This window comes from Sinorhizobium sp. Y406 (genome assembly GCF_058732025.1).
Genome location: NZ_CM178974.1, coordinates 1,800,712 through 1,911,914 on the forward strand (window position 1 = coordinate 1,800,712; position 111,203 = coordinate 1,911,914).

Below are 111,203 nucleotides of genomic sequence, written 5' to 3' on the forward strand. Positions count from 1 at the left end.
GCCGCGTCCGTCACCGAGAAAAGCGGTTCGGCCGCTCCCGCCGAAACGATGGTCGCATAATGGAATTCGTGTGCCGTCATGGGGCCGTCGAAAAACGTGGTGTCGACGGGATGGAGACGGCGATAGCCGAGATGCCGCTTGCGCTCGGCAAAACTGGTGACGAGCGGCAGCAGGCCCAGCATTTCGTGCCGGCGGCCGTCCGCGGCAACAAGCCCCTCCCCGAGCGCCATGTAGCCGCCGCATTCGCCGAAGACGCGAACGCCCCGCTCCGCCGCTTGACGCACGCCGTTGCGGAAGCCGCGAGCACCGGCAAGGCGTTCCGCGTGCAGTTCCGGATAGCCGCCGGGAAGATAGATTGCCTCCGCAGCGCCGTCCGGCCCGTCGTCCGCAAGCGGCGAGAAGAAGGAAAGTTCGGCGCCCTGCCCGCGCCAGCCGGCAATGAGATGCTCGTAAACGAAGGCGAAGGCAACATCACGGGCAATGGCGATCCGCTGGCCGAGCGGCTTGAGCGCGGCGGGTGCCGGTCTGGTCTGCAATGGCAACGGCAAGGCGGCGGCAAGAATGGCATCGAGATCGCAATCGGCCTCGATTGTGGCGGCAGCATGGTCGATGAAGCTTTCGAGCGCGCCGTGCTCCCCCGCCTGGACGAGACCGAGATGGCGTTCGGGCAGCCTTAGCGCGGCATCCTGACGGATAACGCCGAAGATCGGCACCGAAATGCGGCCGAGCGCGTCACGCAGCATCGCCTCGTGGCGGTCGCTGCCGACCCGGTTGAGGATGACGCCCGCAACGCGGACATCGTCGCGATGGCCCGCATAGCCGCGCACCAGCGCCGCGACCGAATGAGACAGGCGGGCGCAATCGACGACGAGAATCACCGCAAGCCCGAGCGTGGCAGCGAGATCGGCCGGAGTTCCGCTGCCGTCGGCGGCGCCGTCATAGAGCCCCATCATCGCCTCGACAATGAGCGTGCAGCCGTCGGCCGAAGCCCGCCCCGCGTTGGCAAGAAGCAGATCCCGCCGCATCGCCCAGGGATCGTAGTTGAGGCAAGGCTTGCCGCTTGCCGCCGCATGGAAGGCCGGATCGATGTAATCCGGCCCCGCCTTGCCGGGCGAAATCGAATGTCCCCGCCTCTTGAGCGCCCGCATCAGGCCGAGCGTCACCGTCGTCTTGCCCGAGCCGGAGCTCGGAGCAGCAATCATCAGGCCGCTCATGCCGGGTTCCGGGAGCGATCTGGCAGCGGATCGGTTACAAGTTTGCGGCCATCGAGCGCACCCCTCCAGTCGAGCGACGGGCGCAGCCGCACCACCTCGCCGACGACGACGATCGCCGGCGGCTCGAGACCGGACGCCGCAACGTCGACCTCCGCGCGCGACAGCGTGGTTTCGAGCACCTCCTGGTCCGCCGTCGCCGCATTGCAGACGAAGGCGACCGGCTCGTCCGGCGCCCGGCCGGCGGCAATGAGGTTCGCGGCAATCTGGCCGATATGCTTCATCGCCATATACATGACGATGACCGGCGAGCCCTTGGCGATGCCTTCCCAATTGATCCGGTCCGGCACGACGCCGGAGGAATCATGGCCCGTGAGGAACGTGACCGCATGGTTCACTTCCCTGTGGGTAACGGGGATGCCGGCATAAGCGAGGCCGCCGATGCCCGCCGTGATGCCAGGCACGATGCGAAACGGAATGCCATGCTCGACCAGCGTCAGCGCTTCTTCGCCGCCCCGCCCGAACACGAAGGGATCACCGCCCTTCAGCCGCAGCACGCGCTGGCCGCCACGCGCGAGTTCGACAAGCCTCAGCGAGATGTCGCGCTGCTTCGGCGAAGGCTTGCCGCCGCGCTTGCCCGCGAATTCGAGCGTTGCACCGGGTTTGGCGAGCTTCAGGCACTCGCCATTGACCAGCGCGTCGTGGACGATGACATCCGCCTGGCGCAGCGCATTGGCCGCGTGAAGCGTGAGGAGACCGGGATCGCCCGGCCCCGCCCCGACCAGCCACACGGTTCCCGGCTCAAGTTCGGGCAGACCGGCGAATAGGATTTCCGTCATCGTCTCTCACTCCCGACCGAGCGAAGCTTACCCCCTCTGGCCTGCCGGGGGTTGACCGTTGCCGTCATCATTCCACTCCCCGCTGGCCGCAGGCGACACCATTGCAAACCACACCGGCTAACGCCGCCGTCGCACGCGCCGAGCGGATCTTCGGGACGATCAGCACCGCATCCGGCCCGGCACCGGCGAGAGCGGCCCCTTCCGCCACGCCATGACAGCCGGTATGGGCGAAGACGATCTCAGACGGATTTTGCAACCGGTCCGCCTCCGCCTCGAGCGTCGCCGCATCGAAAAAGCGAATCGGCACGGCAAAGTGCTGTGCGACGGCGAGAATGCCGAGCTCCTCCGAACGTGCATCGAGAGATGCGATGAGAGCGAGATCGCTCCCGCTGGCTCCGGCATCCGCAAGCGCCTGCTCGGCCAGTCCGATCACTTCCTCCGGCGCGGTTCGGCGCTCGCAGCCGAGGCCGAGAACGAGTTTTCCATTGGTGACGGCTGACCCCTCGGCCAAAGGCATGCGGTGCGGCTCCCTGCAGCGCGGCCTCTCCGGCACGCAAGCTGAAACTCGGTTGATTGCTGCACGAGGCTTTCGTTTCCAGAGCCCAGCGCAGCGGTCGGCGTTCCATACGAAGCGCCGGCCGGGGCGTGAGCCCACACCGGTCTGGACAGCACCGGATCGGGCCCCCTGCCTGGGTCGGCCGCACCGGACGCTCTTTCAGTCCGCCTCCGCGGACGCCGTCGCATGATCGCTATATCTATCCGAAGGCCAGCCGGGCGGTCAAACCGGATTGCGCCATCGCCACGTCGTAAACTGTGCAGTTATGAGTCACTCGCGGCGCTGGCGCGGAATACCCCCTCGGACCACTGTCGACATTTCTTTGCATTTGGACGCCACGTCTGACAGAAGACGAAGCAATCTCACTGCCATTCTCTTCGAGCCTTCCGTGACCGACCTCGCCTTCCATCTCCTCATCTTTCTGTTCGCGGCGGCCTTCATCGCCGGATTCATCGACTCGATTGCCGGCGGCGGCGGTATGGTGACCATTCCGGCTATGCTGATCGCAGGCATTCCGCCGCTGGAAACCCTCGGCACCAACAAGCTACAGTCCCTCTTCGGCTCGGGCTCGGCGACCCTCGCCTATGCGCGGCACGGGCATGTGGGTCTGCAGGAGCAATTGCCGATGGCGCTGATGTCGGCGCTGGGCTCGGTCCTCGGCGCGCTCCTCGCGACCATCGTTCCGGCCGACGCGCTCAAAGGCGTGCTGCCGTTCCTCCTGATCGCGATTGCCATCTATTTCGGCCTGAAACCAAATGTCGGCGATATCGAGAGGCATCGCCGCATCTCGGCATTCCTCTTCACCCTCACCTTCGTGCCGCTGATCGGCTTCTACGACGGCGTCTTCGGGCCCGGCACCGGTTCCTTCTTCATGCTCGGCTTCGTCTCGCTCGCAGGCTACGGCATCCTCAAGGCGACGGCGCATACGAAGTTCCTGAACTTCGGCTCCAATCTCGGCGCCTTCATCGTCTTCCTGCTTCACGGCGTCGTGCTGTGGAAGGTCGGATTGGTGATGGGCGTCGGCCAGTTCCTCGGTGCGCAGGTCGGCTCGCGCTATGCCATGGCCAAGGGCGCGAAGATCATCAAGCCGCTGCTCGTCATCGTCTCGATCGTCCTTGCCGTCCGCCTCCTGGCCGATCCGGGGCACCCGTTGAGGATCTGGCTCGGGGTGTGAGCGAAGGCGAACGGCACCGCGACGCCTAGCGCATCGGCCCGAAAATCGTACCCGATTTTAGGAACGCTCGATGCGCAGATTCAATGAGTTACAGCGACCTTTGCGCGTCCGAAAGCGTCCGAAAAGATGCGTGGCGCTGTAATGTCCGCGACGCCATCGCCCCCCGGATCAGAATTCGACGCCCTTCTGCCCCTTGATGCCGGATCGGAAGGGATGTTTGATCAGCTCCATTTCCGTCACCAGATCGGCGAACTCGATCAGGTCCTCCTTGGCGTTGCGGCCGGTCAGGACCACATGGGTCATGGGCGGCTTTTCCTCCTTCAGGAACCGGATCACCTCGGCGACGTCGAGGTAGTCGTAGCGGAGCGCGATATTAATCTCGTCGAGCAGCACCATGGAGTTGCGTTCGTCGCGGATCAGTTCCTTGGCCTTTTCCCAGGCCTTCTCCGCCATGGCGACGTCGCGGGCGCGGTCCTGCGTTTCCCAGGTGAAGCCTTCGCCGAGCGTGTAGAACTGGCAGAGGTCGCCGAAATGCCTCTCGATCAGATCGCGCTCGCCGGTATGCATGGCACCCTTGATGAACTGCACGACCGCTGAGGGCATGCCATGGGCGATGTGGCGGAAGATCATTCCGAAACCGGCGGTCGACTTGCCCTTGCCCTTGCCGGTATGGACGATGACCAGACCCTTTTCGTCCGTCTTCGTCGCCATGATCTTGTCGCGCGCCGTCTTCTTCTTCGCCATCTTCATGGCGTGGCGGGCTTCGTCCTTCTCGGCCGTCGACTCGTTCACCGTCTCTTCGCTCATCGTCTCACTCCCTGTTGTGTCCGGCCCCGCCGGTGTGCGCGGCAAGGCCGCTCAGTTCAAATCGCGCCGAATTCGAGCGCGGCGTCCACAGCCCCCGCTCGACCGCCTCCAGAAGCCGCTCCGACATTTCGGCAAGAGCGGCCGGGTTCTTCTCGCGGAGGAATTCGAGCACTTTCTCGTCGGCAATATAGGCCCGGTAGGCGGCCTCGAAGTGGTGGTCGCGCACCGCCCCGGTCGTCGCGGCGAAGGCGAACATGTAATCGACCGTCGCGGCCATCTCGAAGGCGCCCTTGTAGCCGTGGCGCATCACGCCGTCGATCCATTTCGGATTGACGACGCGGGCGCGAACCACGCGGCCGATCTCTTCCTCGAGCGAGCGGATCACCGGCTTTTCCGGCCGCGAATGGTCGTTGTGATAGATCGCAGGACGCGCGCCGCCCAGTCGCTCGGCGGCAGCGCTCATGCCCCCCTCGAACTGATAGTAGTCGTCGCTGTCGAGCAGATCGTGCTCGCGATTGTCCTGGTTCTGGACGACCGCCTCGATCGAGCGCAGCCGTTCTTCGAAAAGGCCCCGCTCCGCCTTGCCGTCCTCGCCGGCGCCATAGGCGTAGCCGCCCCAGGTCAGATAGGCCTCGGCGAGATCGCCGCGGTCCTCCCAGCCCTTCTCGTCGATCAGCGCCTGCAGGCCCGCTCCGTAAGCGCCGGGTTTTGCGCCGAAGACGCGGTAGGACGCCCGCCGCGCCGCCTCCTTGGCATCGATACCCTCGCCTTCGAGACGCCGAGCCTCCGCGCGCATGCGGGCGGCGATCATGTTGTCGGCATCGTCCTCGTCGAGCGCGCCGATCGCTTGCATCGCCTTGTCGAAAAGCGCGATCTGATCCGGAAAGGCGTCACGGAAGAAACCGGAAATGCGTAAGGTGACGTCGACGCGCGGACGGCCGAGCACGGCGAGCGGCACGATCTCGTAGCCGGTCACCCGCCGCGAGGCCATGTCCCAGAGAGGCTTGGCGCCGATCAGCGCCAGCGCCTGGGCGATGTCGTCGCCGCCGGTGCGCATGTTGGAGGTGCCCCAGGCGGTGAGCCCGAAGGAGGTCGGCCACTCGCCGTGGTCCTGCAGGTAACGGCGGATCAGCAGTTCGGCCGATTTCCTGCCGAGCTCATAGGCCGCCGGCGTCGGCACGGCGCGGCTGTCGACGGAGTAGAAGTTGCGGCCGGTCGGCAGCACATCGGGGCGTCCGCGCGTCGGCGCGCCGGAGGGACCCGGCGGCACAAAGCGGCCGTCGAGACCGGTGAGCAGGCCCTTGATCTCGGCTGCGCCGGAACCCTCGATCGAAGGCTTCAGCCGGGTGTCGATCTCGTCGAGCACCATCCGGGTATTGGTCCAGCCCTCCGGACAGGCGATTTCGCCGGAGACGAGCTTTGTCGCAAGCAGTTCGATGCGCTCGACCGTATCGCCGGCGGTGCGCCAGGGGGCGTCCGAGACACTCGCAAGGAGGCCGGGTTTCGGTCCGGTCCAGGGCGTGGAGAGAATGCAGTCGAGGGGATCGAAGGGTTGCGCTTGCGGGGAAGTACCCCTCAACCCCAGATCCACCGCAATCGCCCGCTGCAGGCTCTGGTCCCCGCCCTCGCTTAAGCCCCGCGGCACCCGGGCGAGCGCCACGGTGAGATCGGTCAGTAGCCGCCCTTGGGGCGCCACGCCAAATATGTGCAACCCGTCGCGGATCTGCATTTCCTTGAGATCGCAGAGATAGGCGTCGAGCTTCTCCAGCGCCGCCTCGTCATTGTCGCCCTTGCCGATGCCGGCATCATGGTCGAGGCCGATGTCGCGCACGAGGTCGAGGATCTGGCGGCTGAGGAGACGCAGGCGGCGTGGATCGCTGCCGGCCGCCTCGTAGTATTCGTCGACCAGCGCCTCCAGGTCCTTGAGCGGCCCATAGGATTCCGCCCGCGTCAGCGGCGGGGTCAGGTGGTCGATGATGACGGCGCTCGTGCGGCGCTTGGCCTGCGTGCCCTCGCCCGGATCGTTGACGATGAAGGGATAGAGATGCGGCGTCGGCCCGAAGACCGCCTCGGGATAGCACGCCTCCGACAGCGCCAGCGCCTTGCCGGGCAGCCATTCGAGATTGCCGTGCTTGCCCATGTGAACAATAGCGTCGGCACCGAAGACCTGGCGCAGATAGGCGTAGAAGGCGATATAGCCATGCGGCGGCACGAGGTCCGGCGCGTGATAGGTCTCCTTCGGATCGATATTGTAGCCGCGCGCCGGCTGAATGCCGACGAGCACGTCGCCGAAACGGGCGAGCGGCAGCGCGAAGGCCCCGTCGAGGAAGAAGGGATCGGCCTCAGGCTCGCCCCAGCGCTCCGTCACCTCCTCTTGAATCTTTTTCGGAAGAGACGCGAAGAAGTCGCTGTATCGATTCAGGGAAATGCTTTCGCGAATCTCCCGGTCGCGGCTCGCGGCGTTGGTCGGCCCGGCCATCAGGAAGCGCATCAGCGCATCGCCGTCCGCAGGCAGATCGCCGACGCGATACCCTTCCGCCGCCATCGCTTTCAGCACTTCGATCGTGCCGGCCGGCGTGTCGAGGCCGACGCCGTTGCCGAGGCGGCCGTCGCGGTTCGGGTAATTGGCCATGACGACCGCGATCCGGCGCCCGCCGGGCTCGGTGCGTCTGAGCGTCGTCCAATTGGCGGCGAGACGGGCGGAAAATTGCACGCGATCGTGAAGCGGCTCATGGCCGACGATATTGGCTTCGACCAGCGGGTCGTAGACCGAGGCCGCCTTGAAGGAGACGGCACGAGACAGGATGCGCCCGTCCACTTCCGGCAGCGCGACATTCATGCCGAGATCGCGCGCCATCAGCCCCTGCGGCGAGGCTTCCCAGGCCGCGCGCGACGAGCCGGAGAAGATCACCTGCAAGACCGGCGCCCCCGTCGATTCGAGCACCGTCGGCCGGCGGTCGGCACCCGGCGCCGAGACGGCAAAGCCGGTGGCATTCATCACCACGTCAGGGGCGGCTTCCGCAAAGATCGCCTCGAGCGTGCCGATCGAAACCGCGTCCTTGAGGCTGGAAACGAAGACCGGCAAGGCCCGCATGCCTTCCGCGGCGAGCGCCTCGATCAGCGCCTCGACGGGCTTAGTTTCTCCGCTCTGGACGAGAGCGCGGTAGAAGCAGATGGCGACAGTGGGTTCGGCTTTCTTCGACTCCGTCGAACTCACCCCGCCTCCACCAACTAAGCGCATCCACTCCCCAACCCCGACAACCCCTGCCCCCGGCCACCAGATGCCGGCCTTGAGCAAGGGCCGCGCGGGTTCCGGCCTCTCGCCGTCCTCGATCAGTGCCTCGGCATAGTCCAGAAACAGCCCGGCGTTGTCGGCACCGCCTTCGGTGAAATAGGCCCACAGGCGCTGACGATCCTCCGCGGAAACCGTCGAAAACGGCTCGAGGCCCGGATCGGGCTTGTCGTCGCCGGGCACCACGGCAATCTGGAACCCGTTCGCGATCGCCGCTGCGTGCAGCGCCTCCAGCACGTAGCGGAAATAGCTGGCGCCGCCGAGCGGGCGCACGACGATCAGCTTGGCATGCCGCGCCGTCCGCTCGACATAGGTGTCGACCGACATCGGATGCATCAGGTTCATCAGGCTGGCGATGCGCAGGCTTCGCGCTCGCACGCGCCCGCGATGGGCGGCGGCGATCGCGGCAATTTCCGTGTCGGCGGCCGAGAGGAACAGGATATCGGCCGGGCTCTGGCCGAGATCGATCGCCTCGTTGCCGTCGGCAATCGTGCCTTTCTGCGCTAGGAGGAGGTGCATGGGACCTCCTCATAACAGAACCCTGCCAAGAAAAACTCCTCCCCAACCCCTCCCCACAAGGGGGAGGGGCTTACCTTGCCGCGCTGTCTCTGGCTCCGCCTGAAAAAATGCAGGCCAGCGCCGCTGGCACCTAGCCCCTCCCCCTTGTGGGGAGGGGTTGGGGAGGGGTAATTCATGACTAAACCCACCACCTCACACGAGCGCCGCGATCGACGCGCGCACGGCCGCTTCGTCGATGTCGTGCAGGCCGATGACGACGAGACGCGTGCCGCGAGTTTCTGCCGGCGCCCAGGCGCGGTCGTAATATTGATCGATGCGGCTGCCGACGCCCTGGATCAGGAGCCGCATCGGCTTGCCGGGCACATCCGCGAAGCCCTTGAGGCGCAGCACATCGTGCGCGGCGATGACGCCCCTGAGCCGATCAATGAACCCGTTCGGGTCCGCGATCGCGCCGAGTTCGACGACGAAGCTCTCGAACTCGTCGTGGTCGTGCTCCTCGCCCGCCTCGTGCTCCATCTCATGATGCGACTTGCGATTGACAATCTCGTCCTCGGTGCCGACGCCGAGGCCGAGCAGGATGGCGGCGGCAACCTCGCCGTTCCGCGCCTCGATCATCGCCGGCTTGCGGCTGATGCGGGAGGCGACCTCCTCGCGCACGGCTTTCAGGCCCGCGACATCGATGAGGTCAGCCTTGTTGAGGACGATGAGATCGGCGGCGGTCAACTGGTCCTCGAAGAGCTCCTCGATCGGGCTCTCGTGGTCGAGATTGTCGTCGTTGACGCGCAGCGCATCGACCTTGTCATGATCATCGGCGAACCGTCCGGCTGCGACCGCGGCGCTGTCCACGACGGTGACGACGCCATCGACTGTTACTTCGCTGCGAATGTCCGGCCAGTTGAAGGCGGCGACCAGCGGCTGCGGCAGCGCGAGGCCCGACGTCTCGATGACGATGTGGTCGGGGCGGTTCTCGCGCTCGAGCAGCTTCGTCATGGTCGGGATGAAGTCGTCGGCGACGGTGCAGCAGATGCAACCATTGGTGAGTTCGATGATATCCTCCTCAGAGCAGGCCTCGGCGCCGCAGCCTTTCAGCACATCGCCGTCGACCCCGAGATCGCCGAATTCGTTGATGATGAGCGCGATGCGCTTGCCGTCGGCATTCTGCAAGAGGTTGCGGATCATCGTGGTCTTGCCGGCCCCGAGAAAGCCGGTGATGACGGTGGCCGGGATCTTGCCCTGCTGGGCCTTTGCACGTGTCATGGTCAACCTTTCATTTTCAGCGGCAGTCCGGCCGCGACGAGATAGACTTCGGCGGATTTCTCCGCAACGATCTGGTGGAGCCGGCCGGCATGATCGCGAAACGCGCGCGCCATGCGGTTTTCCGGGACGATGCCGAGGCCGACTTCGTTGGAGACGAAAACAAGACGAGCCTGGGCGCCCGGCAGGAAGTCGGCAAGCGCGGCGAACGCCGCGGCCATGTCGCGCCCCTCCATCATCAGGTTCGTGACCCACAGCGTCAGGCAGTCGACGAGGATCACGCGGTCCCGCGCATCGATGCGCGCGAGCACGCCGACGAGGTCGAGCGGCTCCTCATGCGTCGTCCAGCCCTTGCCCTGCCGGGCCGCCTTGTGGTGGACGATACGGTCGCGCATCTCGTCGTCGAAGGCGCGGCCCGTCGCAACATAGTGCATCTTCAGGCCGCTGGTCTCGGCGAGCCTCTCGGCAAAGCGCGACTTGCCGGAGCGAGCGCCGCCGAGCACCAGAATTGGGCCGAGTTTGGAAACCGTCATGCGGAAAGCCTCAGTTCACCCAAGGACCAAGGCAGCACTAAACGGGTAATTTCCCGCAAACGCGGGATAGAGAACTCTGAAAGCCACGACAACCTCCGTGCTGGCATGGGGACAACGTCCCCTCGGGCGGAATGCCCTGACGGATGGCAGGTCTCCTGGCTCACGGCGTCACGCGCATCAGGCAGCGTCACATAGGGTGACGTGCCTGGGCCCGAACGGGTCCGCCTCGCCTTCCCGGCGTCCGAAGCTGTGCGCATTCCGATGAATGCGGCAGTCTCTGCGGCCTCGTGAAAGGCGGACGATTCGTAGAAGAAGAGGCGTCCAGCCCGGCTGATCACGATGCCACGCCAGTGGCTTTTCCGGCCTGCCATCCAGTTCCGCGAACCGCCCCATGCAGTTCCGCTGAGAATTGGAGGATCAAGCCCGATAGCGGACCCTGACCGTTCTACAGTCGCGGGGTCGGCTGCGATAAGGGCGCCCGGATTGGGTCCGCCCCGTCACATTCCCATTTACTCCCTCGCCCCACCTCGACGCGAGGGAACCATCCATACCATGTAATTATGAAGCCCCGGCCACGATGTCAATCGACGCCCTGCGACGTGTCGCCCGCCAATTGCGCCAGGCGGCAATGAAGACCTACTCACAACGGGTGAGCAGACACGCCGTCCCGCCGCATGGTAAGAAAGCAGGTTCGGGGGCCGACGCGGTGAAAGCACGGTTCCGGCATATCGATCATGTCCGCGGCCTTGAACGAGGTCCACGGCGGAGGGTGCGATGTCGTATCTGCGTCGTGCCGTAATTGCCGCATTGAGTTGCGCGCTTGCCGGCTCCCCCCCGGCAGGCGCCGCCGAACCGGTCGGCCAAGCGGTCCGCATCCAGACGGAGGTCAGGGGCGCGGCCGGACCGCTCGCCGTCAAGGATGCGGTTCACCGCGACGAGCGGATATCGACATCGAGATCCGGCCTCGGCCAATTCGTATTCCGGGACGGCAGCAAGCTCGCGGTCGGTGCCGGCTCCTCCGTCGTCATCGACCGGTTCGTCTTCGACGACCGCAAAACCGTGCAGAAGCTGACCATCGCGGCCGTCAAGGGAACGTTCCGCTGGATCAGCGGCAACTCCCGGCACTCCGCCTACCGCATTCTGACGCCGGCCGGAACGATTGGCGTTCGCGGCACCGTCTTCGACTTCTATGTCGGCGGCGACGGCACGACGGCCGTCGTGCTGCTGTCGGGCGCGGCGGACTTTTGCGGCCCCGGCGGCTGCCGGCAGCTGACGCGGCGCTGCGACTGCGTGGTCGCAAAACCGAACGGCGCCATGTCGGACACCGGGCCGGTCAATCGCGGCACGCTGAGCGCGCTTGGCAACCAGCAGGCATTGCCGTTCCTGTCCGGCCAGCAACGGCTGTCGTCAGGCTGGAGCGGCAGCGGCTGCGGCCTTGCGGCCGTCCTGCAAATCCGGCCCGACAAGCTTCCGCCGCCGCCCTCCCCGCGCGTCGACGCGCCGCCGACAGCGACGGAACCCGAGCAGCCCGTAAAGCCGCCCAAGCCGCATAAGCCTCATAAGCACCATAAACCTGACAGGCCGGACCGACCCGACAGGCCCGACAGACCAGACAGGCCGGACCGACCCGATCGGCCGGATCATCCGAACGGCCACGCTCGTCCCGACAGGCCCGACCGACCTGATAGACCGGATCGGCCGGACAGGCCCGATCGGCCGGCCCGGTGGCACTGACGCGCTTATATATTACTCGCCTGCCTCTCCCCGCGTCGTCTTTACGGCAGGAAAGTGCTCGGCGCGACGCGGGATGCGACGATAGAACTCCTGGAGTCCCGGCGCCACGGCGGCCGCTTTGAGTTTCGCCATGCTCAGAAAGCGGCGCATGTCGGGCGAACGCACCTGCAAGGCCGCGATCAGCTGCCCGTGCACGCGCTGCAACTCGAAGAACTCCGGGGATGTGGCAAGCGCCTTGCCGCCGACCACGGCGAAAAGCCTCGTTCGCGTCGTCTTGCCTTTGAGAGGCAAGGCCCCGGCATCGAGCAGGGCACAGCCGCCGAGCGCCTCTGCCGTGGTTTCGGACACGAGAATGTCGAAGCCGATGTCCTTGCAGGCACTTTCGATCCGAGCGGCGATATTCACCGCGTCGCCCACCGCCGAATAGTTGAAATGTATCTCCGCCCCCATATTGCCGACGCAGGCGAGGCCCGTATGGATGCCGATCCCGATCGCGACCTGGCGCTCCTCACCGAATCCGAAGGCATCGGCGCCGTTCAGCCTGGAAAGCGTGTCGCGCATGGCCAGCGCCGCATGGACGGCCTTGCCGGGATGGCCGCTTACGTCGACCGGAGCGTTCCAGAAGGCCATGATCGAATCGCCGATGAACTTGTCGAGCGTGCCCTCATTGTCGATCACGTGGTGGCTCAAGGCGTCGAGCAGCGTATTGAGAAAGCGCACCACCTCCGCCGGCGCCAGGCGCTCGCTGATTTCGGTGAAGTTGCGCACGTCGACGAACATCAGCGTCAGTTCCCGGTCGTCGCCGCCGAGGCGCAAGGCGTTGCGCGTGTGCTCGATCCGGTAGAGCAAGGAGGGAGAGAGGTACTGGCCGAAGGCACGCCGGACGACGCGCCGCTCCCGGTCGCTCACCAGGAAGCGGTACGCCGTCGCCGCGAAATGGGTGATCGAACCGAAGAAGATCGGCGCCAGCGGATCGAGGAGAAGCCCGCCCTGGACGAAGGCGAGCCATGAGGCAACGAGCGCGAGAGCGGTGATCGACAGGCCACAGGCGAGCGCCACGGCCGGGCTGACGAAGGTGGTGAGCAGCACGAGCAGACAGCCCGCGAGGGCAATCGACAGGATCTCGAGCCCGTCGGCCCAGTCCGGGCGAGAGAGAAAGCGTCCGGACAGGATCTGCTCGACGGTCTGCGCATGCAGCGACACGCCGGGAACATTGTCGCCAAGAGCGGTTGCACGGATGTCCAGCAGGCCGGCGGCCGAGGTGCCGACGAAGACGATGCTGCCTTCGATCGCAGCCCGCGCCTCAGCGGTGGCGCCGCCGGGCGCGAGGACCTCGGCCGCCGAGACATATCTCTCCGGCCGTTCCGGGCTCACATAGAGCCAGAGCTCTCCCGCTGCCGTTACGGGAACGCCGAAGTCGCCGACCCTGATAAGCGTGATGGTGTCGGCCACATTCGTCGCCCCCGTCAGAAGATAGGTGGACGCGCCTTGCGCGACCCTCAGAGACTCGAGGGCGAGATTGGGAAAGAGCTGCTCGCCGTCGCTCAAGATGAGCGGCACGGCCCTGACGACCGCCGAAGAGCTTTCGGGGTTGAGGCTGATATGCCCGATACCGGCGGCATTCGCTTCGAGCCCCGGCCTGATCGGTGTCGCCGCGACGAGCCTGGGCGGCGCATCGAAGGGGCTTTCACCGGTGAAGGCAAAGCCTGCCTTCACCGGCGGGCGATAGTTGCCGGTGTTGGAAAGACCGAATCCGAGCACGGTCGGTCTTCCCGCAATTGCCCGCGCGAAAATCTCGTCATTGTCCGGCAGCCGTGCCGTCAGCGCGGGATCGAAGCCTCCGACGTCGCGCATGACGCTCCGCGGCGACAGACGATCGGGCTCGGCGAAGAGAATGTCGAAGGCGATGACGGCCGCCCCCATGTCGGAGAGCCTGTCGACGAGGGCGGCCATTCGATCCCTTGGCCACGGCCACTGGCCGAATTGCCTGAGCGACGTCTCGTCGATGTCGACCACACGGACCGGCAGTTCCTCGAAAGGCCGCGGTGCGAGGCGCTGGTACTCGTCGAACGTGACGTCGCGGGCGAATTTCAGCAAGGGCGGGTCGCTTGCCCGCAGCAGCGTCAGCGCCGCGACGATCGCCAATCCGATAAGGACGCCAACGAGTTGCGCGCGGGTCATGGCCGCCGTGTCCGACCTTTCGTGCCGGAGGCGGGCCCTTGTATGCGCCTCCGGAAAAACAGTCTGCCGCGTCGGCCATGCTGCATCGTCTGAAGCGGTCGTGCAATCATGAACTGTCAGGGAGGCCCGTCGCTCCATGGCCGCTGCGGAACGCTACCCCCTCTGGCCTGCCGGCCAGAGGGGGTACTTGGTCGCCGCACGCGCGCCCGAACCACCTACCCAAACAACCGATCGAGCCAGTTCCGGTCCAGCACTGCTTCGAGTTCGCCGGCGATATCGTCGAGCGCGGTGTCCACCGACTGGCGATAATTCACCCCGCCGCCTTCGATTCCGAAGCTTTGCAGCAGCGCAGCGCGATAGGCATCGCTGCCGAAGAGGCCGTGGAGATAGGTGCCCATCACCTTGCCATCCGCGGACATTGCCCCGTCGGGACGACTGTCGATCAAGACCGGCGCGCGGTCGCAATCCGGCCCGGTCGTCCGGCCGAGATGGATCTCGTAGCCTTCGAGCGCCACATCATGCTGCAGGGACCAGGCGCGGCTGTTGCGCACGGTCTTTTCCGGTGCCATCTCGGTCTCGACAGCAAGCAGCCCGAGGCCGGCGATCTCGCGCTCGCTGCCTTCGATGCCGAGCGGATCGGTAACGCGGCTGCCGAGCATCTGATAGCCTCCGCATAGGCCGATCACCCTGCCCCCGCGCCGCACATGCCGCTCGATGTCGCGGTCCCAGCCCTCAGCGCGGAAGTCCTTGAGGTCGGCGATGGTCGATTTCGAGCCTGGGATGACGACGAGCCCTGCATCCGCCGGAAGTGGCATCCCCGGCCGGACGAAGACGAGATCGACCTCCGGCTCGGCGGCCAGGGGATCGAGATCGTCGAAATTGGCGATCCGCGACAGCACCGGAACGGCGACCTTCAGCGCCTTGCCGCTGCCGCGCGCCAATTTCTCCAACACGACGGAGTCCTCGGCCGGCAAACGTCCGGCGCTCTTCAGCCACGGCACCACGCCGAAGCAGGCCCAGCCGGTGAAGCGCCCGATTGCGGCGACCCCATCGTCGAAGAGCGAGACATCGCCGCGGAACTTGTTGATGAGGTAGCCGGTGACCATCCGCCGGTCCTCCTCCGGCAGAATCGCATGCGTGCCGACGAGCGAAGCGATGACGCCGCCGCGGTCGATGTCGCCGACAAGCACGACCGGCACGCCGGCGCGGGTCGCAAAGCCCATATTGGCGATGTCGCCGGCGCGCAGGTTGATTTCGGCGGGCGACCCCGCCCCTTCGACCACGACGAGATCGGCGCCGGCGCAAACGAGCTCGAAGCTTTCCATTACCGCGCCGAGAAGCTTCGGCTTCAGCGCCTGGTACTCCCGCCCCTTGGCCTGGCCGGCGACCTTTCCCTGCAGGACGATCTGGCTGCCCACATCCGATTGCGGCTTCAGGAGCACCGGGTTCATATGCACCGACGAGGGCACGCGGGCCGCGAGCGACTGCAGCCATTGGGCCCGGCCGATCTCCCCGCCGTCATCGGAGACGGCGGCATTGTTCGACATGTTCTGTGGCTTGAAGGGCCTGACCTTCAGGCCGCGGTTCGAGGCAAGCCGGCAGAGTCCGGCCACGAGTACCGATTTTCCGACATCCGAGCCGGTGCCCTGCAGCATGATCGTGCGTGTCATGCCCTCCCCGTATCATCCAAACCTTCGGAGGCAAAGGAACGGCAGCGGCTTTTTCCGGGCTGGCGGCGACAAATACGCAGCGATGCACGGCACGACCGGATTGTTAGAGCAGACTGACGAAAGGCAGGTCCGGTACGAAACACCTGATCCGGACCTGAGGCAGTTGCCCGCCGCAGGCAAACAATTAGCCTGACATCCTTACCGGATCGTTATTGAGAGCTTAAGCAAAGATGAATTCCGGGTTTTTCCTCGTCGGTCCCCGGAGCCGTCGCCACATGTTTTTTGCCATTGGATCGGATAGGGTTTAAAGAAACTTGCAGTAGCGTCGGGAAGCGGCTTGCCGACAGTGACTGGGACGTGTCGAAAGATCGTGACGCCATGAAGAAAACCATCGCAGCAATCTTCCTGGCAGCGGGTATCCATGCTCTGGCAGGCTCGGCCGAGGCTGCGGAATGCGGCAATGTCAGCATCGCCGAAATGAACTGGGCCTCCGCCGGTATCGCCGCGCATGTGGACAAGTTCATCCTCGAACGCGGCTATGGTTGCAGCGTGACGCTGGTTGCGGGCGATACGATCCCGACCTTCGCGTCGATGAACGACAAGGGCGAACCCGACGTCGCGCCGGAACTCTGGATCAGTTCGGTGCGCACACCGCTCGATAGGGCGATTGAGGAGGGCCGTCTCATCCAGGGGGCGAGGATGTTGGCCGAGGGCGGCGTGGAAGGCTGGTGGATGCCGAAATCCGTCGCCGACGCGCATCCGGACATCAGGACCGTCCAGGATGCCTTGAAACATCTGGAGCTCTTCCCCGCCCCCGGCGATTCCTCCAAGGGGGCGATCCACAACTGCCCTGCCGGCTGGAACTGTCGAACCTCGACGGCAAACCTCTTCAAGGCGCTCGACGCGGAGAAGGCCGGCTTCAAGCTCGTCAATTCCGATTCCGCCGCCGCTCTCGACCAGTCGATCGCCGACGCTTTCGAAAAGCGGACCGGCTGGCTCGGCTATTATTGGGCGCCGACCGCCACACTCGGCAAATACCAGATGGTGCGCCTGTCCTTCGGCGTCGACCATGACAAGACGGAGTGGGACAGATGCACGGCCGTTCCCGATTGCCCGAACCCGAAGGTCAACTCTTATCCGATCTCCGACGTCTTCACCGTGGTGACCAGGTCTTTCACCGAGAAGGCAGGTGTCGCCATGGATTACATGATGGTCCGGGAGTGGGACAACGCGACGGTGAACAAGATACTTGCCTGGATGGACCGGAACCGCGCCACCAACATAGACGCCGCCCGCTATTTCCTGCAGAATTTCCAGGATATCTGGGGGAACTGGGTGCGCCCGGACGTTGCGGAAAAAGTCAAGGCGGCACTCTGAGGATATGAACGGCACGAAACCATACAGCCGCCCTGTCCTTGCGACCCTTCTTCGTCTTTTCGCGACGGAGCAGCATCGGCGGCGCAAACAGCACAGCGAACGACGCTCCGCCCTGTCACAGTGTTTTCCCTGGCACTCGCAAGAGACGGTGCCGGGTCTGCGCGAATGCGCATTTAGCGGCGTTGCCCTCTCCGGCATCGCCATCATTTTCGATCGTGCCGGCCAGGCCTTCGGCGGACGGCTGCAAACCCATTCGGAGGTAGTTCATGGCTAGCCACGCAATCGAGGTGAAGAATCTCTACAAGATTTTCGGCCCCCGCGGGCGGGAATACGTCGATCTCGTCAAGAACGGCATGGGCAAGGCCGAACTCAACGAGAAATACGGCCACGTGCTCGGCCTCCAGGACATCAATATTTCCATGCCGGGCGGCTGCATCACGGTGGTGATGGGCCTGTCGGGCTCGGGCAAGTCGACCTTGATCCGCCACATCAATCGGCTGATCGACCCGACCGCGGGCGAGGTGCTCTACGACGACGTCGACGTCTGCAAGATGAACGAAAACGATCTTCGGCAGTTCCGCCGTCATAAGACGGCCATGGTGTTTCAGAAATTCGCCCTGCTGCCGCACCGGACCGTTCTCGAAAACACCGTCTACGGGCTGGAGATCCAGGGCGTCGATCGCCGCGAGAGCGAGAAGCGCGCCCGCGGCTGGATCGAGCGCGTCGGGCTCAGCGGCTTCGAAAAGCATTATCCCAACCAGCTTTCCGGCGGCATGCAGCAGCGCGTCGGGCTCGCCCGGGCGCTCACCAATGACGCCGATATCCTGCTCATGGACGAGGCCTATTCCGCGCTCGATCCGCTGATCCGCGTCGATATGCAGTCGGTGCTGCTCGACCTACAGAAGGAACTCAAGAAGACCGTCGTCTTCATTACACACGACCTCGACGAGGCGCTGAGGCTCGGCGACAAGATCGCCATCCTGCGCGATGGCGCGGTAGTGCAGCAGGGGACCGGTCAGGACATCGTGCTGTCGCCGGCGGATGACTACATCACCGCCTTCGTGAAGGAAGTGAACCGCGGCCGGGTCATCAATGTCGAGACGGTCATGCGCCCGCTCGCGGGCAATCCGGAGGGCCTGCCGCTTGCCGCCGGGACGGTCCTGGAGACGGCCGCCCGCATGATGACCGGCGCACGCGTCGACAAGGCGCATGTCGTCGATGCCAACGGCCGCCAGATCGGCGCCATCGACCTGCAGACGATCATCGCGGCGATGGTAAGCCCGGCAACCCACGACGGCGACCGCAAGGCGGCGTGAACGGAGATCACCGACCGAGCCGCCGAGCAACGCGGGTTCCCCCTCATCGCCTGCCGGCACCTTCTCCCCGCGCGCGGGCGAAGGGACTCGCGGCACCCACGTTACCCCCTCGCCCCGCTTGCGGGGAGAGGGCCGGTCCTCGGGTTAAACCCGAGGAGAGGGGCAATTCTGGACTTTTCCCGTCCTCACCGGCAAAGACGGTTGCCAACACATAAAGACATCTTTATATGTTGTTGCAATTCCAATGAGCCGGGGAAAGCCGATGTCCGTTGCCTCTAACGCCCTTTCCGACCTCCTCGCCCAGAAGGGCGTTCTGCTTGCCGACGGCGCCACCGGCACGTCGCTCTTCGCCATGGGGCTCGAAGCGGGCGAAGCGCCGGAGCTCTGGAACGAATCGAAGCCAGAAAACATCACCAGGCTGCATCAGGACTTCGTCGATGCCGGCGCCGATATCATCCTCACCAATTCCTTTGGCGGCACCCGCCACCGGCTGAAGCTGCACCAGGCCGAGGACCGGGTGCATGCGTTGAACAAGCGCGCCGCCGAGATCGCCCGCGCCGTTGCCGACAAGGCGCCGCGCAAGGTCATCACCGCCGGCTCCGTCGGTCCGACGGGCGAGCTGCTGGTGCCGCTCGGCGCGCTTTCCTACGAGGATGCCGTCTCGGCCTTCATCGAGCAGATCGAAGGCCTGAAGGCCGGCGGCGCGGAAGTCGCCTGGATCGAGACCATGTCCTCACCGGAGGAAATTCGCGCCGCTGCCGAAGCAGCCAACAAGGTCGGCCTCCCCTTCGTCTATACCGGTTCCTTCGACACCGCCGGCAAGACGATGATGGGGCTGCACCCGAAGGATATCCATGCCGTCGCCGGCGACATCGGCGATGGCCCCGTCGCCGTCGGCGCCAATTGCGGCGTCGGCGCCTCGGACATCCTCTCCTCGCTGCTCGACATGACGGCAGCAAGCCCGGACGCGACCGTCGTGGTCAAGGGCAATTGCGGCATTCCCGAATTCCGCGGATCCGAGATTCACTATTCCGGGACGCCGCCGCTGATGGCGGACTATGCGCGGCTTGCGGTCGACGCCGGCGCTCGCATCATCGGCGGCTGCTGCGGCACCTCCTGCGCCCATCTCGCCGCCATGCGGCTTGCACTCGACAACCACGAAAAAGGTGAACGCCCGACGCTCGACGTCATCGTCGAAAAGATCGGCCCCTTGCGCAACAAGACGGCGAACGCGGGCGCCCCTCAACGCGAACGCAGCGGCCGCCGCCGGGCGTAGCTCCGGGGAGCGGTAGCATCGACGCGGCAGGCCGCAAGGGCGACCCACCCGGCTGTCTTGCACATGCCGGTCGGCTGTCCTATCCCCGAACGGATATTGGAATCGAGGGAGACGATGCGATGAGCGGACCAGCCGCCTTCCCGGACAGGGATACGATCGCCGCCAAGCTTTCGAGCTTCGGCGAAGTTGATCGGGCCTTCATCAGGCTGCTGATGGAAAATCCCGAGCAGGACGAGAATTTGATGGACGGCCTCCACCGCCATCTCGACCTCGCCGCGGAGGCGCGCTTCCTGAACTCGCTGAAACTGGAAAATCTCGGCGAATGGCTGGGCGGCGAGGCGCCGGACCGTCTGCAGATGCGGCTCATGGAGGCCGCGCGCTCCAGCCAACATCCGGCCTACCAGGCCTTCAAGGCGGGGCTGACGAAATCCGGCGGGCTGCAGAAGGCGTTTCCGGCGGCTTGACGCGACACGAGCGGGATTTCACTGCGCAAACCGTGCCACGACGGCGATGATCGGCCCCAGCGGGAACAGCCGGTCATGGCGTTTGATCTCCGGCGCATAGAGGCTCGAAATCGTCCCGTCGAGGAAGAGCGCGTTCGGGCAGCCGAGTTCGTCCCGGAAGAGTGTCGCGAAATCATGGAAGCGCACCGGCCGTTTCGAGACCGCGAAGACGACCTCTCCCGAACTCGTCACGCCGACGCCGTTGCGTGTTTTCTGGCTGTCGCTTTTCGGCAGGAAGCGTGGATGCAAGGCCCCGTCGATGACGAGCATCGGCCCGGACTGGGTGGCGAAGTCAGGCGTCATTCCGGCAGCGCTGTAAGCTTCCGCGGCCATCACACCCGCCTTGCCGTCGGCGACATAGAAGACGCCGTTCGGCAGCATGTGAAAATTGCCCCAGCCGGGGTTGGTGTTGAGTGGCGTTTGCTCCGCGCCTTCTTCGATGTGCAGCCCGACCGGCGATAGATCCTCGTGATACATGCCGCCGTTCATGGCGAAGACGAGATATTCGTCGCGATGGCGCAATTCCAGCGACAGCGCCTTGAAGGTTTTGAACGGCACGCCGGCCTGGCCCTTGTTGTAGAGGCGGATGTCGCTTGAAGCCGGATCGAAGCTGCAGGCGATGTACTCCTCACCGAGGTGACTGACGTCGCGGCAGGCGGCGAGTGCGGGCTCGGCAAGGCTCGTAGAGAGCAATGCGGCGCCGACGAGAACGGGCTTGGGAAACAGGGGCATGAGCTCGGACTCAAGGAGGAATCGTCATGCGGAGGATCGCATAAATTGCGGCGATTTGATGCGGCGAACCTTCTCGGCGCCCGGTGAAAACCTGACGCCTGCTACAGCGCCGCGCGTCCTTTCGGACGCGCAAGGATCGCCGCAACTTTTTCAGTCTGCGCATCGCGCTTTCCGAAAATCGGGTACTTTCGGCCGATGCGCCAGCCTCTTGGCTACGGCTGCAACCGATCCAATACAGCTAAGAAGCCGGGAGACGACCGGATTGATGGCCTATATTGCCCGATCCAGATGCGTATATCCGCCGTCCGGAAAAATCCACTGGCCAGTGGTGTGACTGGCCCGATCGGACAGAAGAAATGCGCATGTGTCGGCAATCTCCCTGGCCGTGGTCATTCGCCGCCCCAGGGGTATCCGGGCGGTGATGTCCGCGAGCGCCGCATCGCCGTCTGCGAGTTTATCGAGCCAGCGACGATAGAGAGGCGTCATGACTTCGGCCACGACGATGGCGTTTACGCGGATGCCGTCGGGCAGGAACTCGACGGCCCATTCCCGAGTCAAGCCGAGTTGTGCGGCTTTGGCCGCGATATAAGCGGACGTGCCGCCCTGCCCGGTGAGCGCAGTCTTTGAGCTGATGTTTACGATGGCTCCCTTCGTGGCGCGCAGGTCGTCGCGCAGCAGGTGGACCATCATATAGTAGTGCACCAGGTTTTGGTCGAGACTGGCGCGGAATGCGTCCGGTCCTTTGTCGAGCCCGACACCGTCATTGGCGCCGGCATTGTTGACGAGGCCGTGAACGGCTCCATGGCGCTTCCGGACGACATCCACCGCTGCCCGGCACGCATCGTCGTCACCCAGTTCCGCCTGAATGAAATCGGCCCCGGTGCGCGCGAGCCACTCGTCTGCCGGAGGACGCCGGGCAATCACCACCGGTCTCGCCCCCTCCTCCGAAAGAACCTCCGTGATCGCGGCTCCGATGCCCGAACCGCCGCCGGTCACGACGACGACCTTTTGCTCGAGGTGCAGATCCATCAAGCCACCCTGAACCGGTAGGTTTCGAGACTCTCCGGCTTCATCTCGATCGAAAACCCCGGCCTGGCGGGCGGCATGTAGGCCGCATTGCGGATCACGCACGGGTCGAGAAAGTGTTCGTGCAAGTGATCGACATACTCGATCACGCGGCCCTCGCGGGTTCCGGCAATGCAGAGATAATCAATCATGCTGAGGTGCTGGACATATTCGCACAATCCGACGCCGCCGGCATGCGGGCAGACCTTCAGGCCGTACTTGGCAGCCATGAGCATCACCGCGAGGATTTCATTGACCCCGCCGAGGCGGCAACTGTCGATCTGAACGACGTCGATTGCGCCACGCATGATGAATTGCTTGAACAAAATCCGGTTCTGGCACATTTCGCCGGTCGCGACCTGGACCGGAGCGACGCCCTCGCGGATCTTGCGGTGACCCTCCACATCGTCGGGGCTCGTCGGCTCCTCGATGAACCAGGGGTTCACGAATGCAAGCTTCCTGACCCAGTCGATCGCCTCGTCGACTTCCCAGACCTGGTTGGCGTCGATCATCAGGTTGACGTCCGGACCGACCTCGTCGCGGGCGATCCTCAGGCGGCGAATGTCGTCTGCAAGATCACGGCCGACCTTCATCTTGACGTATTTGAAGCCCGCGTCGACGGCCTCGCGGCAAAGACGCCGCAGCTTGGCATCGTCATAGCCGAGCCAGCCGGCCGAGGTCGTATAGCAGGGATAGCCTTCGGCCTTGAGCGTTGCGGTGCGCTCGGCCTTGCCCTCCGCCTGTTTCGTCAGGAAATCGAGCGCCCACTCTGGGGTGATGCAATCGGTGAGGTAGCGGAAGTCGATGCAACGAACGAGTTCCTCCGGGCTCATGTCGGCGACAAGCTGCCAGACCGGCTTGCCCTCGATCTTCGCCCACAGGTCCCAGACGGCGTTGACCACGGCACCCGTTGCGAGGTGGATGGCGCCCTTGTCGGGACCAATCCAGCGCAGCTGGCTGTCCGACGTGATATGGCGCCAGAAGCGACCCATGTCCGCTGCCACCCAATCCATGTCGACGCCGACGACGAGCGGGCGCAGCGCCTCGATGGCCGCGACGCAAATCTCGTTGCCGCGACCGATGGTGAAGGTCAAGCCGTGTCCCTCGTGCGTGCCGTCCGTTTCGAGAATGACATAGGCGGCCGAGTAGTCGGGATCGGGGTTCATCGCATCCGATCCGTCCAGATGCTGGCTGGTGGGAAATCGCACGTCCACCGTGCGGAGACCGGTAATCTTCATGCCCTGACAACCTTCTGCGTTTGCTCGCCGAGCCCGTCGATCCCGAGCCGGATGACTTCTCCGCCCTTCAGAAATACCGGCGGCTTCTGTCCGAGCCCCACGCCCGGTGGCGTGCCCGTTGAAATCACGTCGCCTGGCTGAAGGGACAGAAAACGCGTGAGATAACTGATCAGATGCGCGACGCCGAAGATCATTGTTGCGGTCGTACCGTTCTGGAAACGATGGCCGTCGACTTCGAGCCACATGCCCAGATTGCCGATGTCGCCAGCCTCGTCGGGCGTGACGAGCCATGGTCCGATCGGGCCGAAGCTGTCACACCCTTTCCCCTTGTCCCAGGTACCCCCGCGCTCGATCTGCCATTCGCGTTCCGAGACGTCGTTGACGACGCAGAAGCCCGCGACGTGCGAAAGGGCATCTTGTTCCTCAATGTAGCGGCCGCCCTTGCCGATGACCACACCGAGTTCCACTTCCCAATCGGTCTTCACGGAGCCACGCGGTATCTCGATGTCGTCATTCGGCCCGCTGATCGCACTCGTCCATTTGTTGAAGACGACGGGCTCCTTCGGAATCTCAGCGCCGGTTTCGGCGGCGTGATCGGCGTAGTTCAGCCCGATGCAGATGAACTTGCCCACCCCACCGACGCAGGGGCCGAGGCGCGGAGTGCCGTCGACGAGCGGCAGTCCGCCCGGGTCGATGGCGGCCAGGCGCCTCAGGCCCTCGGGGGAAAGCACTTCGCCCGCAATGTCGTCCACATGGACCGAAAGGTCCCGAATTCGGCCGGAGGTGTCGAGAAGGCCCGGTTTTTCCTGGCCCTTGGGGCCATAGCGCAGCAGTTTCATCGTTGTCCCATTTGCTGGCGCCGGGGGCGCGGGCCCCCGGCGGGTTTGATCGGATCAATCGTAGAGAACGGCGGAGATTTCCGGCGAGTCGATGTTGTCCTTGTCGTACCAGTAGAAGCCGGTATCGATGGTCTTCTCGATCTTTTCGCCCTTTGCGGCGGCGACGGCGGCCTTGACCGTCTCATAGCCGATGCCCACCGGGTTCTGTGTGATTGCACCCGCCATCAGACCTTCACGGATCGCATCCTTCTGGGCCTTGCCCGAGTCGTAGCCGATGATAACCACCTTGGCGCCCTGCTCCTTCACGCCGTTGACGACACCGATGGCCGAGCCTTCATTGGTGCCGAAGATACCCTTGATGTCGGGGTTTGCCGTCAGGATCGCTTTGGTGATTTCCGTCGACTTCAATTGGTCGCCGCCGCCGTACTCGATAGCAACGATTTCGACGTTCGGATGGGCTTCCTTCATACGGTTGACGAAACCGTCGCGTCGGTCGATGCCGGTGCGTGAGGTCTGATCATGCGCCACGACAGCGACTTTGCCGGCATCGCCGATCAGTTCGGCCAGAGTGTCGGCAGCGAGCGCTGCAGCCGCGGCGTTATCGGTTGCGGCGGTGGTCTGCGGGATATCGCTGTCGACGCCCGAGTCGAAGGCGATAACTGGAATTCCGGCGTCGTTCGCCTGTTTCAGCAGCGGAATGGCCGCCTGGCTGTCCAGCGCCGCAAAACCAATGGCGGCTGGTTTTTTCGCCAGCGCGGCTGCGAGCATATCGATCTGCTTGTCGACCTGGCTTTCGCTGTCGGGCCCTTCGAATGTGACTTCGACGTCGAATTCCGCCGCAGCCTGGTCGGCGCCGGCCTTCACCGCCTGCCAGAATTGGTGCTGGAAGCCCTTGGAGATCAGCGGGACATAGAGCTTGTCCTGGGCGACGGCACCGGTGGCGCCGGCCATCAGGGAAAGCGCGGCTACGGCGCCGAGCAGGGTTCGTCTTGTGAACATGGTATCTCCTCCTTGGTGTTCACGGTTGAAAGGTTGGGGTGAGCTTTGACCGGAGCGTCTCCGCCTGCGGCCTTATTTGCGGGCGCGGACGCGCATCTGGTCGGCATAGACGGCGATGATGATGATCGCGCCGGTGACGACCGTCTGCCATTCCGGCGCAACCGACAGGACGCGCAGACCATTGGTCAGAACCGACATGATCAGGGCGCCGATAAGGGTGCCGAGTATGGTGCCGCGGCCGCCGGCAAGGCTGGTGCCGCCGATCACCACTGCGGCAATCGCCTCGAGCTCGTAACCGAGGCCGAGCGCCGGCTGGGCCGAATTGAGGCGGCTGGCAATGAGCAAGCCGGCAATCCCGCAGATTCCGCCAGCCAGCGTGTAGATTGCGATCTTCCAAAAATCCGTGTTGACGCCCGAGAGCCGGACAGCCTCCTCATTGGAGCCGAGTGCGAAAGTGTAGCGGCCGAGCACCGTCCGCCCGAGAATCCACGCTGAAACGGCCGCAACGAGAAAGAGCACCAGCACGCCGTTCGGCACCGGGAAGGCCGGGATTAGCTCGCCGATAATCGAGCCTTGCGCAATGAGGGTGAAGCCGGGCGTGTCGTTGAAATAAATTGGCTTGGTGCCCGTGACGATCAGCGACAGGCCTTTCAGCACCAGCATCATGCCGAGCGTCGCTATGAAGGGCGGGATCTTCATCCGGGCGACGAGGCTGCCGGAGAAAAGGCCGCACACGGCGCCGGTCGCGATCGCCGTCAAGACGCCGAGCGGCAGCGGCATGCCCGCCCAGGTCAGCACCACGCCCGCCATCACCGCACAGAAAGTCATCAGCGTACCGATGGACAGGTCGATGCCGCCGGTGATGATGATCAGCGTCACGCCGACTGCAAGGACGCCGTTGACCGAAGTCGCCTGCAGGATCGCCATGATGTTGGAGACCTGAAAGAAGTTGGGGCTGGCCAGCGAGAAGCCGATGACCAGCACGATGAGGCTGGCGAAGGCCAGGAGTTTCTGCTGTGCGCCGCCGCGCCCGCTTTGCTTTACACCCATGGTTGCGCTTCTCCCTCAGGCCGCCGTCTTGCCGTTACGTTCCGTTGCCAGTTCCATGATCTTTTCCTGATCGGCTCCGCCCGGCAGGATGCCGGTCAGACGCCCCTCGCACATCACGGCGATGCGATGGGAAAGCCGCAGAACCTCCGGCAGCTCGCTGGAAATGACGATGATTGCCTTGCCCTGCGCGGCCAGTTCCTTGAGCAGGCGGTAGATTTCCGCCTTTGCGCCGACGTCGATGCCGCGCGTCGGCTCGTCGAAAATCAGAATGTCGCAGTCGCGCAGCAGCCACTTGCCGATGACCACCTTCTGCTGGTTGCCGCCCGACAGCAGCCCAACCTCCTGCCGGTCGCCCGGCGTGCGGATATCGAGTCTGCCGATATAGTCCTTGGCCACACGACCGAGCGCGCTCTCGTCGACGCGGCCGATCGCATCGCAATGGCGCCCGAGGCTCGCCATCGCGATATTGGCGCGCACGTCCATGCCGAGCGCCAGCCCGAAATGCTTGCGGTCCTCGGAGAGGTAGCCGATGCCGGCGCGTACCGCCTGCGCCGGGCTCGTGATGCGCACGGGCTTGCCGTGCACCAGGATCTCACCGCTGTCGATCGGCTCGGCACCGAAGATGGCGCGGGCAAGCTCGGTGCGCCCGGCGCCCATCAGGCCGGCGAAGCCGAGGATCTCGCCCTTTTTCAGACTGAAGCTGATATTCTTCAACTGATGGCCGCGGCTGGCATTGCGGACCTCCAGCGCCGTTTCGGCATTGAAAAGGTCCGGAATGGCCGCGACCTCATCCTTCAACTCCCGTCCGACCATCATGGAGATGATCCTCGAGATCGGCGTGTCCTCGGCCGCAACCGTGCCGACATAGGCGCCATCGCGCATGACCGTCACGCGATCGGCTATGCGCTTGATCTCGTCCATCTTGTGGCTGATGTAGATGATGCCGACGCCCTCAGCCTTCAGGCGGCGGATGATGGTGAAGAGCTCGGCAATTTCGGCGTCGTTCAGCGCCGCCGTCGGCTCGTCCATGATGAGCACGCGGGAATGATGGCTAAGCGCCTTGGCAATCTCGACCATCTGCTGGCCGGCAATGGTGAGTTCCGCAACCGGCGTTCGGGGGCTCATCCGGATATTCATGCCGGCGAATATCGCCGCCGCATCGGCATTCAGCCTGGCCTCGTCGATGCGTCCGAACCGCAGGCGCGGCTCGCGGCCGATCCAGATATTCTGCGCGACATTCAGGTCGCGCATCAGCGCCAGTTCCTGATGGATGATGCCGATGCCAAGCTCCTGCGCCGCCCTGGGCGTAGGCAGATGGACTTCCTGCCCGTCGACGAGAATGCGCCCGCTGTCCGGGGTATAGACGCCGGACAGAACCTTCATCAGCGTCGACTTGCCGGCTCCATTCTCGCCCATCAGGGCGTGAACCTCGCCCCTGCGCAGATCGAAGTTGACCGATTTGAGCGCATGCACTCCGGGAAAGGCCTTCTCGATGGCTTCCATTCGAACGATGTCGGACATGGTTCGTGCTTCCCGCCGCATTCAGATCGTGACGCCGCCGTCGACCAGCACGGCCTGACCGGTCACGAAGCGGCTTTCGTCGGAAAGAAGGAAGACGACCATGGGGGTGATGTCGTCCACGGTCGCCAGGCGCCCCATTGGCTGACGCGCGATGAAATCCTTTTCCGCCTGGATCGGATCGGCGGCCGAGGCGATCCGGCCACGCAGAGACGGCGTATCGACCGTTCCGGGGCAAAGGGCGTTGCAGCGGATGCCGTGCTTCACAAAATCGGCGGCAACAGCCTTCGTCAGGCCGATGACGGCAGCTTTGCTGGCGCCATAGGCCGTCCGGTTGACGAAGCCCTTAATGGACGAAGCCATCGAGGCCATATTGAGGATGGACGCCGATCCGGTTTCGGCAGCGCGCTCCAGCATGCCCGGAAGGCAGGCGCGCGCAAGGCGCATCATTGCTGTCACGTTCAGATCGAAGCTGAAGGCCCAATCGTCGTCGGTTACGTCCAGCAACGTGCCGTGGTGAACGAAACCGGCGCAGTTGAAAAGCCCGTCCAAGGGGCCGACGCGAGATGCAAGGACCTTGATGGCCTCCGGATCCCTCACGTCCAGCGCTGCGGTCTCCATGCCGTCCAGGCCTGAAAGAAGCGATTCATTCACATCCGTTGCGATGACGTTCGCACCTTCCTTCAGGCAGGCCAAGGCGCTGGCGCGCCCGATCCCCTGCCCGGCCGCGGTGACAAGAATCGTCTTTCCTTGCAGCCGCATGGTCTCCTCCCATCTGCGATGTTGTTCGTATATAGAATGATATTTCACATAAGAAATACCCTGGCAAGAGAAAATCGTGCTATCTCCTCTCGAAAGAGGTTGATCAGCGGGCTTGGAAGGAAGCGACGCGTGGATAAGAAGCCGGTGAATGGATTGGGTGGAGAGCAGGAACAGGACGACAAATACAGAGCGCCTGCCCTGGATAAGGGGCTGGATATCCTCGAGATTCTGGCCGAACAAAGCGGCAGCATGACCAGAACGGAAATCGTGCGCGAAATGGGCTTGAGCCCCTCGCAGATCTTTCGCATGCTCGAAAGGCTCGTCGCACGGGGATATGTCGCCCGTTCCGAAGGCGGCGATCGTTATTCCCTGACGATGAAGATGTTCCTGCTTGCCAACCGTCACCCTCCAACACGGCGCCTCATCGCACAGGCCCAGCCGCTGATGGACAATTTCGCCCACGAGACGGGGCAAGCCTGCCATCTCGTAGTGCCGGAGGCCGGAAACGGTCTCATCGTCGCGCAGGCGAGCCCAAAGGGGCACTGGGAGTTCCGAGCCCGCGTAGGCGGAGAACTCGACCTTTACACGACGGGCTCGGGTCTTACGCTGATTGCCTTTCAACGTCCCGAGAGACGGGTTCAGGCCCTGGAATACTGGGGCTGCAAGCAGCCCGAACAGCATCTCGCCGAGATAGGCGCGCATCTCGAGGAGATTCGAGCCGCCGGTTTTCGTCTTGGCCCCTCAGGTTACCTCGTGGGCGTCACAGACATAAGCGCGCCAATCTGCGATCCGGGCGGAGAAGCGTTCGCTGTCCTGACTTGCGCATTCATCGAGCACCCCGCCGACAGGGATAGCGAAGCAAGGAGTAAAACGCTTGCGAAATTGTTGCAGTTGTCGGCTGAACTCTCATGTTCCCGTTAGAGCATGATCCGACCGAGTGAAACGAGGGTCGATAAGATCATGCGTCAGAAACAATGCGTTTGGGCGCCGATCTGATCCACTCAGATCGAAACGCGCTCTAGCGGTGCTTCTCCGGCAAAGTTGCGCCCGCGCACGCCACGAGCTCGTCATCCACTGAGCCCGTCGACCGCGATTGTGGCCGAGGCTGCCCCGCCGCACCGCGAAAGAGTAGAGCTATCGCCGTGATCACGAGCAGGCTGCCCGGCAGCCACTGCCAGCCGATGACGTCCGGCCGCATCGCGAACAGCACCAGCATTGAAACGAACGGGACAAGATAGCTATACGCTGTAACCGCCCCCGGCGTGAGCGCGCCGGTCGCACGTTGCATCAGCCAGAAGGTGGCCCCGCTTGAAAAGACACCGAGATAGGCGACCAGCAACACGTCTCCCAAACGCATTCGCCCCATTGCGGCAACCGGCTCGGCGATAAATCCGACAAGGCCGATCAGAACGCCACCCGCGGCCAGGCTCCAGAACGTGCGTACCGCCGCGTCGGGCGACAGGATGCCCCGCCCCAGCCCCCATTTCGACAGGACCGGATAAAGCGCCGACGCGATACATCCCAGGAAAAAGGCCATCTCGCCCCAGCCGAACTGCAGTTTCGCCAGATCGCCGCCGCTCTGGGCGAGCGCCAGCGCCAGGGCCCCGACCGCCCCCAGTACGAGAATTGCCAGCAGGCGATGGGCGCGCGTTTCCACACCGAACACCCGGCCGAGCCCGTAAGCCAGTAGCGGCATGGAAACGAAAAGCGCCGACATGGAAACTGCGCTCACACGATGGGCAGCCCAGAACATGACGCCGAAAAAGCCGGCAAGGCAGAGCCCCATGACCGCATAAAGCAGCCCGCCCTCAAGGTTCGGCACCGCCGGGCCCGCGCGCCATGCCATCGGCAGCATCGCAAGTGCGGCGATCGCAAAGCGCATCGCCGTCAGAAGCAGCGACGGGAGCCCATCGCTCAGGAGGCCGACGACCGGAAAGGACGCACCGACGATCAAGGCCCAGAGCAGCATCCCCACATGCGCGCCGGCCACACTATTGTCCTTCATTGTTCTTCTCCTTCATCGGTACTACCGCTTCCTGCTCCGGGCCTCCATGGAACCGCGACCTGGTCGGGCCTTTGGCCGGCGGCGAATATGGTGCCGGGTAAGCAATGCCACGTGGGCTCAGATGGTTTCCAGGACGTGGGAAACCGGCAGTCGCGGTTTTTGCGGCCAATTGCCTTCCCGGGCGTAGCCAACCGCGATCAGCACCACGGGGATCTCGTCGGCGGCAAGACCGAATTGGCGCGCAACCGCCGTTGGATCGAAGCCGACCATAGGCCCGGTGGCAAGCCCGTACGCTTCCGCCGCGAACATCAGAAAGGCAGCGCCGAGTGTTGCCGTGCGAACCGCCTCGTCACGCTGCATTTGCGGATTGTCGCCATAGGTGCTTTCCACCGCCTCCGCCCAGGCGCCGACCATCGTCGCCGGCATGAAGCCCGCCTCGACAGATGGCCGGAGGCGCCCGTCCATGACGGTGTGCGAGGGCAGCTGTCCGCAAACGATGTACGTGACCGCGGCCTCCGTCACCTTGGCCTGCCCGTAGGCGGCGGCCCGAAGGCGCGCTTTCGCCTCAGCTGTTCTGACGGCGATGAAACGCCAGTTCTGGAGATTGTAGGCGGTGGGTGCGCGCGTCGCCAGCCTTGCAAGCTCTTCGATCTGCTCATCCGTAAGCGCCTTGTCGGCATCGAACAGGTTCGTGGAGACGCGGCTTTCGATAGCGGCAATGATTGGATTCTTCATCTGTCTCGACCTTTGGCATTCGTATGGTTCTTTTTGTCCTGGCGGGTGCGCCGCTGACGAGGTCGATGTTATTCCTTCCCATCATCTCGATAATCCTCTATCCAGTACGAGTACTAACAACCATTAGCGAATAATCGCCATGGATCAATTGCAGGCCATCAAGGTGTTTCGCCAAACGGTGGAGCAGGGTTCTTTCGCGGAAACCGCGCGACGGATGGGGCTTTCGCCCGCTTCCGTCAGCAAGAATATTCGGGAGTTGGAGGCGTTTTTGCGCGTGCGGCTAATCAACCGCACCACGCGCCGCATGAGCCTGACGGAAGCCGGTGAGCGCTACTTTGAGCAGATCGCCCGCATACTTGACGATCTTGCAGAAGCCGACGATTCGCTCGGACCCATGCAGCGAATGCCGAGTGGTCTGTTGCGCGTGAGTGCGCCGATGGCCTTCACGTTGACACGCCTGTCGGACGCGATTGTCGGCTTCCTGGGCCGCTATCCCGATCTGACACTTGACCTGAAGCTCGAGGATCGCCGGGTTGACCTCGTCAAGGAGGGGATCGACCTCGCCATTCGCGGCACCGACCGGCTGGAGGATTCCAGCCTGATCGCGCGCAAGCTGATGACGCTAGAGCATGTGATCTGTGCCTCGCCGGACTACTTCGCGCGCGCCGGATGGCCGCGCGAGCCGGAGGATCTGCGGTCGCACAATTGCGTGCAGTTCACGCTCTCCGGCCATGTTCAGGAATGGTCTTTTGCGCGGGAGGGGCGCACTGCGCGGGTGGCGATCAGCGGCCGCTACAAGGTCACGACCAGTCTTGCAGTCCGCGACGCCCTGCTTGCCGGCTTCGGATTGAGCCTCATTCCGCGAATCTATGTGGAAAAGGACATCGCGGAAGGAAGGCTCACGACGGCGCTGGACGACTGGGCGCCGGTCGAGACCTCAATCTATGTTGTCTACCCCTCCCGTCAGTTTGTCCTGCCTAAGGTGCGCGCCTTCGTGGATTTCCTCGTCGATGAGATGCAGGACGAGAGCTGAGATTATGGCCATGCAGCGATCGGGGCCGGTGAAGATCCGGAATCTCCCGCAAGGCGGGCGTTCGAACTAGGCTTCGCTGATCCCCCATCTGCGACCAGGCGAGGCGTGTAAGGCCGCCCGGGTGATTGGCAACAGACGGCGCGACCGGCTCGATGGAGCCCTCTCATTCTGTGCGCGCAGAGCGCCTGCCGCCGTGCCGCCGAGAGAGGAGTTGCTTTCAGGCACGAGACGGCGCCGGAATTGACCGCGGCGCAGGCGTCGCGGTTGGTATGCAAATACTTAAGTGATCGCTTGACTTTTTGCCGGACGAGTCGTTACTTAAGTGCATGGTTGAGCGTTCGGAGCAACTTGATTTGGCTTTTCACGCGCTCGCGGATGCCACGCGTCGGGGCATTCTCGATCGCCTCTCACGGGGACCCGCCTCCGTCAGCGAGCTGGCGAGGCCCTACGGCACGTCGCTCGCCGCGATCCACCAGCACGTCCAGGTGCTCGAGGCAAGCGGGCTCGTTGTGACGGAAAAACGCGGGCGCACCCGCGAGTGCCGGATCTCCAGCGAGGCGGTCGAGCGCGTTGAAAGCTGGTTGCACGAGCGCCGCCAGCTCTGGGAGAGCCGGTTCGACCGGCTTGGAAAGCTGCTCGAAAGCGGCGAATTCAAGGGTGAAACCGGACCTCTGGACCCGGCGGCGGGAGGAGATCACCAATGACGGCAGCGCCTTTCTTTCACGGTACATTCACGCTGAAACGCGTCTGGGCGGCCCCGCCCGCCCGGGTGTTCGGCGCATGGTCCGATCCCCACCTCAAGGCAAAATGGTTCACCGGTCCGCCGGAACGTTGGACGTTGCTGCGCCGGTCGATGGATTTTCGCGTGGGCGGACTGGAGGTGCTGGAAGGCCGCTTCAACGAGAGCGGCACGGTTACGCTTTTCGAGGCCCGCTACCATCTGATCGAGCCGGCCCGGCGTCTCGTCTATGCCTATGACCTCTATCACTCCGGACGCTTCCATTCGGTCACCTTGTCGAGCCTGGCACTCGAAGCGGAAGGGGACGGAACCCGCGTCTCCTATACGGAGCAGATCGTGTTTCTGGACGGGAAGGACGGGACTGCCGATCGCCGCCACGGAACAGGACTCCAGTTCGACATGATCGAAACCATCCTTCAAATCAACGGAGCCACGCAATGACGCTTGCACTATACGGGCACCCGTTTGCCTCCTTCGTATGGAAACCGCTGATCGCCCTCTACGAGCGCGACGTTTCCGGATGGTCGATCCCGATCATCCGGAGAACCAGGCGCGCATGACCGATCTCTCGCCCACCGGACAATTTCCCGCTCTGATCGACGGAGACAGGGAAATCACTGAGAGCAACGCCGTGATCGAGTATCTCGATCTGTTTCATGGGAACGAAACGCCGATGGTGCCGGAGGATCCGCGCGAAGCGCTGGGAGCGCGCATGATGGCGGACGTGTTCGACGATTATGTCCATGCGCCGATGCAGCGGATCGTCGATAATGCCCTGCGCGGCGAAGACGAGCGAGACCCGCGCGGCGTCGCCGACGCGCGCACCTTGCTCGATCGATGCTACGCCTGGCTGGAGCCCCGCCTGCAAGCGAGAGAATGGGCGGCGTGCGGCCGGTTCACCATTGCCGATTGTGCCGCCGCACCGGCACTATTCTATGCGGACTGGGTGCACCCGATCCCCGAACGCCATGCCGCGCTCGCCGCCTTCAGGGCACGGCTGCTGTCCCGCTCCTCCGTGGCACGCGTCGTCGACGAAGCACGTCCCTATCGAAGCTTCTTTCCGTTGGGAGCACCCGACCGGGACTAGCTAGCCCCTCCCCGTCTCGCGTCCCAGGCACGCGCGACGCTCCAGGCGGGAGAACTCAATCGAGCCCCGCCAATGCGGAGGCATTACGAATGGCGAGCGCGGCACCCGGGTTCGTTACGGGACGACCCGCGATAAAACGTGCCACGGAAAATTCGGGAAATTCAGCTTTCAAGCGAGCCGTGACTTTGGCCACCTCGACCGTATCGCCCACGGCCGCATGCGCAAGCGCCAGGAACATCAGCACGTCCGGCGACTGTGGCGCGCTTCTTTGGAGCGCCGCAATTGCCTCCATATGCCTGCCCGCGACGAAGAGAATGCGACCCTGCATGGCGAAATACCAAGGCGGGGCCAGCGGATTGAGTTGCATTGCGCGCTCCATAAGCGGAATTGCCTCGGACGGGTCGCCGACGACAAGAGCCTTGCTGCCAGCCAGCAGCATCAGTATGCCGGCGTGATTGGAACCGTATTCGAACGCTCGCCGATGCGCACGCTCCGCCCCCTCGCGGTCGCCTAGGCATGCCCTGAGATCGCCAAGGGAAGCGCAGGCGCAGATGTTCGTCGGGTCGAGTTGCAGCGCGTTTTCGATCGCCGTTCGCCAGTTTTCGATCGACGTTGGCAGATCGTGGCCGAAGCCGTTGCAGGCCTCCACCGAATAGGCATAGCCGAGCTCGGCCCAGGCACTGGCGAAGGTCGGATCGTGCTCCAGCGCGCGTGAAAACAGGCGAATTGCTTCCGCATTCCCGGAGCGGCTGAACGTCGTGTGCTGTTCGAGGGCAAGCAGGTAACAGTCGTAGGCGCTCAGGCTGGCCGGCGGCTTGCGGCGGATGGCCTTGCGGCCGACCGTGGCAAGTATGCCGAAACTGCCGGCAAGCAGGTTGATGATGCTTTCGGCGAGGCTGTCCTGCAGCGCGAAAATTTGCTCCACCGGGCGATCGTAGCGCTCACGCCACAGGCTGACGCCAGTGCGAATATCGGCAAGTTCGATCGTCAGCCGAATCCTCTCGTCATTCGCGCGCAGCCGGCCCGAAACGAGATAGGTGACGCCAAACGCCGCGCCGCCCGCCGCGAAATCGGCAGGCTTGCTGCCCAGCGCTTTCATCGTGTGGAAGGCAATGACAGGTAACCCCGCGTAGCGCGCCATGTCTATCGTGATGTCTGACGACAGCCCGTCGGCAAGGCGGAGCCATCGTTCTTCGGAATTCAAGCATTCGAAGGGGAATATGGCGAGCACCGGCAAGGCGTCGGCCAAGGGTGAAGGAGCATCGGGCTGCACATCGGAGGCACTGTTGAAGTAGGCCGCGAGTCCGACCTTGTTGTGCACCCCAAGTTTCTCGTAGATCGTGGCAAGGTGCGTACGAACGGTGGTCGGGGCGATGAAAAGCGCATTGCCGATTTCGCGATACGTCATGCCGGACGCGAATTTTTCTGCGATCATACGCTCGCGGTTCGACAATGCACCGAGCGCCTGGGCTTTCGAAACGCAATTCAGCACCATGGTGACCCCGTCCCAGGAACCTTCCTCGCTTCCGTCGGGAGAATACTACAGATGCAGTAGGACGAATACTGCATCTGCCCGGTCGCACTGCGGATGCACTCGTTGCAAGATTTCCCTGCGATAAGCTGCGATCTGCCAAGGGGCCGTGCGACTTGTTTCCAATGCGCATCGCCACTGTGCCTGGAAGCAGGAGCGACGCGCCTCGAACGCGGGGCTCGTTCTGGAAAGATCGGCGTGTTCCGCCTGTAAACCGGTAGCTGGAAGGGCTAACAATGAGCGCGAACTCATTCCTGGGGCTCGTGGCGATGCTTGTTGCAGTGTTTTCAGGACTGCAGGCACATGCCGCCGATGTCGATACCGCCATCGTCTTCGCGGTCGATTACTCATCCTCGGTCGACCCGGCTACCGCCGACCTGCAGCGCAAGGGACATGCCGCTGCCCTTACTTCGACCGAGGTCGTCGCGGCGATTGCCGGCAACCATCTCGGCTGCATCAGCATTGCTTATATTGAATGGGCGAGCCCGGGGCGCATAAGGACCGTGCTGCCCTGGACGAGCATCTGCACGCTTGAAGATGCCGAAGCGGCCGCCCTGGTGATCAACGAGCGCGGGGACACTGGCTTCAGTCGCAGCGGGCGCGGCGGTACGTCGGTTTCCTCTGCCATCGACGTTGCAAGTCTGTTGCTCGATCAGTTTCCAGGAAGGGCGACCAGAAAAATAATCGACATCTCTGCCAACGGCGAGAACAACGACGGGCTTCCTGTTGAGCCGAGCCGGCGGAAGGCAATTGCCAAAGGGTACACGATCAACGCGATTGCCATTCCAGCCCAGGATGACAATCCTGGCCACCAGCTGGCATCCTATTTTGCCGACTGCGTCATTGGTGGTCCCGAGGCTTTCGTGATGAGGCCGACGGCTCCAAGCGACTACACCAGGGCTCTCCGCCGCAAATTGCTGACTGAAATTAGTATGAACATTGAACCATAAATCCGCTACTGCACGCCGCGGCCAAGCATATTCGTACGACGCGCCTCGCCCACAGCCCCCGGCTAAAAGCTCAGTGCCGCCATATGGAATTGCAGTTGCTCCACCGGATAGCGATAGTCCCACCCCACCGGGCAGGCGTTGCGAGAGCGACAGCCCGCGGCAAAACAGCCACCCCTCCCCGTCTCGCCCAGATACGTGCGGCAATGCACGGCATCGAACTTACCGGAGGCCAAGGCTTGAGCGGGACAGGCTGCAACACACGGCTTTCCCTCGCAAGTATCGCAGGGATGCCCCATTACCGCCTCGCCCGATACCGGCAGCGGTCGGGCGAAGGCCAGCGCGCCGCGATAGCCGTGCCAGAGGCCAAAGCGCGGATGGATGAGAATTCCGAGCGGCGACTGCTTCAACCCTTCGGCGCGCATCGCCCATTGCTGGAAGGGTTGCCACGGCGGATCGGAGGGGAAATAGGCCGTCACACCCGTCGCCTCCGCCACCGGCAGGATCACCTGTTTCGACCAGTTGTCGAGCGGGTCCGTTCCGCCAGCATCCGCGGCACCTTCCCGCCAACGGCTGAAAGGCTCCCAGATCGAGCCGCCTATATTGCCGATGAGGGCGACGCTCGCCGCCGCCGCGCCGCCGTCAAGCGAGGGCGCCTCCTCGCCTTTTGCGAACGTCACCGTTCCGCGCAAAAAAAGACCGTGCGGCCGGAGGGCCGCACGGATCTTTTCGATTGAATGCTCCGCCGAAGCAGACGCCGCCGTCATTTCGGTTTCGGCCCCTGTAACTCGTAATGCGGGCGCCAGACCTCCTTCTGGATCATGTCCGCGACCTGCGCCCTGCCGCCTTGCTCCCTGGCGCGTTCGGGAGCCTTTCAGGTGAAGGCGTCCGGCATCGAGTCCTTGCGCCTGGCGATGAAGTCCTTGAGCGCTTCGTCGATGGCCGGATCGAGATACGGCGCCTCGTAGGTCTCGAGCCAGCTGCGGGCCAGCGCATTGGCGCGCTCTTCGATACGCTTCTGGCCTTCGATTTCCCACTGTTCGAAGGAATTGTTGTCGGCGAGCGGCGAGCGATAGAAGGCCGTCTGGAAGTTGGCCTGCGTATGGGCGCAGCCGAGATAGTGGCTGCCGGGTCCGACTTCGCGGATCGCGTCCATCGCCTGGGCGCTTTCCGACAGATCGACCCCTTCGGCCATCTTCTGCATCATGCCGAGTTGGTCCTGGTCGATCATGAACTTCTCGTAGGAGGAAACGAGACCCCCTTCGAGCCAGCCGGCCGAGTGCAGCACAAAGTTGGTACCGGCAAGCAGCGTCATGTTGAGCGTGCTCGCCGATTCATGCGCGGCCTGCGCATCCGGAACCTTCGAGCCGCAGAGCGAGCCGCCGGTACGGAACGGCAGTCCGAGCCGGCGGGCAAGCTGAGCCGCGCCGTAGGAGACGAGCGACGGCTCGGGCGTGCCGAAGGTCGGTGCACCCGACTGCATCGAGATCGAGGCCGCGAAGGTGCCGAAAAGCACCGGCGCGCCCTTGCGGATGAGCTGGGTGAAGGATGCACCGGCGAGCACTTCAGCGAGGATCTGCGCCAGCGTGCCGGCAACGGTCACCGGGCTCATGGCACCCGAAAGGATGAAGGGCGAGACCACGCAGGCCTGGTTATGGCGGGCATAGACCTTGGCGGCCCCCAGCATCGTCTCGTCGAAGACCATCGGCGAGTTGGCGTTGATGAGGTTCAGCGTCACCGTGTTGTTCTCGACGAAGTCGTCGCCGAACAGGATCTTCGCCATCGCCACCGTGTCTTCGGCGCGTTCGGGCGCCGTAACCGATCCCATGAAGGGTTTGTCGGAATAGCGCATATGGGTGTAGACCATATCGAGATGGCGCTTGTTGACCGGAACGTCGACGGGCTCGCAGACTGTGCCGCCCGAAGAATGCATGGACGGCGCCATATAGGCGAGCTTCACGAAGTTGCGGAAGTCCTCGATGGTGGCGTAGCGACGGTTGCCTTCGAGGTCGCGCACGAAGGGCGGTCCGTAGACCGGCGCGAAGACCGTCGCCTTGCCGCCGATTTGCGCGTTCCGCTCAGGATTGCGCGCATTCCAGGTGAACTCCTTCGGTGCGCTCTTCAGGAGCTCGCGGCAGAGGCCTTTCGGGAAATGCACCCGCTGGCCGCGTACGTCGGCGCCCGCCGCCTTCCAGAGTTCGAGCGCTTCTGCGTCGTCGCGAAACTCGATGCCGATCTCTTCGAGTATGATATCGGCATTGCGCTCGATGATCTGCAGACCCTCTTCGTCAAGCACTTCATATTCGCGAATCTTGCGCTGGATATAGGGCAAAGACGGTCCCGGACCGCCACCGGTGCGGGAGGCGCGGCGTGCCGCCGCTCCCCGTCCCTCGCCACGCGCGCGGCGTCCGCCGCCTTCGACCGCGCCTTGTTCTGTCACGTCGCTCATTCGCTCGTTTCCTCTCCCGCCGTGTCTCTCCTTGTTAAGACGCGGCAACACTCTGGACCGGATTGGGCGCATAATCTTTTCCCGGGATCGAATCCAGTGGTCAAGACCATGCGCCGGCATCATTTCGGTATAATGCTAGCAAGCCGCCGGCCCGGTACGGGTCTCAATGCGCCAACGGGTGGCGCATCTTAGACACTCGGCCGACGCGCGACACAGACCCGCCAGCCACGCGATGGGCGGCTTCCGAACTGCATCCGCCTTTGAGAATCAAGCGCATCTGGGGGCGAACGGAGCTGCGCACCGCGCCGTAAGGCGGCAATATGCCGAAGGACCGATGGAACCGAGAGGCCCTGAGCAGGTTACGCAAACGGGTCCCCACGGCTGTGCCGAGAACCTGCGGCGAACACAAGGAATGTGGGTAGCCCGTGAATGTCTTGCTAGTCGCTTTTCGTCATATGCGACGTCGCATTCGAAAAGAGATTTTTAGGCATCGCCCGCTAAGGATTGGGCAGCGTCCGGATTGTGCCCAAGATCGTGCCCACCCGTGCGAAATCACCGTGCCAGGAACCGAGGAAACCCACTATGGCAGACGATGAAATCATTCTCGAGGACCTTTCCGACGAAGAACTCGTGCAGCAGATGCACGACGATCTTTATGATGGTCTCAAGGAAGAAATCGAGGATGGCACGCGCATCCTCCTCGATCGCGGCTGGACGCCCTACGACATTTTGACCAAAGCGCTCGTTGAAGGCATGCGCATCGTGGGCATCGACTTCCGCGACGGCATCCTGTTCGTTCCGGAAGTGCTGCTCTCGGCCAATGCGATGAAGGCCGGCATGACCATCCTTCGCCCGCTGCTTGCCGAAACCGGTGCGCCGAAGCTCGGCAAGATGGTGATCGGTACCGTCAAGGGCGACATCCACGATATCGGCAAGAATCTCGTGGGCATGATGATGGAAGGCGCCGGCTTCGATGTCGTCGACCTCGGCATCAACAACCCGGTCGAGAACTATCTCGAAGCGCTCGAGCGCGAGAAGCCCGATATTCTCGGCATGTCGGCTCTGCTCACGACGACCATGCCCTACATGAAGGTCGTGATCGATACGATGAAGGAAAAGGGCCTGCGCGATGACTATGTCGTGCTCGTCGGCGGCGCGCCGCTGAACGAAGAATTCGGCAAGGCCGTTGGCGCCGACGCCTATTGCCGCGATGCTGCGGTCGCCGTCGAAACTGCCAAGGACTTCATCAAGCGCAAGCACAATCAGCTTGCCGCCGGCTGAGGCCGCCTTATCTTGAAGAGAAAGCCGGCTGCGCGGATGAACCCGGCAGCCGGCTTTCTACGCTTCAGGCGAATACAGGATCGGATCAGTTCGTCGCTCTTGCGATCTTGCGCCCGACATTCGAGGTATCCTGTCCTATGCCGCGGATGGTGTTGCCGCAGGAAGTCAAGGTTGCGAGAACCATCAGGACGATGCCGACCGTCGCGAGCGTTTTCGTTTTCATAGGCGCGATTCCTTCACGTTATTGCGAGGCCGAATAGAGATGGAAAATCTGCCGGAGGCAAGAGAACGTGATGCATCGATGAAAGTCCAGGTCATCGGCTGCGGCGCGATCGCGCGCGAGATCCTCGCGATCTGTGAGGCAAACCGGCTGGACCACATCACCCTCAGCTGTCTGCCGGCCATCTGGCACAACACCCCGGAAAAGATCGTGCCCGGGCTGCGCCAAGCGATCGCCGCGGCGCGCGCGGAAGGTTTCGAGCGCATCTTCGTCGCCTATGCCGATTGCGGCACCGGCGGCCTCATCGACCGGCTCTGCGAAGAGGAAGGCGTAGACCGCATTCCCGGGCCGCACTGCTATTCCTTCTTCGCGGGCAATGATGCCTTCGCCGAGCGCTGGGACGAGGACATCACCGCCTTTTTCCTTACCGATTTCCTCGCCCGCCAGTTCGAAACCTTCGTCATCGAGCCGCTCGGCCTCGACAGGCACCCGGAACTCAGGGACATGTATTTCGGCCATTACCGAAAACTCGTCTACCTGTCGCAGGTGGAAGACGAGGCCCTCCAGGCGAAGGCGCGTCGCGCCGCCGATATGCTCGGACTGGAATACGAGTACCGTTACACCGGCTATGGCGATCTGACGCGGTCGCTGACCGAAGCGTGAGCGGTTCCTCCTGACCGGCAGCAATTGTCCCGCGCCCGCTTAATACAACCGTAACGCCTGCGACCGCATATCTTTTTGCCGAAGTTGCTGCGGCGCGTCGCGTTTACCGGTGAAAGTCATGAAAAGCGAAAAGGCGAAAGCCCCGGGCAACCGACGCATCGTCGTCGTCACCGCCGGCGGCGACAATCCGAACATCATGATCAATGCCCTTGCCGCTCGTTTCGACGACGTCGTCGTCCTGCAGGAACAGCCGGAGCCGAAGGCGCTCTTCGTCAGGCGGCGCGCCCGCAAGCTCGGCTGGCCGACCGCACTCGGTCAACTGGCGACGATGATCGTCTCACGTTTCGGCAAGCACTTGACGCAACGTCGGGCGGAAGCGATTCTGCGCGCCTATGGCGTTTCCGCTGAGCCCGACCCGTCAATCCCCGTTCACCGAATTGCGTCGATCAACGACGCAGAGGCACACGGCCAACTGCAAGCGCTTCAACCCGCCGTCGTCTTCCTGATAAGTTGCCGCATGCTGAAGCCGGAAACGCTTGCGGCCATCCCCTGCCCGATCATCAACTTCCATGCCGGCATCAATCCGCAATATCGCGGCCTGATGGGCGGCTACTGGGCGCTCGTCAATGGCGATGCCGAGAATTTCGGGGCGACCGTGCATCTGGTCGACGAAGGCGTCGACACTGGCGGCATCCTCTACCAGACGCGACAGGTGCCGAGCCCTGACGACACGATGCACACCTACCCGCTGCTGCAGACCGCCGCTGCCACCGGCATTGCGGCCCAGGCGGTCGAAGATGCACTCGCCGGAGAGCTCCGGTCCGCCGCCGTCGACGCGCCGTCGAGGCAGTGGTACCACCCGCCGATCTGGGTCTGGTTGTCGAACGGCATTCGACGCGGGATCTGGTAGAGCCGGCAGCGTCCTTTGCGCATCCCTTATCTACGGGAGGAGCATGATCCGACCGGAGTGAAACGAGGATCGATAAGATCATGCGTCAGAAAGAAAGCGTTGGAGCGCCGATCTGGTCCAGTCGGATCGAAACGCGCTCCAAAAGGCCGCACGGCACTGTTGAGTGCTTCGCGTATTTGAACTAAAGAAGGCGGCAGTATTAGCCCAGATGGGTCAAGTTTTACGTTTTTCTGCACCGCCGGTTAATCCCTTCCCATTATCATGCGTGCGATGGGGGCGAACAGGAGACCCAGCCGTGAAATCGCAGACAGGAAATCCGGCCGCGCTGACCGGCAACCGCAGCACTGTCGTGCGCGGCGTTCTCGCCCTGCTCGTTGCAGCGACGGCGTCGGCCTGCTCGGCAGTGACGGATCGGGATATTCAGACCGCATCGGTAACGAAAGAGGTCGGCTACCCCGTCTCCACCAGCGAGCAACCCGCGACAAAGCGGGTCACCGTCACGCAAAAGCCAACCAAAGTCGATCGCACCGCCTATCTGGGGCGCGCACCCTATATCTGCACGCCGAGTGGTTTCGGCAGCACGTCGCGCTGCTTCCTTCGATAGGCGCAGATGGCGCTGCCCGGGTGGTCCACAGCCACGCGACCAGGACCCTGATACCGGTCCTCTGTTCGAGCCGTCCGACGGCTGGGATCATTCGGCCTTGTCCAGGCGTGCTTCGATCCCGGCGAGACGTGCCCTCACATAGTTGCCGCGCCGCAGCTTGGTGAATTCGTCGTCAGTATTCGCAGGCGCGTTCTTGAAAACATACCACTCGCCAGCCGGTTCGCGCTTCTGCAGGATGACGCCGCCCTGCTTGCGATGGCTGAAGCAGGTCGTTGCCGGAGCAGAGCCGGCCTCGGCGTGCCACTCGGCCCTGAAGCACAGTTTTCCCGGACCCGTGATGAACCATCGCCCCACGCCGTAGGAGGGAGTGCCGTTCTCGTTCGACCAGGCGGTAAACCGGCGCTCCCGCACGGAGAAGTATCCCGCACCCGCTTTCCATATCCACGACTTTTGGCCGTAGAGATTGTAGAGCTCCTTGTGCGTCAGCGGTGTTGCTCCTTGAGGGTTCACGCGGCCGCCCGCGGCTTCGGCGAGCGATGTCGCACTCCCCATTGCCACGCCGACGGCGACGATCAACGATAGTGTGCGAAGGGGCGACTTCATCTCATGTCTCCTCTCGGTGATTGCAGCGCCGCGCTAATTGCCGGCTTCCCGCACCACCCGCCAATCGGGCCGTCCGTAACCGTCGGGCCACGGGTAGACTTCGCGATCGTTGAAATAGACGACCGCCGTGAGTTCCGGGAATTCGGCATGGCGCTTGGCCACGCTTGCCGCCCAGTCCGCCACATAGGCGGCATCGCCCTCGTAGCCGAGCTCGGCCACCATGATCGGTTTGCCATAGCCCTTTACCCGCTCATAGCCGGGCGCCAGCCGTTCCGGAAACGTCTGGTCACGACCGGTGGTGCCGCGGTCATACTGCTGGTAGCCGAATACCGACAGTCCGATCAGGTCCACGACATCGTCGCCGGGATAGAATACCTCCAGCCCCGGATTGCCCTTGGGCGACCACATGAATCGAGCATTCTTCACATGCGCCCGACACACCGTCACCATGCGCCGATAGGCCGCCTTGAATTCCTCACCCGACCAGTGCGACCAGGAGAACTGGTTGTCCGTTTCATCCATTTCCTGGCCCCAGCGGATGATAATGGGGCTTTTCAGACCGGCGACGGTCGAGCAGACCGCCGCCATGTACGCGTCACGCTCCCCGCTCAGAATGCTGCGCAGGAGCTCCCGCTCCGTGACCCGCCACTCAGGCGACCAGGACCAGGGCTCGACCGTAATCATGAGAGTACGTCCCCGCGCATACGCATAATCGTCGGCAAGGGCCAAGGTCGATAGTTCGACGTCTTCCCAGGGCAGGAAGAGATGTTCGATTTTGGACTGCAACGGCTCGCCGAAATCGCCATGGGGATCATAGGCCCCGAAGTCGATGGAATCTTCCGTCAGCACGGGCCGCTTCTGCGACGGCATCACCGTGGTGGCAGACGCCGCCTCCGGAAGGCCGCGCGGCAAGCTGGCCGCCAGAACGCTGCCCGACAGCATCAGGCCCATGCATGAAAGGGAAATAGCCTTTATCCGCTTGTTCATTGCACACCTCCAACCTCGTTCGCCTCGGCTGGCCGGCGAACGCTGTTTGCTCCTGAATTCGGCTCGGTAACAGTGAGCTCCTGTATGATCGCGAGTCGCGTACTGACCAGATCCCCGACGACGAGTTCATGGAACTCGTCGTCGGTCGCCGGTTTGTCGTGTTTGAATACGTACCAGTCCCCCGCGGGCTCGCGCTTCTGGTAGACGGTGCCGTCCAGCACCCGGTGGCTGAAACAGGTCTTGTCCGGGGCCGCACCCCCTTGGCTGTGCCAAATCGCCTTCAGGCAGAGCATGCCGCTGTCCGTGACGATCCAGCGTCCCTCTGCCCAGGTCGCGGTCTTGCCATCTCGCGCCCAGGCCCTGAACAGGCGGCCCTCATCCCTCATGAAGCCCGCGCCATCATCCCATTTCCAGCTTTTGTCGCGGAACATCATGTAAAGCTCCACGCCTGTCATCGGGCGCGCGGCGGTCGGCACGAAGGCCTCAGCCGCCGCGGGAGTGGGTGCCAGGAGGAAAACGGTCGAGGCGGCAATACTCGCGGAGAACATGCCCGGCAATCCGCCGCGGCCAGTCTCCCGATTTGTCGATGTTGCCGTCATCCTTTGATCCTCAGCGCACCTCTTCCACCGGCACGGAGACCAGGCGGGGTCGGAAAACGATCCTGCGCAGTCTGTCACCACCCTGCCCGGCACCGGCGGCGCCATAGCGCTCTTCGAATAGGCGCAGGCGCCCCATCCCCAAGCTACCCGTCCCCCAGGCGAGTGCCTCGAGTCCTTGCTTTCCGTGCTCCGCCGTCGCGATCCCGGGCAAGGCGACGAGTGCGGCAAGCCCAACCGCCATTGTCGGCCGATAGAAGCGCGGCGCCCTGACAAGTGCGTTCTCCCGCGCATGGCGTGCGACGATGACCATAAGTAGCATGCAGTAGATCGCCGCATTGAGAATCGCGAAGAGATAGAAGCCCTTGGCCTTGTCGGCATCGCTGACGATGAGAACCGGCAACACTGCTGCGACGGCGAGAACCACGTACGGCGCCAGCACGCGCAAGGGCAGCGGATCGACCTCGGACGCCCCCTTCGGCGTGACGCGAAAGTCCACGAAGGATCCGGTGAGCCAATCGCGTAGTGCCGCCGCCGTGCCGGCGAGCGCCCATGGCCAACGCGCAAAGAGGAAGAACATGCATTCCCAACTCAGAACATTCGCGTCATGGGGGCGGAAAGAACCGCACGCCCGCCAGCGATAGGCCAGGAACACGAGGATGATCGAAAGCGGTGCAAAATGGAGCAGGAAATCCGGGTAGGTGACCGCAACGAACGTCTCGCCGCGCGCGAGCGCGATAGTCGGCATCGCATACATCGCGGCCATGAAGCAGGCGAAAAGCGGATACCAGAGCTGCGCGAAGAGAAACTGGAATTTCAGCGGCAGCGACAGCCGGCCCACCAGACGCGGCGAATATTGCAGCAGCAGCGTGACGAGGCTGCGTGACCATTGGAACTCCTGGGTAACCAGATCGGCGAAAGTGCGCGGCCCGTCGCCATGCGCGATGGCATCGAGCGCGTGTACGCCGCGCCAGCCGGCAGCATTCATCATCAACGTCGTCGAATGATCCTCCGCCAGTTCGGGTCCGAGCCCGCCGATATTCTTGAGCGCCGCGGTGCGCACCGCGTAATGAGAGCCGATGCAGAGCGGAGCGAGGCCGCCATTGTAGCCGGCCTGCAGCGAGCCATGCATGCTCGCCTCTGCATAGAGCCGCCCGCGGGCCGACCAACTCTCGGCCGCGTTCCGGTCGCAAATGCTGGGCGCCGAGACATAACCCACCTTCGGATCGGCAAAGGGGCGCAGCATCTCACGCAGATAGCCGGGCTCGGGAACGTGGTCCGCGTCGAGTTGGGCGACGAAGTCATAGCGATCATAGCCGTAATGATCGTAGAAGAACGCGAGGTTGCCCTCCTTGCAACGCGTGCGCCGCGGCCACGTGGTCCGGTGGTAATCGCTGCGTCCGCTGCGGGTCGAGACGAACACACGATTCCTCCGGCACCAGTCCAGCGTCGCCGCTGACGGGTCCTCGTCCGCGAGCCAGGTGTCGTGCGGCACATCCTGGGCGAGCATCTCTGTCAATGTCTTCGATACGACGGAAAAGGGCTCGGACGGTGCCTTGGTGACGACCATCGCCACACGGCTGCCTTCCGGCAGCCGCAGCGGCCCGTTCGGCTTCTTCGCACGGTAGAAGACAGCGATGAAATACCCCGGCAGCAAGGTGACCCAGGCAAGGACCACTGTCACCGCGATGCTGCTTAAAGCGTCCACGTGGTGGCGCGGCTCCAGCCACCAGTTCCAAAAGTAGACGAGCGCGGCAATCCAGAGACCCGCTCCGGCCAGGTATTCGATGCGGCGATAGCCCGTAAAAAGCGGGACGAGCAGCGGTTCGCCGCCGCGCCGTGCCTCCGCTTTCCCACTGGCGTCAAGGCGAATCATGACCGCACCTCCAGCCCGAAGAAAGGTGCGGCCGTTCGCACGATGGTTTCGAGGTCGGAGAACTGCGGCAGGAAGCCGAGGCTGCGCTGCGCAAGGCTCGCATCCGCATAGAGCGCCGGCGGATCGCCGTAGCGCCGCTGGTGAAAGACGACCGGGACGGCGCGGCCGGTCAGTTCGCCGATCGTGCGAAGAACCTCCTTGATCGAAAGCCCGTGGCCGGTACCGAGGTTAAGCGCGAGGCTGCCGCCGCCGTTTTCGAGATGCCGGTAGGCAAGCACATGGGCGATTGCAAGGTCCGCCACATGGACATAGTCGCGGATGCATGTCCCATCGGGCGTCTCGTAGTCGGCACCGAATACCTCCAGATGCGGGATCGTCCCCGCCGCGGCCATCAGTGCCCGCGGGATGAGATGCGTCTCCGGATCGTGCCATTCGCCGAGGTCGCCCTCCGGATCAGCGCCGCAGGCGTTGAAATATCGCAGCGACACGTAAGTGAGGCCGAAGGCCGCGCCATAGTCCGCCAGCATGTGCTCGGCGATCAGCTTTGTCTTGCCGTAGGGATTGATCGGCTGCTGCGGCGTCGCCTCGTCGATCGGCAACACTTTCGGTATGCCGTAGGTGGCGCAGCTCGACGAAAAGATGAGTTTGCCGAGACGCGTCGCCCGGCAGGCATCGAGGAGTGACAGCGTTCCACGAACGTTGTTGTTGTAATATTTGGCAGGGTCGGCGACGGACTCGCCGACATAGGCGGATGCCGCGAAATGAATGACGGCGACCGGTCGATAGTGTTCGATGACGCCGATCAGACGGCTCGTGTCGAGAACATCCCCGTGCACGAACGGTCCCCAGCGTACCGCGGAGCGGTTTCCCGTCGTCAGGTTGTCGTAGACCACCGGCTCGATCCCGGCGAGGCGGAGACATTTTGCGGTATGGCTGCCGATATAGCCGGCGCCACCCGTCACAAGAATAGGCGGGGCGCCCATCAGACCGGCTCCAGGACATTCCGCCTCGGCAGGGAAAGAAGCCCGTCGAAATAGCGGATGGTCTGGGCAAGGCCTGCCGACAGGTCGACGGTCGGCCGCCAGCCGAGTTCCCGCCCCGCCAGCGAGATGTCGGGGCGGCGTTGCCGCGGATCGTCGACGGGCAGCGGCTGGCGGACGATCCTTGACCGCGAGCCGGTCAATTGGATCACCTGTTCAGCGAGCTCGGCGATCGTGAACTCTCCCGGGTTGCCAAGATTGACCGGCCCGGTGAGCGAAGCCGGCGACCCCATCAGCCGCACCAACCCGTCGATCAGATCGTCGACGAAACAGAAGGAACGGGTTTGCGAACCGTCGCCATATACGGTGATGTCCTCCCCCTTCAGCGCCTGGACGATGAAGTTGGACACGACGCGTCCGTCGTCCGGGCGCATCCTGGGACCATAGGTATTGAAGATGCGAACGATCTTGATCTCGACGCCGCGGGCCTTGTGGAAGTCGAAGAATAGGGTTTCGGCGCAGCGCTTGCCCTCGTCGTAGCAAGAGCGCGGACCAAAGGAGTTGACGTTACCCCAATAGGCTTCCACCTGCGGATGAACCTGCGGATCGCCGTAGACCTCGGACGTCGATGCCTGGAGGATGCGCGCGCCACGGCGAGCCGCGAGCTCCAGAAGGTTGAGCGACCCGATCACGCAGGTCTTCGTCGTTTGAATCGGATCGGCCTGGTAATGCGGCGGCGACGCTGGGCAGGCGAGATTGTAGATTTCGTCCGCCTCGAGATCGAGCGGCTCCACGATGTCGTGAGCGATGACGCGAAAGGTATCGAAGCGCTTCAGCCGGGCGATATTGCGCCTCAACCCTGTCGAGAAATTGTCGAGGCAGACGACCTGGTGTCCAGCGCCGAGAAGCAGTTCGCAGAGATGCGACCCCAGGAAGCCGGCGCCCCCGGTAACGAGTATTCGCTTGTGTCGTTTCCGAGAGCGCCCTGCTTCATCATTCTCTTTCGTCGCAGACAAAATACTTCTTGCGTCGTTTCGAAAATAGTTCACCGAAAAGCCCCAGAAATATTTTACTATAAAAAACAGACATTCGCCAAAATAGGAATTATTAGGTGATATAAACGTACCTTACAAAAATAGGCAATGCTGAACTTCTGCAGTACTTCGGCTAATCGGTGTGAAAATCCTACAACCATTCGGGGTAGATTGTCGTTATCATTCAATCCCGATAGTTATCCCGCCGTACATTTCTGCTCAAAAAGAGTTGGGTCCTACCGCAAAAAGGGGACGGTCGATGAATACCGCGGGAGGCGATCCCGCTCCAGGCTCCGGTGTCTCGATTGGACAGGATGATGTTTGCAGCCGATCCGAAGCCCGAGGGATCTGCCGAAAGCCCGTTCGCCGGTCGGCGAACGGGTCGAAAATTAATTATAAGGCGAATAGCACGCCTGCCGCGGGCCACTGTAAGGCTGGAAGGAGTTGTCCCAGGCCCGATAGGAGCGGTAGCGGTTGTAGCACCAACTGACGTGGCGCGCCGGCAAACGTGGCTCCGCGTAACGCGGGGCGGCGTAACGCGGCTGCGGAGGCGCCGCTATCGCACCGCCGATGACCATGCCCGCCCCGAAGGCCGCCAACGGATACCACCAGCCGTCACTATGCCTGCGGTAGCCGTGCCGGTGATGGCGATAGCCCCGATGACCGTTATACCAGCCATGATGACGTTCGCGGTCGCGCCAGCGGCGATGCCGTACCAGATCAATATCGTTTGGCTGGGTTACGGCAATGGACGCAGCCGGCATGGCCTGCGCTGGAACGTAGCTGGTAAAGGCCGTCGCAGCGGCAAGAAGGATGGCTCCGATCTTCTTCATCTCAACACCTGTTTGCTTCGAATGCGCGGATGGTGGTCCTTCCAGTCTGAACCTGCCATGAACATCATTATCGCGATATTCTAAAATACATATGGAGTTCCGATGCACGCTCGCTCGTGTACACGACAGCCTGCACCTCTCCGACCGAGGAGACGCTGCATGACGTGACTGCCGCCGTCGGACGGACCCGACTGGCCCGGAAACGGCCGGTGTGGAGCGTCGTTTTTGGACATATCCGACGTCGTGCCAAGGTGAGCCACGACACAGCGGACATGCGCATTGTCCGCTTTAGAGGAGAACAGGAATCCGATGGCAGACCGCATTATTGTCTACTGGCGCGACATCCCCGCCCAGGTCATCATCAAGCAGGGCCGCAAGAGCGCCAAACGCGAACTTTCGCTTCGCTTCACCGAGGCGATCGACATGTGCGCCATGCGCACCGGCGCGGCGGAAACCGACGATTATCTCTCCGAGTGGCGCAAGTCCGATCCCGTTCCGGTTTCGGACGACCTCGAGGCCGAAGCCGACAAGGCGGCGGCCGAACTGGAGACCGCTTACGACAAGGAGCGGCTCGTCGTCCTCGTCAAGGCTGGAGGGCGCGAAAATGCCTGATCCAAAAGTCGTCACCGGCAATGCCCAGCCCGCCAAGAAGGCGGCGACGGGTGCCTACACGCCAAACAATGTCTCGCCGAGCCGCCGCGCGCGCCACAAGTACACCGTCCGGCTCTGGGCGGTTCGCCACTCGCGCTTCCTCGAGTGGTTTTATAACCGTTTCGCCGACATGTTCCTGATGCTGCACCCGCTTTGGAGCGCCATCGGTTACTCGCGGGTCGAGCGGCCGGTGACTTTCGTCGAGCGCCACGTGAAGGGTTTTCTCTTCGACTGTCGGATGTGCGGCCAGTGCGCGCTGTCCTCGACCGGCATGTCCTGCCCGATGAACTGTCCGAAGCAGCTCAGGAACGGCCCCTGCGGCGGCGTGCGCGCCAATGGCCATTGCGAGGTCGAGCCGGACATGCCGTGCGTGTGGGTACAGGCCTGGAAGGGCTCGCAGAGTATGGTCAAAGGCGACGCCATCATGAACGTGCAAAAGCCGGTCAACCAGTCGCTACGGGAAACCTCCTCCTGGCTGCGGGTGACGGCAGAAGCCGCCGCTCGGCGTGAAGAATTGAAGAAGGAAGTCCAGTAATGAGTCCGGACATCAACCCGCACGATCCCGGCGCCCCCCTCGAGCCCCTGCCCGGCCACTCCTCGAGAGGCCGGCTGGAGCGCGTGCTGCGCCGTGGCGAGTTCGCGGTCACGGCCGAGCTCAACCCGCCGGACAGCGCAAACCCCGAGGACGTTTACGAGCGCGCTTCGGTCTTCGACGGCTGGGTAGACGGCATCAATGCGGTCGATGCCTCCGGCGCCAATTGCCACATGTCGTCCGTCGGCATTTGCGCATTGCTGACGCGCATGGGCTATGCCCCGATCATGCAGATCGCCTGCCGCGACAAGAATCGCATCGCCATACAGGGCGACGTGCTCGGCGCTTCGGCCATGGGCGTGCAGAACATCATGTGTCTCACGGGCGATGGCGTACAGGCCGGCGATCAGCCGGGAGCGAAGCCGGTCTTCGACCTCGACTGCATGTCGCTGCTCCAGACCGTCCGCACCATGCGCGACAATTCGAAGTTCCTGTCGGGCCGCAAGCTGACGACGCCGCCGCAGGTCTTTCTCGGCGCGGCGATCAACCCTTTCGCCCCGCCTTACGACTTCCGGCCCTATCGGCTCGCGAAAAAGATCGAGGCCGGCGCCCAGTTCGTGCAGAGCCAGTATTGCTTCGACGTGCCGATGTTCCGCGAATACATGAACAAGGTGCGCGATCTCGGCCTGCACGAGAAGTGCTTTATCCTGGTCGGCGTCGGCCCGATGGCCTCCGCCAAGACGGCCCGCTGGATCCGCTCCAACGTGCCGGGCATCCACATCCCCGACAGCATCGTCAAGCGGCTGGAGGGAGCTCAGGACCAGAAAAAGGAAGGCAAGCAGCTCTGCATCGACATCATCAACGAGGTGAAGGAGATCGAGGGCGTCTCGGGCGTCCACGTGATGGCCTACCGCCAGGAAGAGTATGTCGCGGAAATCGTCCATGAATCGGGCGTGCTGAAGGGCCGTCGGCCGTGGCAGCGCGAGGCCGCCCCAACCGATACGCTGGTCGCCGAGCGGCTCGAGCACATTCGCGAAGGCATAGAGGAAAATCAGCAGCAGATGGCGGAAGCCGCGGCACACCACCCGCATTGACGAATACGCGGCAAAGGCGCGACAAGGTCGCACCTTTCGCTTATGACGCGACGGACAAACAGGCGCATCGGCTCATCCGGCGTCTTACAAACCGAGAACCAGCCCATTAAATAGGGCCACGCCACAGGACCAGAGGACCTTTCATGACCCGCACCATCGTTGCATCTGCTACCCGCGAGATCGTCATCGGCTTCGACCAGCCGTTCTGCGTCATCGGGGAACGCATCAATCCGACCGGCCGCAAGAAGCTCGCCGCCGAAATGATCGAAGGCAACTTCGAGACCGTCATCAAGGACGCGTTGGAGCAGGTTGCCGCAGGTGCCACGATGCTCGACGTCAATGCCGGCGTGACCGCCGTCAACCCGAACGAGACCGAGCCGCCGCTGCTCGTCAAGACGCTCGAGATCGTCCAGGGTCTCGTCGACGTGCCGCTGTCGATCGACAGCTCGGTGACAGCGGCGATCGAGGCCGGTCTCAGGGTCGCCAAGGGGCGCCCGCTCGTCAACTCGGTCACCGGCGAGGAAGAAAAGCTCGAGGCGATCTTGCCGCTCGTCAAGAAATACGACGTGCCGGTGGTGGCGATCTCCAACGACGAGACCGGTATCTCCATGGATCCGGACGTCCGCTTCGCCGTCGCCAAGAAGATCGTTGAGCGCGCCGCCGACTACGGCATCAAGCCGCACGACATCGTCGTCGATCCGCTCGTCATGCCGATCGGCGCGCTCGGATCGGCCGGCCAGCAGGTGTTCGCGCTGCTGCGCCGTCTGCGCGAAGAGCTCAAGGTCAACACTACTTGCGGCCTTTCCAACATCTCCTTCGGCCTGCCGCATCGCCACGGCATCAATGCCGGCTTCATTCCGATGGTGATCGGCGCCGGCATGACCTCCGCCATCATGAACCCCTGCCGCCCGCAGGAAATGGAAGCGGTACGCGCGGCCAACGTTCTGAACGGCACCGATCCGAACTGCGGCCACTGGATCATGACCTATCGCGACCACAAGCCGGCCGAGGGCGGCCATGTGGTAGCGGCCGCGGCACCGGCCGGTGGCGGCGGACGTCGCGGCGGACGCGCGGCACGCGCCGGCGGCAGCGCAAGGGCGGAGTGACATGGCCAAACACCACTCCCTTGCTCGTGATCTGACCGCGCTTTGGTTTCAGGCGCCTTTGGTGATCGCCACGCGTACGCAGGCGATGGCCATGGCCGCCATGACCGGATCGGCGGCCGACTACGCCGAGGCAAGCAGGATGGTGACGGAGAAAATGGCAGCGGCGGCCGAATGCGCCGTTGCCGCCAATATGGCCCTGATGAAGGAAGGCATGAACGCAGCCGCTGCGATTGCCACCGGCGGGAAGGCGGCGACGGCCGGCCGCAATCGCGTGGCGGCGGCAGCGCTTCGCCCCTACGCAAAGCGTGTTCGGGCGAATGCCCGCAGACTTGTGAAATAGTCGGCAGACGAGAAGAAAGATGCTGAACGTGCCACCGAAGGACAACAAGACCGATCCGCTGGTGCTCTTCATGCCGTCGGGAAAGCGCGGCCGGTTCCCGGTCGGCACTCCGATCCTCGATGCGGCACGCTCGCTCGGCGTCTATGTCGAGAGCGTCTGCGGCGGGCGGGGCATTTGCGGGCGCTGCCAGGTGGAAGTCCAGGAGGGCCAGTTCGCCAAGCACGGCATAACCTCCTCCAACGGTCACATTTCCGAATTCGGCCCGAAGGAAATGCGCTATGCCGACAAGCGCGACCTCAAGGAAGGCCGGCGCCTCTCCTGCTCTGCCACAGTGCAGGGCGATCTCGTCATCGACGTGCCGCAGGACGTCGCCGTCAACGCCCAGGTCGTGCGCAAGGATTCCGACGAGCGCGTCATCGAACGCAACGCCTCGATCCACATGTGCTATGTCGAGATCGAGGAGCCGGACATGCACAAGCCGCTCGGCGATCTCGACCGGCTGAAGGCGGCGCTCGCGACCGATTGGGGCTTCACCGAGCTTGACGTGGATTTCCACATTCTGCCGCAGGTGCAGGCGATCCTGCGCAAGGGCGAGTGGAAGGTGACGGCGGCCATCCATCGCGACGATGAGCATGAGCGCCCGCGCATGATCGCGCTCTATCCGGGGTTGAAGAACGAGGCCTACGGGATCGCCTGCGACATCGGTTCGACGACGATCGCCATGCATCTGTCATCGCTTCTGTCCGGCCGTACGGTCGCCTCTGCCGGCACATCCAACCCGCAGATCCGCTTCGGCGAGGATCTGATGAGCCGCGTTTCCTACGTGATGATGAACCCGGACGGCCGCGCGGCGATGACCAAGGCCGTGCGCGAGGCGCTGAACGGCCTGATAGAACGGGTCTGCTCTCAGGGCGGCGTTTCGCGCGAGGACGTTCTTGAGGCGGTCTTCGTCGGCAATCCGATCATGCACCACCTCTTTCTCGGCATTGACCCGACGGAACTCGGCGGCGCGCCCTTCGCGCTGGCTGTTTCCGGCGCGGTGCGGGCCGCCGCGCATGAACTCGACCTTTCCATGAACCGCGGCACCCGCGTCTATGTGCTGCCCTGCATCGCCGGACACGTGGGGGCCGACGCAGCCGGAGCAACTCTGACCGAGGGGCCGCATCGCCAGGACGAGATGATGCTGCTCGTCGATATCGGCACCAATGCGGAAATCGTGCTCGGCAACTGGATCCGCACGGTTGCTGCCTCCTCGCCGACGGGGCCCGCCTTCGAAGGCGCGGAAATCTCCTGTGGGCAGCGGGCGGCGGCGGGCGCCATCGAGCGTGTGCGCATCGACCCGGTCACGCTCGAACCGCGTTTCCGCGTGATCGGTATCGAGCCCTGGTCTGACGAGCCGGGCTTCGCCGAAGCGGCGGCGGCGGTCGGCGTCACCGGCATCTGCGGTTCCGGCATCATCGAAGTGATCGCCGAAATGTTCCTCGCCGGCATCATCTCCGAAGACGGCGTCGTCGACGGTTCGCTTACTGCCCGCTCGCCACGCATCCTGCAGAACGGCCGCACCTTCTCCTACCTTCTTCACGAGGGCCAGCCGAAGATCGTGGTGACGCAGGGGGACGTGCGCGCCATCCAGCTCGCCAAGGCGGCGCTCTATGCCGGCGTCAAGCTGCTGATGGACAAGCAGGGCATAGACCACGTCGACCGCATCGGCCTCGCCGGTGCCTTCGGGACTTTCATCGATCCGAAATATGCGATGGTCCTCGGCCTCATCCCGGACTGCGATCTCGCCAAGGTGAAGGCGGTCGGCAATGCCGCCGGTACCGGCGCGCGCATGTGCCTCCTGAACCGCGGCCACCGTCGCGAGATCGAGGAAACGGTCAGCAAAATCGAGAAGATAGAGACGGCTCTTGAATCGAAGTTTCAGGAGCACTTCGTCAACGCCATGGCGATGCCCAACAAAGTGGATGCGTTCCCGAAACTCGCCGAGGCCGTTGCCCTGCCCGCGCGCAAGGTGCTGGCGGAAGAGGGCGAAGCGGGCGGCCGCAGAAGGCGACGGAGCCGCGAATAGGTTTGACGGTAATCGGCCTTGGATCGGGCGAAGCACCGAACGAGACTGACGACGGCAGACGAGGTACTCGCTGCAAGTCCCGCAGCGTGAAGGCTGGTGCTGAAAATCCTAAGCTTGCCACCCGTGATAAATGGCCGCGATGGGTGGAAGACGGCCCTTCGTCCTGCTCATCTGAACGAGCAAGTTGCGCCAACAGCGGGCATCGGCATCGAATAGCAATTTGGACACGCTGTCCCTAGGCCGCCTTGATCAAATCTGCAGCTTTCTCACCGATCATCATCGATGGGCCGTTTGTGTTGCCACTTAACAGAACTGGCATGATGGATGAGTCTGCCACTCGGAGTCCATGGACTCCTCTCACCGAAAGCTTCGGATCGACAACGGCCTCATCGTCGATGCCCATCTTACAGGTTCCCACGGGATGATAGTCGCAGCAGGCGTACTGGCGCACATACGCCATTATATCCTCCTTGCTCTTGGCGTCCGGACCAGGAAGGCGCTCCACCTTGATGTACTTAGCGATTTCGGGTTGGGCGAGAATCTCGCGTGTCGTCTCGATGGACTTCAACGACATGTCCCGATCGTACTGCTCACAATGATAGTTGGGGTCGATGAGCGGCATGTCCGCTGGATCGGACGACTTCAGCGAAACAGAACCGATACTGCGCGGCCGCAGGAACGTCGTGTTGACGGTGAACCCGTGGCCGTCAAGCCGCGTCTGCCCGCCCCGAACGACCATCGCGGGGGCGATATGAATTTGCATGTCGGGGCGGCCATTGCCTTCGCTCGAGGCAAACCCGCCGCCCTCCACGATGACGGATGCAGCAGGTCCACCGCGATAGAGGAGCCAATGCAGCCCATGCTTGATCGAATGCGGGAACTGATCCTGACCATCGTAGCTGATCGGGTCCTTGAGGCTGACATGGACATTCGAGCAGAGATGGTCCTGCAGGTTCTTGCCGACCCCCTTGAGGTCAATCTTGGGAGCGATCCCGACCTTCTTGAGTTCGTCGGCATCCCCGATTCCCGAAAGCATCAACAACCGCGGCGAGTTGATCGCGCCGCTCGTCACGATGACTTCCCTGTCGCACCTGATCGTTCGGAGGTTTTTGCCCTCGGCGACTTCGACTCCGACTGCGTGATCGCCTTCCAACACGATGCGGATCGCTCGCGATCCAGTGCGGACTGTGAGGTTCTTCCTGGACTTGATCGGACGGAGGTAAGAGACGGCCGAACTCCGACGTCGACCATCACGGCAGGTCACCTGGTAAAGTCCTGCGCCATACTGGGTCTCACCATTGAAGTCCGGATTGTAGGGCAGCCCCCATGTCTGGCAGGACCTGACGAACGCCTTCGAAAGCTCATGCGGCTTGACCTGATCGGAGACCCAGAGCGGGCCACCTTGGCCGTGATATTTGTTCGCAAGCCGCTCGTTGTCCTCCGACTTTCGGAAATATGGCAGCACGTCATCGTAAGACCAGCCGTCGTTACCGAGCGCAGCCCAGTTATCATAATCCTCTTTTTGGCCGCGGATATAGATCATGGCGTTAATCGAACTGGAGCCGCCGAGGGTCTTGCCCTGCGGATACCAGATCGAGCGGTTGTCGAGATTCTTCTGGGGTACCGTCTGGAAGCGCCAGTTCACGCCCGGGCCAAACAGTTTGCCCAGGCCGCCGGGAATATGGATCATGGGATTCCAGTCGCGCGAACCAGCTTCCAGCAGGAGAACTTTGACCGAAGGGTCCTCAGTCAGCCGATTGGCGATCACGCATCCGGCAGAACCTGCGCCCGTAACAATGTAGTCGTACTTTTCCATGATCCTATCCTCCCGGTGTACATGGCCGCCGAAGCGGTTATCGCCCCTTGAACAAGGGCTCACGCTTCTCGGCGAAGGCCCGGAGACCTTCCATTCTGTCTTCGGTTGCGAATGCTTCAATTGTCAGTTGGCGCTCGATTTCGAGACCTGTCTCCAGCGGGTGCTCGTCGGCAGCCTTAACGGCCCTCTTGGCGTAGGGAGTGATCGCGACCGATTTCCGCGCGATGTTCGCGGCTAACTCGATTGCTCTCTTCTGTAGCCCGTCGGCGGGCAGCACCTCGCTGACGAGACCCTTGCGTTCGGCCAGCCCGGCATCGACCATCTCCCCGGTCAGTACCATCTGCATCGCAAACGAGCGACCAACGAACCTCGGAAGTCGCTGGGTGCCGCCGTCCCCGGGGAATGAACCGATCTTGATCTCGGGCGCGGCGAACTTCGCCGTGTCCGAGGCGAGGATGATGTCGCAGACGAGAGCCAGTTCCAGCCCTCCCCCGAGGGCGAAGCCGTTGACGGCCGCGATGATCGGCTTGGGGAAATTCTCGATCTCCCGCCACCGGGCAAGCCTGTCGGGATCGACGTAGGACGCCACTCCGCGCTCCAGCATGTCGGTTATGTCCGCACCCGCCGAGAAGGCCCGCCCGCTTCCCGTCAAAATCACGCAACCAACGCCCTCGTCGGCCGCCGCTTCGCGCAGCAGGTCGACGAGCTCCGCGAGGAGCTCTTTCGACAAGGCGTTCAGTTTCTCCGGACGATTGAGCGTCAGGTGCACGACACCTGGCGACGGACTGTCTCTCAGCACGAGTGCGGTCATGGATCACGCCACCTTCTTGTAGACGGTCTCAGATGTCAGACCCGCCTGCGCCACGCAACGCCTAATCTTCTCGATCTCGGCGGCGGTAGGCTTGACCAGCGGCGGACGGACATGGGCACCGTCCCAACGACCGAGAATGACAAGCGCCTCCTTCATGCGATTGTGCATGTCGAGCAGCGGATGGTCGTAAAACGCCCTGACGGTCGGGTAGATTTTGTCGTTGATCGCCCTGGCCGCGTTGAGATCGCCCGCCTGGACTGCCCGGAAGAGCGCCACCTGAAGATTGGCGATCACCGAACCCGCGCCGGAAAGCAAGCCGTCACAGCCGAGCGCCAAGGAGCCGAGGAGCCAGGAACTGTGAGTCGTCACGGTGTTGACCGGGCGGTCCAAGGCCTTGAGCTCGCGAATCTGGCGCTCATGCAGGTTGCCGTCGCCGCAGTTGTCCTTGATGGCCTTGATCGAAGGGAACCGGGTGCAGAGTTCCAGAAGCGTCGGCAACGGGATCGCGAGGTTCGAGTTGACCGGGAACTGGTAGTGGATGATTGGGAGATCGGAAGCGTGCGTGATGCGCTTGTAATGCTCGAGGATCATCTCCGGGAGTATATGGCCGCCAAGAACCATCACTTCCGGCGGAAAGACCAGAAGGCCATTCGCGCCTTCATCCTGCGCTCTGCGCGCGATCCTCGCCGCTTCGAGGCTCGAATTCGTGTAGACTGCGACGATCGTGGGAACACGCTCCTGAAGCTCTTCCTTGGTCACGGCGATCGCCCTGAACTGCTCTTCCATCGTCAGCGAGGCGACTTCCGCGGCGTGGCCATTGATCGTGATTGCGGTGATGCCTTCGACACCGCTGACATCGCCGAGATGCTTGCGATACGCCTTCTCATTCACCTCCATGTCGGCTGTGAAGGGCATGAGAACCGCGGGAATAACCCCATGGGGCTTGTCATAGTGGCGAACGGATGCCATCGCGCTTTTCCTTCTTGTGGATAGTGGGCCGCGTCCTGAAACGCGGCCCGGCTTCGTGGTTGTCAGATGCCCTTGCCGACGAACTGATCGACATTCGCCGAAGTGACTTCGACGGTCGGCAGGACGATTTCCTTTTCGATGGCTTCGCCCTTGGCGATCTTGTGGGCGGCCTGGATGCCTTCCGGCGCGCAATAGGGATAGATGAAGCAGGCCGACATCTTCCCGGCCTTGATGGCATCGAACGCGTTGTTCTGGCCGTCCATGCCGATCACCTTGACGCCATCGAGGCGGCCGGCAGCTTCGAGCACCTGGACCGCGCCGAGCGCCATTTCGTCGTTGTGCGCGTAGACCGCCTGGATTTCGCCCGCCTTGAAGCGCTGGACCATGTCTTCCATGAACTTCACCGCCTTGTCGCGGGTGTAGTCGCAGTTCTGGTCGGCGACGACCTCGTACTTGCTGTTGCCCGCGATGACTTCCGCAAAGCCCTTGTGGCGGTCGAGCGTCGCCGAAGCGCCGGCCGTGCCCTGCAGTTCGATGATTTTGGCACCGTCAGGCAGCGCGTTCATCAGGAACTTGGCCGCACCTTCGCCGAGCGGCAGGTTGGCACCGCCCATGTGGCACGTGACTTCCGTGTTGACCTTGCGGTCCAGCGTGAGCACCGGGATGCCGTTCGCCATCGCGTCCTTGACGACGGGTGTCAGGGCCTGCGCGGTCAGCGGCGAAATGACCAGGACATTGATCCCCTGGGCGACCAGACTTTCGACGTCGGCGACCTGCTTCGACGCATCGTTGTTGCCGTCCGTGACGATGAGTTCGACCTCAGGATAGTTTGCCTCGGCGAACTTCTTGTTCACTTCGACCATGGCGATGCGCCATGGATGGTTCATCGTGCCCTGGCTGAAGCCGATCTTGATCTTGTCGGCGGCAAAGGCCCCGCGTGCCGATCCGGCGAGCGCCGCCGCGGTCGTCAGTGCTGCGGTGAGCTTGAGAAACTGCCTGCGATTGGTATTCATAGTTCACTCCTCCTGTTGAGACTTCCGTGATTCCCCTGATTGTTTCGATCAGGAACTGTTAGTGCCGCTGCCTGTGGCGATAGACCTCGAACATCACCGCCGCGATGATGATCGCGCCTTTGACGATCTGCTGGGTGAAGGGTGAGATTCCGAGTAGATTGAGGATGTTGGCGATGACCGCGATGATGGCCGCGCCGATGACGGTGCCGACGATCGAGCCTTCGCCGCCGAAGAGCGACGTGCCGCCGATGACGACGATCGCAATCGCTTCGAGTTCGAGATTGGTCCCGGCAGTCGGCTCGCCGACGGTCAGACGGGAGACGGTGATCAGAGCCGTGAGCGCCGCGAGGAACCCCGAGATCACGTAGACCGACATGAGCATGGCGTTGACGTTGATGCCTGCCAGACGCGCTGCCTCGGCGTTCGAACCGACCGCGTAGACCTGCCGTCCATAGGCCGTCGAGCGCAGCAGGATGAACGCGATGACGGCGACGGCCACAAATATCCAGATCGGAACCGGGACTCCGAACAGGAAGCCGCCGCCCAGGAAATAGAAGGCGTCAGTCGCGTCGCCGAGATTCTGCGGTTCGCCATTCGCGATGGTCATCGCTATGCCGCGGCCCATGACCAGCGTGCCCAGCGTCATGATGAACGGAGGCATGCCGAACGCCACGATTCCGATGCCGTTGACCGCGCCGAACACGACCCCAAGAACCAAGGCGATCGCCATCACCAAGGGAATGGACATGCCGCTCGCGAGGAGCATCGCCGTGGTGACCGCCACCACACCTACGATCGAGCCGACGGAAAGGTCGATGCCCCTCGTCAGGATGACGAAGGTCATTCCGACGCTGACGATGCCGAACAGCGCCACCTGGCGGCCGACGTTCATCAGGTTTCCGACCTGGATGAAGCTGGGCGAAAGGTAGATCGCGATGGCGCAAAGGATCACCAGGACCCAGAAGAGGCCAAGGCTTTGGGCCATGGACCAGGATCGCGAGAGCATCGAGCCTTGGCTCGCGGTATGATGTTGGGTTGTCATTTCAACCATGTCCTTTTCCTCCCAGGGAGACGGCGTTCGCCTCGGCGACACGCCGGGTCCTCAGCCAGTCGGCGACATCCGCCATGCCGCCCTCGTCACACGACGGGCCCACGAACGCTGCGAATGCCTTGATTTCATCGATCGCGTTGGCGACGGTCACAGCCGTCCCGGCCCAACGCAGCATGCCAAGATCGTTCTCGGCGTCGCCGGCGGCGACACAGTCCTTCGCGTCGATGCCCAACTCGCCAGCGAGCACTTCGATCGCCGCCCTCTTGGACACGTCGAGCGGACCGACCTCCAAGAGTCGCCAATGTGATCCAGCCACCATCAGGCTGTTCGAGAACGCATCCTTCAAAGCATCGAAACCCGCATCCTGGGGATCGGTGCGGACGCACATGATCTTCCCCGGCTCGCCAGGAAGGTCGGCGACCATCTCGACCACCGCGAGCGTTTCGCCCGTGATAACGACCTCACGTTCGGCCACAGGGTTTGGACCGACAGTGTAGACCTTGCCATTGGCGTACCAGAGCGTCGCCAACCCCCGTGCCAGGGCAAACTCGACCACGTTGAGCGCCGCCGACCTTTCAATCGAGGTTGCGCGCTGCGCAACCGACGAGGCGACATCGCCGACCCATCCGCCGTTGAAGCAGATGACGAGATCAGACACGTCCAGCCGCTCGGCATAGGGCCTGATCGCTTCCGGCGACCGGGCGGTGGCGAGCACGATGCGCACCCCGCTTTCGCGAAGCGCTCGGAACGAACCGACGACGGAAGTCGGAAGCTCATAGCCATGGGTCAGGAGTGTGCGGTCGACGTCGGTGACCAGCAGCCGAGCGGGAAACATCGATTATCTCCCGAAGACCGGAGTACGCGGCCCCGTGTGGATGAATAGCGTCTTGAGCTGGGTGAACTCCTCGAACCCGGCCTGGCCCATTTCGTAGCCGTAGCCCGAACCCTTGACCCCGGTGAGCGGCAGCTGGGGCGCGCCGTCGATGACGGTGTTGGCCTGTACCCACCCGCTCTTCAGCCGCTTGGCGACGTTCATCACGGTGTCGATGTTCTTCGACCAGACGTAGTTCGACAGGCCGTAAGGGCTGTCGTTGGCCAGCTCGATCACCTCTTCCATGGTCTCGAACCGGGTGATCGAAAGAACCGGACCGAAAATCTCCTCCTGGAAGATTTTCATCGTAGGCTGGACATGGTCGAAGATGGTGGCCTGCACGAAGTGTCCGGCACCGGATGCGGCTCCACCGCCTGAGAGCAGCTTGGCACCTTCGGCGACGCCCGAGTCGATGTACTCGAGGACCTTGCCGTGGTGCTTCGGATCGATCATCGCGCCGATATCGGTATCCTCGTCGAAGGGATCGCCGACTTTCAGCTTCTTAGAGCGTTCCGTTACCCGGGCGATGAACTCGTCAGCGATCGAATTCTGGACGAACAGCCGTGATCCGGAGACGCAGCATTCGCCGTTGTTGAAGAACACGCCCATAAGCGCCCCGTCGACGGCGTCGTCGAGGTTGGCGTCCGCGAAGACCATGTTTGCGGATTTGCCACCGAGTTCCAGCGAAGTCTTCACGACGTTCTTGGACGAGGCCTGCATGACTTCCTGGCCGACGCGGGTTGATCCGGTGAACGAAATGAAATCGACGCCGGGATGCTCGGTCAGGGTCTTGCCGACGACCGATCCCTTACCGCTGACGACGTTGAACACGCCTGCGGGGACACCAGCCTCGACAGCTAGGGCGGCGAGCTCAAGGGCGCTGCCTGATGTGAATTCTGACGGCTTGACCACCGCGGTGCAGCCTGCCGCCAGGGCGAAAGGCACCTTCTGCGCCAGGATCAGGGCGGGGAAGTTCCAGGGCGTGACGAGCGCGACAACGCCAATCGGTTCGCGCATCAGGAGGGCGGTCTTGTTTGCACCGAGGTTCGTGTAGGTTGATCCGACCATCTGCATCGCGAGAGAGGCCGCGTAGCGGATAAGACCCACGACACCGGAGACGTCGCCTCGTGCGAAGCGGATTGGCTTGCCGACTTCCTCGACTTCGATCTGCACCAGTTTGTCGAAGTTGGCTTTGACGAGATCGGCGTAGCGGTTCAGGATTTCGGCACGCTCCATGCCGCTCATCTGCGGCCAGGGCCCCTTGTCGAAGGCCTCGCGTGCCGCCGCCACGGCGCGGTCCATGTCGTCCTGCGTGCCGGAGGCGAACGTGGCGACGGTTTCGCCAGTCGCGGGAGCTTTGCGCTCGACGAAATCGGTCGATGCTCCGTCGAAACGGCCGTTGATGAAGTGGGTGTAGGAACGGACAGTCATCGTGCTTTCCTCAATTCCAAACTGCGTGGGACATGATGGCTTCCTCGGTAGCGCCCTGGCCTTCGAGGATGGCGGCGACCTCGCCTTGCCGCATGACGAGAATGCGGTCGCAGAGGCCGAGGATTTCGGGCAACTCGGACGACACCATCACCACGCTTGCGCCCATGTTGGCGGTGACCTGAACAAGAAGGTCGTAGATTTCGCGTTTCGCGGCGACATCGACGCCGCGGGTGGGTTCATCGACCAGCAGGATGCTCGTGCCGGCGCTCAACTGCCGGGCGATACCGCATTTCTGCTGATTGCCGCCGGAGAGCGTCCGGACGCGTGTCGCCCCGGACGGCGTCTTGATCCGCATTTGGCTGATGTAGTTGGAGACGATGCCCTTTTCCTTGGACCCGCTAAGCAGGCCGCTCGTGACCAGTTCGCCCAAGGAGGAGATCGTGACGTTGAACGCGACGGACTGGTCAAGGAACAACCCCTCGGTCTTGCGGTCTTCGGGAAGAAGACCGATGCCTTTCGCGAGCGCCGCGCGGGGTTTGCCGAGCGCGAGTTGGCTCCCGTCGACCGAGACCTCGCCGCTGTCGACGGGATCGGCACCCGCGATGGCCCTGAGGATTTCGGTGCGGCCGGAACCAGCAAGGCCGCAGATGCCGAAGATTTCGCCGCGGCGAACGTCAAACGAGATGTCTTTGAGCTTGCCCTTGCGGTTGAGCCCGTTCACGGAGAGACGGATGTTCTGCTTGGGGGCCACACGTCCCGGGAAGATGTCGTTCATCTCGCGTCCGACCATCTTGCGGATCAGGTCCGCCGAAGTCGTCTGAGCGATCGGTTCGCTCGAGATCACCTGACCGTCGCGAAGGACGGTCACGTCGTCGCAAATCTCGTAGAGCTCTTTGAGACGGTGAGAGATGTAGACGAAGGAAACGCCCTGTTCCCGGCTGAGCGTGCGGATCAGCTCGAACAGATTTTCCAGTTCGCTATCACCAAGAACCGCCGACGGCTCGTCAAGAACGACGATCCTGGCGTCGCGTGAGATTGCCTTGGCGATCTCGACCATCTGACGCTGGGCGACACTCAGACGATCAATCCTGGCGGAGGGATCGACCGCGAAGTTCAGCTTCTTCAAGATTCGCGCGGCATCGAGCTTGGCCTTCCTCCAGTCGATCGTCCCGATCGAGGTTTTGGGGAGGCGGCCGAGGAAGATGTTCTCGGCGACGGTGAGGTGCGGTGCCTGGGCCAGTTCCTGGTAGATGACGGCGACGCCGAGCTGCAACATCTTGTCCGGCGTGGGAGCTTCGACGACATTTCCGTCGATTGCCACCTGGCCTTCCGTCGCCAGATAGGCCCCCGACAGAATCCGCATCAGAGTACTTTTTCCGGCCCCGTTTTCTCCCACGAGCCCATGAACGGTTCCCTTGGCAACGGCGAAGCTGACATCCTTCAGCGCGTAGACGCCGGGGAACCGCTTATGGATGCCTTTCATCTCAAGAATGGGGGATGCCATGTCGAGGTCTCCAGTCCGTGAAATCGATTTCACGACCAAGTTAAAAAAATCAGAGCCGGGGAATCTGCATTCCGCCGCCGATGTTGTAGACGTCGCCCGTGCTGAACGGCATGCCGCCAGTCACCAACGTTGCGATGCCGCGCGCGATATCCTGCGGTTGACCCCATCGGCGGATGGCGCAAATCGCCCCGCTTTCGATCTGAGGCGAGTAGCGTTCGAAAACATCCGCGGTCATATCGGTCATGATCAAACCGGGACGGATTTCATAAACTCCGATGCCATGTTCGGCGAGGCGCAACGCGTACTGCTGGGACGCCATGGATAGGCCCGCCTTCGAGATGCAGTACGGCCCCTTTTCCGGCGACACCAGATGAGCGTTGGCGGACGTGATGAAGACGATCGACCTGTTGTCCGGAGCGCCTTCGCGCGCCACCATCCGCTTGGCGACGGCCTGCGTCAGAAAGAAGGTGCCGCGGAGGTTGACGTCGATCAGACGATCGAAGCTCTCTTCCGAGACCTCGAGGAGATCACCGCGCTCGGGAACCTGAATTCCGGCGTTGTTGATGAGACAATTGACCGGGCCGAGACCTGTTTCGACCTTGTCTAGGAAGGACGCGTAATCGGAGGTCTGTGAGATGTCCAACTGCAACAGCAACGCTCGCCGTCCCTGTTCCTCGACCAGTTTGACGGCTTCTTGGGCGGTCTCATCGTCGCGCAGGTCGACGACTGCGATGTCGAAGCCCGCCGACGCCAATTCGACGCAGATGGCCTGACCGATACCGCGACGCCCGCCGGTTACGACCGCCACGCCACGAACGGCGCTCGCGCCACCGTTGGCTTGTCCTTCCCCGCGCGTCTTGACATCCGCTTTCATCACGCAGCCCCTCTCTCAGATGCTTCACCCCGCGACGCCACGACGGCGTTCGCAGACAACAGTTGTTCGACCTCCGAGGCCGAGTATCCGTGCTCGGAGAGGATTTCGCGCGTGTGCTCGCCGATCTCCAACGCCAGAACCCGGAGGTCCGGAACCTTGCCGTCGTATCGGTTTGGATGGTTCACAAGATGAATGGTGCGGCCCTTGACCTGGACCTTGCGGAACACTTCCGAATGGACGAGTTGCGGATCGTTCAGAAGCTCGTCGTAATAGCGGATTGGAGCCCACCAGACATTATGGCTGTCGAAGCGCTGCTCCAGCTCGTCGACACTGAACTTCGCCGTCGCCAGAGCCAGGGCCTTGGCGAACTCGTCGCGATCCTCGTAGCGGTCCTTCGAAAGCAGCGCGCGCATGTCGTCGCTCTCCACCGCCTTGGCGAGATCGGGAACCTTGCATAACGAAACCACAACGTGGCCGTCTCGAGCCGGATAGACGCCATAGGGCGCTTCATGGAACCACGTTGCGAGATTCTTCTCGCGATTTAGGACGTCGCGGGCCATGCCTCCGGCGAACCAATTCACAAGCGGTTCGCCTTGAAGGTCGATCCCCGCGTTGAGAAGGCTACCTTCCACTCGGGTGCCTTTGCCCTCGCGGAGCTTGCGGACGATCGCGCCGAGGATGCCCATGGCGAGCAGAGCGCCGCCATGCTGGTCGACGACGGCTGCACCCACAGGAGTCGGACCGATTCCAGGCGTCCCCGTGACGCTGATCAGACCCGAGCGTGCCTGAACTAGGATGTCCTGGCCCGGCTTGTCGACCATGGGTCCGCTCGATCCGAAGCCGCTCGCCGATGCGAAGATGAGGGTCGGGTTGAGGCGGTCCAGTTCAGCCTGGTCGAAGCCGAGCCGGGAGAAGACACCCGGCCGGAAATTTTCGAGCACCACGTCGGCTCCAGCGATCAAGCGTCGAGCGACTTCCTTGCCCTCCGAGCTCTTGAGGTCGATGGCGATCGAACGCTTGTTGCGGTTGGCGCAGAGATAGAAGCCGCTCATGCCTTCGACATAGACGCCCGCTCCGGACCAATGGCGTTCGTATGCGCCCGTCAAAGGTTCGACCTTGATGACGTCAGCGCCCATGTCTGCGAGATATTGATCGGCGGCAGGCCCCTGCAGAAAATGGCAGAAGCTGACGACCTTTATTCCTCCTAACAGCACCGTTTCCTCCAGCTGGTCGTTTTCGAGAAATCGATTTCACATAATTTCTCAAGCGTGTCAATGCCTCTTAGAACAACTGCGAAAACAATTGATTTTGTCGCTGCATCATGCGATAAATCGTTTTCATGGATTTTCACGAGAGGCTTTTGGTGGTCTTGGATAACGATCGTACGGACACTAAGCTGGTCGATGTCGCACGGCTGGCAGGCTGCTCTCCGGCTACCGTTTCACGGGTGCTCAACAACAACCCCAAAGTCGATGTCAAAGTCCGCGACCGCGTCGTCAAGGCCGCCGCCCAGTTGGGCTACGTGCCGAACGGCTCCGCGCGAGCTTTGCGCTCCACGAAGACCCGGACGGTCGGAGCCATCATCCCGACGCTCGACCACGCCATCTATGCGACGATGGTCAACAGCCTTCAGGCGCGACTGTCGGAGAAGGACGTCTCGGTCATCATCAACACCTCCATGTATGACATCGACATCGAATTCGAGCAGGCCAAGCTTCTCGTCGAGCGCGGCGTGGAGTCCGTCGTCCTCGTCGGCTCGGTGCATCGCCCGGAGACTCTGGCGATGCTGGAACAGAGAAACATCGCATACGTGTTCACCTATACGTCGCTGGCAACCGATATCGGCGCTGCGATCGGCTTCGACAATGTCAAGGCCGGAGCTATGGCGGCGCGTTATCTGGTCGATCTCGGCCACACCCAGCTCGGCATGATCGCGGGCATAACCGAGAACAACGATCGCGCCTCGGCGAGACGCGACGGGTTTCTTGGCGAATTGAAACGACAGGGGCTGGCCAACGACAACATCACGGTCACCGAGTCAGCTTACAAGATCGAGGGCGGGCGCGACTCGATGCGGAAGCTGATGACCGGACCGAATCCGCCTTCGGCCGTTTTTTGCGGCAGCGACATCATCGCGGCCGGCGCTATCAAATATTGCCACGCCGAAGGCATCCGGGTTCCAGAAGACGTGTCGGTGTTCGGGTTCGACAATCTCGAGATCGCGGAACTCACCCACCCCGAACTGACGACGATCGAGGTTCCGGCCAGAGACATGGGGACGATCGCCGCCGAATACCTTCTCGCGACGCCTCTGCAACGCCAACACATGCGGCAGCGCGAGCTATCGTTGAAGCTAGTGGTGAGAGCAAGCACGGCTCCTCGCAAGCCGATTGAGGCGCAGCGATGCAGTTTCTCGTGATCTCCCGGCGGCTGATCGAAAAGTTCAGCGACGCGGACTTCGAGCCGATCGTTCCCTTGGAAGGGGCCCGTGCGAGATACCTCTACAGCATCGGATTCACCCGACAGATATGGCATCGCTGCGACCAGCCGGGCGCTTGCCAGATCGTCGAGGCGGCCAGTCTTGACGAGGCTCGCTCCCACCTCTCCACCCTGCCGTTGGCCGAGGCTGGAATGATCGAGTTCGACATCATCCCGCTGAAGCCCTACGTGGGCTTCGCTCTCCAAACCGTCTAACCGCACATCGTGAAGGGTGAAATGGAAAATCCCAGAGAGTTCCTGGTGTCGTTGTTCAACGCTGCGGTGCAGGCGGCTGACGCCGAACATGCGATCAATGCCCACCTTCCCCAGCGGCCAAAAGGGCGCACGATTGTCGTTGGCGCGGGCAAAGGGGTAGCCCAACTCGCTCGGGCGCTCGAAAAGGCGTGGGACGGTCTCATCGAAGGGACCGTTGTGACTCGATATGGGTACGCCGTGCCGTGCGAACGGATCGAGGTTCTGGAAGCTTCTCATCCCGTGCCGGACGAGGCGGGCCTGCGCGCGTCAATGAGGCTCTTCGAGCGCGTCGCCGACCTCTCCGCCGATGACTTGGTGATCAGTCTGATTTGTGGAGGCGGCTCAGCGCTTCTACCCGCGCCTGCCGACGGCCTCACGCTTGAGGACGAGATCGCGCTAAACAGGGAACTCTTGAGGTCTGGCGCGCCGATCGCCGCCATGAACTCGATCCGCAAGCAGTTTTCGAAGATCAAAGGCGGACGTTTGGCTCTCGCGGCCTACCCGGCGACCGTGGTGTCGCTTGTCGTCTCCGACATTCCCGGCGACATCGCATCATTGGTGTCCTCGGGTCCGACGATAGCGGATTCTACTGCACGCCAAGACGCCATCGACGCGATCGCAAGATATAGAATCGAGCTACCCGCCAATATGCGAAAGCATCTGGAGCATGCCCCGGTGCCACCGTCTCCCGGCGACGAAAGGTTCAGTCGCAACCTGACGCACGTTATCGCCTCGGCTGGCAAATCCTTGGAAGCTGCAGCCGAGTTTGCGCGGAATCACGGCGTCGAAGCTGCCATTCTCTCGGACTCGATCGAAGGCGAGGCAAGCCTTGTGGGCGGCGTCCATGCTTCGATTGCGCGCGAGATCGCAATGCGAAACCGACCCTTTCGAAAGCCCGTTGTTATTCTATCTGGTGGCGAGACAACGGTCACGCTTCGTGGCAAGGGCAAAGGGGGCCGCAACACAGAGTTTCTTCTGGCGTTCGCCATCGCGATCGAGGGGTTGGATGGAATCACCGCATTGGCGGCCGATACCGATGGCATCGATGGGAGCGAGGACAATGCGGGGGCCTTCGCGGACGGCAGATCAGTCGGTGTAATGACGAGCTTGGGCAAGACCGCGCAATCAATGCTTGAAGGCAATGATGCCTGGAGCGCGTTCGATGCTGCCGGGTCACTTTTTGTCCCCGGGCCAACCGGAACGAACGTCAACGACTTCCGGGCGATCCTTATACAATAGATGGGCCTCGATGAACGCTTAGGGCCGAACCGTGCCATTCCTGGTGGGATGCCGCCGACCGCTCTGGGTCGAGAGCGGTATTCCGTTTCCGGTACCAGGTTCGCCACCAATTGGGCAAGAAGACTGGCTATCTATCGGTGACAGCTATGCCGGCGCAAGACGGGCTTTACAGGTCCGTGACAAGGTCCGCATGTCCGAAGCCCTTCGAGTAGTCGAGCACGGAGATGACCGTCGGCGTTATGCGGAATATGCGGACGTCCTGCGGGGTCGGCATCGGCACCGGCAGCGAGACCTGCTCGGGATACTTCAGCGGCAACATGCGCAAGACCTTTTCCGCTTCGGTCCGATCGACCACCGCTTGCGCGCGCGCTGCCATGGACAGCCCCGTGATCGCCATCAAGTCCGATGTATCATGGTCGATCGTCAGCGACACCCGGTCATCTTGCGCCAGATTGGTCGCCTTTTGGCTGTCCAGGCCGCAGAGGAAGTAAAGTGTAAGGCCCTCGTTGACATAACCGACCGTTGTCGCCTGCGGCCAGCCGTCTGGCCTCAGCGTGGCGATCGTCATGATCCGGTGTTGATCCAACAAGCTCAGGATCTTCTTTCTGATCGCATTGTCCACCTGGCGTCTCCCTGGCCGCGTGACATTCAGGCTCCCATGCTACGGAAGCCGCGTCGAATCGGCATTGATGCGCGTCAATGGACTTTCCGTGTCGGCGGCATGGATTGCGCTCAGGCCGCCCCATAACCGTCGATTGGCTGGACAAGACGCCCTGCCCTCCCTATAGCATCTGCAGTTCTGCAAATGCGGCGCGCACATGCTCCGCGACCGCCAGCACCGGTGCCGGCGCATCCTCGATCACCTTCATGCCGATATTGTAGTGGCCGAGATCCGGCAAACCGTCCTGCTCGCCGAGTGGAATCATCTGGCCCTGCACCAGATAGCGCGGCAGTGGCGCAATCGCCAGCCCGGCAAGCACCGCCGCCCGCTGCCCGGTCGTGTAGGCGCTCAGGAATGCAACGCGGAATTTGCGCCCGGCCCGCGAAAGCTTCTCGACGGCATCGGCTCGCCACACGCAACCGTCCTCCCACATCGAGACCGGCAGCGGATCGCGCAGATGCGCGTTGCCGCACTTGGCGCCGGCCCAAACCAGCTTCTCCTGCATCAGGGTTTCGCCGTCCCTGGCCGCGTCGTCGGTAAGACTGTTGTATATCGCAAGATCCAGCCGGTGCTCGTCGACGCGTTTGCGCATGGCATTGCTCATGCCGATCGAAACGTCGACCGTCACATTCGGGTAACTCTCGGCAAAGCGTTTCAGCACGTCCGGCAGGATCCGCTCGCCGACGTCCTCCGGCGCACCGACCCGCACCACGCCGTTCATGTCGGGCATGAGAAAGCGCGACACCGTCTCGTTGTTGAGCGAGAGCAAGCGCCGGGCGAAGCCGAGCAGGAGTTCGCCCTTCGGCGTCAGCGACACCGAGCGCGCGTCGCGCAGGAAAAGCGTACAGCCCAGAGTTTCCTCTAGCTTCTTGATCTGCATCGAAACCGCCGACGGCGTGCGATAGACGGCCTCCGCAGCCGTGGTGAAATTGCCCGTCTCGGCGATGGCGACAAAGGTCTTGAGCACATCCATCTCGAGCAGTGGAAGCGCGTGACGCAGCATCACGTTCATGGCGGCATCCTTATTCAGAAAATCTGATAGATAGCTTTACTCTATTTCGTTTGATTGAACATCACCGCGGCGTGATAGTCAAGCGGCAAGGCAGGCGGAAGTGCCGCCGGCAACGCAACGAAAGGAAAAAGGCATGGCCGCTCTGACGCTGGCAATCGACAATGCCGCAACCTCCGCCCGGCACGCAATTGGTGTCGCCTCCGCACGCGCGCTGGCGAGCGGGTCCCCTCGCGTCGGAGGCGCCGCGCCGAGGCCCCGCGGAGACGACGATTTCCTGCTGCTCATGCTGTCTCGGGCGCAGCTCATCATCGAACGGATCGCCGCCGAAAGGCGCGCCGCCAAGATCGACAGGAATCGGGTGGAAACCTGCCGGCAATTGGCGAAACTGCCGGCATGGGCCCGAAATGACCTGTTCCATGCGGAACAGAAAATAGCCATGCCGTCGGCTAGAACCATTCTCGTGGAGCGGCAACCAATCACGTTGTTTGATGGAAAACATCAAACATATTCGTTTGATTGATAAATTGGGTTGCGTCATACAGCCATCATGGTCGCGACCTTTTGAAAAGCTCAGAAGGATACCAGCAATGTCTATGAACCAGCATTCATCGTCGTCGAGCCAGAGCCTTTCGGCGCTGCCCGGTCTGTTCAACCTGCGTGCACGCGCATGGGCCGCCTGGAAGCGGCACCGCAATGAGCGCGCACTGGAAAACCTCTCCTACGATACGCTGAAGGACATCGGCTTCCCTGCCGTCGACGACGTGGCTCATAAAACGGAACAATGAACAGCGCCGCCGAATGCCAACCTCCCGGCATTGACCACGTAGCGATCCCCTGGATGGCATTCCACCGGGTGGGATGCCATTCCTTTATTGTGGACCGCCTAGTCCGCCGGCCTCCGATCGCCGGCACGATGGTACTGCATCTACGCCTCGCGAGGTATCGCCACCTTCATTCAAGGGAGCAGCTGGATAGCCGGTTGTCGAACTAAGCGTCCCCCCGCACGATCTGCCACAATCTAGCCGAGCAACTGTTCGAAAAATAGGGAGAAAGCGCGATGCCCGAAGGAGAGAGGCGTGCAAGGGTGAACCAGGCGCGGCGCCATTTCCTTGGCTTCGCGGCGGCGGCCGCCGCCAGGGTTGTGGCGATGGGCTCGCTTGTCGGTGCGGCGCTTCCCTCGAAGAGCGAGGCAGGCGGGAGAGCATGGTGGAAGCTCGACCATCCCGGTCGGGGTTATGGGCACGGCCGCGGCAAGAACGATCCCATGTGCCTGCTCCGCGGCACCGCGATCAGGACGCCAAAGGGCGAAGTCCCGATCGAGGAACTCCGCATCGGCGATCTTGTCGAGACCGTAAACGGCGTGGCCTTGCCCATCAAATGGATCGGTCGCCACCTGTACCGGCGGACGGCGCCGACCTGGAGCAAGGACGTCGCGCCGATCCGCATCGCCCGCCACGCACTGAACGATGAGTCTCCTCGCAACGACCTCTACCTCAGTGCTCGCCACGCGCTTCTGATCGACGGGATGCTCGTCCGGGCGCAAGACCTGGTCAACGGCACGTCGATTACGCGGGTGCAGCCCACCGACTGGGACAGGCTCGAATACTTTCACATCATGCTCGATTCCCATCAGGTGCTTCTGGCGGAGGGCGCACCAGTCGAGAGTTTCCTGCTCGAAACGGCCAGCTATGAGACCTTCACCAATTTCGCCGAATTCGCGCGCCTCTATCCTGCCGATCGCTTTGCCTTCATGACGCCTTTTGCGCCCTACGTCGGCTATGGCGGCAGGGAACACCTGAAGGCGCTTCTACATCTGGCGGTGGGCGGCCCACGAACGATATCCCCGCTCGAGAACGCCTGCAGTCGCATCGCGGCACGAGGCGAGAAGCTCCTCCGCTGAGCCTGGTCGATGCCTCGTTGACGCAGCGCCGCAGTTCGCCCATACCCGCGCGCCTCGCGAAAATGCAGCCGCTCCTTCGGCATAGCGCATCGGCCCGAAAATCGTACCCGATTTTCGGAAAGCTCGATGCGCAAGTTCAAAGAGTTACAGCGACCTTTGCGCGTCTGAAATGACGCGCGGCGCTGTAGCGCTCGATGGAGCGTCGTGCGCTGCTTGTTCAAATATCGACTCCTCCGCCATCGGCTCCAGGGGCGCAATCAGCAAAGCCTACAACCGAACCGCGACTGCCCGTCCTTGGCACCCTTCGACGGCGGTTGCCAGATTGCGCCATAACGGCCGGCATCGCGTCGCTCTCCATACATTTGCCCAATTCAGCGCGCGCAGCTTCGTCGCTGCGATATCGGATCGCGAATTTTCCCAGTCGCGCCTGTCTTCGCCGACGTCGCAAATCGGCAAGCCGACTGTTATATTAAAAGCGACGAATAGATACCGCGTCCAGGATGGGAATTCTCATGAACAAGCCCCTGATCAAAAAGCGATCGCTCGTATTCTTCCTGGTACCGAATTTCTCCATGCTGCCCTTTTCGGCGGCGATAGAAACGCTGCGCATCGCCAATCGGATGCTCGGCTACGACGCCTATAGCTGGCGCCTGGCCTCGACCGATGGCCAGAAGGTCGTTTCCTCCGCCGGCATCGCCCTTGAAGTCAACACGTCGCTGGCCGAAGAGCGCAAGGCGCTCGGCGGCGAGGGCCGCCCCTCGATGGTCCTCGTTTGCTCCGGCGTCTATGTCGAAGAGTTTCAGAACAAGTCCGTCAATGCGTGGCTGCGCGAAGTCTACAATCGCGGCATCGCCGTCGGCAGCCTCTGTACCGGCGCCCACGTGCTGGCTTCTGCCGGCCTGCTCACTGGCAAGCGATGCGCCATCCATTGGGAGAACCTGCCCGGCTTTTCCGAAAGCTTTCCCCAGGCGGATGTCTTTGCCGATCTCTACGAGATCGACAGCAATATTTATACCTGTGCCGGCGGCACCGCCTCGCTCGACATGATGCTGAACCTGATCGATCAGGATTTTGGCGAGAACCTCGTCAACCGTGTCTGCGAGCAGGCGCTGACGGACCGCGTGCGCGGGCCGCACGATCGCCAGCGGCTTCCGCTTCGCGCGCGCCTCGGGGTACAGAACACCAAGGTGCTCTCGATTATCGAACTGATGGAAGCCAACCTCGCCGAGCCGCTCTCGCTGGTGGAAATTGCCGAAAGCGCCGACCTCTCCCGACGCCAGATCGAGCGGCTGTTCCGCCAGGAGATGGGACGCTCTCCCGCCCGCTACTACCTAGAAATCCGCCTCGACCGCGCCCGCCACCTCTTGATCCAGTCGTCGATGCCGGTCGTCGAAGTGGCCGTCGCCTGTGGCTTCGTCTCCGCCTCGCACTTCTCCAAATGTTATCGCGAGCTCTACAATCGATCGCCGCAGCAGGAGCGCGCCGAACGCAAGCTGACGCTGCAGATGGCCGCCCGGTAGAGCCTCGATCCGCTCGCCTCGTGCCGGCTCTCCGGGAACCGAGGCTATGATCGCTGACCGGACCCGGTTGAAGATGCCGCGCTTTACGGCGAACGCTTTCAATCGGCGCGTCGAGCTTTCCGAAAGCGGGTACGGTTTTGGGGCCGATGCGCCAGCCGGCATTTTATTCAGATTCACGATGAGTTCGTCGGCGCGTCCCGCCGATCCGTTCAGGAGGCCAGCGCGTCGAGCAGCGTCAGTTCCGACATCACGCGGTTCCGCCCTGCATGCTTTGCCATGTAAAGGAACTGGTCGGCAGCGTGCAGATAGTTCTCGAAGGATTCGGGCGCCTCTACGGTCGCCAGTCCGATCGAGACCGTGATCGTCAAGTCGTCGTCGTCGACGACGATCTTGGACTTCGCCAATTCCACCCTTACCCGCTCGCAAAAGGCGAATGCCTGGTGGACGTCCAGCCCGTCGAAGAGGATGCCGAATTCCTCGCCGCCGAGGCGGGCAAGCAGATGCTCCTCGCCCACCAGCGCCTTCAGCCGCCGTGCTACATGCTTCAGCACCACATCGCCGATCTCGTGGCCATAGGTATCGTTCAGACGCTTGAAGTGGTCGATATCGAGCACGGCGATCGACGTTCCCTCGCCGCGTCGCAGGCATTGATCGACGAGACGCGGGCCCGTGACGAAGAAATGACGCCGATTGAATATCTCGGTCAGATAATCGCTTGCCGCGGCGCGCCTCAGCCCCTGAATGCGCTGCTGCAGCGTCGCGGCGTGGCGCACACGCCCACAGAACTCCGCCTCGAGAAACGGTTTGCGGATGAAGTCTGCTCCACCCGCCTCGATGAAGCGCGCCGCTGAGCGTGCGTCGCCGTGTTCGCACAGGCCGATCACCGGCACGCTGTCCTCCCCCTGGCGCCTACGAAGCTCTTCGAGCAAGGCCGCCGGCTCCATGTCGGCGCTTTCCGCATCGATGACAATGACGTCGATGGCCTCGCCCTGATCCAGGACCTGCATCGCCTCGGACGCCTCGGACGCCTCGATCACCGACAGCCGCTGTCTGCGCAGGATGCCGGTCAGTTCGGTGCGCGAGTCCTTGCTGGGGTCGACGAGCAGCACGGTGATCCGGCCGTTCGTCAATGCCCTGTCGACAGACGTGAGCAGGCGGTCGATCGATCCAGGCTCGTTCTTGATGATGCAATCTATGACGCCCCTTGCCAGGATCTCATCGCGGGTGTCGTCATTGAACGCCGCAGTGAAGACGATGGCGGGCACCCGGTTTTCGAGAACGAAGTCAAGCGCCTGGCAATTCGGCGCATCCGGCAGGTTGAGATCGAGGACGGAGAGCGCGAAGGGCGAATCCCCGGCGGCCGCCATTTCCGCCCGGGCAGTGTTTAACGAGGCGCAATGGGTGATGTTGATGCCGTGCGTTAGCTCCAGCCCGTATTTCAGGGCGGTGGCGAACATCCGCGAATCCTCGATGAGCAGCAGTCGCTTGTCGCGGTGCTTCTGCACATAAGTCGCCCGTCTCGACGCGCGGCGCAATCTCACGATTCCTGCACCCTCCACCCCTGCTGGTGACGAACGCGAGCGCGCGCATCGCCCTCCGGCAAATCTTTACCGTTCATCCGGCCTGACGGCCACCTGCTTCCTTCCCGTCGAACGGGAAGGAAGCAGGTGGCCGTCAAGCCGTGGCTCTGAATGAGCTCCGGATATGCAAGTGCGCCGGTCGGCGCCGCTCGCAGAAGCCGTGCTTCGACAGACGGCACCGACCGGGTATTCCAATTCTCTTCCGCAATTGAAGAACCCTTCGGTTGCAATTCCGTTAATGGATCAACCAAAAGCCATGAAATTCCCCTGCAAGCAGACGTTTCGGAGAGGGTTCAGGCGGAAATCTTCGCCTTCTCGTTCAGCGTCCTGATCTTCGTCAACGTGTCGAGGTTCTGGTTGACGCGACAATAGAACTCCTCATTAACGAAGGGGCGAACAACGAAATCATTACCCCCGGCTTTGAGGAAGCGTGCGGAAAGCAGCCGATTGGTGGACGAGGAAACGCCGATGATGCGCAACTGGTGTGGCCCGCGGGCGGCCCGGATGCGGCGCGTCAGTTCGAATCCGTCGATGTCCGGCATGTTGTAGTCGGTGATGACGAGGGCGATATCCGGATTGTTCTTCAGGATCCCGAGCGCGACCGCACCGTTTTCGGCGGCGCTCGTGCGGAAATTGTAACGTTTCAACTGCGTCGTGAGCAGCGCACGCGCTGTCGGGCTGTCGTCGACGATCAGCACGTGGTGCTTCTGATTGGTCAGGAACCGACAGACCGATTCCGCCAGCATGTCGACGGCAAAGACACTGTCCTTGATGACGTAGTCGACGATATCCTTTGCCAGGATCGCCTCGCGGGTACTCTCCTGGAACGAGCCGGTGAAGACGATCGTCGGCACGCTCATCTCGATCAGATAGTTGAGCGCCTCGCCGTTTTCCGCGCCCGGAAGGTTGATATTGGAGATGGCAAGCGCCGGCGGAAAGGATGCGTTCTCGACGGCGAACTGCAGCTCCTCGAGGTCACGACAGACGATCACGTCGATATCGAACAGTTCCTTCAGCCGCTTCGAGACCATGGACGAGAAAAGATTGGAATCCTCGGCAAGCACGATGCGGTGCTCGCCCAGGGATTCGCCGGAATAATACATTCCGGAAACGCCGAAGAATGACATTGATCGCCTTCAAGAAAGAGTGTTCCCCGAAGGCATGCTAGGGGCAAAAGGCTTTAGAGGCTGTTAATGAGAGGATGACAACCGGGCATGGTAGCGGATTGCGGTCAAAGCCGGTCCTGAGGCACAACATCAAATCGCAATCTCGATCTGCTGGCGGGCAGCAGGTCCGCCGCCCTTGTTCGGCAGCCGCTTGACCACCAAACCCGGACGCCTATCTCCCGGCCATGGACAGGATTGATCATCGGCCATGGTCCGTCTCATCGAACCTGCAATCGCTGTCAGTGGCGATCCGGCGCATTGAACGCGGGCGCGATCAGGGGGCACTGCGCTGGCAGGCGCTGCTGGCTTTCATCGATCTCAGCATACTGGCCTTCTTCCTCCTGGGTCCCTACCTGCGGGCCGGCCCCATCTATCTGATCATCGACTACACGATCGCCGCCTGGATCGGCGGCGAATTGCTCGCACGCGCGGTCGCGGCGTCGTCACTGCGGAACTTTATCAAACGGTCCATGACGTGGATCGACCTGGTCATCCTCGGGACACTGTTGTTTCCGGACGTCCTTTTCAATTTCGCATTCCTGCGAGCCATGCGCCTCTGGGCTATCGGGAACAGTCCGCTGCTCTGCGAAATACTGCGCCGTTTCGGCTGGGCGCATTTGCACGATGTCATCCGGGCCTCTCTGAATTTCCTGGTCTTTCTGTTTATGGTGACGGGGTTCGTCTACACGACCTTCTTCTATGGACGCGAGGCCGGAGAAGGATTCGTCGACGCCCTTTATTTCACCGTGGCCACGATTACCACCACCGGCTTCGGCGATATCACGCTTCCCGGCACGCTCGGCAAGCTGACATCCGTGGTGACGATGATCATCGGCATATCGCTTTTCGTCAGACTTGCTCAGGTGATCGTCCGTCCATTCAAGGTGAATTTCCCTTGCCCGAAATGCGGATTGCAGCGACACGAGGCGGATGCGGTCCATTGCAAGGCCTGCGGTCAGCTCCTCAACATTCCGGACGAAGGCGATTGAGCAATCAAAATCCCCTGACCGCGCGCCGTTTTCGATATAGTATGCCGCCATGGGAGAAGCTCAGTCTCTATTCGAAGTTCTGCGCCAGTCGGTAAGGCCGCACGTCGTCGAAGCCTTCGAGCGGCTTGTGCGGGATGCGCCGGACCGCAAGCTCTGCCGCATCAACGCGCTCGCCTTTGCAGCCGCCGCAGGTCTCGATGAGGAGGAGACGATCGCGGGCTTCCTGCAGGCCTCGCGGCTTGGCATCTTCGAGCTTTCCTGGAATGTGCTCTGCCCCGGCTGCGGCGGAGTTCTCGACGCCAATACGACGCTGAGGACGGTGCAGAGCACCGAATATACCTGCGCACTTTGTGCTGCGGGTTACGAGCCGACGCTAGACGAAATGGTCGAGGTCACTTTCACGGTAAGCCCGCGGGTGCGCCATATCGAGGCCCATAACCCGCACGAATTGCCCGCGATCGAATTCTTCCGCCAGATGTACTGGGGCTCCGGCGTCGACCTGCCGGAGGAGGACTATGAGGAAAAGGTCGACGAATTCCTGATCGAGGCGCTCGAACTTCCACCGGGCGAGAAGGCGGTGATCTCGCTGCAGCTTCCGTCGAAGTTCGTCATCGTGTTCGAGCCGGTGACGCATGCGGCTCAGTTTCTTGACGTGAGCGGCGAACCGACGCGGGAGCGCCGGAACCTGTCGCTCGTCTTCGACCGTTCCCACCGCCATGCCGAAACGCTGAAGCTGCAACCGGGTCCGATCCGCATTCAGCTCGAGAACCACGCAGAAGTGCGCACCCTGCCGTCGGTCTGCATAGCCGATGAAGCGCTGCACGCCCTGCTTGGCAGCCGACGACCGTTCCTGACCGCAAAACGGCTCCTGTCCAACCAGACGTTCCGCGACATCTATCGCACCGACACGCTCGACGTGGACCAGCGGTTGAAGATCACCAGCCTCACCTTCCTCTTTACCGACCTTCGCGGCTCGACCGAACTCTACGAGCGCGTCGGCGATCTTGCGGCCTTCGACCTGGTGCGGGCACATTTCCGGGTCCTGAACGAAATCGTCGCGGCCGAGGCCGGCGCCGTCGTCAAGACGATCGGCGACGCGGTGATGGCGACCTTCCCGACGCCGGACCGCGCGGTCGCCGCGGCGATGCGCATGCGCGACGCGATGCGCGAACTCAACGACGAGCGCGGCAGCGAGGACCTGCTGCTGAAGATCGGCATCCACGAAGGGCCCTGCATTGCAGTCAGCTTGAATGAGCGGCAGGACTATTTCGGCCAGACCGTGAACATCGCCTCACGCGTCCAGCATCTTGCCACCTCGCGCGAGATCTTCGCCACCGGCTCCGTGCTCAAGGACCCGCGCGCCGCGACCCTGCTTTCAGACCGGGGCCTGAGCCCGATGGCGCATAACGTCGCGCTGCGCGGCATCGCCAACGAAATCAGCATTTTTGCTATTCCCTAAGGCGGCAAAGGCGCGGCGCTGTAGCTGATTGTTCCAACCTGCAACCCACCACCCAATTATTCGACCCGGGAAGTAAAATCGTTTCTCCCTTGTCGGCATTGTCCGCCACCGAACGTCCTGGATGAAAGGCGAGCAAGGAGACACGACCATGCGCAAGATCGTCGTTGGTGCATTCACCAGCCTCGACGGAATCATGCAGGCGCCGGGTGGTCCGCATGAGGATCCCGTCGGCGGCTTCGAATATGGCGGCTGGGCCGCCCCCTATTTCGACGAGGCGATGGGCCAGGCAGTGGACGAGATGTTCGCCGAGCCCTTCGATCTTCTCCTGGGCAGGAAGACCTACGACATATTCGCAGCCCACTGGCCCTATGCAGGCGCCGACGACCCGATCGGCACTCTCTTCGATCGCATCACCAAATATGTCGCAACGCGCGACCCCGACCGGCAGTTCGACTGGCAGAACAGCCGGACGTTGGGAGCGGACGTGGTCGGCGCACTGAAAGCGCTCAAAAGCGAGGATGGACCGAACCTGCTGACGCAGGGTTCGACCGATTTCCTGCAGACGCTCTTTGAGAACGACCTCGTCGACGAGATGTATGTCTCGTTCTTTCCGGTCATCCTCGGAAGGGGAAAGAGGCTTTTCGGCGAGGGCACGAAGCCCATGGCGTTGAAGCTTGTCGGCTCCCGTGTTTCCGGGTCGGGCGTAACGGTCAACAAATACGTCCGCGCCGGCGAGGTCGTAACCGGCTCCTTCGAGTTCGATCAGCCGACGGAGGCGGAACTGGAGCGGCGGCGGAAGCTGACCTGAGCGGCCGACAGATTTCCTTTGCGATCATGCGAATACCCGCGAATAGCCACGATTTATCGCGTATAATGAGCGCTCAGCTGACAAATGGAGGGTATGATGAGAACCGAAGAAGCCATGCATCCCGGCGTTCGTTGGATCGGGCCGGACACGGACTTGCGTACCATCGCGCGCATCATGAAGGAGGAGGATATCGGCGCATTGCCCGTCGGCGAAAACGACCGCCTGATCGGCATGGTGACGGATCGCGACGTTACGTTGCGCGCCTTTGCCAATGGCGATGACATCTCTTCGCTCACCGCCCGCGACGTCATGACGAGGGAGATCGTCTATTGCCGCACCAACGAATCCGTCGAAGACGCCATTCACCTGATGGAGTCGAAAAAGATTCGACGTCTTCCGGTCATCAATGACGACAAGCGCATGGTCGGCATGCTGTCGCTGGGCGATGTTTCCCATTGCGCCAGTCAGGAACTCACCGGCGAACTGGCGAAGGCGGTCAGCGGCCATCACGCCTGAACGCCTTCACCTCAGCTAGCTCCGACGCCGCGCGTTTTGGGAACACGCGGCGTCGTAGGCGCGCCCGAGCTGCGCCGCACGGGATGTCTTTCCCGCTGCGGTTTCCCGGCGGCAAGAATACTGCGGGCGACCGGCAGAACCCCTTGATCGAGTGGATCGTCGCGGTCTATGCCTCTAGCCGCGCGGATATTTCGCGCGCGGAGAGGGGCACGCCATGGAAATCTTCACGTCCGCCGGTTTGCTGGCGCTGCTGCAGGTCATCGTCATCGACCTTGTGCTTGCGGGCGACAATGCGGTGGTGATCGGACTTGCGGCCGCCGGCCTTCCGTCTGATCAACGCAAGAAAGCGATATTGGTCGGCATACTGGCCGCCACGGCCCTCCGGATCGTCCTTGCGACCTTTACGGTTCAGCTTCTCGCAATCATCGGGCTCCTCCTCGCCGGCGGCCTGCTTCTGCTTTGGGTCTGCTGGAAGATGTGGCGGGAGATCCGCTCCGGCGGCCACGGCGATGTGCAAGGCCTGGATAGCGCAACCGCGCCACGCAAGACCTTCGTCCAGGCAGCGACCCAGATCGTGGTTGCCGATATCTCCATGTCGCTCGACAACGTCCTCGCCGTGGCTGGTGCCGCGCGAGAGCACACGACGATCCTCGTCTTCGGCCTGATGCTTTCGATTGGCATGATGGGCGTTGCTGCGAACATCATAGCGAGATTGCTCAGCCGCCATCACTGGATTGCCTATGTCGGCCTGGTGATCATCCTCTATGTGGCACTCGACATGATCTACCGGGGTTCGCTCGAGGTCTGGCCGCATCTGATGCCGGCCGCCCAGGCGCTGGTCGCCGGTTGATCGAGTTAGCGCTTGGTCGGGCGCGCTGCCGCGGGCATGTCCTCTTCGTCGGACGGCAGCTTCGCTGCAACGCGCTTCGCACGCGTCTTGGAGAAGCCTTCGTCTTCCAGGGCCTTTTCCAGGGCCGCCTTGTGATCGTCGTCACCTTCGACATGGATATTGAGATTGCGCTGGGGAAAGGGAATCTCGATGCCCTCTTCTCGGAAGCGCTCGAAGATCGCCACGCGCAAGTCGTTGCGCACGCCCACGCCGTTCAAGAGATCGGCCAGGTGCACCCGCAATTCGAAATCCAATGAGAAATCGCCGAAGTTCAAGAAGGCGACCGACGGCTCCGGATTCTTCAGGACCATCGGATGCTGTCCGGCGATCTCGAGCAGAATCTGCATGACGCGGCGGGGATCGCTGTCGTAGCTCACCCCCACCGCCACCTCCGCCCGCCCGACGCGGTTGCGATGCGTCCAGTTGCCGACGGACGCATTGATCAGTTCCGAATTCGGCACGATGATCGATTGCTGCTGGAAGGTCTCGATCTCCGTTGCGCGGACGGAAATGCGCCGCACGAAACCTTCCGTGGTGCCGCTGACGATCCAGTCGCCCACCTTGAAGGGCCTTTCGACCAGCAGGATCAGGCCCGAGACGAAGTTGGAAACGACGTTCTGCAGACCGAAGCCGACGCCGAGCGAGAGCGCGCCGGCGACCAGCGCGAGGCTGGAGAGGTCGAAACCCGCTGCCGAAACCGCAATGAGGGCCGCAGCACCGACGCCGACATAGCCGATGCCCGTCCGTATCGAGTTGCGCACGCCGGCATCGACGCGGCTCCGCGCCATCACGTTCCTGTCGATCCAGCCCTGTATCCAGCGCGTCGCGGCGTAGCCGAACACAAAGAACAGGAGCCCGGCAAGAATGCCGACCAGCGAGATGGTGATCGTGCCGATCCGGATCTCGGTCAGGAGCCGATAGGCCCAGGATTCGATATCGGCGATCTGGAAGCCCCATTGGAGCAAGATGAGCGGGATGAAGAACAATACGACCAGCGCATAGATGCCGAGCCCCGCGGCAAGGCCGATCTGATCGAGCGCCACCGATTCGAGGTTGAACCGCCGCTCGAGATAGCGGCCGACGATCGTCTCCGCAAAAGCGCCTTGCTTGGCAACCGACTTTCCGGTGAGAAACCCGATATACATCATGACCAGGATGGCGCCGGTGATGATGATCTGGGTGGCGATGAAGCGCGCCATGCCGACATAGCCGGCAAGCGCGATGGCGACCAGCGCCGCGCCCATTGCCAGAAGCGATGCGGATATGATGCGCGGCCACGGGCGACCCGGCGCGTGGAGAGGGTCGTCGCGCCGCAGGACCGGCCGAATCCAGGCCATCGACATCAGGATGAGCCCGATGATGATCGACGCGACGAAGCTCTTTGCAACCGTCAATATCACGGGCGAACCAAGCGCCTCACTGATGCTCCCGAGCAGATAGTCGAGGCCGTTGACGAGCGCCATCGCGAAGATCGGCACCATCAGCACCTTGGCACCACGGTCCGAGACCCGCACGAGCCGCCATGCCGAGTGCGTTGGCGACAGGACGGAACTGGCAAGGCTCGTCACGAAGAACAGCACGACGCCCATGCCGAGCGTCACGGCAACGATCGGCGCGATATCAGGCCTGAGCACGTTGAAGCTGTCGAGGAAGAAATAGCTCGAGGCGGCGAAGGCCGTCAGCGCCATGGTGGGAATCATCGTCGACCAGAATGCCCGCGACAATTGCCGGAAATAGGTGGGCTCCTCGTCGTGACGCTGGAGAAAGGGAGCGAAGAGCCGATATCCCCCGGCGAGGAAAATCAGCGCCGCACAGAGCGACAGGAATATCGCGCTGAGGAAGGGCAGGCGCTTGTAGTTCCAGGCAAAGGTCAACCAACTGCTGACGCTGCGCCACAATGCGGTGGCTTCGGCCGCCGTCGCTGTAAACGCCTCGCTCAGCATCTCCGCCGAAACGTTCGTATGCCTCAGCAGCGTAGTGGAGAACAGTGCCCGACGTGTCGCGGTTATCGTGCCGGCAAGCCGTCGCGCCTCGCCGGCAAGACTCTCCGCACGGGCCGCGATCGCATTGATCGCCGCCCGTTCGGCAAGCAGTCGTTGTCGCTCCTCCGTCACGATTGCCGCCTCCGGCGGCTGGTCCTTGCCCGGCGGCTCGCCAAGCTCTTCCAGGCGCGCCTTGATTTCGTCCAGTCGTGGCCGGGTGGCCGCGGCGGCCGAAACGATCTCCTTGGCAAGAGCGTCGGCCTGTACCTTCAATTCGGCAAGGCGGGTGTCATCGTCTTTTGCATTGGCAACGCGCTCCCCCAGTCGCTTGAGATCGCGCTCGGCTTTGGTCAGTTGCGCTTCCGCCTGCTGCAGCACCGGCGATGCGGCAGCTCCGGCGCCCGCTTCACCCCGCGGCGCCGGTTGTCCCGACCGGGCAGGCTCGGCTGCCGGGGCGGGCGATTGTTGAGCGGGCTCGCTTTGCTCCACGGGCCGAGCCGCGTCCTGGGCCGTCGCCGGCGCGCCGCCGGCGAGCGCCAGCGCAACCAAAGCAAACAAGAGGGCGGTCAATTGTGCTGCCGAACGCAATTCAAGATCCTTCGCAATCCGTCTATCGCCGATGGGGTCGCCAAAGCGAGCGCCATCATGTCCGATCTGCATACGCAACAAGGCGAAAAGATGCAAAACGGCATCTTTTGCGACTTGCCCGTCAATGACCGCCCGCGCGTCTTTTTCGGACGCATTCAGACGCACATGCAGCGCCGCGCGTCTTATTAGACGCGCAAAGGTCGCTGTAACACTTTGAATTGCTGCATGTCTTTGTCCTTAAATCGAGGTCGATTAAAGGAGACATGCAGTAGGTCGCCGCATTCTTTGAATCGGCGCATTGCGCGCTTTGCGAGGACCGTCACTTCGCTCCTATGCCCTGAAGCGGAGCACCGTCAGAACCCCGCGCCAGGCTGGGCCAGATAGGCCTCCTCCGCCGGCGTCGACCGGCGCCCGACGATGCCGTTGCGATGGGGAAAGCGGCCGAACTGCTCGATGACCTCGCGATGGCGGATCGCATAATCGAGATAGTTGGGCTCGCCGAGCTCGGTAAAGAGCTTCACCGACATCGTCTGATCGGCGAGGTTCTCGGAATGCTCGAACGGCATGTAGAAGAAGGCGCGCCATTCCGGCGACACCGCCTTGTCGGCGCTGGCGCCGATGGCAAGCTGTGCTTCGCGCAGGGCGAGTCCGTCGGTCGCAAACGCCAGCGGCGATCCGCGATACATATTGCGCGGGAGCTGATCGAAAAGAATGATCGCGGCGAGCCAATTGCGCGGGCTCGCCCTCCAGACATCGTCGACATGCCTTGAAAGCGCCAGATGCGCATCCCGGAAGCGCTGCACGCACTCGCGATCGAGTTCGGCGCTCGGCGTGAACCAGTGCTCGTAGGAAAGCTCCCCGAACCAGAAACGCAGCACGTCCTCCGGTGTGCAGTTGGTGCTTTGGTCAGTCATTCCGGCCCCTCTCCTTCTGACGGTCGCGAGTGGTCAGATAGGCGATCGACTCCACGATTTCCAGCCGGCCCTCGGCGGCCTCCATCACTGGAAATGCCCGGCAAGCGCCTCGGAGACGATCAGCGCCGCCGGAACGCGGGCGAGATTGCCGCCGCCGGCGGCGCTCGGCCCGCCGTCCACGCCGCCATTCGCATAGGCGACGGCGAAGCCGACGAGATCGTCGATATTCTCTTCGGCCGCGACATCGCCGAAGAGATACGTCGCCCTGCCCGATGCCTGGAAGGCAATGGTGCAGGGACGGGTGCAGGCGGCCATGCACACCGTCCCGGCAATCGCGAAATCATCGGCGAGCGGCTTGCCGAGCGCCGAAATGCTGCCGTTGAGCATGGCAAGCAACCGGGCACCCGGTAGGCACGGCCCGCCTGTTAAGTGGCACTCGGTCGAAAGCGTTATCTTGTGCGCTGATTGATGCGAATTCGCCATGGCTGTTCTCCGCCGGCCCCTGCCAGCTTTGCAAGGGGGCCGCAGAGAATGGCGAAACTCGAAACCGACGATTGACGCCGGACAGAAGCCGCTTCTTTTCCATCGGAACACCCCGTCCGTTGTGGTTGATCGGTTCGATGGCAGGTCTCCTGGCTCGCGGGTCGCGGCGCATCCACGTCTTCCCGGCCTCCCGGCCAGTGACATGTTGTGGATGCGCTTTCCGCTCACAGTTGCGGGGGCAGCCACGGCATCGGCCCCTTTCGGGCATCCTCACCGCGTTCCCTTTTCAGCCGCTGCCGAGTTTCGGCAGCAGCACCATCACGCCCTTGGTTGCACGAGTCTCGGCTCGATGCAATGGGGTCGGGATAATGATCGACAGTGCCGTCCGCCCTTCTTCGCTGCTCCTTCGCGATCACGGCGGAAGACCGGCTCGCTATTGCAGCGGCCAGAACCACATCAGCAAGGGCACCGTGGCAAGGATGATGACGATCGACAGCGGCAGTCCGAGCCGCGGATAGTCGCCGAACCGGTAGCCGCCCGGGCCCATCACCAGCGTATTGCACTGGTGCCCGATCGGGGTGAGGAAATCCGAACCGGCGCCGATCGCCACCGCCATCAGAAAGGCGTCCGGCCTATAGCCGAGCGTGGCGGCGAAGCTCACGGCGATCGGGGCCATGACGAGCACGGTCGCGGCGTTGTTGAGAAACGGCGTCACCGCCATCGCCGCAATCAGGATGAGCGCCAGCGCCCCGGCCGGCGGCAGGTTGGTGGCTATGCCGCCGAGCCAGCCGGCGATCAGGTCCGAGCCGCCCGTCGTGCGCAGCGAGTCGCTGACGGGGATGAGCGCCGCCAGCATCACCAGGATCGGGCCGTCGACGGCCCGGTAGACGTCCCGCAGCGGGATGACGCGGAAGATCACCATGGCAAGGGCCGCAGCGAAGAAGGCGACCGGCACCGGCACCAGGCCGACCGCGGTCGTCGCCATCGCCGCCGCCAGCAGCAGCAGCGGCAGGGTGCCGCGCCGGATCGTGCCGAGCAGAATCTCGCGCTGCGCCAGCGGCAGGCAGCCGAAGTCCTGCAGGAAGACCGGCAGCTCGCTTCGCGCCCCCTGCAGCACCACGATATCGCCGGCCTGCAGCCGGATGCTGCCGAGACGCTGTTTCAGCCTCTCGCCCTGCCGGCTCACCGCAAGCAGATTGACATTGTGATTGTTGAAGAGCGCCAGCCGCTCGGCGGACATGCCGATGAGCGGCGAATTGCTGCCGATCACCGCTTCGATCGCCTCGATCTCCGCACGCGTCTTGTCGCCCGGCATCGGCAGCCGGTCGCCGGCGATCTTCAGCTTCGCCTGGGAGACGATGCGGTCAAGCGCCGCCGGTCCGCCTTCGAGCAGCAATATGTCGTCCGTCTCGATCACCACATCGGGTAGCGGCGCCAGATGCGTGCCGCGCCGGAAGATCGCGATGACGACGGCGCCGCCGTCGCCGATCCTGACGAGATTGCTCACGGGCTTGCCGATCGCCGGCGAACCGGGCGCGGCCACGGCTTCCGCCGTATAGTCGGTGATCTCGATCGCCTGATTTACCGAGACCTCCTGGCTCTTTCGCTCCGGCACCAGGCGATAGGCAAAGAGCAGGAAAACGCAGCCGACAAGGGCAAGCGAAGCGCCGACCGGCGTGAAATCGAACATCGAGAAACTCTCGCCGGTCAGTTCCGCACGCATCCGCGAGACGACGACGTTCGGCGACGTGCCGACCTGCGTCATCAACCCGCCCATCAACGAGCCGAAGGCCATCGGCATCAGGAAGACCGAGGGCTGCACCTTCGAGCGCCGGGCAAACTGAAACGCGACCGGGATCATGATCGCCAGCGCGCCGATATTCTTGATGAAGGCCGAGAGCACGGTGACGGTGACCACGAGCAGTGCAAGCTGCGCCCTGACCGACTGCAGCTCCGGCAGGAAACGCTGGATCGCCGCATCCACGATGCCCGAGCGGGCAACGCCGGCGCTGACGATCAGGGCGCTCGCGACGATGATGACGATATCATCGCTGAAGCCGGCAAAGGCACCGTTGAAAGGCACGATGCCGACCGCCACCGAAAGCATCAGCGCCGAGCAGGCGATGACGTCGTAGCGAAATCGCCCCCACACGAAGAAGACCATCATTGTGCCGATGACGATAAACGAGAGAAGCTGGTCGGCGGTCATAAGCGAGTACCTGAAGCAACGACTGGTCGGACACGGGCCCATTTTTCGACAGACCACCCGGCCGGTCTTGGACGGCGCATCGCTTGGACGGCCGCCCACCGCCTGGCGAGTCTCCCCCTACATCCTCTGAAGCATCCATCCGATGCAACTGAAATATCGCGGAACTCCCCGCCGGGCGCCCGGTCCTCACCAGGAAACTGCGCCGTACCCCTGCCTTTTCTTGGATCGCGTTCGAAGAAAGGATAAGATGTACGAGCAGTTGAAGAACCGGCAATGGTTCTTCGCCTTTGAATTTCGCCTCGACCGGATGCCATCAGGAACGCCGGCATGAAGATCGTCCTTGCCGTTCTCTACGCGACGCTTGCGCTCGCTGCCTGCACACCCACGACACGGACGGTCGGCTACGGGCCCGGCCTCGAGCCGATCCCCGGCAGCATCACCTATGGCGGCCAGCCGCGTACGAAACTGACCAAGGCGCCCGTCGGCAGCATCGTCCCGCACCACTTCTTCGACCGATATGGATATCGGGTCCACGAAACCTACATCATCGAGCCGGATCGCTCGCTGCGCCTGACGAGCCGCCGCATAGACTACGATGTCTTCGACCATTGAATTGCAAAGGAGGGCGGAACAATGCCCAGGGCCCTGAAAAATGCGATCCCGTTGCTCGTCGCGGCACTGCTTTCGGGCGCCTGCACGGTGAGCTATGCCGGCGGCTACAGCGGCTATCACCCCTACGGCCTCGAACCCATTCCCGGCAGCATCACCTATGGCGGCCAGCCGCGCACGAAGCTGAAAAAGGCGCCCGTCGGCAGCATCGTCCCCCATCAGTTCAACGATCGTTTCGGCCGGCGGGTCTACGAGACCTACGTCATCGAACCCGATCGCTCGCTGCGCCTGGTGGATCGTCGCTACCGCGACTTCTTCCCCTTCGATGATTGAGGGGGAGGCCCTCAGCCCATCCGCATCAGCGCCAGTCCGCGCTTCACCGCATCGGCAAAGGTCACGCCGAGCGAGGCGCCGCCAATGCCGATGACGCCGAGCGCGCCGAGCCCCATCAGCTTCCATTTGCGCACATCCTCCGTCACCGGCTTCATCTCGAGGATGTCGTCCCGCGCCGTGGCGACGGCGCTCTCGAGCGTCCCCACCCGCCCCGCCAGTTCCTCCATCCGGCGGCTCATCGAGGCGCGCGCGGCATCGCTTCGGTCCTCCGCGCGGCGAAAATCCTCGCGCAGGTTCTTCACCTCGGCAAGGAGCGTGCCGAGCTGCTGGTGCACATGCCCGTCGATCATTCCCGCCCCTCCCCCTGACCCCGCCTTTCCTGCCGCCCTCGCCTTTCCTCCCGACCCCGCCCTTCCCCATGGCTTGCGCATTCCGCCTTCGCCCATACCGCCGCGGCGCAGAGGCCGACGACGGTCCGGTCGATCTTCCGCTGGTCCGCCGCCGTGGCGCCGCGCGCGCCGATGAGGTCAGTCCCGACCACCGGGCGGAGCCCGGCGACACTCGCCGGCCCCGAAGTTCCACAGGCCGCCGCCATCGATGCAGCGGTCAAAGTCGCTGCGGCGAGCAGCCGATTGCAAAGCCGCTTCATTGTTCTGCCTTTCGATTGTTTGCGTGACCGACCGGGCCCCCTCCTCGCGGATCTGGAGCACCGCCCAGGCGACGGCGGCGATGAGCAGCGCGCCGGCGGCGATCTTCACCCCACCCGGCATCATTTCATCCCCAGCGCCTGGCGCACCGCCGGCATGGAGGTGATCGCGTAAGCCGCGAAGCCGACGATGACGGTGAGGATCGCGAGTTGCACCCGCCAGTCGAGCGCCACGAGGTTGAGCTCCTTCAGCGCCGTGACGATCGAGCCGCCGGCGGTCAAAAGCCAGGTCCAGAACCGGCCGGACCGGCGGATCGGCTTCGGCCGCACCGGGCCCGCCGCCGCGTCCTCCCCCACCTCGGACGGCCGCGCCGCCGCGAGCACCCGCTGCAGCACCGCCTCCACCCGTTCCGGCCGCACCAGCGCTTTGTTGAGCCCGTCGCCGGCATAATAGGACTGCCCCCGCCTCACATGCCGCACGGCGCCCCGCGTATCCGCCAGCACGGGCAGCGACGCCCATTCCTGCGCAAGGCGCCGGCCGAATTCGCTTGGCGTCATCCGCCCGGCCGCGAAGTCCCTGTAGCCGCGGCGCTTCAAGAGGTGGTAGGCCATGCGATCCTGCAGCTCCGGCGTGAACCGCTCGCTGCCGCTGAGCCCCATTTCGCCTTCTATGTCGCTCAGCGTGCGGGGCGCATCCAGCGTGTTCCTCATGAACTGGTAGCCGCCGGCCGCACTTGACCCGAACCGCCTCGACCACCCCGCCTGCGCAGCCTCCACCTCGTCGAGCGTCATCGACGTTATCGGCCGCGGCAGCTTGTCTTGATTGTTGCCGTAGATCACATCATAAGACGCGCGGTCGCCCCGCCCGACTTCCGCTTCACGGATAAAGTCGAGCAGGATCGCCGCGCCGGGAGGCACGGTTTTGTCCATGGTTCACCTTGTTTTGTTCGGGGTCTGAAAATGATGATATACGGGCCTAGGACGCGCAGTGCTTACGCCGAGGTTCTCGGATATACGGACATTTCAACTCTGGATTGATGATCATGCAATATCCCTTTCGCGACGACTTTTCATTTCCTCGCCGGTCGCTAAAAGAAATCCTCGGGACGTGCTTTGAAAATTGGCGAATATCTCGCCGCGAATGCAGAGGCAAAAGGCACTCAGCTATCAATCCAGTGCGCGATGTTTCGAGTTTAGCACAATCGGATTTGCCACTCGTTTTCATCACGCGAAACGAAATGGCGATCCTTCCTGCATTTCTTCGGCACTATCGCAAGCTAGGGGTTACCCGGTTCATTTGTGTTGATGACGGATCGAGTGACGGCTCACGCGAGTATCTTCTTCAACAGGAGGACGTAGACGTCTGGACTTCGCCAATCCGATTTGCGGAAGCGAGACGAGGGCGTACTTGGCGTGAGGCTCTGTTTGAGCGCTATGGATACAACCGATGGTATATCAATGTAGACTCAGACGAGTTCCTGGTCTACGACCGGTGCCCAAGCGAAACACTAGGCGATCTCATCCGCGTCCTCGAAGACCGCGGCATCTTGCGCCTTCCCGCTCCTATGCTGGATTTCTATCCGGGGAGCAATGAGTATCAGAAGCCGGAAGAGATGCCTTGGAGAACGGTCGACCATTTCGACGGCCGAGGCTATGAGATGACTTTCGGGAAGCGAGGCATAAGTATAAAGGGTGGCCCAAGAAAGCGCCTCTTTGCCGAAGAAAATGAACTCATTAAATATCCCATAATCTATTGGGACAAAGATTGCTGCTTTGGAAGCAGTCTGCATAAACCGCTACCATACCAACGCAACTTCTCTCCCGTTTGGGGTGCGTTGTTGCATTTCAAATTTTTCGTTAACTATCGAGAAAAAATAAATGAAGCAGCAGCTGATCAGCAACATTACAATGCGTCTCAGCACTATCGTGCGATGAAGAGCGAGATTGATCGCTCCGGCTCAATTGATTTTATGTACGAGAACTCAGTTAAGTTTGCAGGCCCTACACAACTGATCGATTTAGGGTTTATACCGTCCATCACATTTGATCTAGATGACAGGCGGATCACTCCTTTGAAAGAGTGGACACCTCATCCCGATAGGCAATAAAGGCGCCGCGACGCGCTGATCGGCGTTCCAAAAGCAGCACCTTCCCTGAGAAGATGCCGCATGAGCAATCCCACCGCCACCGGCTTCCAGGGAAAACGCATGCGTGCATGCCGAGCATCTTAAAGGCGGTGAAATTGCTTCAGCTCTGCTCCCCGATTTTGACCGACGTTTAACGAAACGGAACTACGATCCATTTGGATATAGTATATCTGGCTAGAAAGGCCGGAGTGACCGCGAGTTGCTGCCTGACTCGCTTCGCTTCACGAAGGACCTTATGCCCGACAGATAGCTTTTTCTTATTAAGCGCTTTCTTTCGTTCGCTGAGCTTCAGCCTTATAGTACTCTGTATTGCTATCGACTCATCCTCAATCTTGACACTTTGCACACAGAGAGCGGGGACTATCTGATGCACTATATTTTGCACCATCAACGGGGATAGCGGTTCGAACATAAAATGATCTACCGCACATGGTAGTTCCTTCTCGGACAGGTCCAGCAATATTTGAGCATAGCGCTTTGATACGATGTACCCGCCTGTTCCGAGATGCGCGCCGGCTAGCCGGTGAATTGTGTGCCGTCCAATTCGAAAACGTGGCACTCGGCTAATGAAGGTACGCTGCTTGAACGTCTCGACTTTGAGAAGGCCAACCTGCTTTGGTAGCCACCCTTCTGACCTCAGGAATTGGCCGGCGTCATCCGCCAGAAAAACGTCATCCTCGAAAACTGCGCCGAACTCATCAGGACCACTGGCGATAGTAGCCCAGCATTTCCGGTGACTCATGAAGCACGCGAATTCAGCCTTTCCCATCCTCTTCCAAGGTCCCGATGGGGGCTGCAATTTTACGACATGATCCGATAGCCGCTCACCGTCAACGGCCTCAATTCGCTCAAACGTCGCGCCAATTCTCTTGAACTGCACATCCATGTGCGCAAGTCTCTCAGGCGAGCGGTCGAGATTAATTACGAGACACCGCATGAGCTTGCATCAGTTCCATTTTAAATTAGAAAGAAACGCGGAGTTTTCATCCGTGTCCTGAGGATGCCACGGCGCAAGGCAAATTCCATGCCCGGATAGTTTCTCCCGCAGGTCGTTCGCAATAGCCGACTTTCGTTCTATAAAGTCCGGGATGCCAAAACTCAGAGACGAATGTTTAACCCTTTTGAATCGAGAAAAGGTCGCTGTAGGAATGCCGATTTCGTCGATAATCTTTGTCCTATACTCTCTTATTCCCGAATATATCACTGGAATACCGATAGCAAAACACGGCATGGCGCAATGAATTCGTGACGTTATTACACTCCGCGCGCTTGATCGATATTGTGTCAAGAGCTCTTTTGCGAGTTGATTTTTGGTCGCATGACCAGCGAAGCTGATTTTCGGCATATGAGTGATTTGCCGGTACCGTTTGCGTTCTGCGCGATCAAAAAAAATGGTACTGACATCAACGAGATAATCTGCGGTACCTTTCAGTGATTTCGGGCGGGCGGGAAACGTCATGGTCGCGCAACCGCTGACGTATGCTTCCACGCCCCACCGCCTGATAATTTCGGCAGTCCCTTGGTCGCGACATCCAATTGGCTCGAAGCGCTTAAAGTAGTCCTTGTGACGCGAATAAGCGTTTGCCGCCTTTTCGGTCAAATGGAAGCCGAAGAATATGGGGATGACATCGTCTGAAGGCGGCCAGTTTTCGGGTTCGTGGCTGAACCATCCGTTCATAACTACAACGCAAGGCTCTCCAACGTAGCGGCTTAAAAAATCTCGATTAACAATCGAGCACTCTTGGCCGATGTGTTGCGCGACAGCGAGCGTTTGAATGTTGTCACCGATATTATCGGTGTTCGAATATCCCAGAACAGCAACTTTCATCGATTTTCCCGCGCGTAGAAATGTGGGTGTAGCGTTTACAAGCCAATTTAAGATGCAGCAACCGCGTTTTGATAAAGGTTCTGGAGAAACCTGCGTGCGAAAAGCTGGATGTGAAGGGCGTCTGCATCAGGGACGAACCGCCACTGCCCACATAGCATCGATCTGCTAGTCTGCAATGCCCAGTTCGTACCTGATCACACGGTTGAAACTGTCAGCGCGACAGAGCGTGGTTACACACTCCCACTCGACGGCACCTTGTCCTTCGGACGCCGCCTGGCATACCGCCGATCGCCGTCGCGAACTCGCTTGGTAAAATGCCGGCGTGGAGCACACCTAAGCGGAGATTGCAGCGAAAGCGGCGGCACAGATGCGCGGATTTTCCCAAATCGACGGCGTGAGGCTGCACCGGAGACGATGGATTGCGCGCAAGCCACAGACGGATTGTGGGGTTTGGGCCAAAGGCGTCTTCCGGGCGGCTACACTAAGCCGCGGCATAGGTGTTCCCCTCCATGTCAGTGGTGTTGCAGTGGAGAATAAAGACCCTGGAGCTCGGTCGTGGCCTCGATCCAATCAACAGGGTTCCGCGCTGTGGAAGAGGATGTGATCATCATGCAACCCTCTGCAGAATGGTCCAACCGTCGCCGTTCACCCCGCGTGCCCGCCAGGTTCCCGACAGTATGGAGCCCGCATCGGGATGGCCGGAGTAGACGTACTGATAACTGAGGTTTGAACGCAGAGCTGGTGTGACCGAGGCATTCCTGGACGCATTATTCGTGTAACAGAAGATGATGTGCCCCAACGGAAGGCTCGTGTCATTCGCACCCGTGCCAGTATAAACCTCCGCCGCCGTAAACCCCAACGCATGCGTATGGCTTGTGGACGTAACCGAATTCGTCGTCGAGTTGGTGATGCTGCCGGGCGTCCCCAGCGTCAGCGTCCGGTTGGTGGCAAGGTCACCGCCGCCGGTCAGGCCGTTGCCGGCGGTGATCGTCCGCGCTTCCGGCGTCACCCCAAGAGCGTCGTAGTTTCCAGCCGTCAGAATTTGGCTTCCGAACAGATAGCCTATGTTCGTGTCGCCCTCCAGTTGCAGCGGGTGCGGGGTATCCCAGGCTCCGTTCCCCGTCCTGTCGACGAGGACGTGGAAATTCTGGGAATCGACATAGGCCCAGAAGTCATAGGCACCGGATGTCGTGTCGCTGAATTTGAGCCTGGGATTTGCGCCGGATATCTCGATCTCGTTTCCGCTGGTCGCGATCTTGCCCGAGGTGGAAAGCGTGGTGATGCCGGAATAGGCACCGGAAATCCGAGCGTCGGGGACAGTGCCGGCCGTCAGGTTGGACGCATCGTTGGCGCCGAGCGTCGCGCGCGCTGCGGCTGCATCCGCGTCGTTGAGAAGCGTCTGCATGAAGGCCGAAACACCGAGCGTCGTCAGCGCGGCCGCGGCGTTCGCATCGTCGAGCAGCGTCCGCGCGAAAGGCGTCAACGCCGTCGTCGCATAGGCATCCGCCGCGGTCGTGTAGATCATCCTGTCGGCCGCGGTGGTAAGCCCGGAAATCGAAGTCAGCGCGGCATGGGCCGTCTGGGCGCCGAGCGCCGTTCGGGCGGCGCTTGCCGATGTGGCACCGGTTCCGCCCGCGGTGATCGGCCGTGCGGCATTGGCATCGGCCGTCAGGTCGTCGACCAGCGCGTTATAGGGCACGCTCTGGATCGTCGTGTTCGGCACTCCCTTGGTGCCGGCCGGGGGTGAATAGACTCCGCCTGTTCTTGGCAATGGTGCCTCCATCAAAACTAGCGCATGATCCGACCGGAGTGAAACGAGGATCGACAAGATCATGCGTCGAAAAGAAAGAGCGCCGATCTGATCCAGGCAGATCGAAACGCGCTCTAAACCGGGAGATCTCCGGGAACGCTTAGGAAGGGTCAGCCTACTTTGGCATCTTCCCCGCCGCGAAGAGCCGCCCATAATCCACCCGCCGCATGCCGTCGGGCCCGCGGACGACCGCATCGGGGCGGGTCTTCTCCACCTCCTGCGCCATCACGCCGATATGTTTCGTCTCGCCGGCGGATTCGCCCCGGTAGCGGTATTCGTAGAGATTGTGCCCCTTGAGCCTGCCCACCTTCTCGATATTCTTCTTGGCGCGCCGGTCGGAAAGCGGAATTTTCCCGAACATGCCAAGGACGTTTCCGAGCAAGCTGCTCCCCGCCTGCTGCCGCGCATTATAGGCCGCCACCTGGTTCTGGTAGTTTTGCTGCACCAGCCCTGCATAATCCACCGGCTGGATCGATTGCCCCTGCGTCGACACGAAATTCGGGTTCGTCACCTGCGCGCCGGATATGAGCGCCGAGATCTCGTTGATCGGCTGGTTGCGCATCGCATATTGCTCGTTCAGATAGTTCGAGCGCGCCGCGTTTCGGGCATCGATCAGCGCCTGTTGCGCGTTGAAGCCCTGGTCCTCGAGCGCGTTGTTGGCCGCCGTCGCCGATTGGCCGTTCTGGTGCATCTGCTGCAGGGCATTGTTGCTGAAATCGGCATTCTGCAGCGCCTGGCCATAGGCCTGCGCCTGTGCCGCATTTTCGAATCCCGCCCTGTCTCGCGCCAGGCCCGCGAGCCGCGACTGCTCCTGCCCGGCATTCAGCACGGCCGCAACGCGGGCATCGTTCGCCGTCCGGTTGGCCTCGTCGATCGCGCGATCATAGGCCTCCGATCCCGGCTGCAGCCCCTGGTTCGCGAGCCGCGTCTCGAGGGCAGCCCGGTCGCGCGCGAGCTCAGGATTGAGGCGGGCCATCAGCGCCTCCTCATATCTGCGCGTGTCCAGATCCGCATCGTAGCTGCGCGTCACCCTGCCGGCATCGCCGACAGAACTCGCAAGCTTCGGCCCGCCGGAAAACTGCTGGTATTGCGGCAGCGCGAGCTTCGAAGGGTCGCCCGCCGCCGGCGCGCCGGAAAGGTCCACCGGCTTGCCGAGCAGGTCCGTCAGCCGGGAGGACTGCTGGTTCGCAAGCGTCGCGAGATTGAGGTTCGCGCCATCGTTCTCTCTCTTGATCGCCGCCTGCCCGGGAGAGAGCTCCTGGACCGCCGTCCAGGTCGGCAGGTCATAGGCCTTGCCGCTCATCGGGTCGGTCCACTTGTTCGTGCCCGACACCTTGTAGGTAAGGCTGCCGTCCGGCGTCACCTGGTTGACATTGCCGATATAGCCATTGGCAACGGCCGTCCCGATATTCGTCGAGGTCTGCGCCGCCGCCGTCGCCTTCGGATCGGGAGGAGTGGGGGCTTTCGATTTTCCCATGATAGCACCTTTTTGAATGGGGAGTGGTGGGAGGAGAGACCGGGCGGTTATCGCTCTACCTCATTTGGTCGGCCGGCCAGCCATCCTGCCGATGGGCGGGATACCGGAATTGCCGGAAAACGGCGGGTAACCAGGGACTTGGGCCTGCTGCATGTTTCCTTTGATCGACCTCGATTAGAGAGACATGCAGCAATTCAAAGCGTTACAGCGACCTTTGCGCGTCTGAAAGACGCGCGGCGCTGTAGTGCCCGCATCCGCCCGCACCTCCGACTTTCGAAGGTGCTTGCGGCGAGATGCCCCTCGTCCGATACTTCCTGGGGGTCCGCTTCGAGTGTTCCCCTGGTGCGGAATGAGCAAAAGTGTGCGGGGTTTTCCGCCCGCGGGCCGCGACATCATCGTGATCCAATGCATGTCGCCGCATGTGTGCATCGGCTTCGGCAGAACGACATGCATGAAGAGAAGGAGCTTAAAGCGTTACACGAGCCTGCCGCGCTTTAAGATGTCGATCATGAGAAACTTGGGTGCCTTGGCGTCTGCCTGCTTCGGTTTGCTTGTCAGCTTCGGCGCCTGTGCCGCCGACGCGAACCGGCCAGCCCGGTCCAGACCGTACTCCAGCAATGGCTGGAGCGCAGGGCGCCGGTCGAAAAGGTGACCGGCATTGCGGCCTATGTCAGCTTTGGCGACCCCGGTCCGGCAATAGAAGCCTTCGCGGGAAAGACCGGACGGGAGACGAGCGAGGGGCCAGTCGGCCCGGACACGCTTTTCCAGATGGGCAGCACGTCGAAATCCTTTGCCGCAGCCGTGATATTGAAGCTCGAGGCGGCCGGCGTTCTGTCCCTCGAAGATACGATCGGGAAATGGCTGCCGGAATACCCGGCCTGGAAGGATGTCAATCTTCGGCGCCTTCTCAACATGACCAGCGGGATACCGAACTACTCCGAAACGGAAGAACTGTCGCGTATCTGGGCGCATGAGCCCGAGCGCCTCCTGAGCGCGGAAGTACTCATCCAGGCGGTCTATCCGAGCGAAACCAATGATCTGCCTGCCAGCCACGGCTATTCCTATTCCAACACCAATTACATCCTCGCAAGCCTCATTGCCGCAAAATCGACCGGCAGGCCTTATCGCGATCTGGTCCGTGAGCTCGTCATGGAGCCGGCCGGCCTCTACTCCACCTTCTATGAAGACGGCGTCGTTCCAATGCAGGTAATGGAGCGACTGGCACACGGCTATTTCGAGAACGCCGCCTGCACCGATTATCGGCCGAAGGACTGCACCGAGTCTTGGAACCAGCCGTTGGTAGGGCGGGATGTCAGGACGACGAGTCTGTCCTGGGCCCAGGCAGCCGGCGGTGCGATCTCCAACCCCGCGACGTCAACCGGTGGATTCGAACCATTTTCTCGGGGCGTTTTCTGCCGCCCGAGCAGCAAGTGGAATGGCTGTCGATGGTCTCCACCAGGACGGGAGAGCCCATCACCGAGGTCTCTGCGGAGGATCCGCGCGGCTTCTCTCTCGGCCTGATCTGCGCGGTGCTCGGTCCGCTCGGCCCGCAATGGTTCTATGAGGGAGAAACGCTCGGCTACCGCACGCTCTATGTGTGGATCGCCGATGAGGACATCGTTATCGCAGTCCAGACCAATTCTCAGCCTCCGGAAGGGGAAGACAAGCTCCACGAGGTCGTCATCGAACTCTATAACGCCATCAAGCCGCACCAGCCGGAAAAGTGATCAGCGACGCGCCGGGCATCCTCGAGAGCGCTGCAAATCTTTGTGCTTTACCCAAGATAATGGACCTGAATTTAGTCAAAGCTGGCCGCCTGAAATTGACCAGGAGGCGTCTCGGTAGCCGAGCAGCTTGAAGCAGTTCGTGGACCCCACCGAGAATTGCGCAAGAAACGGCTGGGCCCGATCGAGCCACTCCCGGTGGGAACTGCTTTCCGCCTCGATCTCGTCGACGGGCCGCAGCCCTATGAAGCCGGGACCATGGCTCAGGAACCAGCAGGCACGCCCGATGAGGCGGCGGCTGCTCTGCCGCAGCGTGTCCGCATCGTAGTAAATATCGAGGACTTTCCGTTTGAGAGGCTTCTGCCTCCCGGGATCAGCGACGGCTTGCTCGAGGGGCATATTGCTGATCATGTCGTGCAGCTCCTTGAAGTCGAGTAACAGCTGCGTCGTTGCGTAGCGGACGTCGCTTTCGTCCCGGACGATGTTGAACCACTGGTTCGGATCGAGTTCGTTGAGCGCGGCGGAATTTTCGAAGTCGCGGGACATGTTGAGGACCTCGAATTCGCGAAGATCGACATAACGCTCGACGAGCAAGAGTTTCTCGATCTGGGCGGTAAGCTCCTCCCCTTCGGCGGTGACCGCGGCGTTATTGCCGCCCTTTTCCGGATCGCTGTAGGCGCCGCCTTCGTCCAGCAATTCGTCGAACCCGCTGAGCGACGCTACGGTCGCGCCCCCCCGCGCCATGCGAAGAGCGATCTTTGCAGTGATCTGCTGGAGTTCGTTGTTGCGTCTGTTGCGCTCCTGATAGCTCTGCTGAAAGTAGAAGATGAACAGCGAGACGCCGATCCCGATCAGGATCACTCCGAGCTGGGAGAAGATATTCCGATGGTACTTAAGCAATTTCTCCCGGTAGCGCAGGTCAGCGCGCACGCTTTCCGCGACCTGGAAGTTGACCAGGAGGGAGAGCACGAGGAGACCCGCGCCGATCAGCACCAAACCGCCGATCAGCAGGAATCCGTTTCCGAGGAGCCCGCCGAAAACCACCGCCCAGTCCCCCTGTTCCGGTTATCACGTGAAAGGCCACCGGCTACGACCACTCTATCGCGGATTGCGCCCTGGCGGATTTTTTTCAACAGCATGAAGATTCAACATCGATCTTCCACGCAGAAGCACGACCACGACAGCGCCGCGCGTCTTATCAGACGCGCAAAGGTCGCTGTAACGCTTTGAATTGCTGCATGTCTTTGTCCTTCAATCGAGGTCGATTAAAGGAGACATGCAGGAGAACTGTCAACGCTCCCCTGGTCCAACCGTCAAAGTCGATTGACGGCATGCGCCCGCCAAGTATCGTCCCTCAGCGTGAAGATGATTTCCGCCTCCTCTCGTCCGCGCAGGCGGGGAATGCGATGGCCTGTGAATCCGAAGCGGCGGGCGATATCGACCATGCCGCGGTTTTTCTCCGGGACGCGCAGCACCGCCAACTGGCAGCCGATCTCGTCGAACGGATAGCCGAACATGGCCCTGAGCACCGCCCGCGTCAGCCAGCGCTTGCTGCTCGAGGCCGCGGAAAGCTCGATCACCCCCGCTTCCGGCACGTAATTGTGGTAGACGACGCCTGCAATGAGCCGGCCCTGCTCCAGAACGCCCCCCTTCTCCACCACACCCAGCGTCGTGAAGTCGGAAAAGCCCCTTTCGCAGCCCTCGATCCGGCTGGCGACGAAGACGCCGATCGCCTGATTTGTCGCGGAATCGCCCGCCCCGCCCCAGATGATCTTCAAGCGCTTCCCTCCCCGGCCGAGACCTGCATCGTGGCGAGATCCACTGCGATGTCGAGCTTCACCGCGCCGCCGGAGGTGATGACGCAGCCGACGGCAAGCATGTCGCCCGCCGCCCGCACGTTCTGGCGAAAATCGTATCGCAACCGCTCCGACACGCCGTCCCAGCGTGCCACGTCCCAAAGCCCGACATCCCATTCCGGCGACGCCGTGTTGCCTTCCGTCACCCGGTCGAAGGGCGGCGCCGTCCTGTCGAAGTCCGCCCGCGCGAAAAGCTGCACCCTCGGCTTCGTCTTCGCGCGGAAATACATATGCGCCAGCGATGCCGCGGCCCGCTGGCCGAATTGCCCCGCCGGCATGAACTGGGAGAGATAGGTGGCGGTAAAGCTCAGCCCGTCGTCGGTGCCGCCGGAGTCCCCCTGCCAGCAATAGCCGTCAAGCGATCCGAAGAAGAGGCCACCCTGCAGCGTCTCGAAGCAGTTTGCCCGCCAGTTGCTGATCGTCGACCAGCGCCCGGTGAGCACATTCATGACGAATGTCTTGTCGCTGACGACGCTGTTGTCCGGAAAGGCGACGAAGACGAGGTTCTGCTCGACCCAGGGCTTGAGGGTCCAGCCCGAGCCGGTTGCATTCGCCGCCTGCCGCCAGTCGTCCTCGATCGGCCGGGAGACCGAAACCTGCGCCAGCGCCTGCCCTTCTCGCTGATGGAAGTCGCGCTGAAACACTTGGCTCATCGGCGTCAGGCCGTCCGTCGTGGCGATCAGCACGTCGCCGCCGACGCGGATCCAGGCATTCTTCCCGAGCGGCTTGCCGATCTGGTAGACGCCCTTCAGCGCGAAGTCGCTGGCGCTCGAAGGGTCGGAGCCGGCATAGACGGCGATCTCCCCCTCGGTCGAAACGAAGACGCAAAGATCGGAAAGCCCGTCGCCGCTTTCGAGCGACCAGGAAAAGCCGGTCAGCAACGATCCGCCCTTCTTCATCACGCCGCCGAGCGGAAACAACGAGGCCGCCCCGCCGATCGCATTGACCGGCAGATAATAGGCATCGAGCGTCGCATTCTTCAGGAAGAACTCGCGGTTCTTGAAGAGCCAGCCATAATTGAGCTGAGCCATGGTCGTCGCATCGGAGAAGCTGATCGCCGGCGTCGTCGCCCAGCTGGATCCGTCATAGATGCGGCGCGGATCCGCGCCGTTTAGGCAGACGAGAAAGGAGCCGCCGGCCGTCGTGTGCTGAAAGGCGCACCAATCGCCGCCATTGAGCCCGCTGACCTCCGCGGCGGTCGTCGCCGGCGGTGCTGCCGGCGCCGTCATGTTGTAGATCGCGCTCGCCGTCGCCATGAACAGCTTTTCATTGCTGCCATATTTATATTTGAAGGCGCTCCGGATGGCGCTGCCATCCGCCGCCAGCCCCGCCTTGCGCGAACCGCCGCGGATCGTGCAGCCGGTCAGCGTCGGCAGGAAATTGCTGAGCACGCTTGCCGATCCCGGCACTTGCGAGGCCATGTCGGCGGTCGTCACCAGCCCGCCTTTCGGCGCCGGAAACGTCACCGCCTGCGAGGTTTGCGAGCGGCCGATGCTCGCCTGGCCGCGATTGGTGAGTGGCAGCCGGCCGGGAAGTACCCTCGTCATGATGCCCCCCTGTCCGCATTGATCTCCTGCAGGAGATCCGCTTCGAATTCCGCCAGATTGTCCTCGAAGGGCAGGCCCTTCTGCCGCTTCCAGCGCCAGATCAACCCTTTCGCAAGCAGCCGCTCCGGAAAGAACGTCGTGTCGTCGTCGGCGCGAAAGAAATCGCGCTCCTCGTAAGGATCGCCGAGCACCCAGTTCCTGGAGAAATAGTCGATCGTCGCGCCGGCGGCCGAAGCGGTCGGGGAAAAGAGCATTTCCCTGCCGCGAAGGTGACAATAGGGCGCCTGAGAGCCGACAGCCGCCACCACCGCCCATTGCGCGTCGTTCGTCACCAGCCGGACGCATTCCCCGACGGCGCTGCGGACCGCGCCCCCCGGCGCAAGCCGCTGATAGTCGGAGGGCAGCAGCTCCGGCGAAGCGGAGACGGCAAGGCTCTTCAGCAGGCGTCGCCAGTCGGCGCGCCGCGCGATCTCGCCGCCCGCCTCCTGCGCCAGCGCCACCATCGTCTGCGCATTGGGATCGTTCGCCCCGTAGACGCTCTCGAAACGGTCGAGCGAAACGATATCGCACACCCCGTTGACCGCGGTCAGAAGCGTCATGGCGTCGGCCCTCCGATGGCGATTTCGCCATTGCCCCAGCGCAGTCTCTCGTCGGCGAGCCCAAGCCCCGCCATCGCCTGCCGCTTCAGCGTCTCGGCCGCGCCCGCCTTGGCGGCGTCCCGTTCCCAGATGGCGATTTCCTCGACCAGCCCGTAGAGATAGACGTCGGGCGCTCTGTCGATCAGCCAATTGCTGGGCTCGGCGGCCGTCAGGGCCGGTATCCTGGCGTAATAGGTGACTTCCAGTTCCGCCGCCCCCCTCGGCCGCACCCGAATCCGGTCGCCGATGATCGCGTAGCCCACCGGCGCGCCGCCCGCTGTTGCAACCACCGTCAGTTCAGCCAGCGGCCGCGCCCGCAGCAAACGGCTGCCCGGCGCAAGCACCTGCCGCGCCTCCAGGAAGTCGGCCGGCAAGCTGCCCTCGCCCTCCGCCAGCGCCAGCGTCGCCGCCTTTTCCATGTCGGCAAGGCGCAACACGCGATTGAACTTCTGTTCCGCCAGGGCAACGAAGCGCGGGAAGAGATGGGCAATGTCGTCGCGGCCGGAATAGGCGCCGGCATCGACCAGCAGGGATGCATAATCCGATATCGTCATAGCCGCCCCTCGAATGAGCGCCACGCGCGGTTGTCGCCGTCATTGAGCCACCGCTTCACATAGCGGTCGTCCCCCTCGGAATGGGCCCGGACCAGGTTTTCCGAATACGCAAGATTGAGCGGGATCGAGGCGACCTTGGCCCATTCGCCGAAGCCGTTGCCGGCGGTTGCATTGCGGGTAAAAGCGTTCTGGCGAACGAGGTTTTCGACCGGATAGTCCGTCCGCCAATGCGTCCTGTTGCCGTCCTCCATCACCCAGACGGAGCGGCCGGTCAGGAAATCATGGTCGAAGAGCTTCCATTTGCCGTCGCGGATCACCATGATCACTCTCCCGGCAGCGGATCGGCGCGCTCGGCCTTGCCCTTGGCGATCAGGAATTTAGCCCCATCGAGCGGCACATCGAGTACCGTGCCGGCCGGGACACGATCCCCTTCAGTTACCCATGTGTCGTAAAGAAGCCTGACCGGTAAATATTTTGTCTTCACTTCACTCATCGTGCGCCTCGTTCCAAAAACAAAAGGCGCCTCTCGGCGCCCGTATAAAATGTCGGCGGTTCACAACGCGCCATTAGCTGGCAGCACTCAGGCCGAAGAGGTCTGCCGCGATGCCAAGTCCCTTTTCGTTGTGCACCTTGAGCGTGCCCTCGCCGATGATGACGCCCTTGTCGGCGTCGCCGGTCTTGGCGACATCGCGATCCTCCTGAATATTGCGGAGCCACAGGAATGAGAGCATGTCACTGTCGATGAAGAAGGCGTTGCGCGCCAGACCGGCGCTGACTGCCTGTACACGGTTGGGATGGATCATCACCGTGCCGAACGGCCCCTCGTAATAATCCGCCGTCGCAACGATGGTGTTGCGCTCGCCGCCCTGCGAAACTGCGTAGCGGAAAGGCGCAACATTGCTGTCGGACATGAAGGTGACGAAGACGGATTTGACGTATGGCGAGACCGAGACATGGCGGAAGTTGGCGCCGTTCTGGTAGCCCTGCTGCATTACGTCGTCCAGGATGGCTTTTGTGAATGCCCGTTGTGTGCCGGTGACCGGCGCCACAGTCAAACCCGTCGCCGGGTTGAAGCCGCCATTGGCGCCAGTGGCCCCACGCGAGACGTTGGTCTCGACCCAGGTGTTCAGCGAGCCGAATTCGCGCGTGGCGCCACCGGCCGAAGCGTTAGTATCAACAATGGCGAATTCTACGTCCTTGCGGATTTCCACGCCCTTCTTGAGTTTCTGGTACTTTCGCTTCTGCACATTGCCGGCTTCAGCCGTCACCTCCTGCGTCGCGGAGATAATCCAGTCCTTGCGCATGATTTGCGTATAGTTGCCCAGCCGCTTCGGTGGGGTGATCGCGTCGAAGGCATATTCCTCGCCTTCCTCGCGGATATTGGCCCCCGGCGCGGCGAGTTCGTCCGTTTCCCATTCCGGGTGGACCGTGACGCATTTGCCCTTCTCGATTAGCGAATAGATCGGTGTGTCTTCCGGTGTGATGCGCGACACCACATCGGAAAGCTCCTCGCGATTGCCGACGGCCTGGGTCGTCTGGAATGTGTTGGTGACAACTGCCATGTGTTCGTCCTTCTAAAAATGATGGGCGCGGCCAGCCGCCCGCCAGCAAGCGAGCGGACGGCCATTTCATGTCGGAATCCAAAGTCGTTCGGTTGGGCAGTCGGCGTGCCCTATACCGTCTCTCCCCTGTGGGGGAGATGGCCGGTCCACCCTCCGCAGCTGCAGCGCAGCTGCTGCGGAGGACGGGCAGGCCAGAGGGGGTAAACGCGTCCGCGCTGCTGTGTGCGACTATTCAAAATCGACCGCCATCGCGTCGCGGATCGATCCGCTTCGCGTAAGACGCCGCATCGCCTCGCGGCTTTCTCGGTTCTGCCGCTGCGCCTGGCTCTTCGCCTTCATGCGCGGTACCGGGGCCGGCGCCTCACTCACCTTCTGCAAAGCCTTTGTACGCGCCCGCTCGGCGTTAAGCCCAAGCCGGGCATAATGCGCGAGCTTGAAGAGGCGGTGGTCGACCACCTCCCGCATTTCCTGTTCGGAGAAGCCGAGTTCCCGAGCCGTCTCGAAAGCTTCGGCGAAGAAAGCCTGCCGCCCCTCCTCCTGTCCCGTCTGCGGGAAAGCTTCGACGAGTTTGGCGTTCTCCAATGCTAGCCTCTCCTCGGCCGCCGCAGCCCCCAGTTCCGCTGCGACGCCAGCCGGTTCTTCGGCCAACGCCATCACCCGAGCAAGTTGCTCATGCCATGACTGATGCAGCGCCCATTGACGCTGATATGCCTGCGGATCATGAAGCCTCAGTTCTTCCGGCGGCGCGCCTGGAACCTGCCCCGCGACCAATTCGGCTACGGCATTAGCGGTCGCAGCCACGCGGCTGCTCATGCTTTCGAGCGCGCGGCCCCGATTGGCTAGATCCTGAGTCTTGTGTCGGTAGTCGCGGTCGCGCATGTAACCGAGCTTCAGTTCCTCAAGCGGAATCTGCTCGCCGCCCTTGAGCATCACGATCATGTCCTCGGCTTCGTTGGCCATCTCCTCCTCGTCAGGGGGGGTCGGCTCGTCACCTTCGGGATCAATCTCGTCCGGTTCATCGGCGTAGTGGTCAGTTTCCTCGCCGCCCCGCTTTTCCTCTTCCTCGCCTTGCGGGTTGGCCTCGTGCGGCTCCCGGAAGTCGAGGTCGTCATAGCTTGCGGGCTCCGTCGAGCCGCAAACGGTTTTGCTCCCGCCGAAAGGCAGGTTGGCACTATCGTTTATCATGGAAAGACCTTTTGTGAGTTGCTAGCGGCGCGATTGCGCGCCTGTTACGCACCGAAAAACCTGTGCTAATTCGGTGTGCTGAGCCGGCTCCGTGACTCGATTTCAAGAGCAAGCAGCTTGAAGACGGCAGAAGCCAGCACCTGACCCATGCGCGACGCGCCCATGTCATGCAGGCGCGCCTGTTCCCTCGACCTTGGCCTGTTCCGTCAGGAATTTGAGCTTGCTGCGGAAATTCCGAATCGCCCGCGCCTCGGCCGCAAACGCCGCGCGGGTCTCGTGGTCGGTAAGCTTGGCATTGACGCAGCCGTTGATTGCAGCCGCTTCCAATTCGTCCATCAGCCGCTCAAACAGCGGATTGTCGAGAAGCGCCCGCGCCGCTGTAGCGTTTTCGTTCGAATGCATCTTGTGTATCTTTCTCAACCATTTGCGGTAGTCGCGTGGGCCAAGTCGAGCCTCACTTACCCTAGGAGCCGATGAGGTTGGATATCGTGAGGCTCTCGGACGGCTTGCATACGCACGCGCTCAAAAAGATTAAGAAGCCTTCTCTGGTTTTGCGCAGCCAGTCCTGCATACGCACGCGGATTAGCAATCCATCGTTGAAGCTGGTCAGAGCGTGCTGAAATTGCGGGATCGACTAAGGAAGCAGCGATGTGCAATTTCTCAAGGTTTCTCAGCGTGTGATAAGCTGGGGATCCTTTTGGCAGCGGATGCGCAAGGTCTAATATTTCTCTCGGATGGCCCTTAAAAAAGTGGCGAACAGCGAATTCGTCGGGCAAATACGCGATGGCTTGTTTCAAAATAAGTTCGGCGTAATGCTCCGAAACCTTCTCGTTATTTCTATAAAGAGACTTTGCCAATCGAAGTTTGCGAAGTGGTCCCAGACCTTCTTTGCGAACCAGTTTCTCCTGCAGCAAGGCATCTATCACCGCAAAGAACGAAAAAACGAAGATGCGCTTCTCTGCCAATCGAAGAATTCCATAATTCCGTAAGGTAACATACAGAACGTCTGCGACCCACAACGCACCACGGGCTCCGCCTGGCCATATTTGGGCAATGCTAAGGAGCGCATTGTTCTCAGCGATCTCTTCCGCATACGAGACTTTCGGTCGAAAGGACGACAATATTCTGGCCAATCGACCGTCACGGTCATTAAGAATATCGGCTTCGTCTTTCAGATGCTGAACAAACAGCGCGCCTTTACAGGCAATCGCTTCCAATTTGTCATATGTGTAAGACGCAACCGACCATCCATCTTTTTCAAGCTCTTGCTGCCTTTGGCGCAGCATTTGTGTGTCGCCATCGACTATGAGGTAGTCACGATCACTATATTGATCCCCATCACCGCGGCTCTGAGATCCAAAAATAGCTTCTACTGCGACTATTTTCTTCATTTCAGGAACCTTTTAACCAGTAGCGAAGTGAAGATCCCCAACCACCCTATCCCAATCAACGCCTGTGTTACAGCCGTGATTTTTGCCAATGGAGTTATTGGCAAAATAGACGAAAACCCCAGTGCTGTCATCATGGAATAAGTATAAAAAATACTGTCAGCTAGGCTGATTTCTGTTATCTCTTTGCCATCTATCAATAAATTTCCAGCCATAATATTCATATTAAAAATCGAGAATGCACCGAACAACACCATTGTTGCCAAGACAAAACGAAAAGGTTTATATCCATAACCGGAAATATACTCGTAGAGCCAATTGGTTCCCCATTTGTATATCTCTTCTGCCTTAGTGATCTTACCTACACTATTGTCATACCGAAGTTGCCACCTTTGCCATCTTCGAAACTCAATATCTGCCCTTCGTTCAAAATCGTGCTGCCTTTCGCTAGCTGAATTCTCCGTCAATTTCTGGTACAGACCAACACACACGTTCGCATGAGTTTCCCTGTATGACTTATCAAACACGAAAGAGGAGGGATCTAAATACGTTCGCGAAAAATCAGATTTATAGAAGTTGCAGTTCTTAAATTTGCACCTGTGGAACTCGACCTGATCAAAAGTGCATCCAATGAATAAGCAATCCTCAAATATGCACTCTGTGAATGTCATCTTTTCGAATTTCTTTTTTGACATGCTGACGTTTGTAAGTGTCCGACCTCTTATGCTACTGAGGGAACGCGGCCATTGCTCTGGCTTATACAATACATCGCGCAAATCATTTGAGTGCTTGAAGTGATTTTCAAGCTCTGCTTCGCCAAAATTAGCGAACGGGTCATCAAGTTTGAAGAAATTCTTAAGCATCTGGTCCACAAGCTTGGCTCAACTCAAGCTATCATAATCTATCGCTGCTGCAAGTACGCGCGCCCGCGAAGGGTGACTGCACCATATACTGCCTTTACAAATGCAACCAGAACATGAAGACGCAAACAAAACCCCGGCCAGAAGGACGGGGCCAATCTCAACGCTCTGGTGGATCGGTTTACGAAAACCGGGTTTGCCGAAGGCTGGTTTTGGGGATGAGGCTGACTTCGCAAAATCGTGCCGTCAAATAACCGTTTCTGTAAAGGCCCCGCCGCTCCAGCGGCCAAAGCGAGGGGCGAGATTCTACCCGCTGCGACGGATGCTAGCCGGAAAAATCGACCGGTTGCAGACGTTAAGCGGCTTTGGTTGGCAGCCTTGACCACTCACATTATCATCGGGCCATGATTTGCAAGTCCTACTCTTCTCTCGATCGCGAAATCATCACTCTTGCGGCGGTCTGGGACCTAATTGGATCGATGGTTCACTACGGCCATTTCGTGAAAGAGCACGCCATCGAGAACACTTACCTCACGTTCCGGACGCCGGAGGCAAGCAAACTCTTCCTGATCATTCTAGCAGACTTTCTATCACTCCCCCGTGATGGGACTTTTGGTCTGACTAAACCAAAGTCAGAAGGCAGCATGGGCGCTACCTACCTCGGCCATCTTCAAAGCGTTACAATTGATCCCCAATTTGAGGGCGACCTCACATTGCTCGCGTCATCAGCAAAAGCGTTCGCGGAATGGTTGGATGGATTTGCCGTTGTCGAAGCGGTCTGGCTTCCCTCAATTGAGCGCCAAGGCACGCTACGTGTGCGGCGAATGGATTACCTCAAGATTTGCGGGACCATTTCAAAGCACGGTTTTACGCGCCTTGGTGACATCGTAGGCAAGATTGGCAAAATTCTCGCTGAGAACGGCACTGACATTGACGAGGGACAAAGCTACTTGGTTGTTCCCGAGTTCCAGGAATGGTTCCAGGACAACATCTTCATCGCATCATCAACCCAGGTTGCATGGCATCTGAACGAAATTCGGTGGGGCATTTATCAGTACCTATCGTCGGAGTTTCTGCGCGCCTACACTCCAACGGAAATCCTTGGGGGTGCACAAATGTACAAATATGACGTGCCCTCGGAGATCACCGATCCCCTCATTGGATCAATTTATTGGGATCTTATGAATGGTGTTCGTTCGCCTCCTTACTTTCCACGCTTCACCATGAATCGCTATATGTGCGAACTATATTAGCTCCTAGCCTGTAATGCTGCCCGTTTGAGAATGTGTGCGGTCGACAGATTAGCCGGCGGACGACCGCTCACCACCCAGTTTTTCGCTACTAGCAGTGGGAACTTCCTCGAAGGGCGTGCGGCCAGTCGGTGAGGCGTCAACATCGGCGCCACCGTTCCGGAAGAGGTCGATCGCCTCCACGCCATGCCTTCCATTAGGCTGTTCGAGGAGTCACTTCGTCGTCACCCCAAGGTGGGGCGCACCACCCTCATTCGACCAACACGAACAGGGCACCCCTGCGGGACCGGTGCCGTACGGGCACACCACCTTGGGCGTCGTGCACTGCCGGGGACTTTCCGAAGAATTCATTTGCGAAGTGGTCGTACCGGACTTGGCGGAGACGATCGGGGTCTCCGCGGGTGCAACCGTTTCGCTGCAAGACGACGCAAGCAACTGAAGTATAACGATAAGTGAGACAGGGACAAAGTTTCTCATGTCCATTGGCATATGTCGCTTCACGCGAGCATTCAAGAGTTTTTAGCGTTACTGGGTTGCACCACAGCAACGAAAGACCTCCGCTGCTCGGACTGTTGTCCCGCCGTATACCCGCATTCAAAAGTGCCTATCCGCGCGGGAGCGCCATGGCCCGCCTATTTAGAAGAGGCAACTGGATGTTGAAGTTCACCCCGGCATCCCTCCAACCTGCGCCGCCGTCAGCGGCTCACCGCCCATCATTTCCGCAACATTCTGCTCTCGCTTCAGCTCCAGCTCCGCGTCGATCTGGTAGCGCTTCAGCGCGCCGTTCTGCTGGATTTCGGCGAGCTTCAGCTCGCGGTCGATCTCCAGTTTCCGCCGCTCGTTTTCCGCCGAAAGCCGCGTCTTCTCGGCCTCCGCCTGCGCCCGCATTTCCACTTTCAGTATCTCCGGGTTCGGCTGCTCGGCGGCCGCCTGCATGCGCTGGCGGATCTCCTCCGGCGTCGGCTTGGTGAAGTAGAGCTCGGGCGATTTCAGCCCCGCCGCCTCCACCGATTTGGCAATGCCGTTATAAAGGTTGTCCGGCGAGACATAGGGGTTGTCCGGCCCGAGCGTCGTCAGGAGCTTCTCCTGTAGCTCCTGGATCAGCTGGATCATCATCATGTCGCGCTCGCGCGTGCCGGCGCCAAGCCCCGTATTCACCGTCGCGTCCATCTCCGCGTTCCAGTGGCGCGGGTCGAAAGTCACCCATTGCCCGCGCAGCCGCACAGCGCGCGGCCGGTCCTGGTGCTTGATCGTCAGCCGCAACAGGCCCTTGAACACACGCCGCAGCCCTTGCGCGAATGTGCGCACCATCAGCTCCGTCTGGCCGATCCCCGCCTGCTCGATCAGCGCCGTCGCCCGCGCGGTCATGTTCGTCAGCGCGTCCGGCGCAAGCCCGCTCGAGGCGTCGGAAATGCCCGTGCGGTCCGTCGCCTCCTGGTCGAGATAGGAGAG

General features: G+C 62.2%; 109 protein-coding genes, 2 pseudogenes and 1 riboswitch (2 of these 112 only partly in view). Of the genes and pseudogenes, 41 read left to right on the forward strand and 70 right to left on the reverse strand.

Annotation, left to right across the window (positions count from 1 at the left end):
- From AC4P1R_RS08630 to AC4P1R_RS08640, 3 genes are all read right to left on the reverse strand, one after another.
- A protein-coding gene (locus AC4P1R_RS08630) for a cobyrinic acid a,c-diamide synthase CobB (protein ID WP_069458301.1) crosses the window boundary here: on the reverse strand, positions 1-1,214 show its 5' portion. 88 nt of this gene lie to the left of the window's left edge; only the first 1,214 of its 1,302 coding nucleotides appear in the window; the start codon lies at positions 1,212-1,214; the stop codon falls past the left edge of the window.
- Entirely contained in the window at positions 1,211-2,050 is an 840-nt protein-coding gene (cobA, locus tag AC4P1R_RS08635) for a uroporphyrinogen-III C-methyltransferase (protein WP_492177711.1), read from the reverse strand. The genes AC4P1R_RS08630 and cobA overlap by 4 nt, the downstream gene beginning before the upstream one ends.
- A 67-nt stretch (positions 2,051-2,117) precedes the next feature.
- Positions 2,118-2,567: a cobalamin biosynthesis protein gene (locus tag AC4P1R_RS08640; RefSeq protein ID WP_492177712.1), complete on the reverse strand. Its 450-nt coding sequence runs from the start codon at positions 2,565-2,567 to the stop codon at positions 2,118-2,120.
- Positions 2,568-2,994: 427 nt separating this feature from the next.
- On the opposite strand from AC4P1R_RS08640, the gene AC4P1R_RS08645 reads away from it, so the two are divergent.
- The gene (locus AC4P1R_RS08645) at positions 2,995-3,780 is read left to right on the forward strand and encodes a TSUP family transporter (protein WP_492177713.1); all 786 of its coding nucleotides are present in this window, start codon (positions 2,995-2,997) and stop codon (positions 3,778-3,780) included.
- Between the two features lie 168 nt (positions 3,781-3,948).
- Here AC4P1R_RS08645 and cobO read toward each other — a convergent pair whose 3' ends face one another.
- From cobO to cobU, 4 genes are all read right to left on the reverse strand, one after another.
- A complete protein-coding gene (cobO, locus tag AC4P1R_RS08650; RefSeq protein ID WP_069458297.1) occupies positions 3,949-4,587 on the reverse strand; it encodes a cob(I)yrinic acid a,c-diamide adenosyltransferase in 639 nt (212 codons plus the stop codon).
- Positions 4,588-4,591: 4 nt separating this feature from the next.
- Complete coding sequence (gene cobN / locus AC4P1R_RS08655) at positions 4,592-8,398, reverse strand: cobaltochelatase subunit CobN (protein ID WP_492177714.1); 3,807 nt, start codon at positions 8,396-8,398, stop codon at positions 4,592-4,594.
- Positions 8,399-8,590: 192 nt separating this feature from the next.
- Positions 8,591-9,655: a cobalamin biosynthesis protein CobW gene (gene cobW / locus AC4P1R_RS08660; protein WP_151611381.1), complete on the reverse strand. Its 1,065-nt coding sequence runs from the start codon at positions 9,653-9,655 to the stop codon at positions 8,591-8,593.
- Between the two features lie 2 nt (positions 9,656-9,657).
- Positions 9,658-10,185, reverse strand: a complete 528-nt coding sequence (gene cobU, locus AC4P1R_RS08665; RefSeq protein ID WP_069458294.1) for a bifunctional adenosylcobinamide kinase/adenosylcobinamide-phosphate guanylyltransferase — start codon at positions 10,183-10,185, stop codon at positions 9,658-9,660.
- Positions 10,186-10,959: 774 nt separating this feature from the next.
- Between cobU and AC4P1R_RS08670 the strand changes: the two genes are divergently transcribed.
- A complete protein-coding gene (locus AC4P1R_RS08670; RefSeq protein WP_492176628.1) occupies positions 10,960-11,919 on the forward strand; it encodes a FecR family protein in 960 nt (319 codons plus the stop codon).
- 12 nt (positions 11,920-11,931) lie between these two features.
- On the opposite strand, the gene AC4P1R_RS08675 is transcribed toward AC4P1R_RS08670, so the two are convergent.
- Positions 11,932-14,100 carry a CHASE2 domain-containing protein gene (locus tag AC4P1R_RS08675; protein ID WP_492176629.1) on the reverse strand — a complete coding sequence of 723 codons (2,169 nt, stop codon included), beginning with the start codon at positions 14,098-14,100 and terminating at the stop codon, positions 11,932-11,934.
- Positions 14,101-14,315: 215 nt separating this feature from the next.
- Positions 14,316-15,770 (reverse strand): cobyric acid synthase, encoded by a 1,455-nt coding sequence (locus AC4P1R_RS08680; RefSeq protein WP_151611384.1) that lies wholly within the window; start codon positions 15,768-15,770, stop codon positions 14,316-14,318.
- Between the two features lie 378 nt (positions 15,771-16,148).
- Here AC4P1R_RS08680 and AC4P1R_RS08685 point away from each other — a divergent pair, with 378 nt between their 5' ends.
- The 5 genes and pseudogenes from AC4P1R_RS08685 (at position 16,149) to AC4P1R_RS08705 (ending at position 20,203) form a co-directional block, all read left to right on the forward strand.
- Positions 16,149-17,147, forward strand: coding sequence for a glycine betaine ABC transporter substrate-binding protein (locus tag AC4P1R_RS08685; RefSeq protein WP_492176630.1), 999 nt, complete (start codon positions 16,149-16,151; stop codon positions 17,145-17,147).
- Positions 17,148-17,319: 172 nt separating this feature from the next.
- Positions 17,320-17,421: pseudogene (locus AC4P1R_RS08690) on the forward strand (proline/glycine betaine ABC transporter permease); the annotation flags it as partial.
- Positions 17,414-18,463 carry a quaternary amine ABC transporter ATP-binding protein gene (locus tag AC4P1R_RS08695; RefSeq protein WP_069458288.1) on the forward strand — a complete coding sequence of 350 codons (1,050 nt, stop codon included), beginning with the start codon at positions 17,414-17,416 and terminating at the stop codon, positions 18,461-18,463. The pseudogene AC4P1R_RS08690 and the gene AC4P1R_RS08695, both read left to right, overlap by 8 nt.
- Positions 18,464-18,725: 262 nt before the next feature.
- Positions 18,726-19,739: a betaine--homocysteine S-methyltransferase gene (gene bmt, locus AC4P1R_RS08700; RefSeq protein WP_069458287.1), complete on the forward strand. Its 1,014-nt coding sequence runs from the start codon at positions 18,726-18,728 to the stop codon at positions 19,737-19,739.
- Between the two features lie 119 nt (positions 19,740-19,858).
- Positions 19,859-20,203 (forward strand): hypothetical protein, encoded by a 345-nt coding sequence (locus AC4P1R_RS08705; RefSeq protein WP_492176631.1) that lies wholly within the window; start codon positions 19,859-19,861, stop codon positions 20,201-20,203.
- 18 nt (positions 20,204-20,221) lie between these two features.
- Here the strand turns inward: AC4P1R_RS08705 and AC4P1R_RS08710 are convergent, their stop codons facing one another.
- The 8 genes from AC4P1R_RS08710 to AC4P1R_RS08745 form a co-directional block, all read right to left on the reverse strand.
- Entirely contained in the window at positions 20,222-20,974 is a 753-nt protein-coding gene (locus tag AC4P1R_RS08710; RefSeq protein WP_492176632.1) for a phosphodiester glycosidase family protein, read from the reverse strand.
- Positions 20,975-21,244: 270 nt separating this feature from the next.
- Positions 21,245-22,003 (reverse strand): L-fucose dehydrogenase, encoded by a 759-nt coding sequence (locus AC4P1R_RS08715; RefSeq protein WP_492176633.1) that lies wholly within the window; start codon positions 22,001-22,003, stop codon positions 21,245-21,247.
- On the reverse strand, positions 22,003-23,277 hold the full coding sequence (locus AC4P1R_RS08720) for an L-fuconate dehydratase (protein ID WP_492176634.1): 1,275 nt from the start codon (positions 23,275-23,277) through the stop codon (positions 22,003-22,005). Before AC4P1R_RS08720 ends, AC4P1R_RS08715 begins: the two co-directional genes overlap by 1 nt.
- Positions 23,274-24,116 (reverse strand): ureidoglycolate lyase, encoded by an 843-nt coding sequence (locus AC4P1R_RS08725; RefSeq protein ID WP_492176635.1) that lies wholly within the window; start codon positions 24,114-24,116, stop codon positions 23,274-23,276. Before AC4P1R_RS08725 ends, AC4P1R_RS08720 begins: the two co-directional genes overlap by 4 nt.
- Positions 24,117-24,170: 54 nt before the next feature.
- The gene (locus AC4P1R_RS08730; protein ID WP_069458281.1) at positions 24,171-25,115 is read right to left on the reverse strand and encodes an ABC transporter substrate-binding protein; all 945 of its coding nucleotides are present in this window, start codon (positions 25,113-25,115) and stop codon (positions 24,171-24,173) included.
- A gap of 72 nt (positions 25,116-25,187) precedes the next feature.
- A complete protein-coding gene (locus AC4P1R_RS08735) occupies positions 25,188-26,165 on the reverse strand; it encodes an ABC transporter permease (protein WP_069458280.1) in 978 nt (325 codons plus the stop codon).
- Positions 26,166-26,180: 15 nt separating this feature from the next.
- Complete coding sequence (locus AC4P1R_RS08740; RefSeq protein WP_492176636.1) at positions 26,181-27,686, reverse strand: sugar ABC transporter ATP-binding protein; 1,506 nt, start codon at positions 27,684-27,686, stop codon at positions 26,181-26,183.
- A 21-nt stretch (positions 27,687-27,707) separates the two neighbouring features.
- Positions 27,708-28,445, reverse strand: a complete 738-nt coding sequence (locus tag AC4P1R_RS08745) for an SDR family oxidoreductase (RefSeq protein WP_492176637.1) — start codon at positions 28,443-28,445, stop codon at positions 27,708-27,710.
- Positions 28,446-28,694: 249 nt separating this feature from the next.
- On the opposite strand from AC4P1R_RS08745, the gene AC4P1R_RS08750 reads away from it, so the two are divergent.
- A complete protein-coding gene (locus tag AC4P1R_RS08750) occupies positions 28,695-29,366 on the forward strand; it encodes an IclR family transcriptional regulator (protein ID WP_245314610.1) in 672 nt (223 codons plus the stop codon).
- 97 nt (positions 29,367-29,463) lie between these two features.
- Here AC4P1R_RS08750 and AC4P1R_RS08755 read toward each other — a convergent pair whose 3' ends face one another.
- Entirely contained in the window at positions 29,464-30,450 is a 987-nt protein-coding gene (locus AC4P1R_RS08755) for a DMT family transporter (protein ID WP_492176638.1), read from the reverse strand.
- 117 nt (positions 30,451-30,567) lie between these two features.
- Entirely contained in the window at positions 30,568-31,185 is a 618-nt protein-coding gene (locus tag AC4P1R_RS08760) for a nitroreductase family protein (RefSeq protein ID WP_069458277.1), read from the reverse strand.
- 139 nt (positions 31,186-31,324) lie between these two features.
- Between AC4P1R_RS08760 and AC4P1R_RS08765 the strand changes: the two genes are divergently transcribed.
- The 4 genes and pseudogenes from AC4P1R_RS08765 (at position 31,325) to AC4P1R_RS08780 (ending at position 34,044) form a co-directional block, all read left to right on the forward strand.
- A complete protein-coding gene (locus tag AC4P1R_RS08765) occupies positions 31,325-32,218 on the forward strand; it encodes a LysR family transcriptional regulator (protein ID WP_492176639.1) in 894 nt (297 codons plus the stop codon).
- 326 nt (positions 32,219-32,544) lie between these two features.
- Positions 32,545-32,922 (forward strand): ArsR/SmtB family transcription factor, encoded by a 378-nt coding sequence (locus tag AC4P1R_RS08770; protein WP_069458275.1) that lies wholly within the window; start codon positions 32,545-32,547, stop codon positions 32,920-32,922.
- Positions 32,919-33,398 (forward strand): SRPBCC family protein, encoded by a 480-nt coding sequence (locus tag AC4P1R_RS08775; protein WP_069458274.1) that lies wholly within the window; start codon positions 32,919-32,921, stop codon positions 33,396-33,398. The genes AC4P1R_RS08770 and AC4P1R_RS08775 overlap by 4 nt, the downstream gene beginning before the upstream one ends.
- A pseudogene (locus tag AC4P1R_RS08780) lies at positions 33,395-34,044 on the forward strand (glutathione S-transferase family protein). Before AC4P1R_RS08775 ends, AC4P1R_RS08780 begins: the two are co-directional and overlap by 4 nt.
- Before the next feature lie 55 nt (positions 34,045-34,099).
- On the opposite strand, the gene AC4P1R_RS08785 reads toward AC4P1R_RS08780, so the two are convergent.
- A complete protein-coding gene (locus AC4P1R_RS08785; RefSeq protein WP_069458272.1) occupies positions 34,100-35,539 on the reverse strand; it encodes a LuxR C-terminal-related transcriptional regulator in 1,440 nt (479 codons plus the stop codon).
- 272 nt (positions 35,540-35,811) lie between these two features.
- On the opposite strand from AC4P1R_RS08785, the gene AC4P1R_RS08790 reads away from it, so the two are divergent.
- Positions 35,812-36,525, forward strand: coding sequence for a DUF1194 domain-containing protein (locus AC4P1R_RS08790; RefSeq protein ID WP_069458271.1), 714 nt, complete (start codon positions 35,812-35,814; stop codon positions 36,523-36,525).
- A gap of 62 nt (positions 36,526-36,587) precedes the next feature.
- Here the strand turns inward: AC4P1R_RS08790 and AC4P1R_RS08795 are convergent, their stop codons facing one another.
- Together AC4P1R_RS08795 and AC4P1R_RS08800 are read right to left on the reverse strand one after the other, a co-directional pair.
- Positions 36,588-37,289 carry a ferredoxin gene (locus AC4P1R_RS08795; protein ID WP_492176640.1) on the reverse strand — a complete coding sequence of 234 codons (702 nt, stop codon included), beginning with the start codon at positions 37,287-37,289 and terminating at the stop codon, positions 36,588-36,590.
- A gap of 107 nt (positions 37,290-37,396) precedes the next feature.
- The gene (locus AC4P1R_RS08800) at positions 37,397-38,971 is read right to left on the reverse strand and encodes a trimethylamine methyltransferase family protein (RefSeq protein ID WP_492176641.1); all 1,575 of its coding nucleotides are present in this window, start codon (positions 38,969-38,971) and stop codon (positions 37,397-37,399) included.
- Positions 38,972-39,553: 582 nt separating this feature from the next.
- Here AC4P1R_RS08800 and AC4P1R_RS08805 point away from each other — a divergent pair.
- Complete coding sequence (locus tag AC4P1R_RS08805) at positions 39,554-40,252, forward strand: corrinoid protein (protein WP_069458268.1); 699 nt, start codon at positions 39,554-39,556, stop codon at positions 40,250-40,252.
- An 85-nt stretch (positions 40,253-40,337) separates the two neighbouring features.
- Here AC4P1R_RS08805 and AC4P1R_RS08810 read toward each other — a convergent pair whose 3' ends face one another.
- Positions 40,338-40,475: an entericidin A/B family lipoprotein gene (locus AC4P1R_RS08810; RefSeq protein WP_069458267.1), complete on the reverse strand. Its 138-nt coding sequence runs from the start codon at positions 40,473-40,475 to the stop codon at positions 40,338-40,340.
- 39 nt (positions 40,476-40,514) lie between these two features.
- On the opposite strand from AC4P1R_RS08810, the gene AC4P1R_RS08815 reads away from it, so the two are divergent.
- The 3 genes from AC4P1R_RS08815 (at position 40,515) to AC4P1R_RS08825 (ending at position 42,649) form a co-directional block, all read left to right on the forward strand.
- Positions 40,515-41,135, forward strand: coding sequence for a DUF1638 domain-containing protein (locus tag AC4P1R_RS08815; RefSeq protein WP_069458266.1), 621 nt, complete (start codon positions 40,515-40,517; stop codon positions 41,133-41,135).
- A 118-nt stretch (positions 41,136-41,253) separates the two neighbouring features.
- Positions 41,254-42,045 carry a formyl transferase gene (locus AC4P1R_RS08820; protein WP_492176642.1) on the forward strand — a complete coding sequence of 264 codons (792 nt, stop codon included), beginning with the start codon at positions 41,254-41,256 and terminating at the stop codon, positions 42,043-42,045.
- Between the two features lie 295 nt (positions 42,046-42,340).
- On the forward strand, positions 42,341-42,649 hold the full coding sequence (locus AC4P1R_RS08825) for a hypothetical protein (protein ID WP_492176643.1): 309 nt from the start codon (positions 42,341-42,343) through the stop codon (positions 42,647-42,649).
- An 87-nt stretch (positions 42,650-42,736) separates the two neighbouring features.
- Here the strand turns inward: AC4P1R_RS08825 and AC4P1R_RS08830 are convergent, their stop codons facing one another.
- The 7 genes from AC4P1R_RS08830 to AC4P1R_RS08860 all read right to left on the reverse strand — a co-directional run bounded on the left by AC4P1R_RS08830 (position 42,737) and on the right by AC4P1R_RS08860 (position 49,558).
- Positions 42,737-43,252: a DUF995 domain-containing protein gene (locus AC4P1R_RS08830; protein WP_492176644.1), complete on the reverse strand. Its 516-nt coding sequence runs from the start codon at positions 43,250-43,252 to the stop codon at positions 42,737-42,739.
- 33 nt (positions 43,253-43,285) lie between these two features.
- Positions 43,286-44,239 carry a glycoside hydrolase family 26 protein gene (locus tag AC4P1R_RS08835; protein WP_492176645.1) on the reverse strand — a complete coding sequence of 318 codons (954 nt, stop codon included), beginning with the start codon at positions 44,237-44,239 and terminating at the stop codon, positions 43,286-43,288.
- The gene (locus tag AC4P1R_RS08840) at positions 44,236-44,787 is read right to left on the reverse strand and encodes a DUF995 domain-containing protein (RefSeq protein WP_492176646.1); all 552 of its coding nucleotides are present in this window, start codon (positions 44,785-44,787) and stop codon (positions 44,236-44,238) included. Before AC4P1R_RS08840 ends, AC4P1R_RS08835 begins: the two co-directional genes overlap by 4 nt.
- Before the next feature lie 61 nt (positions 44,788-44,848).
- Positions 44,849-46,711, reverse strand: coding sequence for a glycosyltransferase family 2 protein (locus tag AC4P1R_RS08845; protein ID WP_492176647.1), 1,863 nt, complete (start codon positions 46,709-46,711; stop codon positions 44,849-44,851).
- On the reverse strand, positions 46,708-47,694 hold the full coding sequence (gene galE / locus AC4P1R_RS08850; RefSeq protein ID WP_492176648.1) for a UDP-glucose 4-epimerase GalE: 987 nt from the start codon (positions 47,692-47,694) through the stop codon (positions 46,708-46,710). The genes AC4P1R_RS08845 and galE overlap by 4 nt, the downstream gene beginning before the upstream one ends.
- Positions 47,694-48,707: a UDP-glucuronic acid decarboxylase family protein gene (locus tag AC4P1R_RS08855; protein ID WP_492176649.1), complete on the reverse strand. Its 1,014-nt coding sequence runs from the start codon at positions 48,705-48,707 to the stop codon at positions 47,694-47,696. The genes galE and AC4P1R_RS08855 overlap by 1 nt, the downstream gene beginning before the upstream one ends.
- Positions 48,708-49,114: 407 nt before the next feature.
- A complete protein-coding gene (locus AC4P1R_RS08860) occupies positions 49,115-49,558 on the reverse strand; it encodes a BA14K family protein (protein WP_069458257.1) in 444 nt (147 codons plus the stop codon).
- Between the two features lie 309 nt (positions 49,559-49,867).
- On the opposite strand from AC4P1R_RS08860, the gene AC4P1R_RS08865 reads away from it, so the two are divergent.
- The 6 genes from AC4P1R_RS08865 (at position 49,868) to AC4P1R_RS08890 (ending at position 55,349) form a co-directional block, all read left to right on the forward strand.
- The gene (locus tag AC4P1R_RS08865; protein ID WP_492176650.1) at positions 49,868-50,170 is read left to right on the forward strand and encodes a virulence factor; all 303 of its coding nucleotides are present in this window, start codon (positions 49,868-49,870) and stop codon (positions 50,168-50,170) included.
- On the forward strand, positions 50,163-50,744 hold the full coding sequence (locus AC4P1R_RS08870) for a methylenetetrahydrofolate reductase C-terminal domain-containing protein (RefSeq protein ID WP_492176651.1): 582 nt from the start codon (positions 50,163-50,165) through the stop codon (positions 50,742-50,744). Before AC4P1R_RS08865 ends, AC4P1R_RS08870 begins: the two co-directional genes overlap by 8 nt.
- A complete protein-coding gene (locus AC4P1R_RS08875) occupies positions 50,744-51,835 on the forward strand; it encodes a methylenetetrahydrofolate reductase (RefSeq protein ID WP_069458254.1) in 1,092 nt (363 codons plus the stop codon). Before AC4P1R_RS08870 ends, AC4P1R_RS08875 begins: the two co-directional genes overlap by 1 nt.
- A gap of 143 nt (positions 51,836-51,978) precedes the next feature.
- Entirely contained in the window at positions 51,979-52,941 is a 963-nt protein-coding gene (locus tag AC4P1R_RS08880) for a methyltetrahydrofolate cobalamin methyltransferase (RefSeq protein WP_069458253.1), read from the forward strand.
- Between the two features lies 1 nt (position 52,942).
- Positions 52,943-53,281, forward strand: coding sequence for a hypothetical protein (locus tag AC4P1R_RS08885; protein ID WP_069458252.1), 339 nt, complete (start codon positions 52,943-52,945; stop codon positions 53,279-53,281).
- A gap of 19 nt (positions 53,282-53,300) precedes the next feature.
- Complete coding sequence (locus AC4P1R_RS08890) at positions 53,301-55,349, forward strand: ASKHA domain-containing protein (RefSeq protein WP_492176652.1); 2,049 nt, start codon at positions 53,301-53,303, stop codon at positions 55,347-55,349.
- Between the two features lie 235 nt (positions 55,350-55,584).
- On the opposite strand, the gene AC4P1R_RS08895 is transcribed toward AC4P1R_RS08890, so the two are convergent.
- From AC4P1R_RS08895 to AC4P1R_RS08940, 10 genes are all read right to left on the reverse strand, one after another.
- Entirely contained in the window at positions 55,585-57,165 is a 1,581-nt protein-coding gene (locus AC4P1R_RS08895; protein ID WP_069458250.1) for a GMC family oxidoreductase, read from the reverse strand.
- A gap of 37 nt (positions 57,166-57,202) precedes the next feature.
- Positions 57,203-57,976: an enoyl-CoA hydratase/isomerase family protein gene (locus AC4P1R_RS08900; RefSeq protein ID WP_069458249.1), complete on the reverse strand. Its 774-nt coding sequence runs from the start codon at positions 57,974-57,976 to the stop codon at positions 57,203-57,205.
- A 3-nt stretch (positions 57,977-57,979) separates the two neighbouring features.
- Positions 57,980-58,945, reverse strand: coding sequence for a dihydrodipicolinate synthase family protein (locus AC4P1R_RS08905; RefSeq protein WP_492176653.1), 966 nt, complete (start codon positions 58,943-58,945; stop codon positions 57,980-57,982).
- A gap of 62 nt (positions 58,946-59,007) precedes the next feature.
- Positions 59,008-59,958: a substrate-binding domain-containing protein gene (locus AC4P1R_RS08910; protein ID WP_069458247.1), complete on the reverse strand. Its 951-nt coding sequence runs from the start codon at positions 59,956-59,958 to the stop codon at positions 59,008-59,010.
- Positions 59,959-60,016: 58 nt separating this feature from the next.
- The gene (locus AC4P1R_RS08915) at positions 60,017-61,009 is read right to left on the reverse strand and encodes an ABC transporter permease (protein ID WP_492176654.1); all 993 of its coding nucleotides are present in this window, start codon (positions 61,007-61,009) and stop codon (positions 60,017-60,019) included.
- Positions 61,002-61,844 carry a Cof-type HAD-IIB family hydrolase gene (locus AC4P1R_RS08920; protein WP_069458245.1) on the reverse strand — a complete coding sequence of 281 codons (843 nt, stop codon included), beginning with the start codon at positions 61,842-61,844 and terminating at the stop codon, positions 61,002-61,004. The genes AC4P1R_RS08915 and AC4P1R_RS08920 overlap by 8 nt, the downstream gene beginning before the upstream one ends.
- A gap of 3 nt (positions 61,845-61,847) precedes the next feature.
- Positions 61,848-63,311, reverse strand: coding sequence for an aldehyde dehydrogenase family protein (locus tag AC4P1R_RS08925; RefSeq protein ID WP_492176655.1), 1,464 nt, complete (start codon positions 63,309-63,311; stop codon positions 61,848-61,850).
- A 10-nt stretch (positions 63,312-63,321) separates the two neighbouring features.
- Positions 63,322-64,815 (reverse strand): sugar ABC transporter ATP-binding protein, encoded by a 1,494-nt coding sequence (locus AC4P1R_RS08930; RefSeq protein WP_492176656.1) that lies wholly within the window; start codon positions 64,813-64,815, stop codon positions 63,322-63,324.
- Positions 64,816-64,864: 49 nt separating this feature from the next.
- Positions 64,865-65,689, reverse strand: a complete 825-nt coding sequence (locus tag AC4P1R_RS08935) for a 3-ketoacyl-ACP reductase (RefSeq protein ID WP_492176657.1) — start codon at positions 65,687-65,689, stop codon at positions 64,865-64,867.
- Complete coding sequence (locus tag AC4P1R_RS08940) at positions 65,689-66,903, reverse strand: CaiB/BaiF CoA transferase family protein (RefSeq protein ID WP_492176658.1); 1,215 nt, start codon at positions 66,901-66,903, stop codon at positions 65,689-65,691. Before AC4P1R_RS08940 ends, AC4P1R_RS08935 begins: the two co-directional genes overlap by 1 nt.
- A gap of 149 nt (positions 66,904-67,052) precedes the next feature.
- On the opposite strand from AC4P1R_RS08940, the gene AC4P1R_RS08945 reads away from it, so the two are divergent.
- Genes AC4P1R_RS08945 through AC4P1R_RS08955 form a run of 3 tightly spaced genes read left to right on the forward strand, consistent with a single transcriptional unit; the run spans position 67,053 to position 69,661 of the window.
- Entirely contained in the window at positions 67,053-68,108 is a 1,056-nt protein-coding gene (locus AC4P1R_RS08945) for a LacI family DNA-binding transcriptional regulator (protein ID WP_246231714.1), read from the forward strand.
- The gene (locus AC4P1R_RS08950) at positions 68,093-68,383 is read left to right on the forward strand and encodes a muconolactone Delta-isomerase family protein (RefSeq protein WP_069458241.1); all 291 of its coding nucleotides are present in this window, start codon (positions 68,093-68,095) and stop codon (positions 68,381-68,383) included. The genes AC4P1R_RS08945 and AC4P1R_RS08950 overlap by 16 nt, the downstream gene beginning before the upstream one ends.
- A 21-nt stretch (positions 68,384-68,404) precedes the next feature.
- Positions 68,405-69,661, forward strand: coding sequence for a glycerate kinase type-2 family protein (locus AC4P1R_RS08955; protein WP_492176660.1), 1,257 nt, complete (start codon positions 68,405-68,407; stop codon positions 69,659-69,661).
- Between the two features lie 166 nt (positions 69,662-69,827).
- Here AC4P1R_RS08955 and AC4P1R_RS08960 read toward each other — a convergent pair whose 3' ends face one another.
- The 3 genes from AC4P1R_RS08960 to AC4P1R_RS08970 form a co-directional block, all read right to left on the reverse strand.
- Positions 69,828-70,283, reverse strand: coding sequence for a pyridoxamine 5'-phosphate oxidase family protein (locus tag AC4P1R_RS08960; RefSeq protein ID WP_069458239.1), 456 nt, complete (start codon positions 70,281-70,283; stop codon positions 69,828-69,830).
- A 160-nt stretch (positions 70,284-70,443) separates the two neighbouring features.
- Positions 70,444-71,334: a LysR substrate-binding domain-containing protein gene (locus AC4P1R_RS08965; protein WP_069458238.1), complete on the reverse strand. Its 891-nt coding sequence runs from the start codon at positions 71,332-71,334 to the stop codon at positions 70,444-70,446.
- A 61-nt stretch (positions 71,335-71,395) separates the two neighbouring features.
- The gene (locus AC4P1R_RS08970) at positions 71,396-71,833 is read right to left on the reverse strand and encodes a hypothetical protein (protein WP_492176662.1); all 438 of its coding nucleotides are present in this window, start codon (positions 71,831-71,833) and stop codon (positions 71,396-71,398) included.
- 88 nt (positions 71,834-71,921) lie between these two features.
- On the opposite strand from AC4P1R_RS08970, the gene AC4P1R_RS08975 reads away from it, so the two are divergent.
- The 3 genes from AC4P1R_RS08975 (at position 71,922) to AC4P1R_RS08985 (ending at position 74,754) form a co-directional block, all read left to right on the forward strand.
- Positions 71,922-72,119 (forward strand): hypothetical protein, encoded by a 198-nt coding sequence (locus AC4P1R_RS08975; protein ID WP_069458236.1) that lies wholly within the window; start codon positions 71,922-71,924, stop codon positions 72,117-72,119.
- A gap of 272 nt (positions 72,120-72,391) precedes the next feature.
- Positions 72,392-73,234: a Hint domain-containing protein gene (locus AC4P1R_RS08980; protein WP_492176663.1), complete on the forward strand. Its 843-nt coding sequence runs from the start codon at positions 72,392-72,394 to the stop codon at positions 73,232-73,234.
- 512 nt (positions 73,235-73,746) lie between these two features.
- A complete protein-coding gene (locus AC4P1R_RS08985; RefSeq protein WP_106407832.1) occupies positions 73,747-74,754 on the forward strand; it encodes a GlxA family transcriptional regulator in 1,008 nt (335 codons plus the stop codon).
- A 209-nt stretch (positions 74,755-74,963) separates the two neighbouring features.
- Here AC4P1R_RS08985 and AC4P1R_RS08990 read toward each other — a convergent pair whose 3' ends face one another.
- Together AC4P1R_RS08990 and AC4P1R_RS08995 are read right to left on the reverse strand one after the other, a co-directional pair.
- Complete coding sequence (locus AC4P1R_RS08990) at positions 74,964-76,259, reverse strand: GGDEF domain-containing response regulator (RefSeq protein WP_492176665.1); 1,296 nt, start codon at positions 76,257-76,259, stop codon at positions 74,964-74,966.
- Positions 76,260-76,627: 368 nt separating this feature from the next.
- A complete protein-coding gene (locus AC4P1R_RS08995; RefSeq protein ID WP_069458232.1) occupies positions 76,628-77,461 on the reverse strand; it encodes a response regulator in 834 nt (277 codons plus the stop codon).
- 224 nt (positions 77,462-77,685) lie between these two features.
- On the opposite strand from AC4P1R_RS08995, the gene AC4P1R_RS09000 reads away from it, so the two are divergent.
- The 5 genes from AC4P1R_RS09000 (at position 77,686) to AC4P1R_RS09020 (ending at position 82,122) form a co-directional block, all read left to right on the forward strand.
- The gene (locus AC4P1R_RS09000) at positions 77,686-78,489 is read left to right on the forward strand and encodes a potassium channel family protein (RefSeq protein WP_492176667.1); all 804 of its coding nucleotides are present in this window, start codon (positions 77,686-77,688) and stop codon (positions 78,487-78,489) included.
- Positions 78,490-78,538: 49 nt separating this feature from the next.
- Complete coding sequence (locus AC4P1R_RS09005) at positions 78,539-79,948, forward strand: adenylate/guanylate cyclase domain-containing protein (RefSeq protein ID WP_492176668.1); 1,410 nt, start codon at positions 78,539-78,541, stop codon at positions 79,946-79,948.
- 148 nt (positions 79,949-80,096) lie between these two features.
- Positions 80,097-80,756, forward strand: a complete 660-nt coding sequence (locus AC4P1R_RS09010; protein WP_069458229.1) for a dihydrofolate reductase family protein — start codon at positions 80,097-80,099, stop codon at positions 80,754-80,756.
- Between the two features lie 96 nt (positions 80,757-80,852).
- Complete coding sequence (locus tag AC4P1R_RS09015; protein WP_069458228.1) at positions 80,853-81,272, forward strand: CBS domain-containing protein; 420 nt, start codon at positions 80,853-80,855, stop codon at positions 81,270-81,272.
- Positions 81,273-81,486: 214 nt separating this feature from the next.
- A complete protein-coding gene (locus AC4P1R_RS09020) occupies positions 81,487-82,122 on the forward strand; it encodes a TerC family protein (RefSeq protein ID WP_069458227.1) in 636 nt (211 codons plus the stop codon).
- A 5-nt stretch (positions 82,123-82,127) separates the two neighbouring features.
- Here AC4P1R_RS09020 and AC4P1R_RS09025 read toward each other — a convergent pair whose 3' ends face one another.
- Positions 82,128-84,731 carry a mechanosensitive ion channel domain-containing protein gene (locus AC4P1R_RS09025; RefSeq protein ID WP_492176670.1) on the reverse strand — a complete coding sequence of 868 codons (2,604 nt, stop codon included), beginning with the start codon at positions 84,729-84,731 and terminating at the stop codon, positions 82,128-82,130.
- Positions 84,732-84,788: 57 nt separating this feature from the next.
- On the opposite strand from AC4P1R_RS09025, the gene AC4P1R_RS09030 reads away from it, so the two are divergent.
- Positions 84,789-84,920 (forward strand): hypothetical protein, encoded by a 132-nt coding sequence (locus AC4P1R_RS09030; protein ID WP_492176671.1) that lies wholly within the window; start codon positions 84,789-84,791, stop codon positions 84,918-84,920.
- A gap of 164 nt (positions 84,921-85,084) precedes the next feature.
- On the opposite strand, the gene AC4P1R_RS09035 is transcribed toward AC4P1R_RS09030, so the two are convergent.
- From AC4P1R_RS09035 to AC4P1R_RS09045, 3 genes are all read right to left on the reverse strand, one after another.
- Positions 85,085-85,645 (reverse strand): DUF924 family protein, encoded by a 561-nt coding sequence (locus AC4P1R_RS09035; protein ID WP_492176672.1) that lies wholly within the window; start codon positions 85,643-85,645, stop codon positions 85,085-85,087.
- An 84-nt stretch (positions 85,646-85,729) separates the two neighbouring features.
- On the reverse strand, positions 85,730-86,128 hold the full coding sequence (locus AC4P1R_RS09040) for a DUF1636 family protein (protein WP_192803705.1): 399 nt from the start codon (positions 86,126-86,128) through the stop codon (positions 85,730-85,732).
- Positions 86,129-86,250: 122 nt separating this feature from the next.
- A riboswitch (cobalamin riboswitch) is annotated at positions 86,251-86,463 on the reverse strand.
- 98 nt (positions 86,464-86,561) lie between these two features.
- Positions 86,562-88,337, reverse strand: coding sequence for an SLC13 family permease (locus tag AC4P1R_RS09045; protein WP_069458224.1), 1,776 nt, complete (start codon positions 88,335-88,337; stop codon positions 86,562-86,564).
- A 327-nt stretch (positions 88,338-88,664) separates the two neighbouring features.
- On the opposite strand from AC4P1R_RS09045, the gene AC4P1R_RS09050 reads away from it, so the two are divergent.
- Positions 88,665-88,949 (forward strand): hypothetical protein, encoded by a 285-nt coding sequence (locus AC4P1R_RS09050; RefSeq protein ID WP_492176674.1) that lies wholly within the window; start codon positions 88,665-88,667, stop codon positions 88,947-88,949.
- Positions 88,950-88,982: 33 nt separating this feature from the next.
- The gene (locus AC4P1R_RS09055; protein WP_106407830.1) at positions 88,983-89,279 is read left to right on the forward strand and encodes a hypothetical protein; all 297 of its coding nucleotides are present in this window, start codon (positions 88,983-88,985) and stop codon (positions 89,277-89,279) included.
- An 11-nt stretch (positions 89,280-89,290) separates the two neighbouring features.
- Here the strand turns inward: AC4P1R_RS09055 and AC4P1R_RS09060 are convergent, their stop codons facing one another.
- The 4 genes from AC4P1R_RS09060 to AC4P1R_RS09075 are packed head-to-tail and all read right to left on the reverse strand — an operon-like array spanning position 89,291 to position 90,855.
- Positions 89,291-89,629 (reverse strand): DUF1515 family protein, encoded by a 339-nt coding sequence (locus AC4P1R_RS09060; protein WP_492176675.1) that lies wholly within the window; start codon positions 89,627-89,629, stop codon positions 89,291-89,293.
- Positions 89,626-89,874, reverse strand: a complete 249-nt coding sequence (locus AC4P1R_RS09065) for a hypothetical protein (RefSeq protein WP_492176677.1) — start codon at positions 89,872-89,874, stop codon at positions 89,626-89,628. Before AC4P1R_RS09065 ends, AC4P1R_RS09060 begins: the two co-directional genes overlap by 4 nt.
- On the reverse strand, positions 89,807-90,049 hold the full coding sequence (locus AC4P1R_RS09070) for a hypothetical protein (RefSeq protein WP_492176678.1): 243 nt from the start codon (positions 90,047-90,049) through the stop codon (positions 89,807-89,809). Before AC4P1R_RS09070 ends, AC4P1R_RS09065 begins: the two co-directional genes overlap by 68 nt.
- Positions 90,049-90,855, reverse strand: coding sequence for a lysozyme family protein (locus AC4P1R_RS09075; protein ID WP_492176679.1), 807 nt, complete (start codon positions 90,853-90,855; stop codon positions 90,049-90,051). The genes AC4P1R_RS09070 and AC4P1R_RS09075 overlap by 1 nt, the downstream gene beginning before the upstream one ends.
- A 113-nt stretch (positions 90,856-90,968) precedes the next feature.
- Between AC4P1R_RS09075 and AC4P1R_RS09080 the strand changes: the two genes are divergently transcribed.
- Positions 90,969-92,033 carry a glycosyltransferase family 2 protein gene (locus AC4P1R_RS09080; protein WP_492176681.1) on the forward strand — a complete coding sequence of 355 codons (1,065 nt, stop codon included), beginning with the start codon at positions 90,969-90,971 and terminating at the stop codon, positions 92,031-92,033.
- A gap of 169 nt (positions 92,034-92,202) precedes the next feature.
- Here AC4P1R_RS09080 and AC4P1R_RS09085 read toward each other — a convergent pair whose 3' ends face one another.
- From AC4P1R_RS09085 to AC4P1R_RS09100, 4 genes are all read right to left on the reverse strand, one after another.
- The gene (locus AC4P1R_RS09085) at positions 92,203-93,009 is read right to left on the reverse strand and encodes a glycosyltransferase family 25 protein (RefSeq protein WP_492176682.1); all 807 of its coding nucleotides are present in this window, start codon (positions 93,007-93,009) and stop codon (positions 92,203-92,205) included.
- A gap of 9 nt (positions 93,010-93,018) precedes the next feature.
- The gene (locus AC4P1R_RS09090; RefSeq protein WP_492176684.1) at positions 93,019-93,900 is read right to left on the reverse strand and encodes a polysaccharide pyruvyl transferase family protein; all 882 of its coding nucleotides are present in this window, start codon (positions 93,898-93,900) and stop codon (positions 93,019-93,021) included.
- A gap of 607 nt (positions 93,901-94,507) precedes the next feature.
- Entirely contained in the window at positions 94,508-95,671 is a 1,164-nt protein-coding gene (locus tag AC4P1R_RS09095; RefSeq protein WP_492176686.1) for a hypothetical protein, read from the reverse strand.
- 154 nt (positions 95,672-95,825) lie between these two features.
- Positions 95,826-97,187 (reverse strand): tail fiber domain-containing protein, encoded by a 1,362-nt coding sequence (locus tag AC4P1R_RS09100; RefSeq protein ID WP_492176687.1) that lies wholly within the window; start codon positions 97,185-97,187, stop codon positions 95,826-95,828.
- A 648-nt stretch (positions 97,188-97,835) separates the two neighbouring features.
- On the opposite strand from AC4P1R_RS09100, the gene AC4P1R_RS09105 reads away from it, so the two are divergent.
- Positions 97,836-98,708 carry a serine hydrolase domain-containing protein gene (locus AC4P1R_RS09105; protein ID WP_492176688.1) on the forward strand — a complete coding sequence of 291 codons (873 nt, stop codon included), beginning with the start codon at positions 97,836-97,838 and terminating at the stop codon, positions 98,706-98,708.
- Positions 98,633-98,914: a hypothetical protein gene (locus AC4P1R_RS09110; RefSeq protein WP_492176689.1), complete on the forward strand. Its 282-nt coding sequence runs from the start codon at positions 98,633-98,635 to the stop codon at positions 98,912-98,914. Before AC4P1R_RS09105 ends, AC4P1R_RS09110 begins: the two co-directional genes overlap by 76 nt.
- Before the next feature lie 75 nt (positions 98,915-98,989).
- On the opposite strand, the gene AC4P1R_RS09115 is transcribed toward AC4P1R_RS09110, so the two are convergent.
- The 12 genes from AC4P1R_RS09115 to AC4P1R_RS09170 form a co-directional block, all read right to left on the reverse strand.
- On the reverse strand, positions 98,990-99,955 hold the full coding sequence (locus AC4P1R_RS09115; RefSeq protein ID WP_492176690.1) for a hypothetical protein: 966 nt from the start codon (positions 99,953-99,955) through the stop codon (positions 98,990-98,992).
- 269 nt (positions 99,956-100,224) lie between these two features.
- Positions 100,225-100,689, reverse strand: a complete 465-nt coding sequence (locus AC4P1R_RS09120) for a GNAT family N-acetyltransferase (RefSeq protein WP_492176692.1) — start codon at positions 100,687-100,689, stop codon at positions 100,225-100,227.
- Positions 100,686-102,314 carry a hypothetical protein gene (locus tag AC4P1R_RS09125; RefSeq protein WP_492176693.1) on the reverse strand — a complete coding sequence of 543 codons (1,629 nt, stop codon included), beginning with the start codon at positions 102,312-102,314 and terminating at the stop codon, positions 100,686-100,688. The genes AC4P1R_RS09120 and AC4P1R_RS09125 overlap by 4 nt, the downstream gene beginning before the upstream one ends.
- Positions 102,311-102,913 carry a hypothetical protein gene (locus tag AC4P1R_RS09130; RefSeq protein ID WP_492176694.1) on the reverse strand — a complete coding sequence of 201 codons (603 nt, stop codon included), beginning with the start codon at positions 102,911-102,913 and terminating at the stop codon, positions 102,311-102,313. Before AC4P1R_RS09130 ends, AC4P1R_RS09125 begins: the two co-directional genes overlap by 4 nt.
- Positions 102,910-103,506, reverse strand: coding sequence for a phage adaptor protein (locus AC4P1R_RS09135; RefSeq protein ID WP_492176695.1), 597 nt, complete (start codon positions 103,504-103,506; stop codon positions 102,910-102,912). Before AC4P1R_RS09135 ends, AC4P1R_RS09130 begins: the two co-directional genes overlap by 4 nt.
- Positions 103,503-103,826, reverse strand: a complete 324-nt coding sequence (locus AC4P1R_RS09140) for a hypothetical protein (protein ID WP_492176697.1) — start codon at positions 103,824-103,826, stop codon at positions 103,503-103,505. The genes AC4P1R_RS09135 and AC4P1R_RS09140 overlap by 4 nt, the downstream gene beginning before the upstream one ends.
- A gap of 2 nt (positions 103,827-103,828) precedes the next feature.
- Positions 103,829-103,999 (reverse strand): hypothetical protein, encoded by a 171-nt coding sequence (locus tag AC4P1R_RS09145; RefSeq protein WP_492176698.1) that lies wholly within the window; start codon positions 103,997-103,999, stop codon positions 103,829-103,831.
- A gap of 73 nt (positions 104,000-104,072) precedes the next feature.
- Positions 104,073-105,068: a DUF5309 domain-containing protein gene (locus AC4P1R_RS09150; RefSeq protein WP_492176700.1), complete on the reverse strand. Its 996-nt coding sequence runs from the start codon at positions 105,066-105,068 to the stop codon at positions 104,073-104,075.
- Positions 105,069-105,296: 228 nt separating this feature from the next.
- Positions 105,297-106,253 carry a hypothetical protein gene (locus AC4P1R_RS09155; RefSeq protein ID WP_492176702.1) on the reverse strand — a complete coding sequence of 319 codons (957 nt, stop codon included), beginning with the start codon at positions 106,251-106,253 and terminating at the stop codon, positions 105,297-105,299.
- A 165-nt stretch (positions 106,254-106,418) separates the two neighbouring features.
- The gene (locus AC4P1R_RS09160) at positions 106,419-106,655 is read right to left on the reverse strand and encodes a hypothetical protein (protein ID WP_492176704.1); all 237 of its coding nucleotides are present in this window, start codon (positions 106,653-106,655) and stop codon (positions 106,419-106,421) included.
- 56 nt (positions 106,656-106,711) lie between these two features.
- On the reverse strand, positions 106,712-107,644 hold the full coding sequence (locus tag AC4P1R_RS09165) for a hypothetical protein (RefSeq protein WP_492176705.1): 933 nt from the start codon (positions 107,642-107,644) through the stop codon (positions 106,712-106,714).
- Complete coding sequence (locus tag AC4P1R_RS09170; protein ID WP_492177730.1) at positions 107,641-108,504, reverse strand: pentapeptide repeat-containing protein; 864 nt, start codon at positions 108,502-108,504, stop codon at positions 107,641-107,643. Before AC4P1R_RS09170 ends, AC4P1R_RS09165 begins: the two co-directional genes overlap by 4 nt.
- Positions 108,505-108,980: 476 nt before the next feature.
- On the opposite strand from AC4P1R_RS09170, the gene AC4P1R_RS09175 reads away from it, so the two are divergent.
- Positions 108,981-109,754 carry a hypothetical protein gene (locus tag AC4P1R_RS09175; RefSeq protein ID WP_492176706.1) on the forward strand — a complete coding sequence of 258 codons (774 nt, stop codon included), beginning with the start codon at positions 108,981-108,983 and terminating at the stop codon, positions 109,752-109,754.
- Between the two features lie 660 nt (positions 109,755-110,414).
- Here the strand turns inward: AC4P1R_RS09175 and AC4P1R_RS09180 are convergent.
- Positions 110,415-111,203, reverse strand: the final stretch of a protein-coding gene (locus tag AC4P1R_RS09180) for a portal protein (RefSeq protein ID WP_492176707.1). 1,317 nt of this gene lie beyond the right edge of the window; the window shows 789 of its 2,106 coding nt (coding positions 1,318-2,106); the start codon falls outside the window, past its right edge — the gene reads right to left on this strand; it ends in the stop codon at positions 110,415-110,417.

What these genes read in the sequence shown, in the direction of transcription:
- cobA (WP_492177711.1), bottom strand. Translation starts at nt 2,050, where the DNA reads ATGACGGAAATCCTATTCGCCGGTCTGCCCGAACTTGAGCCGGGAACC.
- AC4P1R_RS08640 (WP_492177712.1), bottom strand. Translation starts at nt 2,567, where the DNA reads ATGCCTTTGGCCGAGGGGTCAGCCGTCACCAATGGAAAACTCGTTCTC.
- cobO (WP_069458297.1), bottom strand. Translation starts at nt 4,587, where the DNA reads ATGAGCGAAGAGACGGTGAACGAGTCGACGGCCGAGAAGGACGAAGCC.
- cobN (WP_492177714.1), bottom strand. Translation starts at nt 8,398, where the DNA reads ATGCACCTCCTCCTAGCGCAGAAAGGCACGATTGCCGACGGCAACGAG.
- cobW (WP_151611381.1), bottom strand. Translation starts at nt 9,655, where the DNA reads ATGACACGTGCAAAGGCCCAGCAGGGCAAGATCCCGGCCACCGTCATC.
- cobU (WP_069458294.1), bottom strand. Translation starts at nt 10,185, where the DNA reads ATGACGGTTTCCAAACTCGGCCCAATTCTGGTGCTCGGCGGCGCTCGC.
- AC4P1R_RS08670 (WP_492176628.1), top strand. Translation starts at nt 10,960, where the DNA reads ATGTCGTATCTGCGTCGTGCCGTAATTGCCGCATTGAGTTGCGCGCTT.
- AC4P1R_RS08675 (WP_492176629.1), bottom strand. Translation starts at nt 14,100, where the DNA reads ATGACCCGCGCGCAACTCGTTGGCGTCCTTATCGGATTGGCGATCGTC.
- AC4P1R_RS08680 (WP_151611384.1), bottom strand. Translation starts at nt 15,770, where the DNA reads ATGACACGCACGATCATGCTGCAGGGCACCGGCTCGGATGTCGGAAAA.
- AC4P1R_RS08685 (WP_492176630.1), top strand. Translation starts at nt 16,149, where the DNA reads ATGAAGAAAACCATCGCAGCAATCTTCCTGGCAGCGGGTATCCATGCT.
- AC4P1R_RS08695 (WP_069458288.1), top strand. Translation starts at nt 17,414, where the DNA reads ATGGCTAGCCACGCAATCGAGGTGAAGAATCTCTACAAGATTTTCGGC.
- bmt (WP_069458287.1), top strand. Translation starts at nt 18,726, where the DNA reads ATGTCCGTTGCCTCTAACGCCCTTTCCGACCTCCTCGCCCAGAAGGGC.
- AC4P1R_RS08705 (WP_492176631.1), top strand. Translation starts at nt 19,859, where the DNA reads ATGAGCGGACCAGCCGCCTTCCCGGACAGGGATACGATCGCCGCCAAG.
- AC4P1R_RS08710 (WP_492176632.1), bottom strand. Translation starts at nt 20,974, where the DNA reads ATGCCCCTGTTTCCCAAGCCCGTTCTCGTCGGCGCCGCATTGCTCTCT.
- AC4P1R_RS08715 (WP_492176633.1), bottom strand. Translation starts at nt 22,003, where the DNA reads ATGGATCTGCACCTCGAGCAAAAGGTCGTCGTCGTGACCGGCGGCGGT.
- AC4P1R_RS08720 (WP_492176634.1), bottom strand. Translation starts at nt 23,277, where the DNA reads ATGAAGATTACCGGTCTCCGCACGGTGGACGTGCGATTTCCCACCAGC.
- AC4P1R_RS08725 (WP_492176635.1), bottom strand. Translation starts at nt 24,116, where the DNA reads ATGAAACTGCTGCGCTATGGCCCCAAGGGCCAGGAAAAACCGGGCCTT.
- AC4P1R_RS08730 (WP_069458281.1), bottom strand. Translation starts at nt 25,115, where the DNA reads ATGTTCACAAGACGAACCCTGCTCGGCGCCGTAGCCGCGCTTTCCCTG.
- AC4P1R_RS08735 (WP_069458280.1), bottom strand. Translation starts at nt 26,165, where the DNA reads ATGGGTGTAAAGCAAAGCGGGCGCGGCGGCGCACAGCAGAAACTCCTG.
- AC4P1R_RS08740 (WP_492176636.1), bottom strand. Translation starts at nt 27,686, where the DNA reads ATGTCCGACATCGTTCGAATGGAAGCCATCGAGAAGGCCTTTCCCGGA.
- AC4P1R_RS08745 (WP_492176637.1), bottom strand. Translation starts at nt 28,445, where the DNA reads ATGCGGCTGCAAGGAAAGACGATTCTTGTCACCGCGGCCGGGCAGGGG.
- AC4P1R_RS08750 (WP_245314610.1), top strand. Translation starts at nt 28,695, where the DNA reads ATGACCAGAACGGAAATCGTGCGCGAAATGGGCTTGAGCCCCTCGCAG.
- AC4P1R_RS08755 (WP_492176638.1), bottom strand. Translation starts at nt 30,450, where the DNA reads ATGAAGGACAATAGTGTGGCCGGCGCGCATGTGGGGATGCTGCTCTGG.
- AC4P1R_RS08760 (WP_069458277.1), bottom strand. Translation starts at nt 31,185, where the DNA reads ATGAAGAATCCAATCATTGCCGCTATCGAAAGCCGCGTCTCCACGAAC.
- AC4P1R_RS08765 (WP_492176639.1), top strand. Translation starts at nt 31,325, where the DNA reads ATGGATCAATTGCAGGCCATCAAGGTGTTTCGCCAAACGGTGGAGCAG.
- AC4P1R_RS08770 (WP_069458275.1), top strand. Translation starts at nt 32,545, where the DNA reads ATGGTTGAGCGTTCGGAGCAACTTGATTTGGCTTTTCACGCGCTCGCG.
- AC4P1R_RS08775 (WP_069458274.1), top strand. Translation starts at nt 32,919, where the DNA reads ATGACGGCAGCGCCTTTCTTTCACGGTACATTCACGCTGAAACGCGTC.
- AC4P1R_RS08785 (WP_069458272.1), bottom strand. Translation starts at nt 35,539, where the DNA reads ATGGTGCTGAATTGCGTTTCGAAAGCCCAGGCGCTCGGTGCATTGTCG.
- AC4P1R_RS08790 (WP_069458271.1), top strand. Translation starts at nt 35,812, where the DNA reads ATGAGCGCGAACTCATTCCTGGGGCTCGTGGCGATGCTTGTTGCAGTG.
- AC4P1R_RS08795 (WP_492176640.1), bottom strand. Translation starts at nt 37,289, where the DNA reads ATGACGGCGGCGTCTGCTTCGGCGGAGCATTCAATCGAAAAGATCCGT.
- AC4P1R_RS08800 (WP_492176641.1), bottom strand. Translation starts at nt 38,971, where the DNA reads ATGAGCGACGTGACAGAACAAGGCGCGGTCGAAGGCGGCGGACGCCGC.
- AC4P1R_RS08805 (WP_069458268.1), top strand. Translation starts at nt 39,554, where the DNA reads ATGGCAGACGATGAAATCATTCTCGAGGACCTTTCCGACGAAGAACTC.
- AC4P1R_RS08810 (WP_069458267.1), bottom strand. Translation starts at nt 40,475, where the DNA reads ATGAAAACGAAAACGCTCGCGACGGTCGGCATCGTCCTGATGGTTCTC.
- AC4P1R_RS08815 (WP_069458266.1), top strand. Translation starts at nt 40,515, where the DNA reads ATGGAAAATCTGCCGGAGGCAAGAGAACGTGATGCATCGATGAAAGTC.
- AC4P1R_RS08820 (WP_492176642.1), top strand. Translation starts at nt 41,254, where the DNA reads ATGAAAAGCGAAAAGGCGAAAGCCCCGGGCAACCGACGCATCGTCGTC.
- AC4P1R_RS08830 (WP_492176644.1), bottom strand. Translation starts at nt 43,252, where the DNA reads ATGAAGTCGCCCCTTCGCACACTATCGTTGATCGTCGCCGTCGGCGTG.
- AC4P1R_RS08835 (WP_492176645.1), bottom strand. Translation starts at nt 44,239, where the DNA reads ATGAACAAGCGGATAAAGGCTATTTCCCTTTCATGCATGGGCCTGATG.
- AC4P1R_RS08840 (WP_492176646.1), bottom strand. Translation starts at nt 44,787, where the DNA reads ATGTTCTCCGCGAGTATTGCCGCCTCGACCGTTTTCCTCCTGGCACCC.
- AC4P1R_RS08845 (WP_492176647.1), bottom strand. Translation starts at nt 46,711, where the DNA reads ATGATTCGCCTTGACGCCAGTGGGAAAGCGGAGGCACGGCGCGGCGGC.
- galE (WP_492176648.1), bottom strand. Translation starts at nt 47,694, where the DNA reads ATGGGCGCCCCGCCTATTCTTGTGACGGGTGGCGCCGGCTATATCGGC.
- AC4P1R_RS08860 (WP_069458257.1), bottom strand. Translation starts at nt 49,558, where the DNA reads ATGAAGAAGATCGGAGCCATCCTTCTTGCCGCTGCGACGGCCTTTACC.
- AC4P1R_RS08865 (WP_492176650.1), top strand. Translation starts at nt 49,868, where the DNA reads ATGGCAGACCGCATTATTGTCTACTGGCGCGACATCCCCGCCCAGGTC.
- AC4P1R_RS08870 (WP_492176651.1), top strand. Translation starts at nt 50,163, where the DNA reads ATGCCTGATCCAAAAGTCGTCACCGGCAATGCCCAGCCCGCCAAGAAG.
- AC4P1R_RS08875 (WP_069458254.1), top strand. Translation starts at nt 50,744, where the DNA reads ATGAGTCCGGACATCAACCCGCACGATCCCGGCGCCCCCCTCGAGCCC.
- AC4P1R_RS08880 (WP_069458253.1), top strand. Translation starts at nt 51,979, where the DNA reads ATGACCCGCACCATCGTTGCATCTGCTACCCGCGAGATCGTCATCGGC.
- AC4P1R_RS08885 (WP_069458252.1), top strand. Translation starts at nt 52,943, where the DNA reads ATGGCCAAACACCACTCCCTTGCTCGTGATCTGACCGCGCTTTGGTTT.
- AC4P1R_RS08890 (WP_492176652.1), top strand. Translation starts at nt 53,301, where the DNA reads ATGCTGAACGTGCCACCGAAGGACAACAAGACCGATCCGCTGGTGCTC.
- AC4P1R_RS08895 (WP_069458250.1), bottom strand. Translation starts at nt 57,165, where the DNA reads ATGGAAAAGTACGACTACATTGTTACGGGCGCAGGTTCTGCCGGATGC.
- AC4P1R_RS08900 (WP_069458249.1), bottom strand. Translation starts at nt 57,976, where the DNA reads ATGACCGCACTCGTGCTGAGAGACAGTCCGTCGCCAGGTGTCGTGCAC.
- AC4P1R_RS08905 (WP_492176653.1), bottom strand. Translation starts at nt 58,945, where the DNA reads ATGGCATCCGTTCGCCACTATGACAAGCCCCATGGGGTTATTCCCGCG.
- AC4P1R_RS08910 (WP_069458247.1), bottom strand. Translation starts at nt 59,958, where the DNA reads ATGAATACCAATCGCAGGCAGTTTCTCAAGCTCACCGCAGCACTGACG.
- AC4P1R_RS08915 (WP_492176654.1), bottom strand. Translation starts at nt 61,009, where the DNA reads ATGGTTGAAATGACAACCCAACATCATACCGCGAGCCAAGGCTCGATG.
- AC4P1R_RS08920 (WP_069458245.1), bottom strand. Translation starts at nt 61,844, where the DNA reads ATGTTTCCCGCTCGGCTGCTGGTCACCGACGTCGACCGCACACTCCTG.
- AC4P1R_RS08925 (WP_492176655.1), bottom strand. Translation starts at nt 63,311, where the DNA reads ATGACTGTCCGTTCCTACACCCACTTCATCAACGGCCGTTTCGACGGA.
- AC4P1R_RS08930 (WP_492176656.1), bottom strand. Translation starts at nt 64,815, where the DNA reads ATGGCATCCCCCATTCTTGAGATGAAAGGCATCCATAAGCGGTTCCCC.
- AC4P1R_RS08935 (WP_492176657.1), bottom strand. Translation starts at nt 65,689, where the DNA reads ATGAAAGCGGATGTCAAGACGCGCGGGGAAGGACAAGCCAACGGTGGC.
- AC4P1R_RS08950 (WP_069458241.1), top strand. Translation starts at nt 68,093, where the DNA reads ATGCAGTTTCTCGTGATCTCCCGGCGGCTGATCGAAAAGTTCAGCGAC.
- AC4P1R_RS08955 (WP_492176660.1), top strand. Translation starts at nt 68,405, where the DNA reads ATGGAAAATCCCAGAGAGTTCCTGGTGTCGTTGTTCAACGCTGCGGTG.
- AC4P1R_RS08965 (WP_069458238.1), bottom strand. Translation starts at nt 71,334, where the DNA reads ATGAACGTGATGCTGCGTCACGCGCTTCCACTGCTCGAGATGGATGTG.
- AC4P1R_RS08970 (WP_492176662.1), bottom strand. Translation starts at nt 71,833, where the DNA reads ATGTTTTCCATCAAACAACGTGATTGGTTGCCGCTCCACGAGAATGGT.
- AC4P1R_RS08975 (WP_069458236.1), top strand. Translation starts at nt 71,922, where the DNA reads ATGTCTATGAACCAGCATTCATCGTCGTCGAGCCAGAGCCTTTCGGCG.
- AC4P1R_RS08980 (WP_492176663.1), top strand. Translation starts at nt 72,392, where the DNA reads ATGCCCGAAGGAGAGAGGCGTGCAAGGGTGAACCAGGCGCGGCGCCAT.
- AC4P1R_RS08985 (WP_106407832.1), top strand. Translation starts at nt 73,747, where the DNA reads ATGAACAAGCCCCTGATCAAAAAGCGATCGCTCGTATTCTTCCTGGTA.
- AC4P1R_RS08995 (WP_069458232.1), bottom strand. Translation starts at nt 77,461, where the DNA reads ATGTCATTCTTCGGCGTTTCCGGAATGTATTATTCCGGCGAATCCCTG.
- AC4P1R_RS09000 (WP_492176667.1), top strand. Translation starts at nt 77,686, where the DNA reads ATGGACAGGATTGATCATCGGCCATGGTCCGTCTCATCGAACCTGCAA.
- AC4P1R_RS09005 (WP_492176668.1), top strand. Translation starts at nt 78,539, where the DNA reads ATGGGAGAAGCTCAGTCTCTATTCGAAGTTCTGCGCCAGTCGGTAAGG.
- AC4P1R_RS09010 (WP_069458229.1), top strand. Translation starts at nt 80,097, where the DNA reads ATGCGCAAGATCGTCGTTGGTGCATTCACCAGCCTCGACGGAATCATG.
- AC4P1R_RS09015 (WP_069458228.1), top strand. Translation starts at nt 80,853, where the DNA reads ATGAGAACCGAAGAAGCCATGCATCCCGGCGTTCGTTGGATCGGGCCG.
- AC4P1R_RS09020 (WP_069458227.1), top strand. Translation starts at nt 81,487, where the DNA reads ATGGAAATCTTCACGTCCGCCGGTTTGCTGGCGCTGCTGCAGGTCATC.
- AC4P1R_RS09030 (WP_492176671.1), top strand. Translation starts at nt 84,789, where the DNA reads ATGTCCGATCTGCATACGCAACAAGGCGAAAAGATGCAAAACGGCATC.
- AC4P1R_RS09035 (WP_492176672.1), bottom strand. Translation starts at nt 85,645, where the DNA reads ATGACTGACCAAAGCACCAACTGCACACCGGAGGACGTGCTGCGTTTC.
- AC4P1R_RS09040 (WP_192803705.1), bottom strand. Translation starts at nt 86,128, where the DNA reads ATGGCGAATTCGCATCAATCAGCGCACAAGATAACGCTTTCGACCGAG.
- AC4P1R_RS09045 (WP_069458224.1), bottom strand. Translation starts at nt 88,337, where the DNA reads ATGACCGCCGACCAGCTTCTCTCGTTTATCGTCATCGGCACAATGATG.
- AC4P1R_RS09050 (WP_492176674.1), top strand. Translation starts at nt 88,665, where the DNA reads ATGAAGATCGTCCTTGCCGTTCTCTACGCGACGCTTGCGCTCGCTGCC.
- AC4P1R_RS09060 (WP_492176675.1), bottom strand. Translation starts at nt 89,629, where the DNA reads ATGATCGACGGGCATGTGCACCAGCAGCTCGGCACGCTCCTTGCCGAG.
- AC4P1R_RS09065 (WP_492176677.1), bottom strand. Translation starts at nt 89,874, where the DNA reads ATGGCGGCGGCCTGTGGAACTTCGGGGCCGGCGAGTGTCGCCGGGCTC.
- AC4P1R_RS09070 (WP_492176678.1), bottom strand. Translation starts at nt 90,049, where the DNA reads ATGCCGGGTGGGGTGAAGATCGCCGCCGGCGCGCTGCTCATCGCCGCC.
- AC4P1R_RS09075 (WP_492176679.1), bottom strand. Translation starts at nt 90,855, where the DNA reads ATGGACAAAACCGTGCCTCCCGGCGCGGCGATCCTGCTCGACTTTATC.
- AC4P1R_RS09080 (WP_492176681.1), top strand. Translation starts at nt 90,969, where the DNA reads ATGCAATATCCCTTTCGCGACGACTTTTCATTTCCTCGCCGGTCGCTA.
- AC4P1R_RS09085 (WP_492176682.1), bottom strand. Translation starts at nt 93,009, where the DNA reads ATGCGGTGTCTCGTAATTAATCTCGACCGCTCGCCTGAGAGACTTGCG.
- AC4P1R_RS09090 (WP_492176684.1), bottom strand. Translation starts at nt 93,900, where the DNA reads ATGAAAGTTGCTGTTCTGGGATATTCGAACACCGATAATATCGGTGAC.
- AC4P1R_RS09100 (WP_492176687.1), bottom strand. Translation starts at nt 97,187, where the DNA reads ATGGGAAAATCGAAAGCCCCCACTCCTCCCGATCCGAAGGCGACGGCG.
- AC4P1R_RS09110 (WP_492176689.1), top strand. Translation starts at nt 98,633, where the DNA reads ATGGTCTCCACCAGGACGGGAGAGCCCATCACCGAGGTCTCTGCGGAG.
- AC4P1R_RS09125 (WP_492176693.1), bottom strand. Translation starts at nt 102,314, where the DNA reads ATGACGAGGGTACTTCCCGGCCGGCTGCCACTCACCAATCGCGGCCAG.
- AC4P1R_RS09130 (WP_492176694.1), bottom strand. Translation starts at nt 102,913, where the DNA reads ATGACGCTTCTGACCGCGGTCAACGGGGTGTGCGATATCGTTTCGCTC.
- AC4P1R_RS09135 (WP_492176695.1), bottom strand. Translation starts at nt 103,506, where the DNA reads ATGACGATATCGGATTATGCATCCCTGCTGGTCGATGCCGGCGCCTAT.
- AC4P1R_RS09140 (WP_492176697.1), bottom strand. Translation starts at nt 103,826, where the DNA reads ATGGTGATCCGCGACGGCAAATGGAAGCTCTTCGACCATGATTTCCTG.
- AC4P1R_RS09145 (WP_492176698.1), bottom strand. Translation starts at nt 103,999, where the DNA reads ATGAGTGAAGTGAAGACAAAATATTTACCGGTCAGGCTTCTTTACGAC.
- AC4P1R_RS09150 (WP_492176700.1), bottom strand. Translation starts at nt 105,068, where the DNA reads ATGGCAGTTGTCACCAACACATTCCAGACGACCCAGGCCGTCGGCAAT.
- AC4P1R_RS09155 (WP_492176702.1), bottom strand. Translation starts at nt 106,253, where the DNA reads ATGATAAACGATAGTGCCAACCTGCCTTTCGGCGGGAGCAAAACCGTT.
- AC4P1R_RS09160 (WP_492176704.1), bottom strand. Translation starts at nt 106,655, where the DNA reads ATGCATTCGAACGAAAACGCTACAGCGGCGCGGGCGCTTCTCGACAAT.
- AC4P1R_RS09165 (WP_492176705.1), bottom strand. Translation starts at nt 107,644, where the DNA reads ATGAAGAAAATAGTCGCAGTAGAAGCTATTTTTGGATCTCAGAGCCGC.
- AC4P1R_RS09170 (WP_492177730.1), bottom strand. Translation starts at nt 108,504, where the DNA reads ATGCTTAAGAATTTCTTCAAACTTGATGACCCGTTCGCTAATTTTGGC.
- AC4P1R_RS09175 (WP_492176706.1), top strand. Translation starts at nt 108,981, where the DNA reads ATGGTTCACTACGGCCATTTCGTGAAAGAGCACGCCATCGAGAACACT.